Source organism: Bacteroidia bacterium (assembly GCA_041391665.1).
Classification (GTDB): Bacteria; Bacteroidota; Bacteroidia; order J057; family J057; genus JAGQVA01.
In genome coordinates this window covers 288,358-403,700 of record JAWKNO010000003.1, presented here as the reverse complement: position 1 = coordinate 403,700, position 115,343 = coordinate 288,358, and the positions used below count along the sequence as shown (strand labels likewise).

Sequence of the window (115,343 nt, the reverse complement as noted above, 5' to 3'; positions counted from 1 at the left end):
CAAAAACGGGCAACTGCTGGTCAATGAAAAACCCATCTATATCAAAGGCGTCAACCGCCATGAAACCGATTCCCGCTTTGGCCGGGCAGTTACGGAAGAGGGAATGGTTCAGGACATTCGCCTGATGAAACAAAACAACATCAATGCTGTGCGCACTTCCCATTATCCCAATCAGCCGAGATGGTATGAACTGTGCGATGAGTATGGGCTATATGTATTTGATGAAGCCAATATCGAAAGCCATATGCTCTGGTATATGGGAAAAACTCCGGCGAAAGAACCAACCTGGAAAGACGCATTTATTGACCGCGGCGTGTCTATGGTACACCGCGACAAAAACCACCCAAGCATCATTGCCTGGTCATTGGGAAATGAAACCAGCATTGGTGAAAACTTTTTTGCGATGGCAGATGCGATGAAAGCCATCGACAAAACCCGTCCGATCCACTATGAGGGCAGGGATCCGTACAATCAGCAGACCGCTCCCGAGTTTGATATTATCTCAAATATGTATCCATCTGCCGAAGAGGCACTGGCGCTGGCCGAAAAATATCCAGACCGCCCCGTGATTTTGTGCGAATACGCCCACGCAATGGGCAATAGTACCGGCAATTTTGATCATTACTGGAATATATTTGAAAGCCACCCCCGTATGCAGGGCGGTTTTATCTGGGACTGGGCAGATCAGGGCCTGATCAAAAAAAATGAAAAGGGAGAAGAGTTTTTTGCCTATGGCGGAGATTTTGGCGACAAACCCAACGACAAAAATTTCTGCTTCAACGGACTGGTAGGTGCAGACAGAGCGCCGCACCCGGGTCTGATGGAAGTGAAAAAAATCCAGCAGTTTGTCAAGGTTTCATGGGCTGACCGGGACGCCCGAAAAATCAAAGTAAAAAATACCTACGACTTCCAGGGACTGGGTTTTCTGGAAATGTACTGGGAACTGATAGAAAACGGTAAATCTATCCAAAGCGGAACAATTCGCGAACTAAACATTGCTCCACAGGGAGAGCAGGTGTTTACCATTCCTTATACACTTCCCGGTCAGTCTGCAGAAAATAGCCGGACAGAATACTTTCTGAACGTACGCTTTAAACTTCGTGAAGAAAATATGTGGGCAAATGCCGGGCACGAACTTGCCGTGGAACAGCTCCATTTTCCAGTAAAAACAACGGCTTCGCTCAATTCGCTCGACTTCGGTGCTTTCCCCAGACTGGTTTGGGAGCAGTCGCAGAATGAGTTTACTATTTCGGGCAAAGATTTTCAGTGGACGATAGACCGAAATACCGGCTTTATCACCAGTTGGGAGCAGAATGGCCATAGCCTGATCAAAAATGGTCCGCTACCCAACGTATGGCGTGCACCTACTGACAATGATGAAGGTGGAGGAGATAAGAGTTTTGCTCATGGCTGGCTGACTTTTGGGCTCAACAACCTGAAGACAGTAATCGACCAGGTGAATAAAACTACACCTGAAGAACATTCAATCGGCGTACAGATACGCGGTCGCCTGACCGGTGAGGGAGGCGAAATCCCTTTCGAACTGGACCAGACATTCCTGCCTGATGGTTCTGTGCAGATTACCACCACACTTCGCCCCGGAGGCAATACGCCTCCCCTGCCCAAAGTGGGTACATTCTGGAAACTCCCCAACAACGAAGACCAACTGGTCTGGTATGGCAGAGGTCCCTGGGAAAGTTATTCTGACCGGAAGTGGAGTGCTATGGTCGGGCAATATGGCGGTTCTGTCGCAGATCAGTATGTCGATTATGGCCGCCCGCAGGAAAATGGCAACAAAAGCGAAGTGCGTTGGGTGAAAATTACCGATAACAGCGGAAAAGGATTGATGTTTAGCGCACCGGCAGGGGAGACGATCAACTTCAGTGCACACCATTATTCACTCGAAAACCTCGTTTCCGCCAAACACCCCTATGAACTGGAAGATGCAGGCGAAATCACCCTGAATATCGATCATTTGCAGATGGGACTCGGCGGGGACGACAGCTGGAACCCTCGCACCCATGAAGAGTTCCTGCTGAAAGCCAGTGAATATAAATGGACGTATGTAGTGAAGGCTGTGGAGTGAGGCGGAAACCTACTTGATATTTGTAACGTTACGCATTACATTTGCGTCTGTATGATTGTTACTATTGCACATAAAGGGCTTCGCAAATTTTGGCAGACAGGTGATGCTAGCCGACTTCCAGCCATTTATGTTACAAAGATACGTTTGATAATGGGCATTTTGGATTCTGTCCAGACGCCTGAGCGAATTAATATTCCATTTGGAAAGCCACATGCACTGACTGGAAATTTGAAAGGCTATCTGGCAATTTCTATTAGCGCTAACTGGAGAATTATTTTTAGGGTAGAACAAGACGGTAACGTGTATGACGTTGACATCATAGATTATCATTAAGTAGAAAAATATGAGTTTAGGAAGAATGTTTAATCCCCCCCATCCAGGTGAAGTTTTGAAAGGTTTATATCTGGAGCCGCTTGAACTTTCCATTACCCAAACAGCCAAATACCTTAGTGTTTCACGGGTAGCTCTTTCGGAAATTGTCAACAAGCGGCGAGGTATTTCTCCTGAAATGTCGGTACGTCTTGCAGAAGCCTTTGATACGGAGGTGGAAATGTGGCTTAACCTTCAAATTAAATATGATCTCTGGCAAATTGAAAGCCGTAAAGCTGAAATAAAGCGCCAGGTACACCGCATTGTTGGAACACTTAATCCATGAAAGTAGCCATCGTAACCGGGGCTGGTTCTGGTATTGGAAAATACACTGCGCTGGGACTGCTAAAAGAGGGATACAAGGTTGTCCTTGCGGGAAGAAATGAGCAGAAGCTTGCACAGACAATTACAGAAGCTGGCGATGCTGCCGCCCATGCACTTGCTGTGCCCACAGACGTGACAAATCCCGAATCGGTAAACCATCTGTTTGCCGTTACCCGATCCACTTTCGGCCGGCTGGATGTGTTGTTCAACAATGCCGGGGTGGGAGCACCGGGTGTCCTTCTGGAGGACATTTCGTTTGACCAGTGGAAGTCCGTGGTGGACACCAACCTCACGGGCGTATTTCTCTGCACACAAGCAGCTTTCCGTATGATGAAAGACCAGGAGCCGCAAGGCGGGCGTATCATCAACAATGGCTCCATTTCTGCGCAGATGCCGCGGCCAAATTCTGCGCCCTACACAGCAACCAAACACGCCATTACCGGCCTCACCAAATCTGCCTCCCTCGACGGGAGAAAATACAATATCGCCTGCGGCCAGATCGATATTGGCAACGCCCATACCCCTATGACGGATGTCATGACGAAGGGTGTGCCGCAAGCCGACGGTTCTCTCGCTGTGGAGCCTACGATGGATGTAGAAAATGTCGTGAAGGCTGTCGTTTATATGGCCAGCCTCCCCCTCGACGCCAACGTCCTCTTTATGACTGTCATGGCAACAAAAATGCCCTACGTCGGGAGGGGGTAGGCGATGGGTTTAAAAATGTGAAAAATCAGGGAAAAGTGTTATCTTAGTTATCGTCATCTGCTCCAAAATTCTATTTAATTAACGAAAAATGAAGTCAGTTACAATAAACTTGCCGGAAGAAACAGAACTAAGCAAAGTGAGAATGATCATTGCAGCTACTTTATTTGAGCGGGGAATTTTGACTTCCGGTCAGGCCGCCGAAGTTGCCGGAATAAGCAGAAGGCAATTTCTGGAAGAGGTAGGAAAATTTGGCGTATCTATTTTTGGAGAGACCGCTGAAGATATTCGAAAAATTGGAGACTTGAGGCTGTAGGTTGTTATGAAAGTAATCATCGCAGACACAAGTTGTCTGGTTCTTTACGACAAGATTAATCAGTTAGAAATTCTTCGTAAGACTTTTCCTGAATTAATAGTAACCCAGGAGGTGGCTGAGGAATTTGGCGATCTACCCGATTGGTTGACTATCATGGATGTAAAAGATAAGGAAAAATATTTAGAACTCATTGGAAATTTAGGGAAAGGAGAAGCCAGTTCAATTGCATTAGCATTAGAGTTTGAAGATAGTTTGTTGATTATTGATGAAAAAAAGGGCCGTAAAGTTGCAGAAGGCTTAAGAATAGAAATCATCGGATCACTTGGGGTATTGGTCAAAGCGAAGGAAAACGGTGTGATCCAATCTGTGAAGGATATCTTCCTGGTTATTGACAAAACGAACTTCCGGATAACAGAATCTCTAAGGATCGAAGTACTAAGAGCGTCAGGAGAAATGCCATAGGCCAGCCTCCCCCTCGACGCCAACGTCCTCTTTATGACCGTCATGGCAACAAAAATGCCCTACACCGGGAGGGGGTAGGGCATTGGGGAATGTATCCGGACTAATGAAGCTCATCCAGTCCGGGAATGCTACTACTATTATGTTTGTTATTGATTCTGACGGTAAAGCTGAAGTTGATCAGATAGTCGGCAAATGCAGCGTCACCATTGCGGGGAGTTCCTGTCGCCAACTCAGTTTCGAGATCGGTCACACTCTGCGGACGGTTGCGGTACAGTGCGACGGGAACGCCTACATTCACTGACCAGTTGTTTTTCATATAGCTAATGCCCGGGTCAACAGAAATCACTTCTCCCGGTCTGCGAAATCCTTCGCTTCCACCGATCAGGTCTCGCACGGGCACGCCTTCATAGCGTGCACCGAGCGAGAAGCCTACGGGTTGTGCTGTTGGGGTAAACAACAATCCGGCGCGAAGGGCAAACTGGTCAGGGACGGACATGATTGCTTCATTGGTAAGAACTGAACTTAATGTCTCCCGGAAGGTGCGGATACCATTGGTTTCGCGGGGATTTGAAAGGTAAAATCCCCCTGCGTACATAAACAGTCCGCCTGCCAGTTGCTGATAAAGCTGGAAGTCGGCTGTAATTCCAAATCCGCCGTCGCCGGGCTGAATAGACTGATCCACTGGCCGAACCTGTGGCGTGCCATCAGGCCCCACGTTATAGAATATATCCGAAGCATTGTAGTTGCCGGTAGGCAGCTTGACGCCCACGCCAAGGGCAATGTTTCCTTTAGCGTGTTTTTCAGGATTGATCAGCCAGTAGCCGAGGCCCAGTCGCGCATCGGCGATGCCGCGGGAAAAGGAACTGTGGCGTTCATTACGTCCATGCTCATATAGCGACGAACGGGCATTGATGACGAAGGGCAACGTCGCAGAAGCAAACCATTGAGGGGAGATACCATAAGCAACGTTAAAATCCCAGGAGTTGGCGTGATTGATGACCTCCGTATTGTTGGTAATCCGGTCCGGTTCCTCATGTGTACCGCGGAAGTGGCGGAAAGATTTAAAATATCGGTAGTTCATCCCGACCGTCCAGTCACCTTTGGTAAGCAGGTTGGATTGGAGATTGTTGCCGTTGCAGGAAGAAAAGTGGCGAATAGCCACACAGCCCTGTCCGCTCATTCGGAGTGAAAAAGCAGTGAGGATAAGTAGCAGAGTAGTTAGTTTTGTGATCATTGTTGATTTTTAGACAAACCTAAACAATGAATTTGAGCAGTTGGGTTAACGATTGTTTAAATTGGCTAATGAAAAGTTAATGTCTGTCTCAACATGAGAAATATCATTGTTTTTATTCTTTTTGCCAGTCTGGTCGGACTGGGTATCTTCCAATACCGGCTGCTTCGGATTAGCCTTTCGCTTGCAGAAATCAGATTTGATGAAAAAATGGCTACCACCCTTCACGTGCTTGAGCAGGATCTGGTGACAGAAAACAGCCTGACCTATCTTCTCAACTCGGCTATTGCGGCGGATACAACTTACTTTACCCTTTCGGTTGACAGTCTCCGGGATGCAGCTACTTATTTTTTGGGCGACTATTTGCGTTATTATCTCGATATCAATGGAATAAAAGCCGACTTCGAATATCAACTCACAGACGCCAATAACCGGGTATTTTTACGTTCCACAGGTTATAAATCCAATGATCAGCGATTTACCTACAAAACTGCGATTGACGGCTATTTGAGCGCCTTTTCACACAACCACTATTTCCTTCATATCCAGATCACCCAACCCTCGCTCTACCTGCTGCGACAATTAAATGTACTGACCATTCCTTCATTCATTTTCCTCATATTGATTATCGTCAGTTCGGCCTGGCTGATCCGCAATCTCTATTGGCAGGGCAATATCAATTCCGTAACCCACGATTTTATCAATAATCTCACACACGAACTAAAGACCCCCGTATTTTCGATTGGACTGGCTACTAAACTATTGGAATCCAAAACAAACGACGGCGATTTGCTCAAACTTGTGGGTATGATCCGCAAAGACAACGAAAAATTAAAAACGCATATAGACAAAGTGCTCAGCCTGGCATTTCTGGAAAACAACCAGCAGGTAATCCAACTTCAAAAAACGGATATGCAGCCGTTGATGGAAGAATTTGCCCAAACGTGGAAAACAAAAACCGAGATGAGTGGAGGTGTATTTATCTCCAAAATTGAAACACAAAACCAATGGATCATGGCAGATGAAAGCCACTTTATCAATGCCCTGGATAATATCATGGATAATGCGACCAAATACAGCAGAAGCGCTCCGGAAATCAGTTTTGAGGTTAGAAATGAGAAGCACAAACTCGTCATTTCCATCTCTGACAAAGGCATAGGTATGGACGAAAAAGTCATCGGCCAGATATTTGACAAATTTTACCGCGTACCAGAAAAAGAAAATCTCCATCAGGTCAAGGGATTTGGCCTGGGACTGAGTTATGTCAAACATGTCATTCGTGCGCACAAAGGCACTATTGACGTACAAAGCCAGCCCGGCAAAGGAACGACGATTACGGTGGCGGTGGGGTATTTTGAATAATTTTTGTAGATTAGATTGTAAAATATTTCGGGAACACAATTTATTTATAAGCACAAAAATGAAGAAGGAATTAATAGCGGAATTATTTAAAAAATTTGAGGAAGCCTGTTATGATTTGGAGGGCCTTGAATGCTGGAGCGCAAGGGAAATGCAGGAGATACTGGTGTATAAAGATTGGAGAAACTTCCTCAATACGGTGAATAAAGCTTCAAAATCATGCGAGAATTCTGGCGAGTCTATCCCTGACCATTTCGTTGGGATCACCAAAATGGTCAGAATTGGAAGTGGTACTGACAGGATACCAAAAGAACATATTGACAATAATAAAGAGGTTCGCAGCATCTTACTCAGGAGAGGGGTCAATCCCGAGAACCTCCCCGCTGCAGAAGATGTAAAGAAAGTTCAGCGAAGAATTGAAAGTACAGAGAAAAAAATTTTAAAGGATATTAAGAAAGATAAAAAATAGCCCGGCAAAGGAGCGACGATTACGGTGGCGGTGGGGTTGGCTTAGGGTGGGGTGATAATCTTTCCGGCAGATGCGGAATATCAGGGCATATCGTGAGGAAAAAGATTAGAGGAGGGAAAGCCAACATCCCCTTCATTTCCTTATATTGCTGAGGAAAGGTTTTTGTTATGGAGGGAAAAATATTATTGATCGAAGATGATGCGTCTCTGGGATATTTACTTTCCGAATATCTCAAAATCAAAGACTATACTGTAGAATGGGCCGACAATGGCCGCAAAGGCTTTGAGCTTATTCTCCAAAACCATTACGACCTCTGCATCCTCGATGTCATGATGCCCGAAATGGATGGCTATACCCTGGCCGTTGAAATCAAAAAAAATAAACCGCAACTTCCTTTCCTCTTCCTCACAGCCAGATCCATGAAAATCGATGTGATCAAAGGTCTTTCCCTCGGTGCTGAAGATTATATCAAAAAACCTGTAGATGAGGAAGAACTGCTGCTCCGTATCAAACTGATCCTTCGCCGTACCGGCTTGCAGGCGCAGCATCCACCATCACGCGAGGATGACCAGCCGGTTATGCTCGGCAACTATGCGTATCATTTCAAAAACCAGGAACTGACCCTCGACGACACGGTCGTCCGGCTCACCACCCGTGAAAACGAACTCCTGCAGTTTCTGGTAAAAAATGAGGGAATGCTCTGCGACCGCAAAGAAATTCTTACCACGATCTGGGGAAAATCTGATTACTTTAACCGTAAAAGCATGGACGTGTTTATCTCCAAACTTAGAAAATACCTCTCCGGCGATCCCCGTATCAATATTGAAAATGTTCACGGAAAAGGTTTTATATTTTCAGTGAAATCTAATCCATAACAGAATGAAAACTCCTTTCCTCTCCACATGTGTCTTACTTATAAGCATTTTTGCCTGTTTTTCTGCTCTCCACGGTCAACAGGATGGCAAAAACAAGCTCATCGCCAAAGGCGCAACACTTATCCGCGAAGCTACTGACTATAGCTTTACCGAAGGCCCCGCAGTTGATCCGCAGGGAAATGTGTATTTTACCGACCAGCCCAACGACCGCATCATCAAACGGGCAGTTGACGGCACAATCTCCGTTTATATGGAAAAGGCCGGCAGAGCCAACGGGTTGTATTTCGACAATGATGGCAACCTCCTCGCCTGTGCCGACCTTGAAAATCAAATCTGGAAAATTGCCGGTGACCAACAGGTAACTGTGCTGGTCCAGGATTTTGAAGGAAAAAAACTCAACGGCCCCAATGATCTTTGGGTAGATCCTAAAGGAGGCATTTACTTTACTGACCCCTTCTACAAACGCCCTTACTGGAATCGCACCGAAAAGGAAATCGAGGCGGAAAATGTCTATTATCTTTCCCCTGACGGACAAAAATTGGTGGTGGCTGCCACTGACTTTGTGCGGCCCAACGGAATCGTCGGAACACCTGATGGAAACAAACTCTATGTCGCCGACATCAACGCCGGCAAAACCTGGTCGTTTACTATCAATTCTGATGGAACACTGACCGATAAAACCCTCTTTACCGAACTCGGCTCCGACGGGATGACCATCGACCATAAAGGCAATGTATATCTGACCGGCAAAGGGGTAAGTGTGTTTAGTTCCGCAGGGGAAAAAATCGCTCAGATAGATGTGGACGAAAGGTGGACGGCAAATGTCTGCTTTGGTGGCAAGAAGCAAAAGACACTTTTTATCACCGCATCCAAATCGCTGTACACCCTGAACATGAAAGTCAAAGGCGTTCGTTAACTTTATTCCGTATCCTCAAACATAACTATCATGAACAGAATTCTTACAAACCGAAGAACTTTTATCAAAACTGCCGGAATGGCTACCCTCGGCACATTGGCTGCTTCTTCAGCTTTTCCTCATATTCTCCGGAAAAATGAAAAAGAAAAGCTGGGGGTAGCATTGGTGGGATTGGGTTACTACAGCACTTCAATCCTTGCGCCTGCCCTTCAGATGACCCAACAAGTCGAGCTGAAAGGCATCGTAACCGGCAGCCCTGACAAAATCCCCGTCTGGCAGGAAAAGTACGGCATCGCCGACAAAAATATCTACAACTACGAAAATATGCATGAGGTGGCCAATAACCCCGATATTGATATTGTCTATATCGTCTTACCGCCGGCTCTCCATGCAAAATATGCAATCATCGCGGCCAATGCCGGCAAACACGTCTGGTGCGAAAAACCGATGGAAATCTCTGTGGAAAAATGCCAGTCGATGATCGATGCATGCAACAAAAATAAAGTCAAACTCAGCATCGGCTACCGACTTCAGCACGAGCCCAATACGCAGACCATTATCGGCTATGGCAAGAAAAAATCCTACGGGAAAATCATCAAACTCGTCGCCGAGGCGGGTTACTTTGACGGGCGCAGCGGTCACTGGAAACAGATCAAAGCACTCGGTGGCGGCTCTATGTACGATATGGGCGTGTACCCGCTGAACGCAGCCCGCTACGCTACCAGCGAAGAACCCATTGCCGTCACGGCCCGACACGAAAATACCCGCAAAGATATTTATCACGAGGTAGATGAGACAACGATCTTTCAGCTTGAATTTCCCAGTGGAGCCATCGCCAACTGCAAAACCAGTCTGGGTATGAGTATGAATACATTGCACGTCGATTGCGCCAAAGGCTGGTACGAACTTGTGCCTTTTCAGGGATACAGTGGCATTAAAGGCCAGACCAGCAAAGGGATTATCCTCAACGCTACCCTGCCCAATCAGCAGGCACACCAGATGGATGACGACGCAATGGCAATCAAAAACAATACGGAAGTAATTGCACCCGGCGAAGAAGGCCTCGCTGATATCAGAGTGGTGGAAGCCATATACCGCTCTGCCGCGGCCGGAGCAAGAGTTACCATCTGAGGTTTACATCAGGATATTGTTTACAGGCTGAAGCGCCGGAGGTATTTCGGTCTCGTCGAGCATCTCGCGCAGATCGATTTCTATCGTGCGTGTCAGCGCAGTCATGGGGATGTCATTGGCTCCGCCTTCAAAGGGGTTTTCGGTGGCTTCCCCGATTTTTTCCATGGTATTAAATACCCATGAAACCAGCACGCTGAAAGGAATGGTGAGCCAAACGAAATTTTCTCCTAGTTTTTCAAATTCCTGTAACATCCCCAACGGAACGAGGATAATAAATAGCCGCACAAAAAACAGGTTTACCGTGGCAAACTGGCGGGGGTAGGGGAAGTTTTTGATTCTTTCACATTTTCCCTGCTGGTCGTAAAATGATGCAAGCAGGTTTGCCAGCTCCATATGACGGAAATCTTCGATTAATCCCTGGTCTAAAAGTTTTCGGAGATGCGCTGACTGAAGCCCAATGATCTGGGTAGCTGTATTTTTTTTCTTTAGTACAGACTGCTTTTCCGTTTCGGGCAGAAAAGCGGTGAGTTCATCTTCAAAACTGGTTTCATATTCCGGAACAGGGAATCTTTTTCTGTATTCTTTGTTGTAGTTTTTTTCCTGGTGTTCCCATGTTCGGGGTTGCCGCAACTGAAAACGCAGCGCGGTAAGCCATGCAATATGGCGATAGATGAGTTGGGTGTGCAGTTGGTGAAGCTCTTCGTCTCCGACCGGGATTGTCGCGTGTCTGTTGGTAATAAAATCTTTTACCAAAATGCCCCACGTGCGGCTGGAATTGACGATCGCTCCCCAGATTTGCCGGGCTTCCCAAAGCCGGTCGTAAGAAGCGTTGTTTTTAAAGCCGATCAGAAAGGCCACGGCTGTACCAATGAGTGCAATCGGCAACCAGGGGATAGACAGCCATTTCCATCCCAGAATTTGGTAAAGAAATGTCGGAAAAGCTGCGATGATTGTGAAAAGGAGGATATCTCTTCGCGTCCAGATCAGGACTTGTTGGAGTGAAAAATTTTTGCCTGCGTGCATATGTGTAGGGGGTTATTCAGATGATAAATATAAACACTCTATTATTTATCTACTACCACAACTTTCCCCGAAATGGGCCCACTACTGGTTTCTGCCACGATGTAAAACACACCTGCCTGATCCATGACGGTGATCTCGGCCTTCTGTCTGCCGGGCAAAATTTCTGTCATCACACGCACTTCCTGCCCCAACGAATTGTAAACACGTACTGACTCCAACGTATATTCTGTCTCCAGAAAAAATGGTCCTTCAGAGGGATTGGGGTAAATATTCAGTGAAACTCTTTGCTGGTCAGCATGAATGCTGCTTGCATAGGGATACTCCCACGCCCCCAGGTCGGGCCTGGGGCCTTCAAAATCGTAAAAGCCTTTCACCGCTACTCCCGCATCAATTACCGGACTATAAGGCTTCAGGTTAAAGTTGCCGTTGGCTGCTGAGATAAATTCAGGATCTTTCTGGTACGAAATATTAAACGATACCTTCGGGCTGCCGGTGATTGCAGATATTTCCGGATCAAGATCAATCGTTTTCAGGATATAATGGCAGTCGTATTGTCCGTGCTCTTCTTTATAAGTCCAGATGGGTTTATTGCCATTGATATAATAATTGTCATGGTCTGAGCGAAACTGGTAGTCTGGATTGTTGAGCGCGTTGGTCTGAAAAAACAGGTTGTCCCCGGAGGAATAAAAAATATTGTTGATACTGTACAGCTTCTTCCATTCAGAATCCCACTGGTACATCATAAAACCCAGTGCATCAGCGGTATGGAAAGTATTGTTAATAAAATACATCGCTGAAGGGTTGGGATTGATCGATCCGCCAAAATTGGTTTTTATTCCCAGCCCCTGCGAAAAATAGGTGGTCGGTGGCGCACAGCCGACATAATAAGGGTCATTCTGTACGTTCTGCCTGCTGATGATATCGTAGACTGTATTCCTGTAAAAATATCGGGGGCCGATCTCCGGTGGTGCATTTGAAAAACCTGCCAGACAGCGGGAAATCTGGTTTTTCCATACTCTCAGGTTGCACCAGTCTCCGTCTGTTTCTATGGCATCAAAGTTTTGGACGAATGTATTCTCATAAATATCTACCTCACTCGGAATGCTGGCTACTCCGTTACTGATAATGCCGCTATTTATACCTGAAAAATGGTTGTTTTTGATGATAATCCCTTCTGTAGGCCAGCCGGGAGCAATGACTATGGCTGCATTTTCGAGTTGTCTGCCCAGGGAAGTAGGCACAAAAAAGGTCTGATCCGAGACGCTTTTTTTGATCATCCCATGACTCCATAGCCCGGTCTGGTCTTCAAATCTACAGTTCTGTATGGTGAGAAAATTGCTTTTGCCTGTGAAATACATAGGGGTATTGTTGTAGGCAAAGACGCAACTGTCAATGACAATCTGACTGGCAGCGCGGATGTCGAGTCCCATAGCAGTAAAAACTGTCGCACCGTTTACATAGGCATTGCAGTAGTTTTTAATGGTAAGTCCCTTGATGCGAAGCCAGGCATTTTTACCGCCGCCATATACCGTCAAAAACCTGAATCCTTTGGAGATCGTGACTGATACATTGTTGGGATTGGTGCCTTCCGCGGTTTTAATGTATATCAGACTTTGATCCCTGACAAAACCGTCGTAGTTGAAGTCAAGCGCAGAAAGGCTGTAGTTTCCCACAAGGTTGTTGGGGGAGACGGAGGGGTAGGGGTATAACATGACAGAATCCACGATACACAGGTTGGTATAGCCTGTGCCAATGGGTAATTCGGCATAAAACATTTTTGCATCTGTCGGCAACTGGGCAAATTCGAGTTTGGTGCGATAGGCGCCATCAAATACGGGTCTTGCGCCCGGAGCGGCCATGAGGATGATCGGTGTGTTTTCTGTGCAATTTTCCGAAATCGTCAGTTGCAATCCTTCGACATCATAGATTCCGTCCATAACCATGATTGTTGTTCCACAACTAATCCCTTCGGCAAACAGTGCGGCAATATTCCCCGGGTCTGTTTGCGAATAAGCTGCATTTGCAGTTCCTACCGGGCTTACCCATTTGATGTTTCCCATGGGGGTGATGGTGATTTCACTTCGGGTGGAAATAGTCTGCACCGGCAGAGACTGGCTGCTGATTACAGGGATTGAATCCTGAAGGGTAACCTGCACCTCGTAAGGGGTCGCTGCATCCAGATTAAAGAGGCTGCCGCGAAATTCGTCCTGCCCGGCAAAATTGATGCGGTCGGCGGGTAATCCTTCCAGCCACTGTGCACTGCCTGCGGGTTTATAGTAAATCAGACATTTTGAGGAGCGATCATTGTCATAGCCTGCCGGCAGGGTAACCTCCACCCCCATCGTTTCGATAGATGGGTGGAGAATCATGGTCTGAGCGGAAAGCGTAGTCCAGCCCGGGTATATCCCGACCAGGAAGAGCAGTAGTTTTCGCATAGTAGTTGATTTGGGTAGAAATCCTGATTGAATATCCATTCATAAGTTTGAAATTAAAAGGAATATTCACCTATTTAATTCCTGCTTATCATTGTAGCTCCCTAATATGAAACAACTTTCTTCTAATATAAACCCCCGGTCTGTGCAGTTTGTTCAAAACCGTGAGGTTATGATGACTCTGATAGCAGAACTGGAAAAGAAAATGGCTCAAAGCCGTTATCAGGGAGAAGAAAAACATATCAACCGTGCCCGAAAAGAGGGAAAGCTTCTCGCCCGGGAGCGAATCGAACTTCTCCTCGACCGGGACAGTTTTTTTCTGGAACTGCTTCCCCTTGCGGGGCTGGGAACCAAAGGGTTTGGGCCCGGAGGAACGGTGGTCGGAGGTGTGGGATTAGTTTGTGACAGGCTGGTTATGATCAGCGCCAACGTCGGCACGCATAAAGGCGGAGCCGTAGATTATGCTACTTTACAAAAGAGTTTGCGCCTGGGAGAGATTGCGCAGGAGAATGGGCTGCCGCTCATCAATCTGGTTGAAAGTGCGGGTGCCAACCTGCCCGAACAGGCAAAAATTTTCAACTACGGGGGTGCCAGCTTCCGCGATATTACGCGTCGTTCCAAACTTCGTATTCCTACGATTTCGGTCGTATTCGGCAATGCCACCGCCGGCGGTGCTTACGTGCCGGGAATGTCTGACTACGCCATTTTTGTTAAACACCAGGCGAAAGTTTTTCTGGCAGGACCGCCACTGGTAAAAATGGCTACGGGCGAAATTACCGATGACGAAAGCCTCGGTGGCGCAAAAATGCATAGCAGTGTATCTGGGGTATCAGACTATCTGGCTGAGAATGAATATGATGCCATTCGCCTTACAAGGGAAATTGTCGCTATCCTGCGCCCCCCCAAAACGCATTTTTCTCCTGTGCCGGAGATGATTGATCCTCCGGTTTTTTCCCCCGACGACCTCTTAGGGGTGGTTTCGGCTGATATCAAAGTGCCTTTTGATGCCAGAGCGGTCATCACCCGCGTTGTGGATGGTTCCCGTTTTTCGGAGTTTAAAGCGGAGTATGGACCAACGCTTGTTACCGGGTGGGCACATATTCATGGTTATCCTGTGGGGATTGTGGCAAACAACGGCGTACTTTTCTCTGAATCAGCCCGCAAAGGCGCGCAGTTTATCCAGCTTTGCAATACCAACGATACGCCCATTATTTACCTTCAAAATATCACGGGTTTTATGGTCGGAAAATCCTACGAAGAAGGGGGGATGATCAAAGATGGTGCAAATATGATCAATGCTGTTGCTAATAGCGAAGTCCCTTCCATTACGATTATGATGGGGGCCTCTTATGGGGCAGGAAATTATGCGATGAATGGCCGCGCTTATCAGCCGCGTTTTTTATTCTCCTACCCCAACGCCAAAATTGCCGTGATGGGACCCGAACAGCTGGCCGGTGTCATGGAAATCATTCAAAGGCAGGCCGCCGAAAAAGCAGGGTTGCCTTTCGATGAAATTCAGGCCGGGAAATTGAGGGAATATATGATTTCAGAAAATGAAAAACTTTCCGAAGCCTGGTATTCAACTGGTCAGGTCTGGGACGACGGGGTGATTGACCCCCGGGAAACCCGAAACTACCTGGGGATATGCCTCGCGGTTGTCAATAACCAACCGGTTAAAGGAGCGGAGAAATATGGTGTATTCAGGTTCTAAATATTTATGAATGCAATCCTCATAGCCAACCGCGGTGAAATCGCCAGTCGTATTATCCGCACCTGCCGGAAGATGGGCATCCGAAGCATTGCCGTGTATTCTGAGGCAGATCAATCCGCTCCTTTTGTAGAAGCAGCAGATTCTGCTTTTATGATCGGAGGCAGTCTTCCCTCCGCTTCCTATCTCAATCAGGACAAAATTATCGAAACAGCAAAGCGGGCAGGTGCAGATGCAATCCATCCGGGTTATGGGTTTTTGGCCGAGAATGCTGGTTTTGCCCGGAAATGCAGAGATGCCGGACTGATTTTTATCGGCCCACATACAGCGGCGATTGAAAAAATGGGCTTAAAGTCTGAAGCCAAAAAGCTGATGGCAGCGATGGGAGTGCCTGTCATTCCCGGTTATCAGGGAGAAGATCAGTCGGAGGAAAGGCTGAGAAAGGAGGCCTTATCCATTGGTTTTCCTCTGTTGCTGAAGGCTACAGCTGGAGGAGGTGGCAGGGGCATGCGTTTGGTTGAGGCTGAAAATGAGCTGGCGGCTGCGATCTCAGCAGCCAAACGAGAAGCCGAAGGCGCTTTTGGCAATGATGAACTGATCATTGAAAAATATTTCCCCTCAGCCCGGCATATTGAGTTTCAGATTATGGGCGATCAGCACGGGCACATTATTCATTTGCTCGAAAGGGAATGCACGATTCAACGCCGGTATCAAAAGATTGTGGAGGAAAGTCCGTCTCCGGTTCTTTCGCCCGAACTCCGCCAAAAAATGGGGGAAGCCGCCCTTACTGCTGCGAAAGCTATCAACTACGACAATGCCGGTACGGTAGAGTTTATCCTCACACCTGAAAATCTGTTTTATTTTCTGGAAGTCAATACCCGTCTTCAGGTCGAACATCCGGTGACCGAAGCGATCCTTGGTCTGGATTTGGTGGAAATGCAGATTGAAGTCGCAGCAGGGCAACCGCTCCGTCTCAATCAGTCGGAAATTCAAAGCCAGGGATATGCCATCGAAACCCGTCTTTGTGCGGAGGATATGACACAAGACTTTTTGCCCGTAACCGGAAAAATATTGCGATGGTCTGTGCCCGGGCTTGAAGGTCTGCGGATCGAAACAGCGGTACAAACAGGATCAGAAGTTTCCGCTTTTTACGATTCTATGATCGCAAAAATTATCATCCATGCTCCTAACCGGCAAACGGCTCACCGGAAAATGGCCTATGCGCTCCGGCATATGCTTTGTCTCGGAATTCCCACCAATCAGGATTTTTTGCTGGCCATCCTTCAGGATCAAAACTTTCAGAAGGGAAATTACGACACACATTTTCTGCAAAACCAGCTGGCCTCCAAAACATTTCCTCACAGCCATAAATATCGGTTGACTCACGCTGCAATAGCCGCATCATTGTATGAATGGCATCACAAAGAAAATCGCCGTACCATCCTTCCCCATATTCCTTCCGGCTGGCGAAACAGCTTTTATCAGCATCAGGAGATGCATTTTTCTGCGGCGGAGGAAAAGATTTTCCTGAAATACAGGTATCTCGGAGAGCGGCTATTTGAGTTTCTGACAGAAGCCAGGATTTTTGCGGTAAAATGGATAGGTGGAGACGAAGAACGCGTACATTTTGAATGTGAGGAGGAGAGATTTTCTTTTGAATTGGCCAAATCCGGTGAGGATTTTTTCCTGTTTCATGAAACCTTTGGAAACAACACACTTCGGCTGGCCGACCGGTTTCCTGTAAAGGAGAATGAAAGCGTTTCAGGTGGGTATATAGCCCCCATGCCTGCACAAGTTGTCAGGGTAATCGTCTCTGAAGGGCAAAGAGTACATGAGGGTGAACCGCTAATGGTATTGTCATCTATGAAAATGGAACATACCTTGTACGCCAAATCATCAGGAACCATCACGGCCGTTTATATTGAGGAAGGGCAATACATAGAATCAGGGTTTCAATTGTTGCGAATCACATCTGAACCATGATCGTTTTTAGCTTTTATTATTTTTTTGAAAATTTGCGTTAAACAGACAATATGCATCTGCACGTCATATCCTTTGATATTCCCTATCCGGCAAACTACGGTGGGGTGATCGACGTGTATTATAAAATCAGGACGCTGGTTGAGCTGGGTGTGAAAGTGCACTTGCACTGTTTTGAATATGGACGTTACCCGGCAGCAGAGCTTGACGACCTGTGTGAGGAGGTGTACTATTATCCCCGAAAAGGGATCGTGAGTTCACTTCCGGTGCGGTATCCGCATATTGTAAGTTCAAGGAGTTCTGATGAATTGCTGGCCCGGTTGCTGATGGATGATATTCCGATTTTATTTGAAGGGCTGCATACGACCTTTTACCTGAGCCATCCTGATTTTGAGCAAAGGCTGAAAATCGTGCGGATGCACAATATCGAATGGGAATATTATTATCAGTTGTCGCAGCGGGAAAGCCGATATTGGCAGCGTAAGTATTTTGAGGCAGAATCCCGGCAATTGCAGCATTTTGAAAACATACTCAGTTTTGCAGATAAGATCCTTACGATTTCTCCCAAAGACACGGAGTATTACAGGGAAAAGTTTGACACCGTCACTTATATACCAGCATTTCATCCCTATACATCCGTGCTGAGTAAAGCGGGTAGTGGAAAATATTGTATCTACCACGGAAAACTCAGCGTGCCCGAAAACCATGAGGCGGCATTGTTTCTGATTTATGAGGTATTTGCGGATATGAAGATTCCGCTGATTATCGCGGGGGCTGAGCCTATGCCAGAACTTATCGAAGCGATCAACCGGTTTGATCATATCTCTCTGCGTCATAACCCCGGAGAAGCAGAAATGATGGATTTATTGCGGGAGGCACATGTGCATGTTTTGCCTACTTTTCAGGCTACGGGTATCAAGTTAAAGCTAATCAACAGTTTGTTTACCGGGAGATTTTGTGTCGCAAACTCCCTGATGGTAAGCCGTACAGGACTGGAGTTTAACTGTGTGGTGGCCAATGAGCCCCATGAATTTCAGGAACAGATTAAAGATTTATTCCGTCAGGCATTCACCGAAATAGATATCGCGCAGCGTAAAGCCTCGCTTAATTTGTCATTTAACAATGAGAGAAATGCCCGCAAGATTGTAGAAATGCTGGAGGGATTTTCCCCTATATTTGCAGAAACCTAATCTTATTTTCTCTATGCCCATCCAAAATATGCTTATTGACCTTGGCGGTGTGTTATATGATATTGACATTCAGTCCACCCTTGAGCGATACAACCAAATGAGAGCCCCCGGTGCTGAGCCTATCGATTACGGGAAAAGCGGGCAGCACCATTGGTTTACGCTTCTGGACAATGGGCATGCAGATATTGATGAATTTGCAACAGGCTTAAAAAACACATTTTCCCTGACCGGAACATTGGAAGAAATAAAAGATATATGGACCCAATTGCTGATCGGTGTTTTTCCGGGCAGAGTCGAAGCCGTGCAACAGCTTTCACAAAAATACAGACTGGCGTTGCTGAGCAATACCAACAAACACCATTACGATACCTATTATCCGGCATGTAAGCCTATGTTTGATTGTATGGATCGTATTTTTCTTTCATTTGAAATGGGCGTGAGAAAACCCGATCCGGAAATATATCTTCAGGCTTTGGCCGAAATGGGTTGGAAAGCAGAAGAAACTTTGTTTCTCGACGACTCGCTTCCCAATATTGAAACCGCAAAATCTTTGGGAATCCAAACTTATTGGATAGAGACCCCGCATGTATTTGAGGAAATGATGACGGCTATGCTTTGAGGTAGCTGTTTGGCTAAGGAAATAATTTTACGCTACATTTGTCAGTTAAAGAAAGCTCTTACTTATGAAAATGAAATATTATTTATGGTTGTTGGCTGCGGCGTTGGTTTTGGTGGGAAACGGTTGTAAGTCTTCGTCTCCTGCACCTTATTCCATTGAGTTTTGTACTTCTTTGGGTGAGAATGATGAATGTATGGGGAAAAATGACCATTTCCCGCCCGCAACCCGGGTATTTGTGAAGTGCGTTGCATTGGAGCCATTTCCATATGATTATATCACAGGCTCGATTTATGAGATCAGAGATGGGCAAAAGACCGGCCTGATTGCGCAGCAATCTTTTCCGCTTAAGGTACAAGACACACATGTCTCATACTTTTTGCCGTTTGATGATTATAATGGTAAGGGGGAGTTTTTGATTGAGTTTGCCAAACCCAATACGGAAGTTTTGGTAGCTTCACATATCTATCTGGAGGAGTAATTACCCGAGCATTTCCCAGACTTTCATACGGATTACGGGAATAAGTTCCTCTTCAAACCACGGGTTTTTTTTCAACCAAAGCAGATTTCTTGGCGAGGGATGTGGTAGGGGAATAATACCCTCCGGGAGATAGTTTTCCCAGTTTTGTACGGTTTCGGTCAGGGTCTTTTTCTTTTTATCGCCGAGGTAGTAACCGATAGCGTACTGGCCGATGGCCAGTTTGAGCTTGACAGCCGGGAGTTGTTTCAACAGTTTTTCGTGCCATAGCTTCGCACATTCGGGGCGGGGCGGGAGGTCGCCACTGCTACCTTTTCCCGGATAACAAAACCCCATCGGCACTATGGCGATGCGATTTTCGTCGTAAAAAAGGTCTTTTCCCATCATCAGCCATGTACGAAGCCGGTCTCCGCTCGGGTCGTTCCATGGAATGCCTGTAGCATGAACCCGGGTTCCCGGTGCCTGTCCTGCAATCAAAATGGCGGCATCTTTGCCGGCACTTAGTACCGGACGGGGACCTAAAGGCAGATGTGCCTCACAATATCGGCAGGCCCTGATTTCGGTGAGGAGATCTTCGAGATTTGCCAAGACCGACGGTTCAGATTTTATTTACCCTGCGGGCATGTCTGCCTCCTTCAAAGGCAGTGGCAAAAAATATGTCGACCAGTTTGCGCGCAGTGTCTGTATCGATAAACCGCGAGGGGAGACAGAGAATATTGGCGTCATTGTGTTCGCGGCTGAGTGCGGCTACTTCCTCATTCCATACCAGGGCTGCCCGTACCTTCGGGTGTTTATTGGCCGTAATACACATGCCTTCCCCACTGCCACAGACAGCAACACCTTTTTCTACTGTTCCATTGCTCACAGCTTCTGAAAGGGGGTGGGCAAAGTCCGGATAATCTGAAGATTCCGGACTGTTTGTGCCATAGTCTTTGACTTCAAAGCCTTTCTCAATGAGGTAGCTTTTCAGCATTTCCTTATAAGCAAACCCTGCATGGTCTGCTGCAATACCAATCGTCATAAGTGTCCGTCATTAATTATTCAGCCTTGGGAAGCTCTTCTGCGAGTTCTTTCTCTCTGTTTTTTGTAACAACTGCTGCAATTTTTATGCTGATCTCGTACAGTACCATCAGCGGCAAAAATACCAGCACCTGAGTAATCCAGTCGGGAGGAGTAACAACAGCTGCAAGTACAAGCAGTACAACAACTGCATGGCGCCGGTACGTTTTCATAAACTCAGGCGTTACCAGGCCAATTTTGGCGAGGTAATAAACCACAATCGGCAGTTCGAAAATCACTCCGCCACCAATTGCGATCTGGGTGACCATCGCGATGACATTCCCGATTTTCCACTGGTTTTCGATGTCTGCGGATATCTTATAGCTTGCAAGAAATTGTACGGAGAAAGGGAGGACAATATAGTAGGCAAATGCTACGCCCATGAAAAAGAGCATACTCATGACTAAGACATTTCCTCTCATCCCTTTTTGTTCACGGGGATGAAGTCCGGGTTTGATAAAACGCCAGATTTCCCAGGCAAAATAAGGGAAGGAAATGATAAAACCAGCGATCAGAGAAATGCTGATTGACTTCAAAAACTGCTCGTAAGGCTCAATTGCAATAAATATGACCCCAATCTTTTCGAAACAAAGATCGGCATTCAAATTACAGAGAAACCGGTGTAAAGGGAAGTTTTTGTCAAATGCAAAGAGGATCACATTGTCAAGAAACCATTGAATTTTGGTGAAGATGACGATGGCCACAACCAGAATGACTGCAAAACTCCGGATCAGGTGCCAGCGCAATTCTTCCAGATGCTCAAGAAAGGACATTTCCTTTTCTTCTTCCACTTTTGCATCGGTTTTTTTCCCTTTGCCATTGGATGTGGAACCCCCGCTTCTGAACTGTTTAAATTTTGTAATTATACCCATTGCCTTTGAATCATATCAAATGTCTGCAAACTATATGCAATTTAAAAGGAAATCGTAATCAATTTAAAATCATTCTGGTCGGGATTGCCCATTCCGATCAGTACCATCTCAAAATTACTCACCATACCAGACCTTGCCGGGAAAAAAAGGTAGTTGGAAGCTTCGTTGGAGGCGAGCATTTTATCTTTTCTTTTGCCTGTATCCAGTTCGATGGATGTACATAGCAGTTCGCCCGAAGCGCCTCTTTCTGAGAGATAAACCAGCCGGAGCCGGTCCCGGGCAATACCCGCTACATAAGACATAAACGCATTGGACTGTGAGTCGCGTTGCCGTTTTTCCACAATTTCATTCCAGACCAGCCCTCCGGTAGTGGTATTAAAGCCCAGACATCCCAGGTCGTAATAGTAAAGTTTTTTCTTGGTCATATAGTGTTCTTCCAAAATGACAACGGCTGTCTCGTTTTCAGTTATGATTTTGGAAAGACTAAAGTCAGAGCCTCGTTCCTGATAATGTTTGATCCATTTTTCGGGAATCGGGGAAATCGAATCGGCCGCAAGTGTAAGCTGGTTCCAATTGTTTTCTTCCCGGCTATACCTTTTTAAAAACACGTGTGTCCACGCTCTGGAGCCTCCTTCAGTCTCTGCGTTTACACCATTGCGAATCCCTGTAGCTCCTTCAGTGGATAATACGCCTGCAACAATGATGTCGTAGTTGCGCAGAAAAGCCAGGTGTGAATCCATTACATCGGACAAGCCGTCAAGTGAGACAATTTCTGTCAGGAACTCTTCTTTTTCTACAATATACCTGAGCAGAATCAATGGTTTTTTCTCTTTTCGGAAAACAACCGGTACATTGGGTTCCATCAGAAAATACAGGTTGCCTTTGTCGTCAACCCGGAGGTCTTTGACCTTGTACTTATCCTGAATGTAGGGAATATCCAGCTGTTTTTTCCAAACCTCATTCCCATTGCCGTCCCACACACTGAAGTAATAGTTTTCCAGAATTTTCCCCATCCAGACCATATACTTCATGCGGGGAGAAACCTCGATCCGCTCTTCGTAATCCTTCCGGGGTCTTTTGGTATAGGAAGAAATCTTAACTGGTTCGGTTGATTTGGAACTACCGTCAAGCGTAAAAAAGCGAGACACCGTATGGGTTTCTTTTTCTTCCTGAAAATATTGAAGACCAATTACTGCGTACACATTTTCCAGTCGCCGGAGGTCTGTTACCTGCATAGGTTCAAAACCTTCGTTGGTTACGGGTTGAAACCAGTGTTCTACGTAATCGCGGATACCATAACTCTGGATATAATAATTTTCCGTCCGGCGTTTTTCTTTTCCCGCCATCCAGTATTCCATGAAAACAAACTTATGGTCTGCCCCTTGTGCCAATTTCAGCGGGTAGCCTACCTCAAAAACACTATATCCGTCGGCGGCAAAAATGTGCTCTGTAGATATAAATTGCCCAAAGGATACATGGATCCCCAAAATTAACAGGCAAAGAAAAAGCGAAAACCTGGAAAATACCTTCATTGTAGCTCGTGTTAAAATCATTAATCCAGGTGACGCGGACGAAGATTTACCATTGGAACATGGGGAAATCGCTCATAAACTCGTTCACCTCACCTTTTACCTGGGTAATAACTGTCTCATTGTTGTAATCGACAAGCACCCGATCTATAAACGAAGCAATCATTTCCATATGATTTTCTTTCAACCCCCTTGTGGTAAGTGCCGGAGTACCGAGTCGGATTCCGCTCGTAACCATGGGGCTTTCGGAGTCAAAAGGGACCATGTTTTTATTGATGGTAATATCTGCCTTTACGAGAGTATCTTCGGCAATTTTTCCGGTAACTTTTTTATTTCGCAGGTCAATCAGCATCGAATGGTTGTCGGTGCCCCCGGAGATTACCCCATAACCAAGGGCCAGCATAGCACTGGCAAGTGCTTTGGCATTTTTCATTACCTGTTCGCCATAGGTTTTAAACTCAGGGCGAAGTGCCTCGCCAAAAGCTACCGCTTTGGCTGCGATGATATGCATCAGCGGCCCACCCTGGGTACCAGGGAAAACCCCGCTGTCAAGCAGCGACCCAATGGTGCGAAGGGTGCCTTTGGCTGTTTTGATTCCCATCGGATTTGAAGTATTGTCTCCGACCATAATCAATCCGCCACGTGTACCCCTGAGGGTTTTGTGGGTAGTCGTAGTCACGATATGGCAATGGGGAAGCGGGTTTGTCAGAAGACCCTTTGCAATCAGACCGGCAGGATGTGAAATATCTGCCATAAGGATCGCACCCACTTCTTCTGCGATTTCCCGGAATGTCGCGTAGTCCCAGTCGCGTGAATAGCTGCTCGCTCCCGTAATAATCAGTTTAGGCTTTTCTTTGCGGGCCGTGTCTCTTACCTGATCCATATCCACCCGGCCGGTGTCTCTGCCGACTCCATAAAAAACAGGGCGATACAGTTTACCTGAAAAATTGACAGGCGAACCGTGGGTGAGGTGCCCGCCGTGAGACAAGTCAAAACCCATAATGGTATCACCTGGCTGAATGGTGGCGAGCATAACGGCCGCATTGGCCTGGGCTCCGGAGTGGGGTTGAACATTCACCCATGAAGCACCAAAAAGCGCTTTAATTCTTTCCCGCGCAAGCTCTTCTACTTCATCTACATGCTGGCAACCGCCGTAGTAGCGTTTTCCGGGGAGACCTTCTGCATATTTATTGGTGAGACAGCTACCTGCGGCACGCATCACCTCCTCACTCACAAAGTTCTCAGATGCAATCAGCTCGATGCCTTCTTTTTGCCTTTTTTCTTCTTTGGAAATGATGGAAAATACTTCGTCGCGCACGTAGGTAGATGGGATTTCGGAATGACTCATAATTCAGATGGCTTTTAGGAAAAATGATCCTGTAAATATCTGCATGATTTCCCCTAAAAACAAAACCCCGTCTGCAAAGCAGGCGGGGGAATCCATGGTATATTGAATATTTTTTTTCGAAAAATAAATCAGCGGCTTTCGATTATGTCCATTACTTTGTTGTAGATAGGATCTACGAAAAACAGGAATCCTACGCTCAGCCCGGCAAAAATGCCTATCGGGGCATCAGTCGTCGCGGTAATACCTATGCCGAGAAACAAACTCGAAAGAAAAAAAGCCCAGCCATACTGGTTTTTTCTGTATTGTTTTTCTTTGGGAACTTCGCGGGTTTTGCGCCGGGTGTTCGTATTTTCACTTTCCTCGTTTTGTGTCCGGGGAATTACGACAGAAGCTTCCGAATTATACTTTTTATCATTTTCGTAGTTGTCATCGTCAAAAACTTCAACCTCTACAATTTTGAATTTATCTTCCGGGTCTGAAAATTGCATAGTGTACAATGTTGATGTGGTAAGTCTCTGTTTAATACTGATGTGTTTGTGGAAAGTTGCCAGGAAATGAAATATTTTTTCAACTGACCACTTTCTTTCTTCAAGTTAGCAATTTTTCCCGACAGATAAAATGCAAAATGTTAGTTCTGCGGCAGGGGAAGTGGCGCACCTGAATCCAGATTGGATTGAACCAGGTCGAGCAGGACAGAGCCGGAGAAAGCCTTTTCCTTGAGTATATCATTCAGACGGGCCTTTCGGGTTTCTACGGCTTTCTCCTGAAGGGCTTTATAATAAAGCAGAGCAAGTTTCACATCACGGGTGTTGAAACTGAGATTCTCTTCCGTTTTGATCCAGCCTTTTTTCCTCTTTTCTCTTCCCGAAACATGGAGCCAGTCTCCCTGTCTTTCCATCGTTACGACAATTTCTCCCAGTTCAAGTTTGTCGTCCCGCAAAGTCATGATATCCGGGCGGCGGTATAATTCGGCTTCTTTAATAACGGCTGCGAGGGTCGCATTTTTCTCAAATACATAATCGTGTACCCAACCTTCCTGACCATCCTGGAGCCGCACTTTCATATAGTTGCGGTTTTCTGATTCAATCTCCAGTTCCTCTCCCAGCATTTCTACCTTCTCTCCGTAATAGACGGACTCCACATAGTTGTTTTTTTTGTCTTTGGTCAGTTTCTTACTGCCGGGCTCCACGCGCAACCCTGCGACATCCCATACGCAAATCGCTACTTTCTCCTGAGGAATCTCGGTAGTATCAGCAGTAACATTATCCGTAAAACCGGGAGGTGTGTTATCTGAAATATTATTGTTCCCCTGACAACTGGCTAACACCAGGCAAAAACCCAGTCCAATCAGCAGGTGACCTGGAACTAATCGCATAATATTTGGATTAATTACTGCAATATATAAGCCAGCGCGTGATTATTCAAAGCAATATACACTAACAGGCTCATATTCCTGCAAAACTTTCCATATTGTCGCATTCTTATGCCTGTCTGTCCCTACTCTTTGCTGATTCTTGTTTCAAAGTATCCCTGGTCTGTGAGCAAAAGCAGCTGGTAAGTGCCGGAACTCAGGGTGCCGAGATAAAGTTTGGTGAGGTATCCTGCGGTTTCTTCGCGGCTCATCACCAGACGACCGGCCAGATCGTATAGCCGTATCTGAACGGGTTTGCCAGAAATACTGCTCAGGTCAAGCCAGTATTCACGCTGTACCGGGTTGGGATATCCTTTGATATTGAGTAGCTCTCTTCCGTCAATTCCGGCTGTGTAAGTAATGATCTCGCAGAGGGTATCTGCACAGCCAAACCGGTCTGTAACCGTCAGACATACCTGATAATCGCCTTTCAGTGCATACTCATAAAAGGGATCTGGTACATTGCTTGTTCCTAAACCATCGCCAAAATCCCACGCCCAGGTAGTTGTGGTCGTATCCGACATGTCGGTAAATTGAATACCGGTAGTTAATACCTGGTAATTATATGCAGCCGAAACCCCGCCCAGTGTTACAATTTCAAAGGTGTCTGTCCATTTGCATGAAGGACCAAAAGAAAGCCGGAGGGCGTAATCTCCCGCGCCAAGGGATGAAATATCTTCTGTAACGTCTCCGGTTGACCACTCAAAACTAAATGGCCCTACGCCTCCGGTGAGATTCAGGTCAATGGCCCCATCCTCACTTTCAGGACAGGTTTCTCCCGTAAGCTGGGCAACTACAGAGGGTGCTTCATTGATGGTAAATGTGGTGGTCGCTGTATCTGCACATGTCAGCAGGTTTACAATGAGGGAAATTGTGGTTGAGCCGCTGTCCGGGAATACAAAACTGGCGTCAGTGGTGCTTGAAAAAGGTATCCCGTCACTCAACCATAAAGCTGTTGTGCCTGCCGTACTCGTATTCGTAAAATCCAGCGTATCGCCCGGGCAGACCGATCCAGATCCCGAAGCATTAAATTGTGCTACGACACCAATGGCACTCCCCACGGTAAATGTATCTGTCCTGCTACAGCCCAGACTGTCTGTTACGGTAACTATATAGTCGCCCGCGCCAATTTGTGAAAGGTCTTCGGATGTGCTTCCATTTGACCATGAAAAAGTATAAGGGGAAATCCCGGAACTGGCAGTCAGATCAATTCCTCCGTCCAAAGTGCCGTTACAGGTTTCGTCTGTCGTGGAAGCAGAAAGAACGGGCTCTGAGACAAGAAACGTCTGGCTGGCGGAATCGGAACAGGTAACGTTGGCAGCCACTAGCATAATGGTATATAAACCCGTATCTGCGAATGTATAGTTGGCAACAGCGTTTTGGTTAAAGAGTGTACCATTTGAAGTCCAGTTGTATTGCACTGCTCCGGTGCCTGTACTTGTAAATGTGGCCGATTCTCCTTTGCATAATTTAATGAATGCACTGGAAGTGAAATCTGCTACTACAGGCGTGCCTGCGCCGACAGTAACAGAGTCAATAGCCGTACAGCCCAGGTTGTCTGTAACGGTTACCGTATAAGTTCCGGCAGACAACTGAGTGAGATCCTGTGTTGTGCTTCCATTGGACCATGCATACGTATAGGGCGCTATGCCGCCGGTAACCTGCAGGTCAATGCTTCCGTTTTGCGTACCGGGGCAACTCTCGATATTCACCTGGCCAAATGAAAGTTGCGGCTGGGTGATATTGACCGTTTTGGAAGTAGAGGCGGTACATGCGCCGTTTCCTGCTGTAAGCGAAACGGTAGAAGAACCTGTTGAAGGAAAAGTAAACCCTGCCACAGAACTGGTACCAATCACATTTCCTCCGACAGTCCATGAGTAACTGGATAGTGAAGGGTCATTAGCCGTAAAGGTCAGACTGTCTCCCGGGCAACCGGTAAGGCTGCTGGCGGTAAAATTGGCGTTGACAGTACAGCATGATATTACATTCAGAGGCCCGCTCATAGAGGCAAGATTCAATCCATTCTCAAAATATCTGATGGTTATTGTGTAATTCCCCGCAGGTATTGTACCTACGATTTCCGTGACACTGTAAGGCAGAATTACCGGCAGACAAATAAATGGTTGCAGGATGAATACATCTACATACAGCGTGCTTCCGACAATCGTATGGCCTGTTCCCTGAATAGTAGCATTTCCACAGGGCAAAAAACCATTGATCGTAACCTGGGTATTGTTGCACTCCAGTACAGGTGTCGGAGAAACTACATAACTGCTAATGGGCTGAGCGGTAACCATAGCTACGGAAAAAACCAGCACGATATGCGCGCCCAAAAAACGTAAAAAGTTCTTCATACCTCCAAAATTTAAAAGTAGTCTCATTGTTATTACAGTTCTGTAATTTAAAAGCAAACATTTGACTTCTCCAAAGATTATCTTCTGCATGCTTCATATTCTTTCAGAATAGCGTAATAATTTTCCGGCAAAAGCAGAATGGGACATTTGCGAGGGTTTCTGTAATTTGTAGATAATTGCTGATAGTAAACAGAATCGCTGGAATGTTATGGCAAATGAAGTAATCATAATTGGTGCAGGGGGGCTGGGACGAGAGGCTCTGATGACATTGCGGGAGCACAACCGCCATAATCTCTCTGACAACGGTCCTTTGAATTTTCTGGGCTTTGTCGCTGATTCCGGTGAAAAAAATATTCACAATGAACCAGTTCTTGGCGACGATATATGGGCATTTGCCAATCTTTCCCGCCATATCCGTTTTGTCGTAGCTATCGGCAATCCCACCCGCCGCAGGAAAGTAGCTGAAAAGTATATACAGGCAGGTTTTGAACCTTTTCGCCTTATTCACCCTTCGGCCATTACTTCAGAATATGTGCATCTGGGCCTGGGCGCCATTGTATTGCCCGGCGCCGTGCTGACGACAGATATAAGAACAGGCATTTTTACCCTTATCAATCCCCGTGTTTCACTGGCGCATGACGTGGTAACAGGGGATTTTGTCACCCTGGGGCCGGGTGCAATCATCTGTGGGGAAGTGGTGGTCGAAGCAGAGGTGGAAATCGGCGCAGGGGCTGTTGTTTTACCTCGTCTGACTTTAGGGAAGGGCTGTTTGCTGGGCGCCGGTGCTGTTGCTACACGCAATCTGGAACCCGGAAAAACATATATCGGCATTCCCGCGCGTCCGATGTTTGCAAAGCTCTCAGGTACGCCGTAATTTGTCCCTGCACATGTATAATGTCTGGGAAAAAGATATTACCTACCTGAAAAGGGTCGGCCCGCAAAGAGCCGCAACACTTGCCAAAGAATGCAATATCCGCACTTATGGCGATATGGTCCTGTATTACCCCCGCAAATATGTGGACCGTACACGCATTAGCCGTATCAATGAGATCACCGGAGAAGAATCATTTGTCACGCTAGTTGGTAAGATCACCCGGTCAGAAGTGGTGAAAACCCGCAACGGCAGGGGACTTATGACTGCTGCCTTTACAGATGGAAGCGGGTTTCTTGAGCTTAACTGGTTTCAGGGAATAAAATGGGCACAAAAGACCATTAAAATCGGAGAAGAGATTACCATATTTGGACGGCCGTCCCTCTTTGGCAGCAAACTGCAGATTTCTCACCCTGAGATTGATTATATGAAGGATGAGGAGGGGACAAAAAATGTTCTCAAAATCATTCCTTTTTACCCTTCCGGCGAAAAACTCTCCCGTATGGGAATGGACTCCCGCGGAATCCGTACCATCATGGGAAAATTACTGGAAGAGGCCCATGAGCATATTGCCGAAAACCTGAGCGTTGATATTATCCGCCGCTACGGCCTGATCTCTCACAAGGAGGCTGTCATGAATATTCACTTTCCTGAAAGCTGGGAAAAACTCGAAATGGCGCAATGGAGACTGAAGTTTGAAGAATTTTTTTTCTTCCAGCTTATGCTTGCCGGGCGGCGAAAAGATGCCAAAACGCACAACCTGGGGAATCCTTTTACGCAGATCGGAAATTATTTCAACGATTTTTTCCAAAACCACATGCCCTTTGAGCTTACCGATGCGCAAAAGCGTGTGCTGAAGGAAATTCGCCGCGATTTGGCGCAACCTGTGCAAATGAACCGGCTCATCCAGGGAGATGTCGGTAGCGGAAAGACCATGGTCGCTTTTATGACCATGCTGATGGCCAAAGACAATGGTTTCCAGTCCGCGATCATGGCACCTACGGCAATTCTTGCCGAACAGCATTTTAAAAAAATCTCCCAAATGGCCGAACTTGCCGGGATGAAAACAACTCTGCTTGTAGGCGGCCAAAAGAAGAAAGAGCGGGACGAAGCATTAGTCGGTCTGGCCAGCGGGGAAACGGATATTGCCATTGGAACCCATGCGCTGATCGAAGACCCTGTCGTCTTTCACAGGCTGGGATTGGTGGTGGTGGACGAACAGCACAAATTTGGCGTCATGCAAAGGGCCCGGCTCTGGCAGAAAGCCAATCCTTTCCCTCACAATATGCTCATGACAGCTACGCCTATTCCCCGCACGCTGGCCATGACGCTCTATGGCGATGTGGATGTGTCGATTATTGACGAATTGCCTCCCGGCCGGCAACCGATCAAAACCATGGTTTTTGGTGAGTCAAAAAGACTGGAGGTTTTTGGTTTTATTCGCCGCGAACTGGAAGCCGGGCGACAGGCGTATGTCGTATATCCGCTGGTGGAGGAGTCTGAAAAGGTAGATTTGCTGGCCGCAGAAAAAGGGCATGAACTGCTGGAAAGGCATTTTTCCGGTTTCAGAGTAGGAATCGTACATGGGCGAATGACTCCCGACGCCAAAGAGTTTGAGATGGCGCGGTTTGTCAAAAAAGAAACTCATATTCTGGTTTCCACGACGGTGATAGAAGTCGGGGTAGATGTACCCAATGCAACGTTGATGCTGATTGAAAATGCAGAGCGGTTTGGTTTGTCTCAACTTCATCAGCTGCGCGGAAGGGTAGGGCGTGGTGCTTTTCAGTCGTATTGTGTGCTGATGGCAGGATATAAACTTTCCGCAGACGGCAAAAAACGTCTGGCAGCGATGCGCGATACAAACGACGGCTTTAAAATTTCGGAAATTGATCTGGAACTGCGCGGGCCGGGAGATTTTCTGGGCACACGCCAGAGCGGGCTACCGGAATTTTTTCTCGCAAACGTGGTCGAAGACCAGGACATCCTCAAAATTGCCCGTGAAGCAGCTTTTGCTTTAGCAGATATTGACCCGGAGTTGTCTTCCGAAAATAACCGGATGGTCAGGGAAGCTTATCGCAACTACCTCCGCAATCTGGATGCAGCAGGGACAATTGCCTGATTTATCCTACCAGGTCCCGCATCAGCTTGCCCGCAACATCTGTAAGCCGAAAATCTCTTCCCTGATAGTGATAGGTCAGCTTTTCGTGATCCATACCCAGCAGGTGAAGGATCGTGGCCTGCAGATCGTGGACATGCACCTTGTCTTTGACGCCGTAATAACCAATATCATCGGTTTCTCCGTATGTTATGCCCGGTTTCACACCGCCTCCCGCCATCCACATCGTAAATGCTTCATTGTGGTGGTCGCGCCCTTTAAATGGCGCTACTTTTCCGCCACGGTTTTCCCACATCGGCGTACGGCCAAATTCTCCCCCCCAGATAATGAGCGTTTCATCCAGTAAGCCGCGCTGCTTAAGGTCATTGATCAATGCAGTCATGGGCTGGTCCACGTCTTTGCATCGCTCTACAAACCCGTGATGCAGAGAGTCGTGTTCGACATTGCCATGAGTATCCCAACCCCAGTGATAAAGCTGCACAAACCGTACTCCTTGCTCGACCAGTCTTCGCGCCAGCAGACAATTATTGGCGAATGCAGCCTGCCCGGGCTTGGTTCCATACATTTCGTGGATGTAGGCAGGTTCTTTGGAAATATCCATGACCTCCGGAACCGAAACCTGCATATTAAAAGCCATTTCGTATTGAGATATCCGCGTCAGAATTTCCGGGTCATGAAATTCATCATACTGGCTTTTGTTGATCTGGTTAATAGCCTCAATAGATTTCTTTCGCAGGTCGCGCGACATCCCTTCGGGATCAGACAGGTACAAAACCGGGTCACCTTCCGACCGGCACTGCACCCCCTGATAGACTGTGGGCAAAAACCCACTGCCCCATACGCTTTTGCCTGCACTGGGAACTTTCCCGCCTGAGACCAGAACGACAAAACCCGGGAGATCCTGATTTTCGGTGCCGAGGCCATACGTTACCCAGGATCCCATGCTTGGCCTTCCCAGACGTGCACTGCCAGTCTGCAGGAGCAACTGCGCGGGAGCATGGTTAAACTGATCTGTATGCATAGCCTTCAAAAAAGCGACATCATCTACTACCCCTGAAAAATGCGGTAACCGCTCAGAAACCCATGCGCCTGATTGCCCGTGTTGGGCAAAAGCAGCCTGTGGCCCCAGCATTTTGGGCACGCCCTGAATAAAGGCAAAGGTTTTGCCTTCCAGCAATTCCTGCGGACAGTCTTTGCCGTCATATTTCTGCAAAAGCGGTTTGTAATCAAACAATTCCAATTGAGAAGGAGAACCCGCCATATGCATATAGATCACCCTTTTGGCTTTACCGGCAAAATGGCTGATTTGCGGCATCATCGGATTGGTCATGTCCCGGGAAAGTGCAGCGACTGCTTTTTCCACGTCAGAACCACAACCCCCCAGTAAACTGCCCAATGCCATCGCTCCCATACCCAGTGTACAGGTTTTGAGAAAATGGCGGCGGGTCTGCCATTCGAGATGGCGATATTCATATTCCTGTTGGAGATCCATAGGATTTATTCTTTCATGATAAAACTATCCAGATTCAGAATGGCATTGGCGACTACGGTCAGCGCTGCCAGATCTTTATTATTTTCCGGCATATCCGAAACTTTTAAAACAGAACTGGCGGTATTTTTTTCCGAACTTCTTTCCTGCTTGCTGGCTTCTGCATAAAGCGTCATCAGTGCATTTACCGCTAGGGTATTGGGTTCGCGCAGAAGAGCCATGCGGTACCCTTCCCTGATCTGCGATTCCGGATCAGCGGATTTTTCACGCATTCTCTGGGCAAGTGCTGCCGCCGCTTCCAAATATACCGGGTCATTCAGCATTACCAGCGCCTGTAGCGGCGTATTGGTACTGATCCTTCGGGAAACGCAAAATTCTCTGCTGGGTGTATCAAACGTAACCATGGACGGATAGGGACTAGTGCGCCGCCAATGGGTATAAATCGCCCTTCGGTATTTGTCTTCGCCCTCACTCGTTACCCATTTTTCCCCACTATAGACCACTTGCCAGATTCCCTCGGGTTGGTCGGGCATGACAGATGGACCATACATTTTACGACTCAGCAAACCGCTTACTGCCAATGCCTGGTCGCGGGTCTGCTCGGCAGAAAGCCTGATTCTGGGTCCCCGCCCCCAAAGTCGGTTCTGCGGATCAAATGCCAATACTTTATCGCTGGCTTTTGCGCTTTGCCGATAGGTCGCAGACATTGCGATCGTTTTTATCAACTCTTTAACATTCCAGTTCAGTTCGCCTGAAAAGTGCAGTGCCAGCCAGTCGAGCAGTTCAGGGTGGGAAGGGGGAATGCCTTGTGTACCAAAGTCTTCCGGTGTTTCGACAATGCCCCTTCCAAACAACTGCTCCCAGTACCGGTTGACCGCTACCCTTGCGGTAAGCGGGTTTTCGGGGCTTACAAGCCAGTCAGCTACAGCCAGTCGGCTGGCAACAACCTCCGGCGACAACTGTGGGAGAGAACCCGGCACAGCTGCCGAAACCTCATCTGCCGGGACCAGCCAGTTGCCCCGGGTAAATACATGCGTATTCCGGAGGTTACCTTTTGTGCGGGACTTAATCACAGGTGTCTGTACCGCTTTTCGCCGAAGCCTCAGTAAGCTATCCTGCCAGGCGATCAGTTCCGGATCAGGTGGTGAAACGCCCTCATAATTCATCCTCATCTCAAAGACCCGCAGCAGCCCGTCGGGATCGCTCTGCTCGGCATGAGTATTGACAAGATGAACATAAATATCGTGGACACCTTCTCCGGCAGTACGCGGAATTGTCGTTTCTTCACGGCCTTTGGGGGTAGGTTTGAGATTCATGCCGGCAACCAGCGGGCCGTCAGGTTCGTCCATGCGCACTTCCATCCGGCCTTTATCTCCGTTGCAGGTGTAGCGGAAAGAAAAACTTTGAAGATCAGTCAGGTCAATATTCTCATACTTCAGGAAGAATATTTTTCCAGGAATATTTTTGGGCAAACGCGCCCAGTTATCTGCGGATTTGTCTGAGTTGATTTCTACATCGTTGAAATCATCGCAGTCCCATGGAAGCATTCGGGGTCGAATGGCCGTTTTAATCTGAGATACCAGATCGAGAGAAGTATCGATGGCGCCCTGTGCGTATTTTTCATTTATCCACCCGATCACCTCTCTTACGGCAGAGTCATTTTCAGGAGAAAAAGTCTCAAGGACCGGAAACTCGGCGTCCAGGTCAGCATCCTGTGCATTATTAAAAAAGGCCATAAACCGGTAATAATCCTCCTGGCGGAAAGGATCGTAGGGATGGCTGTGACACTGTACACATTCCATGGTGGTACCCTGCCAGACGGTCCAAGTGGTATTCACCCGGTCAATGACCGCGGCGATGCGGTACTCCTGGTCTTCGGTTCCTCCTTCGGTATTGTTCATGGTATTGCGGTGGAAAGCCGTGGCAATCAGCTGGTCTTCCGAGGGGTTGGGCAATAAATCTCCTGCCAGTTGTTCGCGGGTAAATTGGTCAAAAGGCATATTTTCATTTATTGCACGAATCACCCAGTCCCGGTATTTCCAGATATTGCGGTAAGGATCTTTTTCGTATCCCTGAGAGTCTGCATACCGGGCGAGGTCGAGCCACATGGCGGCCCATCGTTCGCCAAAATGTTCAGAAGCCAGGAGTCGGTCTACTACTTTTTCGTAGGCTTGGGGGGAATGGTCTTTTTCAAAATCCTCCAGTTCTTCCAGTGTAGGCGGAAGCCCTGTCAGATCCAGGCTGACACGGCGGAGCAGCACCGCTTTATCAGCTTCGCTTGCCGGTTTCAGTCCTTCTTTTTCCAAACGCGCGAGCACAAACCGATCCACGGGGTTTTTTATCCAGCTTTTCTGGCTTACGGAGGGGATTTTTGGCTGTTTGGGCGCTACATATGCCCAATGATCTTCCCATTCTGCGCCTTCTTTAATCCATTGGGTGATGCGGTCAATTTCTACCTCAGTCAGCGGCTCCATGTCGAGCGGCATACGCTCCTCCGGATCGTGGTGGCGGATGCGTTTGAGGATTTCGCTTTTTTCGGGAGAGCCAGGTACAATCGCCGGGTTGCCAGACTTTCCGGCTTTCAATGCTTCAGCGCGAAAAAGCAGGCTTAATTCTCCCTGCTGCCTTACTCCGCCGTGGCAGCGCATACATTTACCGTTGAGAATCGGGCGTATTTCTGTATTAAAATCGACCTTCTTTTTCCCGAAAAGGAGAACATTAATAGCCAGAGCTGCCAACAGCACAATCCCGATGGAGAGATAGGTAATATTTTTTCGGCTCATAGGTAGTAGTTTCCTGTGAAAAGTTAATGATGATCGGCCAGATTCGCAACTTACTTGTCCATCTTGAAGATTCGTTCCATTATTTGCCACTTTTCATCTGCCGACGCTTCTTCTGTGGTATTTTGAAACTGCGCCATATGCGCCTCCCATTCCGATTGTCGCGGTAAAGTCCCAAGCCTGGTCATTGCTTTGTCGTGTTCAAACTCGTCCACGGTCTCCATAATCATAAAAAGCTGATGCCCTAACAGATAGATTTCCATATCGAGAATTCCGACCTGGCGCATGCCTTCTGTGATTTCGGGCCATACTTTCCCTGGTGCATGCGCAGATTTATAAGCCTGTATCAGATTGTCGTCGGGTCTGAGGCTGAGTGTTTTGCAATATCTTTTCATAACATATACCCCCAAATTTTGATCGAAGATCGCTGACATAATTTTTAACGCAGAGTTTCGCAAAGTACCACGCAGAGGAACACAGAGATTACCCTTTTATTAAATACCCTTTGCGTTACTTCGCGATTCCTTCGCGTACTTTGCGTGAACTATATAAATTTTGATCGAAGATCGCTGACATAATTTTTAACGCAGATTTTCGCAAAGTACCACGCAGAGGAACACAGAGATTGCCCTTTTATTAAATACCCTTTGCGTTACTTCGCGATTCCTTCGCGTACTTTGCGTGAACTATATAAATTTTGATCATAGATCGCTGACATAATTTTTAACGCAGATTTTCGCAAAGTACCACGCAGAGGAACACAGAGATTACCCTTTTATAAAATACCCTTTGCGCTACTTCGCGATTCCTTCGCGTACTTTGCGTGAACTATATAAATTTTGATCGAAGATCGCTGCCCTAATTTTTAACGCAGCGTTTTTTTTGCTGTTAGCAAACCTCCAGCACAGCTTTGATGACTTTATTTTGGGGATTGGTCCAGTCGGGAAATACGCCGATCATTTCGGTCATATCTGCCCTGTGGGTAATCCACGGAGCGGTATTGATCTGCCCCCTTTCGATCATGTCTATAATCTGTACAAACTCATGGCTCTGGCTGTTGCGGCTGGCCATAAGGGTGATTTCCTTGCGGTGGAAATAGGGGTCGTGGAAAGTATAGTCGCCAATATAAAGCCCGATAAACACTACGATTCCCCCAAAAGCCACATACTCTATCGCCTTCGCCATCGAATGCCGGTTGCCCGTAGCGTCAAACACAACCGTAGGCAAATCGCCGCCAAACTGACTGCGAATCAGCTTTTCGGCATCGCCTTCCGAGGGGTTGACTGTGCCCGAAACGCCCATCTGCGCGGAGCAGAAATCCAGCCGGTCGTTATTCATATCCATGACCACAACCTGTGCGCCGGCAGCTTTGGCAAACTGGATCGTTCCCAACCCGATGGGGCCTGCGCCGATGACGAGAACCAGGTCGTCTTTCCCCACCCGGGCGCGGTTGACTGCATGACAACCGATGCCAAGTGTTTCGACAAGCGCAAGTTGATCATAGGAAAGAATGGCAGACTTGTGAAGATATTTTGCCGGAAAACGAATAAACTCCCGCATACCGCCGTCTTCGTGAACACCCAGTACTGAAAGGTTTTCCCCGCAGTTGGTTTTTCCTCTGCGCACTGCCTGGTCTGACGTAGTATTCCGGTAGGGTTCGACGGAGCAGCGATCTCCGGGTTTTACATTTTGTACGTCAGGCGCGACCGAGACTACCTCGACACCGAGTTCGTGGCCAAGAATACGGGGGTAGGAGAAAAAAGGCTGGTTGCCCGCAAAAGCGTGAAGGTCTGTGCCGCAGATACCTACGCGGTGGATTTTCAGCAGCGTCTCGCCAGCGGCGAGGGTAGGGTCCAGCTCTGTCTGTATTAGCGAAAAGTCGCCAGGTTTGTTGAGAATGATGGTTTTCATAGAAATTTTTAATCGCACCAATCTACACCCATGAGCCACACATTCAAAATATAAATCAAACCAATCGTTTGTTAAATTGGCGGAAAAATAACCCTATGGTCAAAGGATTTTATACCATCATGCTACTGATTTTATCCAACAGCTTTATGACTCTGGCGTGGTACGGCCATCTCAAATTTGCGGAGATGAAGTGGTTCAGCAAACTGGGCATTGTCGCTATTGTGCTGATCAGTTGGGGAATCGCTTTGTTTGAATATTGTTTTCAGGTTCCGGCAAACCGGATCGGGTATCAGAACCACGGAGGACCTTTTTCGCTGGTCGAACTGAAAGTCATTCAGGAAGTGATTACACTGGTGGTGTTTGTGATTTTTTCGCTGCTGTTTTTCAAAAATGAAACATTGAAAACCAATCATCTGATCGGATTTGTCTTTCTGGTACTGGCGGTATATTTTATTTTCAGGAAATAGGACTAATTCCCTATTTTACCCCCATGAAAAACCTGCTCTTATCCGCCTTCCTGGCAATCGTTGTTTTTGCCTGCCAGACACCCGAACCGCCCCACCACCTCTATCTCCGCTATAATAAACCTGCGGAAAAGTGGACGGAAGCTCTCCCCATTGGCAATGGCTCACTTGGCGCCATGATTTACGGCAATCCTCTTAAAGAACATATTCAGTTTAACCACGAAACGCTCTGGACAGGCGAACCCCGTAGTTATGCCCACGACAGTGCATTTGCTTACCTCGGGGAGTTGCGCGAACTCCTGTACAAAGGGAAACAGGCAGAAGCCCACGAACTGGCTATGGCACATTTTATGGGTGAGCCCGTCAGGCAAAAAGCCTACCAGCCATTTGGCGATATTTTTATAGAATTTCCGGGGCACGAAAGGTACACGGTTTATCGGCGGGAGTTGAACCTGCGCAAAGCGATTTCAACGGTTTCTTATCAGGTGGGAGATACCACTTTTTCGCGGGAATACTTTGCTTCATTTCCGGCAAAAGTGCTGGTGGGGAAATTTTCTTCAGACAAAAAAGCTGCCATCAGTTTCCGCCTGAATATGGATTCGCCCCATGAAAACCACAGCCTGGCGACGACAGATGACGGGATGATTTTAACTGTGAATGTGACTGATGGCGTACTTACCGGGACTGCCCGTCTGGCGCTCCATATTTCGGGTGGAAATGTACGGTCTGACGAAGGCGGGTGGAATATTTCAGGTGCAGATGAAGTGGTGATGAAGCTATCCACAGCCACTTCCTATGTTCGATACGACGATGTTTCGGGTGATCCGGGCGCAATCACTGAAGAAATCATCAATCAGACACGTAAGCAGAAATATGCATCCTTATTAAAACAGCATATCAATGATTATCAGCACCTTTTCAACCGCTTTGATATCAGTTTTGGGGAAAATGACCGAGTAAATCTCCCCACAGAAGAGCGTCTCAACCAATTCTGGCAGAAGCCCGAAGATCCACAGTTGCTGGCTCTTTATGTTCAATATTCCCGCTATCTGATGATTGCTTCGAGCCGGAGCGGTACACAACCCGCAAATCTTCAGGGAATATGGAATGACCAGATCAAACCGCCATGGGACAGCAAGTGGACAACCAATATCAATACCGAGATGAACTTCTGGCCGGCAGAAGTAACCGGTCTGGCCGATTGCCATGAATCGCTGTTTAAGCTTATCGAAGAATGTGCCGGGACAGGGAAAGTCGTCGCACAAAAACACTACCAGGCCCGTGGATGGGTGCTGCATCACAATACCGATATATGGCGGGGAACAGCCCCGATTAATCACGCCAACCACGGCATATGGGTGACAGGTGGGGCGTGGTTGTGTCAGCATTTGTGGGAACATTATGCTTTTGGTCAGGACGAAGATTTTCTCCGGAAAGCCTATCCGTTGATGAAAGGCGCTGCACAGTTTTTTGTGGACTATCTCACCGAAGACCCGACGACCGGGTTTCTCGTCAGCGGCCCCTCCAATTCTCCCGAAAATGGCGGACTGGTCATGGGCCCATCCATGGATCACCAGATCATCCGCACCCTTTTTCGCAATTGTGTGGAGGCTTCGGCTATTTTGGGAGAAGAAACCGCATTTGCCGATACACTCAGCAGCCTGATCCCTAAAATCGCGCCCAGCCAGATCGGCAAACACGGGCAGTTGCAGGAGTGGATGGCAGATATCGACGATACGGAAAATCACCACCGCCATGTTTCACATCTGTGGGCGGTGCATCCCGGCAGCGAAATCAACTGGCGCGATACGCCCAAACTGCTCGACGCCGCGAGGCAATCGCTGATATTCAGAGGCGATGATGGCACGGGCTGGAGTCTGGCGTGGAAAATCAACTTTTGGGCACGGTTTCTCGATGGCGAACACGCCTACCGCATGATCACCATGTTGCTGGGCCCGGCAGAAAACGAACTCCGCTACACACGCGGCGGCTCATATCCCAACCTGTTTGATGCACATCCCCCGTTTCAGATCGACGGAAATTTTGGAGCGGCGGCAGGGATTACGGAGATGATTTTACAGTCGCACCTGGGCGAGTTGCACCTTCTTCCCGCATTGCCCAAAGCCCTGAGCAGCGGAGCGGTCAGCGGCATTCGCGCCAGAGGCGGATACACCCTCGACATGACATGGGAAAACGGAGAAGTTACCGCCCTGACGATCCATTCCCGAACCAACACCACCTGCAAGATCCGCTATCAGGACAAACTCACAGAGTTACCAGTAAAGGCTGGAAAAAGTTATGTGATGGGGAAGGATTTTGGGATTTAGGGGGAGAGGAACTGGCGGGAATCATAAAGCCGGAGGTCGCCTTACTTTGTCATTCTTTATTCTACATTTTTCATTTGGTATTTCTGTGTAGGGGACTGGCGTGTTTTGCGTGGGTGAATCCATAGATGCGTGGCCGGATAATCTGTTTATTGACAGAAGATAATTACAGACTCAAGTCAGCAAGAAAAAAAGGACAGATATATGATACTTTCCACCAAAATATTTTGGGATGTTGAAGAAATAGCTGCAAATTTATGGGGGAAGGATGGGGCTATCCGGAGAAATAGGAAAATGCCACTTCGGACGATAAGCGGTAACTGGAAGTTTTTGTTTTGGTGTGAGGTTTAGTGCTGACATTGGCGACTAAAATTGAATAGTTGGGTAAATTGAACAAAATCTTCAAATCAGGGTTAAACACAAATAGATGAATTCACCAGATATGCCTTACCAAAGTAAAGATAAATCAGTTGATGATTTTCTTATTACTGAATACCAGTCTGTGCTGGATCGTTCTCTGAAATTTGAAGAAGTAAAAGCAAATCGAATCAACTTTTACCTATTCTTGGTTGGAGCAGTTGTAGCAGGCTTTGGTAGTATAGTTGATATCCCTTTTGTACAATCAAACATTTTTTTTATAGGAATTGGTTTAGCTATATTTTTAGGAATTCTAGGTTGGCAAACCTTAATGCATTCTGTCCAATATTCTATGGCAATTATCTCTCTGTATAGAATTTCGGGGCGAGCAAGGAGGTGGTTTTATGAAAAAAACCCTGATTCACTATTATATTTGGCATTTGAGCCTGCAGACAATAAGCCATCTTTTCTTATGGGGAGTCGTAGCAAAAGTGATCGGGGTTGGAAAATCCAACTCCTCCTTTGGAGAGGGGGAGAACCGATTTTGCTTACAATTAATTCTATTTTGGTTGGGATAGTAGGTTGTTTAATTACAATGTGGTCTTTGAGCTTCACAAACTTTTCATTTAATTTTAAAGGTTTAGCAGGAGTTATTGTTTTGCTAGTTGGTGGAGGGGCCTTTTGGCGATATCAAAGGAAGGTAATTGTAACAATTCTTTCAGAACGAGAAAATAGTTTCAAGAGACGAGAATTCTTTGGATTAAGTGCATCAGATTATGAAACGCTTTTTAATAATGCAAAATCTTATAAAGATGAATCCTTGAATCAAATAAAAGATTCGACTGATTTATCTGATAACTCAGAAAAAGCAAGGTAAACTCGGGAAAAATTCCCATGTTGGATATCCTGCAATGACTCAGATCATCATTGATTGCTTTTCCCCTGACTGAGTTTGTGAGATTAATAGATATGCAGGAGTTGTCCGCAAACAACTATTCCTTGAAACAGAGAAAGCCCACAACAGATATATGATATTTTCCCCCAAAATATTTGGGAGGTTGAAGAAATAGCTGCAAATTTATGGGTGAAGGTATAGACCATCTTACGGAATGAATGATGATCTGTACATGCGGAAGGATACGGAGGTGCGGAGTATGGATCTTGAAGATATTTAGGGGATACTCGCAATATTGCGCATATATAGATGTTGTGCCTCATGCTGACAAAACTAAATTTGAACACTCTCCAATGATTAAGAAGTTTATAAAAATAAATGGCACAGGTAGATTTCTTAATTATTCGCCAGCCACTGTTCCTTCACCACATAGAACAACTGACTTCGAAAAAATAAATTTGATCTATGGTGAAAATGGTAGCGGAAAGACTACTCTTTCAGTTATTTTAAATTCTCTCCGAGGAGTTAATGGAGTTCTAACAAAAAAAAGGTCTTTTGACAGAACAGTTCCTCAAATTGTGGAAGTACTAACCGACCTTTCTCCCAATCCTAGATTAACTTTCAGCAATAGTGTGTGGGATAATAACTATCCAAATATTGAAATATTTGACATTCATTTCATTACAGATAATGTATATACGGGTTTAGAAGTTCAAAATTCTCACAAGAAGAACCTTTTCGAAATAATTTTTGGAAATCAAGGTGTACAACTTAAAAGTGACATTCAAAATATTAAGGATAAGATTCAAGTTGAGCAAAGATCTCTTCAAACGACAACATCTCAGATTGAGTTAGCAATTGAAAGAGCATTTACAGCAGCTGACTATTGTAATCTGCCAACAGACCTAGGTATAGATGGTAAAATTTCTGTCAAACAGGCAGAAATAACTACTGCAAAAAGTTTTCAGGAAATCCAATCCAAAAGTGCCTTATCAAGTGTTCCCTTGATTGCCTTGCCATTTGCTATTGATGCAGCAGTTTCGACAATTGAAAAGGCAATAGACAATATCTCTACAGGATTCTTAGAAGAATTTAATAAACACAAGGAACATCTTGATATAGATGGGGACGAAGAAAAGTGGCTAAAACAAGGTTATGAAGCAATTAAAGATGAAACATGTCCTTTTTGCACCAGACCTTTTGATGAAACCACCAAAATTATTGAAGCATACAATCAATATTTCAATAAAGAATACAATGACATTCTTCAAGAGATTTCATTACTCGTTACCTCCTCATCCAATTATAATATAGAAGCTCTTTTTTTGGCTATTGAAAATAAAATCTCACTCAATCAAAATTTGATTGAGTTTTGGAAAGTTCATCTTGACAACCCACCCATACTAACATCATTATCTCAAGATGCTCAAGACGTAAAAGCTGAATTTGAAAAAATCAAAACATTGATAAATTCAAAATCAAAAAATCCAATTCAATCACGTCCAATTAATGAGTTGACAACATTTGAGATTTTAATAACCGCAATAAATAGCAAAATATCTGATTTTAATTCTGACATCACTACATACAATTCTCGAATTACTGCATTAAAAGCAGGTACCGCACCCAATATTGTTCAACTAGAATCAGATTTAAAAAAGTTGAAAGCAATTAAGAAAAGAGGCGATTCAACAGTTGCAACATTATGTACGGCCTTTGCTACACAATTAACTACAATTGATACTTTAAATACTCAAAAAACCGCGAAACAAAGTCAACTAGACACCTATTCTACAACGGTATTTGCAAACTACGCCACTACAATAAATCGATATTTACAAATCTTCGCTCCATATCTTGAAATAAGAGATTTCGATAGTGGTTATGTAGGAAATAGCCGAGAACCAATGGTGAAATATGCCCTTCATATTAATGGCAATGAAATTAAACATGAGGACAGCCCTACACATCCTTCATTTAGATATTCCTTAAGTGAGGGAGATAAGAATGCTTTAGCATTATCCTTTTTCTTGACAAAACTAGAATCAGATGGTAACATCCAAGATAAAATAATAGTATTTGATGATCCAGTATCGAGTTTCGACTTAAACCGTAAATCCGCAACAATAAATAAGTTAGTAGAATTTGGACAGCAAGGTAAGCAGCTATTTGTCTTTTCACATAATCTAGTTTTTGCGTCTGAATTTTGGAAAAGTGCTAATCAAGTTTCTTGCACTACTCAATGTAGCAGTATTGCTTTCATTGGTAATTCAAGTTGTATAATTGAATACGATATTGATACAGAATCGCTTTCAAGTATATTAAAGGATAGTCTTCGAATCAAGGAATATATTACCAACGGTTGCATAACAGACCAAGACAGACGAAGTATTGCAAGATGTTTACGTCCTGCATTAGAAAGCTACTTTCATCTAAAATTTTTTGACCTTGTGGCTTCTAATGATTGGCTTGGAAACTTTATTGATAAAGTAAGAAATGCAGGAATAACAGACCCATTCTTCCGTCTAAAAAGCTATGTGTCTGATTTAACAGACATAAATAATTATTCAAAGAAGTACCATCACAGGTTTAATGCAAACAACGAATCAGAACCTGTATCTGATGCTGAATTACGTAACTATTGTCAACGCACATTGAACCTAATTCAAGTAATATGATCACATCAGAATAACAAAAAACACGAAGGCCTAATAAGGTCTATAAATTACCCTGCGGGATACGCACCATAGACAAACCGTTATTCTTAAGTAAAGAAATGAAAAATGAACTATGTGATATTATCAAATCAGAAAACTTTTTAGAATATAAAAGGTTAGAAAATAAGTTGTGGAATTACGATGAAAATATAGGATGTGTTTTAGGGGTTTTGGGGTATGTTATTTTTCTGGTAACTTTAATGGTTAAATTTTTTCCTATAGATGATTTTGGAGACTTTTTTTTATATTTAATAATTGTTCATTCCTTTGCTCCTTTCCCAATTTTGTTTTACGGAATTTTCATAGCAATAATCTCATCAACTTATCAAAAAGTTTACAAGTTTCTCAGAAATAGAACTACAACTTTTAAAAGATTCAAGGAGTTAGAATCGACATGTAAGCCGCTCGAAATAGCCTTGAAAAGGCAAATCGAAAGCTATATTAAAAATGAAAGTAGCGAATTATTGCAAAGAACTAAAGATCCATTATTTAGAGAGTCTTCAAAAGCAACATTTATCGAGAACTATTCATTTCTAAAAGAAGTCTATGGGAAGATAGGATACGTTCCTGACTTGTTTCTTTTTTTAGAAAAAAGTAAATCAATAATTAAGGGGTTTTATGTAGAAGAAACTAATGATAATAAATTTGACTTGGAAAAAGAAAATCAAATACTTAATCAAATTAAATCCAGCAAAAACTCTCTTAGAAAGAAACCTAATAAAATTCTTACTCCAATTCATAGAGCAAGAAAGCAAATTATAAAAAATGCCCAAAAGATAACTAAGAGAAAGAATTTGCAAATGAAAGAAAGAAGGATTAGGATTCAACCACAAAAAATAAACTGGGAGGAACTAAATAGACATAAAAATAATATTGGGTTAGTAGGGGAAGAATTGGTCTTGCTAAATGAAAAGAATAAATTAATAGAATTAGAAATGTATGAATATTTACTGAAATTAGAACATGTTTCCAAGACCAAAGGTGATGGGTTAGGATATGATATTATTTCATTTGATGAAGAAGAGAATCAAATTTTCATTGAAGTGAAGGCAACAACTAATAATTTGCTTAGTGATATATTTTTCACAAGCAATGAATTACGACAAATGGATGAATTAGGAGAATATTATTACTTGTATAGAGTTTATGGTTTAGACCTTGAATCCAAAACATGTGAAATTGAAATCTTTAAAGGTGCCGATACCGTCAAAGAATATTTTGAATTTTACACAGAATCGGTTCGAGCAAAAATTAAAAAAGACAAGAAGCCAGGGAAGAACAATGTGTAAATGTTCATGCTAGTGTCCCCTTCCCCTAAGCTGCAACAGGTCTAAAGTAGAAATTCTGCTTTAAATTTTTTTCGACTTCATTGGGGGGTTTGTACCCGATGAAGCTATGGGGGCGAATAGAATTGGGTCTCGTCCTAAAAAAAGTTGCCGCCTTCCGGGTTTCCTGCGCTGTCATAGCGGTCGCCACATTATACCCCACAATCAGAAGTGATTTCTCATCAATCACTCAGATTTCACAACAAAACCGTTCCGTAGTAAAGCCAGGAGTATGTCCTTTCATGATTTCGACCGTTTGGCGCCAGACTTTTTTTCGATCGGAATTTGAAATTGCTCTTCCGCCAGCTTGATCATCTGAAGATACGACTCACTGCGCAACTGTTCCAATTCCAATAACCGTTTTAATGCAGCGACTTCCGCGCTGAGCTCTCTGGCGCTAAGCTCCTGGGCACTTACTTCTTCCGGTTTCTCTTTTTTTCCAGTAGTTTTCATCTATGTTGTTTTTATCCCGCACTTCGTTAGACAGCGATAGTCCGTCATGCTGTCTCCGATTTCATACTGCCGAGAGGCTTCCAACACCGACAGCTTCCCACTTATGATCTTTTTGAGCACTTCGGACTTAAACGTCTCCGAATAATACTGGTTTTTTCTCGATTTTGTTGACGAATCTTATGATTTATTGTGTCACCTATTTTAGGACGAGACCCCTATCAAAAAACCAAACAAACTTATCCAGAGCAGGGTTCGGGAACTAACCCGCATACAAAAAGGTTCCGTCCAGCGAAAAGTTGAGCTCTATGCCGTTGCTGAGGAATACTTCATAGCCATCATCGTCCATCCACACAGCGACCACAGATAGACCTGGGTATTGGGCCGAGAGGTAGGCCGTTACTGGTGCGGGTAACTGGTTTGCAGGCACGAGGGTATAACCCGGGTTGGACTCCACACGAAGGAAGCTTCCATTCTTACTAAAATACACCTCATGGCCGCTGGCAAGCAGCACTTTATATTCATCATCATCCATAAATACAGCTATCAACGGCGTCCCTGGATAGTTACTTGATAAATACTGGCTAATGGCAGGAGGCAAATTGTTTAAGGATACCGAATCGTAATAATCATCTTCCTCATAAATCATGATACCATCCAGGTCAAAGTTGATTTCCCGACCGTTTGACAACCGGATTTCATATCCATCGTTGTCACGCCATGCCCGTTGGATCGTTGCATTGGGATAATTCAAATCGACATACTCAATTATGGTTGAAGGCAAATCCTCTACTTTTACCCGACGGTACATATCCACATCATCCACCCACTTGCAGGAAGCGAACAACAGTGTAAATGAAAAAATGACCAGAATTGATTTGAACGATAGATTTTTCATATGAAGCTTGGTTTGTTGTTTATTTTTTTCAGATACGATAGTAATACTATCATTGTTGCATATATTACTTTCTTTTTTTGATTGTGTTATTCGCTTTTGCAATAGTGATCAGCAAACCGGCTGCTTAGACCAGCCATCAAGGGATTCGGAATACAGGATTCCCTGGATAGATACACATGAGATATATGTATCCACAGCTCTCTTCGGATATGGTATTAAAATTGGGTGAGCAGGACACAGGTTCCGCAGCGCTACTCGTTTCGTTACGGTCCCCAGGAATTGTAACTGACGTTTTTCTTCCTGAATTCGCGCTGGCACGTGTTTATTTTTAGCTATTCCTTTTGATCAGCTATGTAAAACGATCATATAAGAATATCCGGCCACAGACTAAAATAAAACTACTGTGAAAATAGATTGCAAAAACCTACGTTCACGGGAATCTAGATTGCTGCTAAAGTTCCCGGCCTATGTTTCCTTGCTCGCTGCGAATACCGATGGGGGAAATGGATAAATACTGAAAAGCTGGCTGCCATTGAGTTTGCCCATGTTAAAACCTGCTTTGCCCGATCACTCCACTCTGGATATGTGAGAATGTATTTGCCGATCCTACCGTTCCTTTTTCTTTCCACTATCACCCGCTTCTTCCGAATCCACATTTACGCAGACTACATAGGCATTTCCTTCCTCTCCGTCTATCATCACAAGGGTGACCAATGATGGGTTGAGCCAGACGGTATAGGCTTTGAGCAGGAGCTGTTCTCTGCGTTTTCCTGAGTATAACATCATTCTTGGGGAAATTTCGCCCGTCGCCAGGTTTACTTTCCGGTAGAAAATCCTGTCCGGACCGCGAAGATTGTCTTCAGAAGATTCTCTTGTTACAAACCGCATGATTCCTTTTTGCCTGTCAACGCTAAGGTCGAAAAACTGCCCGAGACGGTCAGCTATTTTTGCTGTATGCTGGGAAGTCGGTACGATAATTACCTGACGCACCTGCCCTTCAGGATCGAAGCCGTACATAATGATCTCGCCGATTTCCTGTTCACTCTGGCGGTAAGCCGGATGTTCAACCCCATAAGTTCTTCCTTGGTTGTTCTGATAATGTTGGGTAACCAGCCAGACGCTTTTGTCAGCCATTTCGACAATATCCATAATCATAAAAAGGTCAAACCTTTTGAGCGGGCGCATGCCAAAACTTTTTCTTTGTTTTTCGGCATTCACGAGAAGGGTAGAAGTGATATCCATTTTCCGGGACAGATCTACCGTTCCCGACGCAAAGTCAAAATTGATCACCTGAAACGATTTGATCCCGCGTTGTTTTCCCTTTTCTACTCTGTCTGCGATGGCGATATACAATCTGTCTTCAGATCCTGTGGTGGGAGGGAAACGGGTATAGTAATATTCACGCATTTGGGTACGTCCGGGAAATTTGTCGTAATGGAGTTCGCGTTGCATGTTGGTCTCTTTGTTTCGCTGAAACACATGAAGGGTTTCCGGCTTTTGAAAGGCAGATACATAAACATTTCCATTATTATCTACCTGGCAATCCATGACCGAAAGATGGCGGTCATATAGGGTGATTCTGCCCGAATCAGTTTGATTCATGCTACGGTCATACGTCCTGAATTCTACATATTCAGCATTGCTGACGCGAAAACCTACCCGCTCAGTCATAAGCCAGGGGTCATAAGAAGTGCGCACCCTGCGGTTTGGGTGATCGTTTCGGAAGAGAAATAAAATATAGGAAGCACTGTCTGGCGAAAAATCAAGCCAGATAGATTCGTCAGATTTGGTTTTGGTCTCCCAGAGCAAACGGGTAAAAGAGGCGCTTCCATCTTCGAGACTAAACACCCTTGCCAACACCTGGTGGATGCCTGTGAGGAAACTGTATTTGGTGGAAAGGACAACCACAATGCTGTCTTCGCTGTAAAAATGAATAATTTCTTCTTCCATATCCAGCTTAAACGTAGCGTCCCATTCCTGGTCGAGAAACACATTGTAACGGGTCAGATGTCGTTCGCGGGTAGGGCCTTTTTCCGATTGCCAGAGTTGCACAAAAGACGCTTCCGTAACTTTAATAGAAGGTGTGTGCAGGAGCTGGATCTGTTCGGGTGCATAGGCAGAAAAATCATAAGGATAATACCAGGGATTGTCTGTGGGAAAGTCTTTTAGTTTCAGTTCTCCTACCAGTCCCTGTGCCCGCAAAAGGGGAGAGGAAATCAGAGAAAAAAGGATGGCGATTAGAGATATTTTCAGGATAAATCGTTTCATAAATAGAGGGTTTGACCGCTATACAATAATACCTTTTAAATGAGGGGATTGCAAGTTCATGCAGCACTCCCGGGAAGTAGAAAATCAAAATTGTCTTTCACTACTCAGGAATTCTGTTATCTTTGTATAGGATTGCAATAGAGAATAAATTACATAAAGGATAGCTGTTTTCTTTGCAATTAGTTGTAACTTTGAGCCACACCAAAAAGAATTGAGCTATGATTATGTTAGGTATTATTCCAGGTGGCAGCGAATGGGTTCTGATATTGCTGGCCGTATTGCTGCTGTTTGGTGCGAAAAAAATTCCTGAACTTGCGCGGGGGTTGGGAAAAGGTATTCGCGAATTTAAAGACGCTTCCCGCGAAATCAAGAGAGAAATCGAATCAGAAGTTTCGGCCTCCGACGATCCGAAGCATCTGAACCAGTGATATGAAAGATTATCAGAAGCTTGCTGAAATTCAGCAGGACTTATCTACCGGATTATTGCGGTGCAGTGATCTGGTAGATTTGTATTTAGCCCGGATTGAGTCCTCCCGTGATCTCAATCTTTTTGTAGAGGTTTACGCGCAGGAGGCCCGCGAAAAAGCCGCAGAAATCGACCGTAAAATTGCTGCAGGTACAGCCGGGAAACTGGCCGGCCTGGTTATTGGGATCAAAGATGTGCTCTGCTATAAAGGGCATACGCTTACGGCGGGTTCTGGTGTGTTGAAAGATTTTGAGTCTCAATTTACCGCTACAGCGATCAGTCGCCTGCTTGCCGAAGATGCCATTGTTATTGGCCGGCAAAACTGCGATGAATTTGCAATGGGTTCCTCTACCGAGACGAGTATCTACGGTCCGGCCCATAATCCTATTGATCCTTCCCGGGTGACGGGTGGTTCTTCGGGTGCTTCTGCCGCTTCCGTCCGTGCCAATCTCTGCCATGCTGCGCTTGGCTCTGATACCGGTGGCTCTGTCAGGCAACCTGCTTCTTTTTGCGGGGTCGTAGGGTTAAAACCTACCTACGGGCGGGTAAGCCGCTGGGGGTTGATCGCCTATGCTTCTTCCTTTGACCAGATCGGACCAGTTACCCGTTCGGTGGAAGACGCTGCAAGAATACTCGAAGTGATGGCCGGTAAGGATGAATATGATAATACCTCTTCTTCTGAACCCGTTCCTGCATATACGGAAGCCGTTCTCCCTGAAAATAAAATCCAGCGTGCAACCATTGGCTATATCCGCGAAGCTGTCGAGAGTGAGGGCATGGACCCCGAAATCCGCCAGCGGGTGATGCAGATGCTTGAAGAGCTAAAAGCAAAGGGGCATGTAGTTAAAGCACTCGACTTTCCCTTGCTGGAATACGTTGTGCCTTGTTATTACGTACTGACCACAGCTGAAGCGTCGTCCAACCTCGCCCGCTTTGATGGGGTTCATTATGGCTACCGCTCCGCTCATAGCGCTGACCTAGAAGAGTTGTATGTCAAAAGCCGTACAGAAGGATTTGGACCCGAAGTCAGAAAACGGATTATGCTGGGCGCTTTTGTGCTTTCCTCCGGTTATTATGACGCGTATTACACCAAAGCCATGAAGGTCAGAAGGCTGATCCGCGACAAAACCGAACAACTGTTTGAATCCTGCGATTATATTTTACTTCCTACAGCGCCTACCCCTGCATTTAAGCTGGGCGAAAAAATATCTGACCCTGTAGAAATGTATTTGAGCGATATTTATACCGTACACGCCAATCTGGCTGGTGTGCCTGCTGTATCTGTACCTGCGGGTACGCATAGTAGCGGCCTTCCTTTTGGTGTTCAACTCATGGGCAAAAAGTTTGATGAAGCAGGTTTGCTGAGCTTTGCTTCCCAAATTTATGGCTGATGAATGAATGGATTGTATTTTCTTTCCATTTCAATAACTATTTTAGAGGAAAAATTATCACTTTTTGATATTTTACGGTCCGGCTTATTGCGCTTTATATTTAATAGAACCCAACAACATGAAGTCATCTGTAATTCTGTTAACACTGGTTACTTTTTCTCTCTCCTTATTTTCACAGGTTAGCCCCAACAGGTCCAAACTCCTTCCTGATGATCAACCCGTAAAAAGAGATGCGGGAGTGTCCGAATCTGTCGAAACAGATACGCCTACCAAAGGTTCTAGTTTTCTGGAACTTTCTGGTGAAGACCCTGTTACAGAGCAAATTGACGACCTGAAGCGTGATTATTCATTTTCCAGACCAACCACCAGCACTTACGATACCCTCCTGCTAAATACTCAGGGGTTCCGCGCTGCGGAGGTCCCCGCCTATTCTGCCAGTGCGATCCGTAGCCGGATGTATGAATTGCCGACGATTATTCCGCTGGACTACAATGCCTATGTCCAACGGTATATTGACGTTTATACTGTGAAAAAAAGAGATCAGACAGCGAGAATGATGGGCCTGGCCAAAGTGTATTTCCCCATGTTTGAAGAACAACTCGACCGTGAAGGTTTACCACTGGAATTGAAATATCTGTCGGTTGTGGAAAGCGCTCTTAATCCTCATGCCCGCTCGCGGGTAGGTGCTACGGGACTTTGGCAGTTTATGCTGGGTACAGCCAAAATGTATAACCTGGAAGTAAATTCTTATGTGGACGAGCGTTGCGATCCGTTGAAGTCTACTACAGCTGCCACACAATATCTGAAAAATGCCTACAATGAATTTGGCGACTGGCTGCTGGCAATTGCTTCGTACAATTGCGGAAGTGGAAATGTGCGCAAAGCCATTGCCCGAAGTGGTGGCAAACAAAATTTCTGGGAAATTATGGAATATCTGCCCCGGGAGACGCGGGGCTATGTACCGGCGTTTGTAGCTGCTACTTATTCTTTTGAATTTGCTTCTGAACATAATATTTACCCGATTTATGTCGATTTTGACCTGGGCCAGGATACCATTCATATTACCCGTCTGGATATTACACTTCAGGAAATCGCAGAAATTACCCGTACCGACTATGATGTGCTCAAAAATTTAAACCCTGAGCTAAAGGTTGACCGGATTCCTTATTCATCTCAACCCTATATTTTGAAAGTGCCGGCACAGACAGCGGTTTCTTTTGCCGCAAATGAAAGGCAGATCGCCAGCCAGTATGGCAAACGTAGAGAAAATTTCGCACCGGTAAATCTTACCTATGCCTCGTCTTCTTCTACTGGCAGTGCTCCTTCCCGCAGCTCTGAAGCCTATATCCCTAAAGGTACTTCAGTTGTTTACTATACGGTTCGCTCCGGCGATGTAGTAGGTGCGATTGCCGAAAAATACAATGTCTCCCCCAGCCAGATTGCTGACTGGAATGACCTTCGCCGCTATCGCATCAAAGCCGGCCAAAAACTGAAAATTTATACAAGTAAATCAGTCGCTCAGCAGGCAGGTGCAAGGCAAATTACCCCTTCGCTTGCAGGACCAGTAGCTGCTCCGTCAACATCTATTGCCAGTACAAAGATCGTTACTCACACCGTACGCTCCGGCGAAACCCTGTGGGGAATTGCCAACCAATACGATGGCGTAAATGTTGAAACGATTCTCTCTCTAAACCAGGGAGTCAACGCAAAAAACCTGAAAGCAGGACAGAAGATCAGGGTGCGGTAGGCGAAAGCGATGTGAAAAAACTAAAAAAAATATCTTTCAACTTTGGTAATTCAGAGTTGAAAGATTTTCTTTAACAGCCACACAATACTTCATTTTCGACAAATTGAAACAATTTTAATATTTGTAAAATGAAAACATTATCTGTATTGACTTTTTTTCTATTGCTTAAATTGGCTGGTATTGGACAAAGCACTGAAAAAGAACAAGCACTTGAGTTGTGTAGAACAGCAATTAAATTAATGGATAATGGACAACTGGATGAATCAATTGATTTGTTGACAAAAGCGCAAAAACTTGATCCTGAAAGAATTGATTATCCTTATGAAACAGCCTATGCATATTATCAAAAAAAGGATTATGCAAAGGCAATAGAAATCCTTCATTCTATCACAAATCATCGGGACGTGACATTCCATTCATTTCAATTGCTGGGTAATTCCTATGATTTAGCTGGTGAACCCGATAAAGCCTTGGAAATCTATGCTCAGGGAATGAATAAGTTTCCTGAAGCTGGTAATTTCTACTTAGAATCAGGTAATATTGAATACGCTCGTGAGAACTACAATGAAGCAATAGCCTATTGGGAAAAGGGTATTAAGGTGGATCCCAATTATCCCTCAAATTACTATTGGTTATCAAAATCATTTTCGTTTACAAACGAAAAGATTTGGGCCTTGTTTTACGGTGAGATTTTTATCAATCTGGAACCAGGAACAAGCCGTACGAAAGAAATAAGTAAGCTCTTGTATAATACATACCAGAAAAGTTATGTAGGGGAGTCCTCTACCAGTGGAGAATTTAAGCTTACTGAAAAAGGTTTTGTGATCAATGCTGAAAATAAGGATGATTTGAAAAAAATTAAAAAAGGGATACTCCCTTTTGAAGGTACATTTGCATCCATATTCGTTTTGTCTGCAATTAATTTTCTTAGCAGGATTGATATAGCAACAATTGCAGAGGCAAGAGCAAATTTTCTGAAATATTGGTTTGATGAAAAAAAAATGGATAAACACTATGAAAATAAGCTTCTCTCTTATCAAAACGGACTGAAAGAAAACGGGTTATTTGAAGCATATTCATATTGGCTTTTAGCCGAAGGGAATCCAGAACAATTCGAAGCGTGGTACATGAAAAATTCGGAAAAGTTTGCGGAATTTGCAGATTGGTTTCGTGCTAATACGATTAGTATTAGATCAAAGGATTTGTATTCAAGAAGAGATTATTGATTCAGAAAAGCCAAGCTGAGGAAACATGCAATCGTATGTATTTTATGGATGCAATACTAGCCAATGACTTCTCCAGCCCCGTAATTCCGCTGGAAGAATTTTTGTTTAAATAGAATCGGGCAGGTTTCCATTTTTGCACGGGAATGAAGTAAATTAATGGACGTTTCTGGTGTAAACAATCAGCCTCACAATGGAAAATCATCTCCTCGAAACCTGGCAAATCCACAACCGCATCAATCTCTACCTCTTAGATGCGATACAGGAAGAATACCTCGCCGACGTCTCTGCTTCCAAAGGCAGAAATGTCGGTGAGCAATTTGCCCACATTCACAACGTGCGCCTCATGTGGCTCAAAGCGGCTGCACCTAATCTTTTGGAAGGTCTCGACAAACTGGAAAAAGGCCCTGGAATAACCAAACAGTCGCTTTCATCGGCACTGACAGCCAGCAGCGTTGCTATCGAACAACTGCTGGCTGCCGGTTTGGAATCAAACCGGATCAAGGGGTTTAAACCCCATACCTCTGCCTTTTTGGGTTATCTGATCTCTCACGAGTCTCATCACAGGGGCCAGATCATGTTATGTCTGAAACAATCCGGCCATCCTGTAGATAAGAAAATTCAGTTTGGTTTATGGGAATGGGGGGTTCGATGACTATTTCACCGAAACCCTGATTCCTGGAGAATGACTGGTAAACTCCGGTGCATACATACACTGAATGGTTGCAACTCCATTGGAGAAATCGCCCTTCTGGGTTGCAAACAGGTCGTACTCAAACACGTGCGTTCCTTTGGGCAGATAATCAAAGAAAAAGTGCGTGGCTACGTCCTTCGTGCTTTGATAATAACCCAGCCCCGCCTGATAGCGGTAGGATGAAAGTACTTCTACTGGTTCAAAAGCGGAAGCACGCAGATCTTTCATGTGGACGTACTCCATGTCGCGGTCTGAGCGGAGTTCAATTCTGACACGAATCTTGTCGCCGGGATGAATTTCTGTATCGGTGACAGCAATCAGTTTTGGGCCGGAGGCTGTGTTTTCCACTTTATACAGGTCTTTTTTCAGTGATAGTGGTGTGGCGGCATAGGTGATTTTATCCATCTGCTCAAAGTATTGCCAGTACAATCCACCCCAGGCGATGCCGGGTGCTTTTTTGCTGACAGTTACCTTACCCATCTGTGGGGTAATTTCGCTGCTGCTCCAGGCGGTTTTAAAGTAGCCTGTGCCGGCTTCTACACGGGTATCTTCGCGTTCGAATGGATTGACTGCAATATTGCCGAGGGTGACGGCTACGATCTCGTTTTGCTCCAGCCAGTCCGCGCCTGTGGAAAGCAAGGCGCTACATGCATCTGCCGTGGCACGAGTCGTTTTCCAGTCGTTGGTTTGTTTATTTTTCAACAACCATACTTTCATTTCCTCGACGGCATTCAGGTCGCCCGATACTTCATGGAAAGCTTCTATCATCAGGGCCTGCTGTTCTACGGGTGCTTGATACCAGTAGTATCCGCCGATATTGTCTTTCCAGTACATGCCAAGCTCAGGATTTATTACTGCATTTTCTTTGAGAGAAGCGATAACCTGCCGGGCTATAGTTTGTTTTTCCGTGCGGTGAAAAGTCAGCGCGAGCATTCCCTGCAAATATCGGCTTTTTCCTGTCCAGTAAGTTGTCGCCTGGGTATAATAGAAATTATAGGCTTCTTCTGTACCGGCAGTCAGTGGTATATCGGGGAAAAAAGAACGGGCATACAAATATTGGATTTGCGTACTACCCAGATTGTCTTTGGTTTTATCGAGTTTGTGACTGAGGAGATAGTCGTAATCTTCTCTGATTTTTCCATCGAGGTAAGATAATGCTTTGGTAACTACCTGGCTTATTTCGGGGTTTCCGGCAGCAGATTGTACGCCGATTTTTTGCAAATGGCCAAACCCGGTGACAATAAGCTGGGTTATATACCGGTTGGGCTGCATGCCGGGAAACCAGGTAAACGCACCATTATCCAACTGTCTTTCAATAAGTTTCTGCCGGGCAGAACTCAATTCTGAACTCATCCGGTTCATATCAAACAGCATCCCGATCCGTTTTTTTCGCTCTGATTCCGAATTTGCATTCAGCACCCAGGGGGTCTCTTCGAGCAATACGGATTTTAGCTCCTGATTTTTTTCGAGGTTGGACAGGAGCGCCGAACCATTGTCCTGGGTTCGCCATTGTTCAAATACGCTTTGTACTCCGGGTGAAGTGGACGCTATGTGGCTGGCCAGGGCATTGGCGTAGAAGCGGCTGTATATCTGCTCAGTACATTCGTGCGGGAACTCCATCAGATAGGGGAGCGCCTGCACCGCATACCAGGCCGGATTTGAGGTAAACTCAAGCGTAAGCTGCTGATTGCGAAGCGTTGTGGATGAACCCGAGTTCAGGAGTTTTGTAAAATCAAATGTACGCGTTTGCTGTCCTCTCACTGCCAGTGGCATCGATTCAGTAACAAGCAGTCTGTTTTTTAATATAGGTATCACATGCTCTTCTCCGTCGGAGAAATTGCCTGCCTGTGCGGTTACCTGTACGACTACGGCCTGCACCTCTTCCGGAATACTGATTTCCCAGCTTACGGCTGTGTTTCCTTTGGCTTTGACAGCAAAGGGTACCTGTGTGGCATCCAGTCCGAATAAAGCCCCTACAGGCTTTCTTGTGAAAGCATCGAGCAATATCAGATCGGCTATTCCACTCAGATCATTGTCGCTCAGATTCGATACTTTTGCTGACAGGGTCATTTTATCCCCTTCCCGTACAAACCGGGGCACATTGGGCGTTACCATCAGGTCTTTTTGGGTAACGGTAATCCCCGTAAGTGTGCCGGTTTTGAGGTCTTTGGTATGGGCCAAACCCAGAAATTTCCAGCGGGTGAGCGCCTCGGGCATCGTAAACTTCAGAATAACAGAACCCTCCGCGTCTGTTTCCAATTCGGGGAAGAAAAAGGCTGTTTCGTTGAGGTTGGATCTGACGGATACCGGCGCCGTGACTTCTTCGCCTGCAAAGGCTGGATCTACATCCTGAAAATCTACCACTCCGTCGCTATCCGAATCAAAAGCTACAACGGAATCACTCAGTTCTCTTTCGGTTCGCTCCATAGCCATGGCTTTGCCTGCACGCGGCGCGGCCATATAGGCGACCCCACTGTTGAGAAACATTCCCCCGCCTCCGAAATAATCCAGTGCGCCAAACCAGTTAAACTGATCATACCCTCTGGCTCCCGGATAGAAATAATCGTTGGTTTTCCCCTTAAAAGAACGGGAAGAACTTTGGGAAAATCCATTGTAACCATTCCATGAAAGTTGCCTGTAGTTGTCATTGTACAGGTTCATATCAAAAGAATTGATGCGAAACTGGTCCAGCGAAGCATCGTAAAGTGTGGCTACCAGTTCTGCGGCGACAGCCTCACTTTTGGGGCCTGTGATTTTCAGCCTCCATTCTTCATTTTGCCCGGGTAAAAGCTTGTCGCGGAATGTGGACCAACTGAGGGTAAGCTGTTTGTTGCTCCAATCTACATTGATCGTTTTTTGTTCCTGAAAAAATTGATTGTGGCAAATGGTCGAGACCGAAAGGAAAATGCCTCCGCGATAGGATTCTTTGATGGGAATGGCGATCTGTTTCCCTCTTTTTCCTTTGATTTTCAGTATTTGCCGATCTATGACTTTCCCTTCCTGTTCCAGTTCGTAAACGGCCCAAAGCACTTTCTCCGAGGTTGAAATGGTATAGGTAACGACATCTCCTGGCTCTGCATATAATTTGCTGAGTGATGTTTCCAATACTACAGGCACTACGGGTTTTGCCGCGCCGGATTCTGCTAAGGTAAAAAACCGAATGACTTTTATTTCCTGCCCTGAGGCATCAGCCGAGGTAAGAACCGCTTTATATTTTCCAGGCTGAGCGGTAGAAAGCTGGTTGATACTGATGTTTGTATTTTCTGCAGTGTTGAAGGAGATTTCTGCAATCGGGGCATTTTCTTTCCAGTTCCGGAAATCATCTTCATCAGCATAGACATCATAAGGGAATGATTTTCTGTATTCTTCCTCCGGGAGCATTTGCTGATCAGGCTGGTTCCAGCGCCGGTTTCTGCGTACTTGTTCAGGCGTTGTTAGTGGAATAATCACAACTTTACCGGTTGCAGGCACGAAGTTGCCGCTAAGGTTTTTCGTCGAAACAGGGAATGTAACTTCTCCGGCCTTAAGCACCTTTTCGGGTATGCTGATATCCGCCTCCATTCCAATATATCCCGCCCGGATAGAGGTATTTGCACTGTGGGTTTCGCCTGTGATATCTACGACATCGGCATAGATCGCATAGTCAAATACTGGCAACTGCGATTTTTTGACGGTCTCATCGGGAATCAGCTTGAAATCGATGACAAACTGGCCATTATCATCGGTAGTTGTGACTCCATTCGCAATTTCTCTTTCGGGCGAATTGGGCATCGGAAAACGCCAGAAATAACCAAACCAATAGGGAAAACGAACCTTTCTGACGACGCGGTAGCTGACTGAGGCGTCGGTAAGATTTGCACCGGCATACGCTACGGCTTTACCGGTGATTGTTGCATTCCCGCCCAGGCTGTAGTCTTCTGTTACCGGCTCAAAACTTACTTCAAATTTGGGGCGTTTGTATTCTTCCACGCTGAAATAGCTGTAATCACCTTCAGCCTGTAAGGACATTTGGCCCAGAAGACCGGTCGTAGGTGCGACAAACGAACCACTCACGGTTCCATACTCGTTGGTTGTGAGTTGCTGTGAGGCAATTTTCTGATCGTTGACATCAAAAAAGTTAACGGTTACTGGAAAATTTGCCCTCACTTCATGATTTTTATCGTCTTCCAGCAATACAATCGCTTTAAAGAAAACGGTTTGCCCCGGCCGGTAGATTTTTCTGTCTGTGAAGAAAAAGACTCGGGTTACAGGTATCGCAGTTCTTTCCCCTGAGGCATAGGCGTAAATTCGGTCGGTTTGATATGTATCGTCTTTGTATCTGAAGTCCAGTACAAAATAGCCGGACTGTGGTTTATAGGGAATGGTGGCGTAACCGCTTTTATCTGTGTAAACCGGCATTCCATCTTTTGCCGGGGGGTTGCCCGAATAGTCCCGGTTATATCGCTGCACCATTACGCCCTTCATCGGCTTTCCTGTTTCCCGGTCAGAGATAAATACCTCTGTTTCGCCCGAATTTTTATTTCTGTAAAACCATGAAATACCGGATACGGTGATATCTGTGAAGCTGAACAGATCTTCCTCAAGGTCGTAATTCTGTGAAGAACATGCCAGGATCGTATAATTTCCGGAAGGGAGTGCAGGCATGGGAATTTCAACTTCATGGTTTTGATAATCTCCGCTTTGGGTAAGGCTGAAAAGTCCTTGTTCTACGGGAGTTTCCCGAACCAGCATTTCGAGGATTTGTTTTTCTCTGTAGCTGTAATTTTCGTTTACATTCGAATTGCGAACAATGCGGTAATATACCTGATTGAGGTTTTTGTGGGATAACAGCGTTCTAAACGGTTTTGAAGGCAGGTTGACATCTTCAGCTTTCATGCTGAGACTCTGTTGTTCGATGGTGTAGATCAGTGCTTTGCAAGCCTGAGCCCCACGGGTATCCGGGTATTTTTCAGCAACAGTCTTGCAAATTTGCCAGGCTGTTTTTCTGTCCCACCGATACTGATCGGAGACCAGGGGTTTGTAATTTGACGCACGACCATTATAGGTGGCTGCAATTTTATAGTTTACTTCTGCCGAAGCGGGTTGGTTTTTCAGCCGATCGGCCAGTTGCTCCAAAGACTTGAGATACAGCGTATCGGTCTGATCTCCTACAGCATGCGATTTTAGAAAATCCAGCCTTTTGATTTCTATGTCTGCGAAGGCATCTGGTTCAGAAATAGGATGGAAGCGAAGCAGTCGCTGAAAGATCGAAGCTGCATGCAGAATACGGGAATGTATATCGGGCGTGTTGAAAGTCAACTGGGTAAATGATTCTGCAGGTACGAAAACCTCTTTGTCTGTGAGAACAAATTTTTCGGTGTGTTCGGTAATACCGGATTCTGTGCTGATAAAATAGTCGAGTGCGCGGTGCGCAAGCAGGTCATACAAGGTCGGCCGGTAAATCGCAGACTCTTTTGCCTTTATCAGAATGGGGTCATAAGCGGCGATGCGTTCACGCTTTAGCAGGTTTTCGGGTTCAATAGAAGCAAAATACAGCTCAGCGATTTGATTGTGAAAATGTGTGGCATCCCAGGTCTGGAAGTCCTCAGGGCGTATTTCAGTTGCTGTCCGATCATAGATCATGTATCTGTTTTGCTGAAAATAATGCAGATACAGATCTGCCAGCATCGACTGAAGGATCTGCTTTTTGGGAAACTGTGCTTGCTGCACAAGCTCACTCACCAGCGAAATGCTCATCGAATCGGCCTTTTCTTCAATTCTCGATTGAAATTTTATCTTGTGGGAAACGGCTTTAATTTGCTGCACTGCGTTGTCTTCCGCCAATGCTTTCTGATAAATTATATCTACTTTTTCGATTGCCGAGCGTGTCAGTCCTTTCGATTCGAGTGAATCAACGGTTTTCCACAGGGGATCATAATTATCCGGAGGTGTTGCCATAGTTGCCAGAGTGGTTTGCAGGAAAAATGCCAGAAATAACAGGCGGAGGGTTCTCATAGAAATTTGGGTTTGTTGTACTGGAATAACGATTGCATGCGTCATCTATTTCAGACGGGGATTAATTTGAAAGTTACCGAATCTGCCGCACAGATCATAGTTATCGGCTGAATTGTTCGATATCGTTTGATACAAAAAAAACAGCGTGAGGATAATGGCTCACGCTGAAAATTTTTAATATTAGAAAGGTCTGTTTATTTGGTCAGGTCAATATTGTAGAAATTCCACTCCTGTCCGATCTGATTATTACCTTCGATGAGATTGATAAAGCCCATGTCGTCAGGGATTTTGGGAAATTCAAGGGTAAATACAAGAGACTCACCTGGTTTCAGTTCTGTGGTACGGGGGTAGAAATTGATACCCGTGGCGTTTTTCATCTTGTAAGTTGTACGTTTTGCTCCGGAACGGTCAGTGATAAAAAAAGCTTCATCGGAGTTTCTGTCAGCGATACTCACATCAAAAGGTTTTCTCTCCTCATTGAGGACTTTGATAGTGATCAGCGTGGCATTAGGCATGATATGTACGCTTTCAATCGTCAGATAATTATGCGAACGAGCGCCGACAGTAGGCAGTTTATAGACTTTACCTCTGGATGGCACATTTCTCTTTTCAAAAGGTTTCGGTTTGAAAATATCAAATACGCTGGTTCGGCCTTCATCTATTGCAGCTAATCTTTCTTCCCGAACATCCACACTCTGTTCTTTTTTTGAGGATGGATCTACGGGTTGTGGTACGCTGATCGGTCTCGAATAGGTATAGTTGGGTCCGCCTGCCCGGTTGTAATTATCACCTCTGGGTACAGAGGCCGTAGTTGCCTGGCCGGTTTTCGCAAAATTGAGATTGTCTTTTGCGATGGTCAGTCCCGGGTCGATATTGAGCGCTTCATCAAAATCTCTTGCCGCTTCCCATGACTTGTTGAGTTTCACACGGGTTACTCCCCGGTTGTTGTAAAGCATGGCATAGGAGGTTCTGGAACTGCTGCCGGGTTCCAGGAGTACCAGTCCGCCATCTCTGTAAATATCTGCCTGACGGCTGTTTTTTAGGATCTGATAGTATTTGTTGATGGCGTCAGTATAATAATTCTCGGCAGATTCATAGGCTTGCATCTTGTAATAAGTATTGGCGATATACTCATAGATCACAGGATTTTCAGGTTCAATTTTTTTTGCCCGGTCAAATTCCCGGATAGCATCGGCAAACCGGTTGCTCTGGTAATACAGGATTCCCTGATCCAGAGATGGGTTGACAGGCTGGGCAAATATTGGTTGTGTAAATAAAATAATTCCGGTAAAGAGCAGGTAATAAAACCGGTTTTGATTCATAGCCCAAATTCTTTTGTGGTTATATATAGTTACAGATTTTGCAAAAAATTAGTCTTTAAGTTCTACATCCCAAAAATCCCATGCCCCTTCCCGATTGCTTTGCCCTTCGAGGATATGGAAAAAAACGATGTCATCATCAATTCGTTCAAACTCCGCAGTAAAAAATTTGTCCTGCCCGGGCTGGAGCATATAGGGTTTTTCCGGCCAGCCCTGCAGACTTCTTACGTCGGTCAGCCGGAATGATCGTTTGTAGGCTCTGTCAGAGATATAAAGTGCATTGGCACCTCCTTTCTTGTCAAGGAAAATCGGGAATACTTTTGTGCCAACACTTTGAACTTTAAAGGTAATAAGCGTAGCATTTTGCGTGATTTTTACCTGTTCGATCGTTACATAGGGGTCTGCCTGATTTCCGACGAGAATCTTATTTTGCGGGTAGGTTCGTTCTCTGGGTTTGGTAGTTACAGGAGTATCGGGCCGGTCAACCAGCGGAGTAGCCCCGGAGTTGCCGGAGTTGGACACATTCCAGCTTCCATTGTTGGAATTGTCGCGGGGATTGTTTGTGTCAAAAAGGCCATAGTCCCCATTGTTGGGATTTTTATTATAGTCTTGTACGGAGTTGTTGTAGCTTGAGCTAGAATTACTGTTTTGGCTGCTGCCGTCCCCATATTCACGTAGTTTGCGATTGGCTATATCGAGATTTCGGCGTGCGTATTCGTGATTGGGGTCAATCTGAAGAGCCTCATAGAAGTAGGACGCCGCAGCGCGATATTGCCCCATATTGGCGGAAGCAACCCCAAGGCTGTTGCGCAATTCTGCATTATCGGGATGCTGTTTGGCCGCACGGGAATAATCCTCGATTGCGGCTTCGTAATTTTCAAGTTTATAATAGGATTCTCCCCTCAGCTCATATACAGTCTGATGGTCGGGATCGAGGTCTGCTACTTCGTCAAAAACTTTTATGGCAGCGCGGTAATCGCCATTGTCATAATTGCTGCGGCCTTCAGCAAATTTTTTTTCAGCTTTAAATGCCCTGATTGTGGCATTAGGTTGAGCAAGCATACACAGAGGTACCGCAATCAGCGTCGTTAGGATGAATCTCTTCATGGTATGATGTGTATCTTTAGCATTTGGTGTGGAAGAAGGTCAAATCAAAGATTGTTATTTAAATGAACTGGAAATCTATGGATTTGGTTATTTTTGATTTGGTAAATTAAATGTGAAAGTAGGAAACAATCCGCTATTACCCAAAGCGCTATTGTACTTTTTATAAACATTTCTTCAGCCAATGTATTCTAATTATTGTAAAATATATCAGATTATGAAATTAAGTTGCTGGAATAACCGGAGCTTGTGAGAGTCATTTATCCTTCCTTCAGGTTAACGATTCTTTGTTATAAAAGATATAAATTTTGCGCATATTCCATACTTTTAACTGATTTTCTTACAAATACTTTTTTCTTAGCCTATGCTTCCTATTCGTGATACCATTCCAACCCGGTCTTTTCCCATCGTCAATTGCGGAATCATTGTTGCAAATATTTTGGTTTTCCTCTTTCAGATTACCCGTTCTCCTGAAGATTCTGAGTGGTTAATTCGTGTTTTCGGAATAATCCCGCGTATATATACTGACCCTGCCATTCGGGCAGAAGGAATGGGCGCTATTGCTTATTATTTTCCTTTTCTGAGCAATATTTTTCTGCACGGAGGCTGGTTGCATCTGATTGGAAATATTTGGACACTATACATATTTGGCGATAACGTCGAAGATCGCATGGGAAAGGGGCGGTACCTGGTTTTTTATCTTTTATGTGGTTTTTTGGCCAGTGCCACCCATATTGTGTTTAATTGGGATTCACCTGTGCCCGCCATTGGTGCTTCGGGAGCGATTTCGGGTGTGATGGGTGCCTATATGCTGATGTTTCCACGCAGCAAAATTCTCATGTTATTCCCGGTTTTTTATATACCGTTTTTTTTCCGTATCCCCGCGTTTGTTTATCTGGGTTTCTGGTTTTTATTTCAGTTGGTTGATGGTACAACCGCATTTGTCTCAAAAGAGACGGTCGGAGGGATTGCTTTTTGGGCGCATATTGGCGGTTTTCTCGCGGGTGTTCTTGCTTACAGGCTATTTGCCCATTCGCAGTATGAACCACCGGAAGAATTTAACTCCTTTAAAAGAGATCCCAGGCACTATTTTTCCCGGAGTATCAGATAATCTCAAAATAACGGCTCATTTCCCAGTCTGTAACGGCTTTGGAAAACTCGCGCCATTCCCATTCTCTTGTCCTCACATAGTGATCAGTGAACGCCTCTCCGAGTAGCTCTTTTGCAATATCGGACTGTTTCATCGCCTGAGTTGCTTCTGCAAGATTGCGGGGTAAAACCCCATATCTGGATTCTTCATATCCATTGCCTACTACTTGTGGCTGAGACAACTTCAGGTTGTGGCGGATGCCATATAAGCCAGAGGCCAACGCCGCAGCCATTGCCAGATAAGGATTGGCATCTGAGCCGCAAACACGTGTCTCCAGCCGTGCCGATTTTTCAGAACCTGTCAGGATGCGGAGCGCGGTTGTACGGTTGTCCATACCCCAGGTAAGTGTCGTCGGTGCCCAGGCTCCTTCCACCAGCCGTTTGTAACTATTGATCGTAGGTGCATACATCGGCAAAATATGTGGCAGACAGTACAATTGTCCCGCGATATAACTTTTCATCAACTCGCTCATATGGAGCGGGTCACCTGCGTCGAAAAACAGATTTTTTTTCCGGTTTTCATTCCACAAACTTTGGTGAACATGGCCAGAGCAACCGGGCAAATCCTGCCGCCACTTGGCCATAAAAGTTGCCACAAGTCCATGCCTGCTGGCGATTTCTTTGGTTCCTGATTTGAAGAGCACCGCCCGGTCTGCTGCCGTCAGAATGTCTCCGTACAGGATGGCCGCTTCATATACACCCGGCCCCGTTTCTGTATGCAGCCCTTCAATCGGAACATCAAACTCACCCATCAGGTCAAACAGGTCGTTGAAAAAAGCACTTTTTTGGGAGCTTCGGAGGATCGAGTAACCAAACATACCCGGGGTCATAGGCTGGGGGGTTCGGAAGCCTTTTTCATACAGAGATTGTGGGGTTTCCTCAAAATTAAACCACTCAAACTCCTGAGAAAACAGGGGCTCAAACCCCATTTCCAGCGATTGGTTTTTAATTTTTTTCAAAAGACTTCGCGGGCAGGCCGGGTGTGCATTTCCTTCCGGGCTCATAAAATCTGCGAGAAAAAAAGGAATATGATTATCCCATGGGATTTTCCTGAATGTCGCCAGATCAATAAAAGCATTTGCATCGGGGTAGCCGGTATGCCATCCGGTAACCTGGGCGTTATCATAGGCAACATCTGCCGAATCCCAGCCAAACACCACATCGCAAAAACCAAAGCCACTTTTAATTGCTGAAGCAAATTTATCCCGGTGCATGACTTTTCCGCGAAGGATGCCATCTATGTCTGTAATCGCCAGCTTTACTTTCCTGCCGGGATAATTTTCAATAATATCTAGGGTCTGTTTTTCTGTCATGGGGGGAATTTAGTTACTAATAGGCAATTGCCCAAGTAGGTTTGTGTTTGTTTTTCTACAGATATTCTCTTTTTTTGCTAAACTTCAAACCAACCGCCAAGTTGAAATACGCCTTTGCTCAGTGGAGTACCCGCACACAATCGTGGATCATGATTGTGGTTCTCACCCTTATTTGGGGCAGTTCATTTATCATGCTCAAGCGGGTGCTGGAAGTATTTTCCCCGCCGCAGGTTTTTTCGGGTCGAATGATGACTGCTGCACTGGTTCTATTCCCTTTTGCTATCAGAGAATTTCGCCGTATTCCCAAAGAAAAATGGCTCCCCCTGATCGCGTTTGCATTTATGGCCAACCTGTTCACTACGCTCTTATACGCTACTGCCCAGACTCGTTTAGACAGTGCGTTAAATGGAATGATCAATACCCTTACCCCTCTGATGACCCTGGTCGTGGGAGTTATGTTTTACCGCCAGTCGGTGAGGGTTTTGCAGATTCTGGGACTGTTGATTGGGGTAGCCGGGGCCGGGATGTTGATTTTTCAGGCGGGGGAAGGCCAAATCAATGGCGTTAATGCCTTTGCTCTTATCGCAGTGCTGGCAACCTTGTTTAATGGATTTACCGTGAACATCGTCAGATTTAATCTCGCCGGCCTTTCGGTAATACAACTTTCTTCCATATCATTTTTAATTATATCGCCGTTGGCAGTGGGGTATGCGCTGTATTCCGGTTTTTTTCCGCTGGCTTTGGGAAGCACAGAAGGCCTGGCTGCTGCAGGGTTTCTTGTGATTCTTGGTGCTTTTGGCAATGCTTTGGCCTTGCTGCTGCTGAGCAAACTGATTCAGATCAGCAGTCCTGTTTTTGCTACCCTCACTACTTACCTGATTCCAATCGTCGCCTTATATTGGGGCTATCAGGATGGAGAAATTATCAGCTCAACGGAAATTGGTGCTATGGCCCTGATCCTGTTGAGTGTCTATATGGTAGATAGATTTGAAAAGGAGGAGGTAGAGGAGGAAGGCCCATGATACTTTCCGCCCGGAAAGTAGGGATGATTCCAGCATAATTGTATATTTGCAGCTGAATCAAATAGAAACAAAAATTATGGAAATCCCTGCCCAACTCGAAACCGAGCGATTGCTGATCAGACCTTTGCAGGAGAAAGACTTTGAGGGATTTTATGCTTTTCTTACTAGCCAGCAAGCTACGGAGAATCTGTTTATTTCCCCTGAAGAAAGGAGCAGAGAAGGTGTAAAGGCTTTTTTTGAGGAAATCATCAAGTCTTATGATTCACCTGCGCCTATTTTTGCACTGGCTGTAGAGGAGAAAGCTACAAAACGATATGTTGGTGCTATGGGACTTACTGCGCTGAAAGACGGTGTCAGTGCAGAGGCAATATTTATCTTTTTACCTGATTTCTGGAGAATGGGCTTCGCAACCGAAGCCGGAGAAGAAATGATGAGTTATGCCCTGGATTACCTCATGCTGGAAAAAGTAGAAGTATTTGTTTCTGATGAAAATACCAGTGGCGCAAAGCTTGCGGAAAACCTTGGGATGACATTTGACAAAAGAGTCGAACACCGGGAATATCCCCAACCTGTCCGCCGTTTTGTGCGATACCGGGGGTAAGCAAATTTGTGCGAAAAACCATCGCCATTCAGCAGAATTTGCTTAATTTACATTATGGAAAAAGAAAAACCTTCAACCTTAAAAAACCTGCTTTTTTTAGGCTCAGTCCTGCTCGTCCTGTTTTTATATATTAAGAATAAATACTTAGACAGTACTCCTCCTCAGGATATATCTGCAGATAGTATTGAATCCGTCGTTACGGTAGCTCCTGAAGTATCCGATGCGGAAACTACGGCAAAGCTGAATGTATCTATTGTCTGTATCAACCAGCAGTCCAACCGGGTATTTGATAGTTATTACCGATACCTCTCCTGGGTTGACAAAGTAAAAGGACCAACCGGAAAAGAAAGCAATGTCTATGGGGTATATAGTCTGTATGATTATACGGACCAGGCCCGGAAAATGCAGGAAGCATGGGATATGGAACCGCACCTTCCTATGCTTGATTCAGCCGGCAAAGTATATATAGCTGCTCTGGCCAATATCTATGAAAAGGTCGAAGAGGTCAACCGATATTATGAACATGAAGATTATAAGGATGATGCTTTTGCCAAAGCAAAAGAATTTCATCAGCCTTTAGTTACTCTGTTTGATGAGTTTGCCGCTGCCGATCTTCTTTTTCGCAACACGATCCTCGAACTTCAGGCAGGTGTTATGAACAAGGAGATTATCGCAGCCCGCGAGGCGGGTGATACGCTCAACGTTCTTGCATTAAATATGATGATGCTCGCGCAGGATTTGATGAAGGTTGGTTCTGTAGTAAATCCATTGGATGTAAAACTTTCACAATTCAACAGCCTGCTTGACAGCTTTAAGGTCGTATCCGAAAATATGCTTGTCTATACCAAAATGCATAAAGGTGAAGAGGCCGTCGATGATATAAGCTCGCTAATGTCTGAAAATGACGAGTTCCTCAAAAATGCGAAAGACCTTATGCGAAGGGTGCGGGATAAAAAACCTTATGAAATGGGTGAAAAATGGAGTGATAATCCCCTGAGTGGCTGGATGATCACGGGTTCACCATTTGAGCTACTGGATGGGTATGACGATCTGGTGGAAAGATATAATAGTTATATACGCAACGACGAGTCAAAGATACAGATGCTTACCGGTACATTGTTTCATGTCAGGGGACCGGTATAAGCATGCAAAATGTTGTTTTTCTGATCTAATTGAAGCTGGATGAAAGCAGTGATTCCTGTAGCCGGAGTTGGAACTAAGCTCAGACCCCATACCCATACACAACCCAAGCCACTGATACCAGTAGCGGGGAAACCTATTCTGGGACATATTATTGAAAACCTCCTGGATGCTGGTATCCGGGAGCAGGTCTTTATTGTGGGCTATCTCCGCGAAAAAATTCAGGAATATGTAGAAACGCATTATTCCGGAAAAATTGATATGGAGTTTGTGGTTCAGGAGCCCAGGCTGGGCCTGGCCCATGCTATCTGGACTTCACGCGAGTCGATTCGGGACTGTGGGGAAATCTTAATTCTGCTTGGTGATACGATTTTCGGCGATGATACCAAACACATTATCGATGCTGAAGGGGGAATGCTGGCTGTACATCAGGTGGATGACCCGAGGGAGTTTGGGATTGCGATGCTGGATGAGGCACAATATGTGAAAAAACTCAGCGAGAAACCAGATATTCCGACGAGTAATCTCGCGTTGGTGGGGTTGTATAAAATTACCCATATTCCGGTTTTGCTGGATGTACTGAAGGACATGATTCAGCCGGATACAAAAGGCGACCAGGAGTATTCGCTGACCGACGCATTAATGAATATGATCCGCCGTGGCGTAAAGTTTCGCACCTATCGGGTGGATAACTGGTTTGACTGTGGGAGAAAACAGAGTCTTTTGCTCACCAACCGGATATTACTAGAGCGAATACAGGAAACGCCGGTGCAGCAGTATCACAATTCTGTAATTATTCCTCCGGTATTCATTGCGGAAGGATGTGAAATCAGCAATTCCATAATCGGGCCTTATGCAGCCATTGCCGAAAATGCAAAGATAGAAAATTCGATTGTGAGAAATTCAATATTGGGTGCCTACTCCCGGTTGGAATCTATTATCCTCAATAATTCCGTGGTAGGCAATGATACGACCCTGAAAGGCAAAGCCAATAGTATCAATATCGGAGACAACACAGAAATTGATTTTGACGAATGATATATCATCTCGCAACGACGGCGGACTGGGAAAATGCGCTGAGAAAAGGCGTTTACCACACAGCATCACTGGCAAGTGAAGGTTTTATCCACTTTTCTACCAAAGAACAAATGATGGAATCTGCCAATTTGTTTTTTGCAGGCTATGAGGAATTGGTAGTCCTGGAAATTGCTGAAAAAAATATCAAACATTTGCTGAAATGGGAACCTGCCCCTGATCGGGATGAATTGTTCCCGCATGTGTACGGGCCAGTACCATTAGAATTGATTACCGATACCCATATGTTGATACGCAATGGAGGTATCTGGGAACAGGTATAGGAGGATCAAACTTTCAGACTTATAATACAGGATCTTCGCGGAGGTTGTCCACGCTTTTGCGTATTTGCATCAGTTCTTCTTCAATGGCTGAGTCATCCCATTGATAAAGCTCTGTATTTTCATCGTCAACCTGCTGTACCAGCGTACCTTTAGGGGTAATAATACCGCCACGGGTAAGTTGGTAGGCCGATCCCATGATGGCAACTGTTACAAAAAAGATAAAAGCCACAACAATTACCGCGTTGAGGCTGATAGCCATGGGTATTTTTCCTGCAATAAAGGTGCGGGTAGCATCTCTGAAGCGATCAGCACGAGTCGGCTGAGGGATATAGGGAGCCGTTTCACGGACATAGTCCATGACTTTCTGGACTGATTGCTCGGAGGGTTCATATACTACACTGGCAGCCATGCCGGCTGTTTCCTGTAGGAATTCATATCGCTCCCACAAAAGCTCATCAGAGCAAAGCTCTACCAGGAAAGCTTCGCTCTCATGAGGGACCATTTCATCGTAGATGAAACGGATAATATCTTCATCGGTGAACTTCTTGTTCTTCATAATCCTGCAGCGTTCCGTTGTCCTGCGCCAGTTTTTTCAGATTGAGCAATGCATAACGCATGCGCCCAAGGGCAGTATTTATGCTTACATCTGTGATCGCAGCAATTTCCTTGAAGCTCAGATCTGCATAAGACCGCATGATTAGTACTTCCCTTTGTTTATCCGGAAGTTTCTGAATCAATCCTCTGATATAACGAGCATTTTCCTCCGTTATTATCTCGTCTTCAGAACTCCCTTCCAAACGTTGGGCAGACTGGAACACATCGTAGTCCTCGCTTTCGCGCTGTACGGGTGTTCGCTGTACTTTTCGGAAGTGGTCTATGGCAAGATTTCGGGCAATGCGAATCACCCAGGGAAGAAATTTCCCTTCTTCATTGTACTTTCCCGAGCGAATCATGCGGACGACCTTGATCATTACATCCTGAAACAAATCTTCCGCGACACTACGGTCTTTTACAATTAAATAAATTGTGGTAAACACCTTTGATTTGTACCTTTGTATCAGTACATCAAAACATAGGTCATTACCGGAGATGAAACCTTTAATGAGGTCTCTGTCCTGAGTTTTCTTAATTAGCGCCTTCTCCATGACATCGAATTTAGTGAGTCACGTAGATATTTGTCATACGAGTCTGTTAAGTTCTACGCACTGTTATCGCGTTAGGGAAAAACTGCGATCAGCCGCATGGTGTATCGTATTTTGACTTAAAGATAGATATGACCCTGGTTTAGATTATCAAATATAAAAATAGATGCAATCCTTTCCAAATCTCATAACGTAATATCCAACATGGAACATATATACATAAAGAATGCCAGAGTCAATAATTTGAAGAATGTTTCGTTAAAAATTGACCGTGAACGGCTCGTTGTGGTGACTGGAGTGAGTGGCTCCGGCAAATCTTCCCTTGCTTTTGATACCTTATACGCTGAGGGTCAGCGTCGTTATGTGGAAAGTCTCAGCTCCTATGCCCGGCAGTTTCTCGATAGGATGGAGAAGCCTGATGTGGACTATATTCAGGGAATTTCGCCGGCAATGGCTATTCAACAGAAGGTAAGTACCTCCAATCCGCGCTCTACAGTAGGCACTGTGACCGAAATTTATGACTTTTTGAAGCTGCTTTTTGCCCGTGCGGGCAAAACTTATTCACCAGTGTCCGGAAAATTGGTCACTAGTGATGCTGTGAGTGACGTTGTGGATTATATTATGGACAACGAAGCGGGCAGCCGGATTCTTATACTCGCTGAAACAAAAATCCGGTCCAAAGGATATAAGGCAGAACTTGAACTTTCGCTCCAAAAAGGGTTTACCCGTATTTTCATAGATAATGAGGTAAGGTTTATTGAAGAAGAAATTGAAAATGCTGAAAAATCGCCCAAAGATTCGTTGGTAATTCTGGTAGATCGTCTGATCCTCAACACTGAAAGCCTCAGCGATCTCCGCAGCCGTCTGTCCGACAGTGTACAAACCGCCTATCAGGAAGGCCTGGGCTCCTGTATCATTTCTATTAATGATGGGGCACCCCGTATGTTTTCTGAAAGATTTGAGGCTGATGGTATTGCCTTCGAACGGCCATCGGTCAATTTTTTCAGCTTCAACAATCCTTATGGCGCCTGCGCTACCTGTGAAGGCTTTGGCCGTATTCTCGGTATAGATGAAGAACTCGTCATCCCCGACCAAAGTATGTCGGTCTATGAAGGTGCCGTTGCGCCCTGGCGCGGTGAAAGTATGGGCCGTTTTCAGGAAGAGTGGATGGAGGTAGCATCACCCGCCGGGTTCCCCATCCATCGCGCTTACCTCGATCTGTCCGAAGCTGAAAAGGATATGTTGTGGAAAGGGGTGAGGGGCGTAGGTGGGATCAACAGTTTTTTCGAATACCTCGCCTCGCAGCCTCATAAAATACAATACCGGGTGATGCTTGCCAGATTCAGAGGTTATACCCACTGTCCTGATTGTAAAGGCAGCCGTATTCGTAAAGATGCAGAATATGTAAAGGTGGATGGACACTCCATCAGCGATTTTCTGTTTATGCAACTCTCCGATCTGCTTCCGGTCATCAAGGGGCTGAATCTCGATGATACGGATCAGATTATCGCCAAGCGGGTGCTTTCTGAAATTATCGCCCGTCTCGAATACCTCAGCAAAGTGGGGGTGGGGTACCTTTCCCTCAACCGGAAAATCAATACCCTCTCCGGTGGCGAAATGCAGCGGATCCGACTGGCAACTTCTCTTGGCAGCGGGTTGGTGGGGTCGATGTATATTCTGGACGAACCCAGTATCGGCCTTCATGCCAGAGATACCGACAAACTGATCGATGTACTTGAATCGCTCCGCGATCAGGGCAATACCGTGGTTGTGGTCGAACACGATGAAGGGATCATGAAAAAAGCAGACCAGCTGATCGACCTTGGTCCGGGTGCAGGAGAACTAGGCGGTGAAATTGTTTTCAACGGAAAATATGCAGATCTGGCAAATGCCAATACCCTAACAGCAAATTATCTTACGGGTAAGGATTCTATTCCTGTTCCTGCATTCAGAAGAAAACAGGCGAGCCGTATCAAATTGGAAGGTGCCCGTATGCATAACCTCAAAGGGGTGGATGTGGAAATCCCGCTCTATGGTATTACAGTCGTAACAGGGGTGAGCGGATCAGGAAAAACTACCCTGATCGAAAAAATTCTGTATCCTGCGCTTCGGAAAAAACTCAGTCAGCCGGGCGAAAGAGGAGGATTTCTGAAATCACTAACCGGCGACGCAGATCAGATCAAGTTGGTGGAAATGGTCGATCAACAGCCCATTGGCCGCAGCAGCAGATCCAATCCCGTTACTTATATCAAAGCCTATGACCACATACGCGATCTGTTTGCCAAACAGCAGATCGCCAAAATCAAAGCGCTGAAGCCCGGTGATTTCTCTTTTAATATAGAAGGCGGTCGCTGTGACAATTGTCAGGGAGAAGGATATGTGACAGTGGAAATGCAGTTTTTGCCCGATGTCAAACTCCTTTGCGATGTCTGCCACGGTAAGCGCTTTAAAAAACATGTACTCGAAGTCGAGTATAATGGTAAGAATATTGACGACATCCTGAATATGACCATTCATGAAGGGATGAGTTTTTTCAGTAATGTGCCCAAACTGGAAGAGAAACTGGAGATTCTCGACAGGGTAGGGTTGGGGTATTTGCGGATGGGGCAGAGTACCAGCACCTTATCGGGAGGCGAAGCGCAAAGGATGAAACTGGCTTTCTTTCTCAGTCAGTCAACTTTGGCCCAGGGCGCATTTTATATTTTTGACGAACCTACCACCGGCCTGCACTTTGATGATATCAAAAAATTGCTTCGTGCGATGAATGAACTGGTTGAAAAAGGAAATACCGTGCTGATCATTGAGCACAATATGGATGTGATTAAATGCGCAGACTGGATCATAGACCTCGGCCCGGAAGGCGGTGACCAGGGAGGACAATTGCTGTATCAGGGCAAACCGGAAGGGTTGCTGGATATTGCGGCCTCCTATACCGCCAGATATCTGAAAGAAAAACTCTGAAAAATAAGGCCCGCTTTTATCAGAAAATATATTTTTTTTTAATGATCAGGTCAGGTATGTATTTTTATTCCGTCTAATGTCGTTACCTAAACACCTAAAATCTTAATTAGAATTTAAAAATGAAGATCAATCAAACTCCCCTCAAATCAATTACTATTGTTGTATTACTACTTGCATTTTTTGCAGGAATCAGCCCTGCCTCTGCACAGATCAATGTAGGTAATAAAGTCAAAAGAAAAGTTGACCAGCGGGTAGACAGAAAAGTGGATGATGCCATTGATGATGCGCTGGACAATATTTTTAACAAAAAGAAAAAAGAGGCAGGTGAAGTCGATACAGACGGAGATGGCGAAGCCGATACGGAAATTTCTTCTGATGATCAGGGCAATGTAACCATCAAGTCTAAAGAAAGTGAAGTCTCCATCTCCATGGATGAAGAAGAATCCAATGAGGCAGTACAGCCCTCCAGTTTTATCGGAAGTTTTACCTTATCCAGCTCCGAATACAAAAACGGAAAACTGAAAAAAGATAATCCCGTATCCATGACCTATCATATTGACAAGTTTCAATTCGCTACGGAACTCGAAAGCCAGGATGATGAGGTTACCGAAATGATTATGATTTACGACCGTCAGACCCGTAAATCGACCATGAAAACTGTGAAAGGGAATGAAAAAACAGCCATGATCACCAAAATCCCCAACATTAAAGTGGGTGTCTCCAATACCTCGGTGGATAAGGAAAACTATACCATCACTCCTACCGGCCAAACCCGTGTGATTGAAGGCTATTTGTGTAAGGAGTATATCGTGGATACCGAAAAAGAACTTAGCCATGTGTGGTTGACCGAAGACCTGAATGTGGATGTTACCTCTCTTACTGATTTTATCAAGGTCAAAGACAGCAATGGTGGAATGACCGATTATACCAATGTCTATAAAATCAAAGGGTTTTTGCTGGAGTCTCATACAGAGACCAAAGGAAAAGATGAAACACATGATATTTTTATCAAAAACCTTAAAATTGGATCCGTTGATAAAAACATCTTCTCTACCGATGGATTTACCGTAACGGATATGAGCTCACTGGGTTCTATGTTTGGAAAATAGTCCCTTTATACCAATCTGGTATTATCCTAAAAATAAAAATATGCGATACCCGGACTTATTCTTAGGTTCGGGTATTTTCATTGGCTTGGTTTTTGCTTTTATAGCAATTGCTAAACATTTTTCCCAAACCTGGCATTATACCATAACAATGGTCTCTGTTGAAAAGAAACATTATCCCGAATCTCATTCGACACAACCTCGCTCTTCTGTTGGTTTTATTGTTAATCCCGATGGCGATGACTCTGCGCGTCTTCGTGTAGAACTTAGCCCTTTCGATCAGGATGAATCCGTGATCAGAGTAATGGACGAAACCGGTAATGTCCTCCTTCAGGAGCAACAGGAACCAGAACGGAGTGGCAGACTGGAATATACGGTCAGCAATCTCGATTCGGGTACCTACTTCTTCGAAGTTTCCGACGGATTTTTTTATCAGGTAAAAGAAGTACGCATCTAATAATCCTATCCCTTTTCAGGGATTTTTTTATATTGCTGCATGAAAAAACGCACTTCGTGGGTACTTTTTTTGTGCCTCATTTACGCTTTCCCTCTTATGTCGCAGGAAAAACCGGCCTACCGGATTTTCGACCAGAAAGGTAAGGAAATCAACTACGGCAAAATGCTCCGTAAACTTTCGGATGCAGATGTTATTTGCTTTGGCGAGTCTCACAACAATCCCATCGCCCATTGGCTGGAGTTTGAGCTTACCCGCGACCTGCATAAAAATCCTGAAGGAAAAAACCTGGTCGTCGGTATGGAAATGTTTGAAAGAAACCAGCAGGCCCGGCTGGAACAGTATCTCCGGGGCGATCTTACCGACAAACAATTTCAGGACAGCGTTGATCTCTGGAACAACTACGAAACCGATTACCGACCCGTAGTCGATTACTGTAAAGAGAATAATATTGCTGTAATCGGGACCAATATTCCCCGTCGATATGCGCGGATTGTCTATTCTCAGGGACTTTCTTATCTCGATACCCTGCCGCAACATGAACGTGTTTTTATTGCTCCCATACCTATTACCATCGATTACAATTTGCCCTCATACCAGGCAATGAAAAGTCTGATGGGGGGGCACCAGATGGATGAGGAGAAGCTAAAAAGTTTTATTTCAGCCCAGGCGGTAAAGGATGCGACCATGGCACATTCTATACTGGAAAATATGCCTGAAAATACCCTCTTTTTCCATATGAACGGATCTTATCATTCCGATTCAAAAGAAGGAATTATCTGGTATCTCAATCATTACCGCCCGGGACTGAATATTATGAATATCACCCTTACAGAGCAGGCTTCTACCACAGAAGTTGCAGAAGAAAACAAAGGCAAGGCTGATTTTTATATCGTTGTACCGGAAGACATGACCAAAACCTATTGAATTGCCAGCGCGACGGATTCCTTCATTTTTGCCAGACCCGTTTTGGCTACCTCCAAAGCATCCTGCTCCCAAAGTGTGCGGTTAAACAGTTCCAGCGAAAGAATTTTGGGTGTCCCGCCTTGGTGGAGATCCCGTAAAACATCGGTTACCGGTGCCACCCCGTCTCCGGGATAGATGCGGTCTTTATCCTGAATTTCTATCCGGCCAGGTTCTGCGGGGTAGTCATTCATGTGGAAAATTTCGATCAACGGGCCGCTCATCAGCTTAAGCCCGTCAAAATCGGAGCCACCCTTGTGGAGGTGATAGATATCGGGGAGGATTCTGGTTTTGGGATGGCCACATTCCGCAGCAACAAACAAAACCTCACTCAGTCGGGAAAGATTTTTTGAAAATCCCCATACTTCCAGTTGTGGGTTTACCGCCATTTGCTGACCCAGCTCGACCAGGGCGCGGAAACGCTCTGCTGCTTTGTACAAGTCGAGGCCGCCTATGTTGGTAGCACCAGCGGGAGGTGCAGCGAGACGGGGGCAGCCAATTTGAGCGAGCATATCCATTTCCCTTTTCGCCTGTTCCAGCGCTTTGATGCGGGTATCGTTGTCATCGACGATCCAGGGCGCAAAGCCGATAGCATCAACGACTTTGATGCCGAGGTCATCGATCCGTTTTTTCAGATCTTTGAGATTTCCGCCATCGGCAAGGTACTGGTCGATGGAGCGAATCCAGATTTCGATAGCATCATAGCCCGCTTTGGCTGCGATTTCAATTTCTTTGACAAGCCCCACCTTTTGCCCGGAAATCGTACTGGTATTGAGGCAGAAGGAGAAATTGTGTTTGACAGAGGAAAGCGCACTGGCAGTTTCTTCAGCGGACTGGCTGAAAAGTTGGCCGGGAAATAGCGATAGGCCGGTAATACCACCAATACCGGCAAGCATTTTTCGGCGGGAAAGGGAAACGTTTTTCATATAGTTTGTATTTAGGATTCCAATATTCAAATTAACCAAATCAAATCCCAAAGCGGTACACCGATTTCACAGAAGTAACTTATATACTCAAAGAAAAAGGAGGTTCGAAGATGTGTTTGCCAGAAGATTTGTGTGCATTCGTGACATTCGTGGTTTAAGTCAACGGGGCGTTACGCTGATAACCATTCAGAATGTTTGTCAACCAGTTTCCTCTGATGAGTATAAATTGAAAAAAGGATAAATTTCTGTATTTTAGTAGGAGAAACAGAAGAAACTATGGGGCAAAAAGCCATACTTCCCACCACACTGGAGACGTATATTGAAATTGAAGCCAGTTTGAAGGAACGGTATGAATATTACGATGGGCATATTCTCGCCATGGCAGGAGGGACTCCGGAATATGGACAGCTTCAGGTGAATACAGGCACAGCCCTGAATAATGCCCTTCGTGCTGCGGGAAAACCCTGTCGTACATTCAGCAGCGACGTAAAAGTGGCGATTCAGTCGGCAAGGCGAAGGTTTTATCCTGATCTTTCTGTGGTATGTGGCCCGGTGGAAAGAGATCATAAAGAGACGCAGGCAATTACCAATCCGGTGCTGGTCGTGGAAATCCTTTCGGAAGGAACAGAATCCCTCGACCGGGGGGAAAAGTTTTGGGCCTATCGGCAATTACCCAGCCTGAGAGAGTATGTGCTGGTAAGTCAGCACAAAGTTTTAATAGAAGTATTTTCCCGGACAGAAGATGATACCTGGAGAATACAGACACTAAGCGAATCTGATCAAACGGTCGAATTACCCTCTTTAGGAATCAAACTAAGTGTAGCAGATATTTATTTTGGAATGGAATTTATGACAGAATAGCTTTATATGCACATATATGAAAAACCAACCCACATATAACTCCCCCGAACTATATTCCTGGGAAACCTATATCCAATTGGAGCAGGAAAGCGAACTCCGCTATGAATACTACGACGGAGAAATCGTCTGTCTGGCGGGAGCCAGCAACAGGCATAGCGACCTTTGTACCAATCTTACCCTTCAAATTGCGCCTTCTGCCAGAAAGAAAGGCTGTAAAGCCCGATTTCAGGAGACGAAAGTCTTTCGCCCCGACGGCAAAAAATATTTTTACCCCGACGGGGTTGTCACCTGCCAGCCGCTTGATCTTCAGGCGCAAAATGGCGTGCGAAACCCTGTGATCGTCATCGAGGTTCTTTCTGACAGTACAGTGGCCAGAGATTTAGGAATCAAACTTCGCGAATACCTCAACCTGACCTCATTACGGCATTATCTCATTGTCGAGCAAACGGAATGTGCGATTCACCACTACCGCCGACTTTCAGAGGGAAACTGGGAGGTTGTTTTTTATGAAAATATGGATCAATATATCGATCTTCCCGAACTGGAAACCCGCATTGCCGTGTCTGCGATATACGAAGGCATAACCTTCGACCCCGAAATCAGCATGACGGAAGAAGAAATGGCTGAAAATGACTCCGGATACTGATACAAAGCGCAGTTTTGAATATCCTGGCAAACACGGCGAAACACCCGTTAAACCCCGCCGCAATCACCTGCTGGTGATTGGGATAGATCAGTATGCGCATTTTCAGAAGCTGAATAACCCTGTAAGTGATTCCAATAGACTTGTGGAGGTGCTGACGGAACGGTACAGGTTTGAGCCAGGGGATGTTCGGACTCTTTTTGATAAAGAAGCCACACGTGAGGGGATCATAGATGCGCTGGACGAATTGACGGCAAAAGTTACTCCGGCAGACAACCTGCTGATATACTTTGCCGGGCACGGATATTATCGCAAAGTGATGAAAATCGGCTATCTGATCCCGGTTGATGCGCGAAAGGAAAAATTTTCTGACCTGATTTCCAATACCACCATCCGGGATTATATCTCCGCTATTCAGGCTCATCATACTTTATTGATTGTGGATAGTTGTTTTTCTGGTTCGCTGCTACACCGCGATGCAGAAGTATTAAAAATCAAAGCATTGGCTGATAAAGTGGACCGTTTACCTTCCCGGTGGGGACTGGCAGCCGGATTGGTCGAACTCGTTTCTGATGGGCCGATCGGGGGTTCCAGTCCATTTGCCCAAAGTTTGCTGACTTATCTTCGGGAAAATAATTCCCCCCGATTTCCGGTCAGCGAACTAGTCCAATATGTAAGTAAAATCACGACTTACAATGCGGACCAAACCCCTGTAGGTGGTGTTCTCGACAAAACCAGTCATCTGGGCGGGCAATTTGTTTTTGATCTGCGGGAAGCAGTTTTTAACGAAGAAGAGACCTTCTGGCGGGATACCCTGGCAAAAAGCAAAGTAAGCAGTCTCCCGGAGATGATAAAGATCATAGGGGGGACGTTTGAGCGTGGTGAATATAAGGTTACAGTGAGTGACTTCTGGCTGAGCAAGACGGCAGTGACAGTGGGGCAATATCTGGCGTTTTGCGAAACGACAAATAGCCACTGGCCGGAATGGTTGGAAGAAGGAAGTGATTATCATTTCGAAACGGGTAAAAATGATCAGTACACAAAAAGAGGATACAATAAGCTTAATGGGATAGAGAATCTCCCCATTGTCGGAGTAAGCTGGTACGATGCGGTGGCCTATTGCGAGTGGCTAAGCGAGCAAACAGGTCAGCGGTGGCGTTTACCGACGGAGGCGGAGTGGGAGTATGCGGCGGGTGGCAGCTCGGCCCATCGCATGGAGTATCCAGGAATGGATAAAGAAAGTGAATTGGAGGATTATACTTGGTACATCAGTAATTCAGGTGGGCAGATGCACCCTGTGGGCCAGAAAAAGCCCAATAGGTTGGGGTTGTGCGATATGAGCGGGAATGTCTGGGATTGGTGTGGGGATTGGTATGGGGATTATCCCTCCTCGGATATGTCCGATCCACAAGGTCCTGAAAAGGGCTGGTTCCGCGTGCGCCGCGGGGGTAGTTGGTACTTCGTCGCGGGCGTTTTGCGCCGCCGCAGCGGCGTTGCGCCGGACAACCGCCTCATCAACCTAGGATTTCGCCCCGCCAAGACTGATTAATTTTTAGATTTTCCCTTAATGGGATCTTAAACTTACCTTTTGAATGGTTTTTTTTTGCAATGTTGTGTCGGCTTAGCCGACCTTGTTCACAGCGCGCATCGGCGCGCGCAATGGGTGAAATATCTATTGTGGGTCGCCATGTGGCTACAAACATATGACTCCTCCGGAGTCCAGGCTATGCCTGAAGAAAAGAGACATTTTTGGAAGTGGCTGTAATCATTTACCGTCAGGCAAGACCCTCGGAAGCCTTTGGCTCGGAGAGGTCAAATGTACCTGAGGCATCTTCGATTTGTAGCCGTAGGTCACCCCCCAAAATGTTTCCAGCAAAATGTGCGCTGCGGCGCGCGGTTCCGGTGGGTTCGACTCCGCTCACCCACCGGAAAGAGGGCCTCACCCACCGGAAAGAGGGCCTCACCCACCGGTTTTTGGGTGCGCATCGGCGCAATATCTACCGGCGGCTGAGGTTACTCGAAGCCCCGGTCGCAAAAAGCGCGCATCGGCGCGCGCAATGGGTGAAATATCTATTGTGGGTCGCCATGTGGCTACAAACATATGACTCCTCCGGAGTCCAGACTGCGTCTGAAGAAAAGAAACTTTTTGGAAGTGGCTGTAATCATTTACCGTCAGGCAAGACCCTCGGAAGCCTTTGGCTCGGAGAGGTCAAATGTACCTGAGAGGCTACCGAAATTATGGTCCTCCGGACCTCGTGCCTTCGGCACAATAAATCATGTGTCGCTGACACAAGGTCCGGAGGACCGTAATGTCGGTAGCACAAATGTCGGTCACCCCCAAAATTATCCATTCATTCACCCCAAAATATCCCGCACGACGTGGCCGTGCACATCGGTCAGACGAAAATTCCGACCCTGAAACGGAAATGTCAGCCGCTCGTGGTCCAGGCCCAGACAGTGCAGTATCGTGGCTTGCAGGTCGTGGATATGAACTCTGTCCTTTATTCCTGAAAAGCCGATTTCATCGGTTTCGCCGAAAGTAAATCCCTTTCGTATGCCGCCGCCGGCCATCCACATCGTGAATGCGTCGGTGTGGTGGTCGCGCCCCCGGTAGTCCGCCGAAGCGCGGGTTTCCATCATGGGCGTGCGGCCAAACTCTCCGCCCCAGATGACGAGGGTTTCGTCCAGCAGGCCGCGCTGCTTCAGGTCGGTGAGCAGGGCGGCTACGGGCTTGTCTGTGGTTTCACAGGCGTTTTTCAGTCCGTCGTTGACGCCGTTGCCTTTGCCTGTGCCGTGGTGATCCCAACGGCGGTCAAACAACTGCACAAACCGCACGCCTTTCTCCACCAGCTTGCGGGCGAGCAGGCAGTTGTTGGCAAATGATTTTTTGCCGGGTTCGGTGCCGTACATTTCGTGGATATAGGCGGGCTCGTCGTCGATATTCATCGTCTCGGGCACAGATGTCTGCATGCGGAAGGCGAGCTCGTACTGGGAGATGCGGCTTAGAATTTCGGGATCGCCGACTTCTTCGTATTCGCGTTGGTTGATCTGGTTAATGGCTTCCACGGTTTTTCGGCGCAGGTTGCCACTCACGCCCGCCGGATTGGCGAGGTCTGCTACCGGATCGCCTACCGAATGGCACTGCACGCCCTGGTAAACCGTGGGCAAAAATCCGCTGCCCCAGACGCTTTTCCCCGCGCTCACATCGATGGGCCCGGAAAGCAATACGACAAATGCGGGGAGGTTTTCATTTTCTGCTCCCAGCCCATAAGCTACCCACGAACCCATGCTTGGACGGCCTACCCGCGGACTTCCGGTGTGCATGTAAAACTGCGCCGGCGCGTGATTAAACTCGTCGGTGTGCATGGCTTTGAGAATGGATACTTCGTCCACCCACTGCGAAAAGTGCGGCAAAAACTCCGAGACCCAGGTCCGCGATTCGCCGTATTGGGCAAATTGTGTCTGTGGACCTAACAGGTTGGGAATGCCTTTGAGGAAGGCAAACCGTTTGCCTTCCAGCAATGAGGGCGGACAAGGCTGCCCGTCGAGTTTGTGCAGCGTGGGTTTGTAGTCAAAGAGTTCCAGTTGGGAGGGGGCGCCTGCCATGTGAAGGAAAATGACGCGTTTGGCGCGTGGCGCGAAGTGAGAAGGGGCCGCGGCGAGGGGATTGGTTCCCATACCCAAATCACCGGCCAGACTGACTAATGGGTTGGTTTCATGCCCGCAACCGAGGAGCGAACCCAGGGCAAATCCTCCCAGCCCGGTGACACATTTTCTCAAAAACTGCCGCCGCGTATTGTAGCGGGAAATGTCGAGGTGATATTGCGCGGAGTGATTCATTGTGGATGATTGGGGAGGTGTTATTTATTGACAAAAAGATCGAGGTTCAACAGGGTGTTGGCGACCATGGTATAGCCGCAGGGAGCGTCTCCGGTATTTTCTGTTTCTTCGTATAGTCGAAGCAGCGTTTGCATTCTCAATGTATCGGGTTCCCGGAAAAGAACTTTCTGGTAGGCCTTTTTTATAGCTGTTTCGGGGGATTCTTTCCGGGCTTCCATCCATTCACCCAACACAACTGCTGCGTCAAAAAAGACGGAGTCGTTGAGCAAAACCAAAGCCTGAAGCGGTGTGTTGGTGCGAATCCTGCGCGACACGCAAAAATCTCTGACGGGCGCATCAAAAGTGGTGAGCATGGAGGTGGGAATTGTCCGTTTCCAGAAGTTGTACAGTGTGCGGCGGTAGGGCTGATAGCTGATAAGATTGGCCTGTTTGTAAGGATCGACCGTTCGTGCGTCGGGAATGTTCAACAGCACGGGCGGGCCTCCGGTTTGTTCGTCGAGGAGTCCGCTTACGGTCAGCGCCTGGTCGCGGATTTGTTCGGCGGACAAACGCACTCTGGGGCCCCGCGCAAGCAGGCGGTTGGCCGGGTCTTTGGCGATGAGTTCTGGTGTCGAAACAGACACCTGCCGGTAGGCGGTTGACATGACAATTTCTTTGGTCAGCGCTTTGGTGGACCAGTGGTGTTTTCTCACAAAGGTAACGGCCAGCCAGTCGAGCAATTCGGGGTGGCTGGGCAATGGGGCCTGAGTGCCGAAGTCTTCGGTGGTTTCGACGATGCCGGTTCCAAATATCTGCGCCCATATGCGGTTGACATAGACACGACTGGTGAGCGGGTGGTCGGGGCGGGTCATCCATTTTGCCAAAGCCAGACGGTCTCTGGGCTGGTCGGAAGGCAGCGGAGGCAGGGTGGCAGGTACATCCGGCGAAACTTCTTCTCCCGGTGTCATCCAGTTGCCGCGCAAAAAGTGGTAGGTTTTTCGCCGTTGGGTGCCCTGAAGTTCGCGGAGAATGGGCGTTTGTATCGTAGGGATGGCGGCAAGCACTTCCAGCTTTTCTTTCATTTCCGGCCCGTATTGCTGCCATTCGGGTTGGTTGAGGTGGTACTCCAGCCAGTCTAGCCTGAACAGATCTGACTCTGGGATTCCATTCATCCTGAAAAATAGATATACGGCGTGTTTGCCTTCAGTCGGGCGAATATTTGCCTGGATAGTTTGCCATTTGTTCCAGTTTTGGGTAACGGGCACTTTCAGCGTGGCCAGCTTTTGTCCGTATAGGGAATCTGCATAAATATCAATCCACCCGCCGGCTTTCTGACTGGCTACGCGAAAGCTCATTTGCCCGACATGGGTCAGGTCAATATTGTCATACATGATCCACGAAGAATCCTGAATCTGAAATACGGACAACTGATCGGGGGAGGTAAGTTCGATAAAACGGCTGTGCCCCTGATATTCTTCTGCTTCCACACGGCGCAATCCGAGCTGATAAAGTGTTTCTGTCGTTCGGCTGTGAAGGTGCCGGCTGGGCGAATGGGCCAATGGTTTTTCCGTATTTTTTTCTACCCAATCCAATATCTCTGTTACTTTTCCCTTCACAGAATCTTCATAAGTAAAAATCTTGGGCTGTTCGTTGTAAATGTCCTTATCCGCTGTATTGTTGAAGAATGCCATTAGCCGGTAAAAATCTTCATGCCGGAAAGGATCATAGGGGTGGCTGTGGCATTGTACGCAGCCCATGGTTGTACCCATCCACACTTCTCCGGTTGTACCGACCCGCTCGATATTTGCCGCCACGCGAAATTCTTCGTCATCGGTTCCGCCTTCGTCGTTGGCCATGGTATTTCTGTGGAAAGCGGTTCCTGTCAGTTGGGTTTCCGTCGGATGTGGGATCAAATCTCCGGCGAGCTGGTAGATGGTAAACGAATCAAAAGGCATGTCCTGATTGTATGCCTGTATCACCCAGTCGCGGTATTTCCAGATGGAGCGGTTGAGGTCTTTTTCGTAGCCCTTGGAGTCTGCATAACGCGCCAGGTCAAGCCACATGGATGCCCATCTTTCTCCGAAGTGGGGGGAGTTGAGGTAATAGTCCACCATGTTTTCCCAGGCTTCGGGCGAGTGGTCATCCAGAAAACGGGTGAGTTCTTTTTCTGTGGGAGGAAGTCCTGTAAGATCAAGGGAAAGCCGCCGGAGGAGCGCAGGTTTTTCTGCTTCGGGAGAAAACGAGAGGTTTTCTTCTTTCAGTTTTTTCAGGAGAAATTTATCGAGATCTGTGAGCGATCTTCCTGCAAGCGAAACCTTGGGCGGGCGAATGGCAGTATCCGGCGCTACATAAGCCCAGTGGTCTTCCCATTTTGCGCCCTGGTCTATCCATTTTTCGATCAGATGGATTTGTGCTTCGGTGAGGGGCTCTTTTTCCAGCGGCATTCTTTTCTCCGGGTCGTGATGGCGGAGGCGAATGATGAGTTCGCTGTGTTTGCTGTCGCCAGGGATAATGGCCAATTTTCCCGACTCGGTAGTATCCATTGCCTCATCGCGAAACAAGAGGCTGAATTCCCCCGATTTTTTCACCCCACCGTGGCAGGAAAGGCAGTTTTTGTTGAGAATGGGGCGAATATCCCGATTGTAGCTTACCTCTTTTGATCCGGGCAAACTGCAGGCTGTCAAAGCCGCGAGGAAAAGTAATAATGTAGAAGTCCTGATAGCCAAGGTAGAAACGATTGATAGTATGAATATAACCCTTACTTTTTGTTTTTATACCTATCGGTAAATGTGTTTTCGGTAGGAATGAATAAATTTAACGAAAGTATTACTTATGAAATACCCAGCCCTGTTTTTCCTGCTGGCTTTTGCAGCTGTAAATTTCCTCCATGCCCAACTTCCTCGTCTCAAAGTCAGTGAAAATGGGCGGTTTCTCATCACGGAAGATGGCCAGCCGTTTTTTTATCTGGGAGATACCGCCTGGGAATTATTTCACCGGCTTAACCGGGACGAAATGGATCTCTATTTTCGCAATCGCGCTACAAAGGGTTTTACGATGGTACAGGCGGTGGTGCTGGGCGAACTGGATGGGGTGACTGTTCCCAACGCAGAAGGTAACCTTCCGTTTGATGGCACAGATGTAACCAAACCCAATGAAGCATTTTTCGACCTGGTAGATTACGCTGTGGGGAAAGCTGCGGAATACGGTCTTTATATGGCTATTTTGCCTACCTGGGGTTCTCACGTTGAAAATAAACCTCATCCGCTTTTTGAAAACCTTTCGCTATTTACACCGGAGACGGCTTTCTCTTACGGAAAATATCTGGGTGAAAGGCTTAAAAAACATACCAACATCATCTGGATATTTGGCGGAGACAGAGGGCCGGAGGGGTATGAAGAAATCTGGGATCAAATGGCATTGGGGACACACAAGGGCGATGGTGGCCGGCTGATGACGTATCATATTTATGGGGGGCGTTCGTCGGGCGAAGTGCTTCACGAAGCTCCGTGGCTGGATTTCAACATGTTGCAATCGGGACATATGCATCCCGGTGCGCCCAATTACGATATGATTGCCCGCGACTATGCGCGCACGCCGGCCAAACCGGTGTTGGATGGCGAGCCCAATTACGAAGGGATTCGGGTGGGTTTCAGTGAAGCTGGGCCTAAATTTGATGATTTTGATGTGCGCAGGGCTTCATACTGGTCGGTTTTTGCGGGAGGGTGCGGCATTACTTACGGTCATAATAGTATCTGGCAAATGTTTGACAAAGGCCGGACGCCCATTGTATATGCGGATATGTACTGGCTGGAGGCGTTAGTAGCTCCGGGCTCTTCGCATCTTCAGTATTTGAAAAATCTGATGTTGTCGCGGCCGTATCTTTCCCGCATCCCGGATCAGTCGGTATTGCTGTCAGATGGGCCCAGCTGGCCGGCGGAAGGCGTGGGGGCCAACCATATACAGGCTACCCGCGACGGTACGCCGGGAGGAAAAGATGCTTCGTATCTGATGATCTATTATCCCTATCCTTATAAAATTTTGGTGAATACTCAGTCGATTGCAGGCGAAAATCTGAACGTATGGTGGTATAATCCGCGCAATGGAATGACTTATTTTAATGGCACATTCCCCAATACAGGTACATTCTCTCTGCCATGGGATAAGCGTCTTCGCAAGGAGATGGGCGGGCCAGACTGGGTGCTGGTCATTGATGATGCGGCAAAAGGATATGCTGCGCCTGGCGGAGAATAAGTTCCTGCCGGAGGACTATTCGCATAATTCCGGCCAATCATTATATTTGATGCAAATCGTTGATATGAGAAAACTACTACCCTGTGCGCTGTTTGTTGGAATCTTATTGTCGTTTGGCTTGGTTCGCAGCCAGTCAAATTCAGCAAAGGACAGATTTAACGAGGGATATATTCTGACTCTGGGAAATGATTCTTTACCGGGTCTGGTCTTTCTTCAGGATCATGTGTTTAATACATCAAGATGTGTTTTTAAGATCTCCAGTGAGGGGGAAGAGCAGAATTTTTCTCCTGAAGAAATCCGCGGGTATGGTTCTTTAGATGGTGCAGTTTTTCGTTCAGGTCAGAATGCCGACCAAAAGACGGTTTTCCTCCAATACAAAGTCAGAGGCAAATACAGCCTTTTATATTATCGGGATACTTATTTTGTCGAGTCGGGAGGAAAACTGGAAGAACTGATTTTAAGCCAGGAAAAGGTGCATGTCGATAACCGCACATTCGCCAAAGACCGGGAAGAGTATAAGTATCTGCTGCGTGCCAAAATGATCGGTTGCCATGAGATCGACCGCTATTTAAAAGCAACAGGTTTTAACCTGGAAAGCCTGGCGCGTTTGTTTGAAAACTACGCAGAATGCAGTTCTGCAAGGATGGAAATCTATAAACATGAAACCGATAAAATGAAAGTCCGTCTGGGCATTTCTGTTGGTGGGATGGGTTCTGTATTTGATATGATACCGGGAAGCAGTGCGCGGTATGTTTTTACAGAATTCGGCTCTCCGGAGATCAGTTTTTCCTTTGTCCCCTCGGCATTGGTTGAACTTTCCTTTCCTGCGCTTACCCAAAAAGCATCTGTTCGTACAGGCGTCACCTATTATTCAGCTACCAATAAATATTCACGGCTGAGAGAAGAGCCCGGTCTGGTTGATCTTCAGGAAGTTACGGTTACATCTTCACGAATAGAGGTGCCTGTGTATCTGCGATATTCATTTTCACGGAGGGGACGTGGACCCTATGTTATTGGCGGATTGGGCATGAATCGGTTTGTAAGTTGGGAAACCCTGCGTGTGCATACATTGGAGCCAGGGATTGTCACTACGTTTAGCGATCTTGAGCAAAGGAATTTTTATATCAATTACCTGATCGGCGGAGGGGTGGATTTTCCTTTGGGTAAAAGAATTGTTTTGGGGGAAGTCGTTTATGGCTTTGCGCCATATCTTTTGGACGCCAGCGGTACACCTATGCCTACGGCATGGTTTCAGACTGTTTCACTCTCCGCAGGTATGCTTTTTTGACCAGAAAATGAGCAGAATAAAACCGCAGAATTATGTTTTGAACCTGTGGATAATTTCTGCCGGATAATACACCTTTTGATTTGGATTTGTCCCTGTGTTGCAGTTTTTTGCTGATTGTTGAAAAATAAGCAATTAAAAAAGGTTTTATTATCCCAAAGTTTAAAAAGCGTAACAAATTATCCATGACAAAGAAGCTTTACCAAACCACCTTGTGGTTACTGTTTGGCGTATTGCTGAGTGGTAACCTGTTTGGCCAAACGCCCCCTCCCGGCATCACAGGTCAGGCATTCCGGGACTGGATTAAACAGAATTTTTACGACGGGTCTCATACCACGCTCGGTTATTCTACTTCCCGGATGTACATGTATAATTACATCGACAACCAGAACAATACGATCACGGATGTTTACGGAGGATTTGTTCAGCCATGGACTTACGGTGGTACGGGTACCAACCCTGCACCGATCAATGCAGAACATACCATTCCTCAGAGCTTTTTTGGCAGTGCCGAGCCGATGCAGTCGGATATTCACCATCTGTTTCCGGCACTTGATATCTGGAACAGTACGCGCTCCAATTATCCTTTTGCAGAGATTGACGACAATGTTACGACCAAATGGATGCGCAATAATGTAAGTCAGACGACGATTCCCGCTTCGCTGATTGAAGAATACAGCGAATACGCCAACCAGCAGTTTGAACCACGTGAAGATCACAAAGGCGACTGTGCAAGGGCGATATTTTACTTTTTTACCATGTACCCGACCCAGGCAGGCCCGATTACTTCTGTGGCTGACCTGAATACCCTTTTTCAGTGGCATTTGCAGGATCCGGTTTCTTCCAAGGAGCTAAGCCGAAATGATGGTGTCGAAACCTATCAGGGCAACCGCAATCCCTATATCGATCACCCCGATTGGGTATCTGATGCGTGGAATGTTACTTCTTCTGCACCTTCTGCTCCTACCAATCTGGCAATATCGGCGGGTGGAACAAGCCTTACGCTTTCCTGGACAGACGCTGCTGGCGAGACAGGGTATGAAGTGTATCGCTCTACCGACAATGTGAATTTTTCGGTGTTTACTACGCTTTCTGCAAATACCGTTTCCTATACCAATACAGGCCTGACTGCAGGAACCACTTACTATTATTACCTCGTGGCATACAACGGCACAGGCAGCAGCCCCAACTCAGCAACTGTAAGCGGTACGCCTACGGGTGGTGGATCTGGCGGGGGCAACGCGACCGATCTGATTCTCTCCGAATATATAGAAGGTTCTTCCTTTAATAAAGCCCTGGAGGTTGCCAACTTTACCGGTGCTCCGGTGAATCTTGCCGGTTATGTGCTTCGGAAAGAAACCAATGGCGGCGGTGTCTGGGGTGACGATTATGCGCTTACCGGAACACTCGCCCAGGGAGAAGTCTGGGTAATTGCTCACAGTTCCGCTGACCCGGCAATTCTCGCACAGGCTGACGTAAGTACAGGCGCTGCGATTGTCACTTTCAATGGCAATGATGTGGTGGGATTGTTTAAAAATGGTACGCTAATCGACGTGATCGGCAACTTTGGCAGCAGTGCGGTTTTTGCACAGGATGTTACGCTGGTAAGAAAAGCGGATATCAGCAGTCCTTCGAATACCTATGTGGTTGCGGAATGGGATAGCTATCCTACCAATACTTTCAGCAACCTCGGTACACATACTTTCAACGGGCCTTCTACTCCGCTGCCGCCCGCAGCTCCTGCCAATCTGGCCCTTCTGGCTACTACGGTTGACCTGAATCTTAGCTGGGATGATGTGACTGATGAAGAAGGATATCTGGTATTCCGGTCTGAAGACAATGTCTCATTTTCACAGATTGCTTCCCTGGCGACAGATGAAAATACATTTACCGACAATACGATTCAGTTGCTTACTACCTATTACTATTATGTAGTGGCCTACAATGCGGGGGGAAACAGCGGTAACAGCAATGTCGTCAGCGGCGCTACCGAAAGCACAGGCGGCAATACAACGGATCTTCTGATTTCCGAGTACATCGAAGGTTCCTCCTTCAACAAAGCAATCGAAATCGCCAACTTTACCGGTTCTGCGGTTAACCTGACCGGCTATGTACTTCGCAAAGAAACCAATGGCGGCGGTGTCTGGGCCGATGATTATGCCCTGAGCGGTACATTGGCTCACGGCGCAGTCTGGGTAATCGCCAATAGTGCTGCTGACCCAGCGATTCTCGCGCAGGCGGATGTGAGTACGGGTTCGGCCATTGTTACTTTTAATGGAAATGACCCGATCGGCTTGTTTAAAAATGGCACATTGATAGATGTTGTGGGAACTTTTGGAACAGGTGCCAACTTTGGCGCAGATGTAACGCTGGTTCGTAAACCTACGGTTACAAGTCCGTCAGCTACTTATACAACGGCAGAATGGGACAGTTATGCCAGCAATACCTTCAGCTTTTTGGGCAGCCACGATGTCAATGGTTCGCTGCCGAATCCGCCTTCAGCACCTGCAAATCTGGCGCTTACAGCTACTGTGAATGACCTTAGTCTTTCGTGGGATGACCTTACCGATGAAGATGGTTATTTGGTTTTCCGTTCTTCAGACAATGTGAATTTTGGGCAAATCGCAGATCTGGGGGCAGATGTAGTCAGCTATACAGACAATACCATGCAATTGCTCACAACATATTATTATTATGTGGTTGCCTATAATACCGGCGGAAACAGTGCAAACAGCAATGTCGTCAGCGGACAAACCGAAGCACCTGTAGTTACGGCTACGGATTTGTTTTTCTCCGAATATGTGGAAGGTTCGCAGAGCAACCGGGCTCTGGAAATCGCCAATTTCACCGGAGCGGCTGTAAACCTTTCGTCTTATTCACTGAAGTGGCAGTCTAATGGTTCCGGTAACTGGCGAAATACACTTACATTGAGCGGAACACTGGCAGACAGCGAGGTATTTGTGGTAGGCAACGCTTCTGCTTCTTCGGGGATTACGTCCGTTGCAGACTTGTTGGTTTCAGGAGGTGTGATGAACTTTTCAGGGAATGATCCGATAGGTTTGTTTAAAAACAATGTATTGATTGACATTATCGGTGTTTTTAATGGCGGTAGTTCCAATTTTGCAGCTAACACTACTCGCGTAAGAAAACCCGAAATCATCAGCCCCAATACCACTTATACAGTTTCTGAGTGGGACGCTTATGGCAGCAATACATTTAGCTTCCTGGGCAATCATACATTTGGAACCGGTGGCGCAAAAGTGGTATTTACCGGAGAGGAGAACCTGATACCACAGGTGGGAGCGTGGCCCAATCCATTTGAGCATAAACTTACCGTTAATCTCAATCTTTCAGTAGAAACGCTGGTAAATGCTGAACTGTACAACCTCATGGGACAAAAAGTTCAGGTATTGATCCCTGAAACCCGTTTTGATGAGGGAGAAACAGAAGTAACCGTTTCCACAACCTCCCTCGCTCCCGGAATGTATCTGCTTACGGTCATTGCCGGAGGCGAAAAGCAAACGATCAAAGTTATCAAACGATAATGGAAGAAGCGCTCCGTCGCATCGAAGTAACTTATAACAACAAGCTCTCAGCCCTGCACCTTACGGGGCTGGGGCTTGTTGATTTACCAGAGCTGCTACTTGCCGCAAAACATCTTACTGTACTGGGGCTGACAGATAATCAACTGGAGGTGCTTCCGGAGTCGATCGCCCGGCTCGAAAATCTGCGGGTACTGGAACTGGGGGGCAATAAGCTCACCTCGCTGCCCGAAAGCATCGGAACGCTCAAACACCTTCGGGTTTTGATGGTAAGAGACAATCAACTGACTGCTTTACCAGATTCAATCGGCGAATTACAATCACTCCGGATGCTGGAAGTGAGAAATAACCTATTGCCCACATTGCCTGCATCCATCACAAAGCTGGTGAATCTGAGAGAGTTGTACCTTCGGACAAATCAACTCACAGCGCTTCCGACAGGCTTTTCCGAATTAAAAGGCCTGATGAAGCTCGATCTGGCGGAAAATATATTCAGCGAACCACCTGTAGACCAGGCAGATTTCCCCAATTTATCTATGTTTTGGTTGTAGGGAAATTACCTCCTTTTATCGTGGTGCAGCAGATTTCATATTTTCTCCGTCAAGTGATAAAAAAGAATATGAAACACATACTGTATTTTACAATGCTGGCTACAGGTCTTTTACTGGCATGTAATCAGGCGATGGATCCTGTTATGATTCCCGACTTTTCGCAGTGCGATTGTCCCACATTTGAGTACCATTTTGTATGTGGGGAAGATGGGCGAAACTACGTCAATGAATGTTTTGCTAATTGTATGGGTGTGACGGTCGTTGCAGATAGTAATTGCCCGGAAGCAATTCTCGACCCTAATGACACCCTTACCTGGCCGATTCAGCTGGTATGTATTCCGGTGGGAAATGCCACATCTCCTCATTGGGTGAAAAATTTCACGGATGGTTCTTCACTCTGGCAAACTGTGAGTGGGAGCTATTTTCGCGGATATGAACTTCCCTGTCGTTGTCTTCCTCCTTCCACACCGATTGCTACGCCCAAAGGAGAAGTTGCTATAGAAAAACTTACTGAAGGGGATCTGGTCTGGACAATGGATGAAGACGGACAAAAAATCGCAGCACCGGTATTGATCAGAAACCGGGTTCAGGTCAGCGAGGATCACCAATTATTGCATATAGCCCTTGCCGACGGACGCACACTGGCAGTTTCACCGGGACATCCGGACATGCGGGGAGTACCACTTGTTTCGCTTAAGCCGGGAGATATCCTTGACGGATCGGCGATTGTTTCCTCAACCCTGAAACCTTATACCGGACGGGAGACGATGGATATCCTGCCCGAAGGCAAAACCGGGATCTATTGGGCAAATGGAATACTGATCGGCAGTACGCTGAAAGACATTAAACCCCAACACCTGCATACAGCGCATCCCGTTGCTCCCTGATTTTTTCGGAAGCCAGATACTCTTCAAAACTCCATAGACTATCGATGATGCCATTGGGCGTAATCTCGATGATGCGGTTGGCAATAGTCTGCACCAGGGTATGGTCATGGGAGGTGAAGACGAGATTTCCTTTATAATCTTCCAGTGCGCGGTTTAGTGCAGTAATAGATTCGAGGTCGAGGTGGTTGGTGGGCTCGTCCATGATCAGGAAGTTGGGAAAACTCAGCATCATTTTCGCCATCATACAGCGCACTTTTTCACCACCGGAGAGAACACTTGATTTTTTGAAGACCTCTTCACCGGAGAAAAGCATTCTTCCCAGAAAACCACGGATAAACTGCTCGTCATTTTCTTCGCTTTTGGAGAATTGCCATAGCCAGTCAACCAGGTTGAGGTTATTTTCATTGGAGAAAAACTCCTCATTATCGTTGGGGAGGTAATCATAGGTAATGGTCTGACCAAATTCCGCTTTGCCGGTGTCAGGTTGAGTTTTACCAGCCAGTACATCGAAGAAGGCTGTTATTGCAGCAGGTTTACGGGAAATGATCGCGATTTTATCACCGCTATTGACCGAAAAGTTGACATTCCCGAAAAGAATCTCTCCGTTTTGATTGCGTTTGCTGAGATTCTCGACGTTGAGGATTTGACCACCTGGTTCGCGTCCCATTTCAAAATTGATGAAGGGATAGCGGCGGCTGGATGGCCTGATTTCCTCGAGATCGAGTTTTTCAAGTGCTTTTTTACGGCTGGTAGCCTGGCGTGATTTGGAGGCATTGGCACTGAAACGCTGGATAAACTCGATGAGTTCTTTACGTTTCTGGTCAACTTTTTTGTTTTTATCAGACAACTGTCTGGCCATCAGCTGGCTGGACTCATACCAGAAGGAGTAGTTGCCGGTAGAGATACGAATTTTACCGAAGTCGATATCTGCCACATGGGTACAGACCATATCGAGGAAATACCGGTCGTGAGAAACGACGATGACGGTATTTTTGAAGTCAGCGAGAAAGTCAGCGAGCCAGGTAATGCTTTCAGCGTCGAGGTCATTGGTAGGCTCATCGAGGAGAAGGATGTCTGGATTGCCAAACAGTGCCTGGGCGAGGAGTACTTTTACCTTTTGAGATCCGCTCAGCTCTTTGACCTGGCGGTAGTGGAGGTCTTCGGTGATACCGAGAAGGCTCAGTAACTCTGCCGCATCGCTGTCGGAGGTCCATCCGCCCATTTCCCCAAATTTGGTTTCCAGCTCAGCAGCGCGAAGGCCGTCTTCTTCTGTGGCATCGGGGTCCATGTAGATGGCGTTTTTTTCCACCATGATATCATACATTTCTTTATGACCCATGATGACGGTTTCCAGTACCTGTTCTTCTTCAAATTCGAAGTGATTTTGTTTAAGGACAGCCATACGGTTTCCAGGCTCGATGGAAACCGTACCTCTGGAGGGAGAAATTTCTCCGGAAAGAATTTTCATAAAGGTAGATTTGCCGGCCCCATTTGCACCGATAACCCCGTAGCAGTTGCCACGGGTAAATTTCAGGTTGGCTTCATCAAATAGAATTCTTTTACCGTATTGCAAGCCCAGATTGCTGACTGTAATCATGTTTTTTGAAGATAGATATTAGAAATGTGCCGCAAAGGTACGAAAAAGAATTGGAAAAAAGGAGGGATGTGAAAATGATGCGACCTGTCAGGTCAGCCAGCGCCAGCCTGACAGGTCGCAAAGATACGGGGCTTTTATTCCCTGAGATAGACCCTACAGATTCCTGGCCGAGAAGGTATCTCCCTGAGATAGATCACCTGTTTCAAATCCTTTGCGAAACCACCGCATCCGCTGCTCCGAAGTGCCATGCGTAAATGACTCGGGTACCACATATCCCTGTGCCTGCATCTGCAGTCGGTCATCGCCGATGGCATTGGCAGCGCGCAGCGCTTCCTCCACATCTCCCGCTTCCAGCAGATTTTTCTCCTGCACATACCGCGCCCAAACTCCCGCAAAAAAATCTGCCTGAAGCTCCAGTCTGACCGAAAGTTCATTGTAGTCAGCCTGGCTGATACGGCGACGCTGTGCATTCATCTGGTCGGTGATACCCAATAGATTCTGGACGTGGTGCGCCACTTCGTGCGCAACCACATACGCCATTGCGAAGTCTCCGGGTGCGCCAAAACGGTTTTTTAACTCGTTGTAAAAACTCAGGTCAATGTACAGCTTCTCATCGGCAGGACAGTAAAATGGGCCTGTTGCCTCACTGGCATAACCACAACCCGACTGGGTAGCACTACTGAAAAGCACAAGGGTAGGGTGGGTATATCTGCGGTTGAGCTGCTCCTGAAACAGCTTGTCCCAAACATCTTCGGTCTCTTTAAGCACTACAGCTACAAACTGTCCGAGTTCGTCATTGGGCGTACCCTGAGAAGCGGTTGTTTCCTGTGGACTCCCGGACTGCACCTGCTGAAGCACTTGTAAAGGATTTTCTCCAAACAACAGGGCGATAATGATCACGATAATGGTTCCAATACCAAAGCTTGCCCCCGCACGTCTTCCTCCTCCACCGCCGCCGCGACGGTCCTCTACATTGGAACTACCTTGTCTTCCTTGCCAGCGCATAATATTAATTAGTTTAAGTTAGACATTCTCTTTCACAGCCCTAATATAACTTTTTTCCGGTATCTGCTTAAATCTCTTCCGGTTTTATGAGTGTATCGGGCAAAGGGTTTCAGTAAGGATGCGCACAGGATTGAAAGGTCACTTTTTTCTTTACTTTTGTTCTTTATATGAAAGCAGGTATTTCTCTCACATTTTTATGCCTTTGGGCTTTTGTCTGTCTGTTTGGGCAACATGATCCGGAGATCGGACCCGTAAAGGATTTGCCGTCTGAAATCCGTGATACGGATATTTTTATTCGCCGCACGACCGCTAAAATCACGCTTGACGGCGAACTGGATGAACCCGACTGGTTTAGGGGAAATCCCGCACAACAGTTCTGGCAACATTTTCCGGCAGATACCCTCAAAGCGAAAGGGCAGACAGAAATTTACATGACTTATGACGATGAGTTTCTATATGTCGGGGTGAAATGTATCAGCTTTGACGATCACTATATTACCCAGTCCCTCAGACGAGATTATTCTTTTACTGGCAGTGATAATGTCAGCATTCTGTTTGATACCTATGGAGACCGTACCAATGCTTTTCTGTTCGGGATGAATGCCTTCGGCATTATGCGGGAGGCGTTGATTTCAAATGGAGGACGAGATTTTGACGATTTTGCCGACTCCTGGGACAACAAGTGGTTTGGCGAAGCAAAAATTCACGGAAACTACTGGATCGCGGAAATGGCCATTCCCTTTAAAACACTGCGGTTTAAAGAGGGAAACGACCGATGGCGCTTTAATAGCTACCGGGTTGATACAGATTTTAATGAAATCACCAGCTGGGTGCTTATTCCCCGCAATCAGATCATCATGGACCTGGGTTTTATGCGGGAAATGGTGTTTGAAGAGCCGCTCGCAAAACCTGGTAAAAATATTTCGATCATCCCTTATCTTACCGGAGGCGCTACCCGGGATTATGAAAATACCGGACAACAAAAGCCGAATTTGCTCAGCGGCTTAGGGGGAGATGCAAAAATCGCCCTGACGAGTGCATTGAACCTCGACCTTACGGTTAACCCCGACTTTTCACAGGTAGAAGTAGATCAGCAGGTGACTAACCTCGACCGGTTTGAAATATTTTTCCCCGAAAGAAGGCAGTTTTTTCTGGAGAATGCAGACTTGTTTAGTGCGTTTGGCCAAAGTCGGGTAAATCCTTTCTTTTCGCGCCGGATTGGCGTAGCACGGGATACCGCTACCGGACAGAATATCCAAAACCCGATCCTCTATGGGGCAAGACTCAGTGGAAAACTCAATGACAATCTGCGGGTGGGTGTGTTGAATATGCAGACTGCCAGTGAGCAGGAAAACGGACTGCCCGGATTTAATTATACGGTAGCGACCCTTCAGCAGCGTGTTTTCAGCCGGTCAAATCTCTCCTTTATTTTTGCCAACAAGCAGGCCATTCACAGTAGCGGGTACAACGGCGAATTCAATAGTTTTAACCGTGTGGCGGGGATGGAATATCGTATTGGTTCGGCAAACAACCGCTGGAAAGGAAAACTCTTTTACCACCATGCATTTACCGAATCAGAAGAAAAGGATAAATATTCACAGGGAATACAGTTGGAATATCTCAAAAGACGCTACAGGCTGGAGTGGTCTCACGTTTTTGTCGGAAATGGATTTGATGCGGAAATGGGCTATGTACCCCGGCACGATATTCTGATGATGAGTCCGGAAGCCCAGTTTTATTTTTATCCCTCCGGAAAAATTCTCAATACCCACAGTATAGGGCTGGATTACCGGGCGATATTAAAGCCGGGCAGCGACGGCAACACCCTGCTGCCTGCCTGGGGACTTTCCGACCAGGATTATACCGCTACATGGAATCTCGAGTTTACCAACAATACCCGTGGCCAGATACAATTGACCAATAGTTATGTTTTTCTGCTGGGCGATTTTGATCCGACCAGAGTGCAGGCTGACTCGGTCTTTTTACAGGCAGGGACTTCTTATACCTATTCCAGCATTTCCGGAAACTATGCATCTGACAGCCGGAAAAGATTCTCCTTCCAGGTGCGCCCGGTTTACGGACAATTTTTTAACGGAACGAGGGCCGGAATGGGTGGGGGATTTACCTTCCGCTATCAGCCTTACGGGTCCATTTCGTTGAACTACAACTACAACCACATTGACCTTGCGGCACCTTTTAAAACTGCCAATCTCTGGCTTTTTGGCCCCAGGATTGACATTACTTTTACGAAGGCACTGTTCTTTACCACCTTCATTCAGTACAACAGTCAGCTCAACAACGTCAATATCAATGCCCGTTTTCAGTGGCGGTTTCAGCCTGTGTCAGACTTTTTTATTGTTTTTACAGACAATTACCTCACCGACCCTTTCAGCCAGTTTAGTGTGCGAAACCGGGCGATTGTGGCGAAGTTGACTTACTGGTTGAATATATAGATTCGTGCAAAACGGCAGCTTTGGATACTTTTACGAAAGCAACTGTGCTCAATCGCCATTGCCGTTCACTTCGTATCGACGTATATGATATACCCATTTTCTCTTTTTCCTACAAGTTACTACTTTTGACTATCAATCACTTACACCAGAACAAGTCTAATAACCGCCCCAAATCTTTGCAGGAAAAAGTCTTTGGTAAATTATTTGAAGCCGCAGAGATCGCACGATTTACGCCTGAAGAAAAAGAGGCTTACCAGGAGAGTTTAAAATATTATCGGGACTTGAAGAATGTGGTTGACACATCTCAGAAGGGCTTATGGAAGGCCTGGAGAAAGGGAAAATAGCCGTAGCCGTTGAACTAAAGAAGAACCATGTTTCTATTGATGTTATCATGAAATCAACCGGCCTTTCCCGCGAAGAAATTGAAAAACTTTAAAAGACTACCAACTCCACCTTTATCTTCCGCTACCAACACAAACTTACCGAACTACCTGTAAAAGCAGGAAAAGTGTACGTTTTGGGAAAAGACTTTAGTATCTGAGATGGTGGGACAAATATTTGGTACTTCGGCTGAAAATATTTGGAGGAATGGAGGATTTTTTGGAGATTGGGGGAGGGGAAGGGAAATAAACGCTATGGTAGCGTATATACGGATGTTGGTGGCAATCAAAAAAACAAACAGAACAATCAATAAAAATAAAATATGAATAAAAAAATACTCCAAAAGAAACTTGATGAAATTTGCGACTTTGTTGCAAATGGACGGCTACAAAAGGCGGTAGATGAAGTACAAGCCTTAGCCACCACAATTGACGACAAAGAATATAAAGAATGGATACGATTAGTCGGATTCAACTTTAATAACAATAAAAAATATGAGATAAGTAGCACGGAACACACACATGAGGCTAAGGTTGCCCAATCAATTTTAGGCTTGATAGAAGAACTACGCAAGGAATTGAAAAAAACTGTACAGTTAAAAGATGACTTACCCAAGAAAAGCAAATCAACCTTACAGGTTATCAATTTAAAAACTTACGATAAATTAAGTGTCGCAAGTTTTGGGCATCGAGGCTTTTTTACTGATACTAACTACAAAGAAATTACTGACTTGATTCGACATGGTTCAATTCAATTGAAATACCTTTTATTGGACTTACATGATGTCACTTTAAGGGATAAACTTCAAGCGCATTCACAGAAGCCGCACATGGCATTAACTTCTTTTGTTGAAGAATATGAATTTGTAAAAGAACTGCAAAATTTGCCCAAAAAAGGAAGCAAAATAGAGGTTAAAACTACAAATTGGTTTCCAAGTCTAAGTATTGCACTTTTAGAAAGCAAAGCATCAAAGTCAGTTTTGATAGAAAAACATTCACTTTCATTCTCTCTTTATACTGATATGACATTAAGGTATTCATTTGATGACAAGAAAAATAAAAATGAATTTGATTTTTATTTTCAAGGATTTGAAAAACTTTGGTCATTAGGTTCTAAGAACTGGAATGGTCAAATTCCAATTTTGTAACTTCTAAATAAAAATAAAATGACTGCACAAAATGGCGATTTTAACCAGTATTTGACTTGGAAACAAAACCTTTCTTCACTTTTAGAAGAATCGCTGGAATCATTTGAGTATCTCCAAATGGAAACAGAAACCTCTGTTGTTTCTGTAAGTCTTGGCAAGATTACTAATGACACATTTAAAGTAATGGTTATTGGCAACTATAATACAGGGAAAAGCACTTTTATCAATGCTTTACTGGGCAGCGATGTCTTACCAACAGATATTTTACCTTGTACTGCTGTCGTTAATGAGGTAAAGTATTCAAAGGAGAAAAAGGCTGTCGTTCACTTCAAAAACCCGTTGCCACAAAACTATGCGAACCTTGTTTCTGATAAGGCTCAAAAATATATTAGCAAACACTCGGTAGATATTCCTCCGATTGAAATTCCAATCCGTGAATTAAATGATTATGTAGTAATTGCTAATCCAGAAGTGGTACAAGAAGGTTCGCAAGTTGAAACGCCAGTTGAAAAAGTAGAAATTTTCTGGCCAATCGAACTTTGTGAGCGTGGCGTTGAAATTATTGATTCACCAGGGTTGGAAGATGATAATTCAAGAACACAAGTAGTTCTAAATTATTTCAATAAAGTTGATGCTGTCTTATTTGTTGTGAATTCTAATCCCGGTCCACAACAAAATGAAATCGCTTTTGTAGATAACATTATTAGGAAAAGCGGACATGAGTATATCTTTTTTGTCTGCAACAAAATTGACCTTATTTCTGATAAAGACAGAGATAGAATGAAGAATTTTATTAGAGGTAGATTGAAAGGAAAAACTCTTTTAGAAGACGGTATTCATTTTATTTCAGCGTCGCAAGCCTTGCATGCACGATTGAACGACGACCGTTTGTTGTTAGACGATTCAGGCATTCTCAGGCTTGACAATTCTCTATCCAAGTTTTTAACAAAAGATAAAGGCAAAATCAAACTTTTGGCAATATCAAAAGAATGTATTGGGGCTGTACGGCTTGGATTAGATGAACGAATTCCATTCTTAAAAAGACTTTTCAATACCGATTTGGTTGAATTAGAAAGAAAATATGCCGAATTACAGCCTCGTCTCGAAAAACTTGAACATGACAAGGAAGTAATAGTAAATCGAATCAATGAAAGAATTAAACGACTACGACCGAGCATAAACACAGTGGTTTCTAATCATTTCGAGAGTATCGCTCATAGAGTACCATATTGGACAAAAGAAATTAATTTGCAAAATGAAATCAGTTTTTGGAGTCCAAGAGACTCGTCAAAGAAAATCATACAAGAAACCTTAGACAAACTCCAAAGCAAAATCATGTCTGAACAGGAGGTTTGGGCAGAACAAACGTTTAATCTAATGCTTGAAAATCATGTCCGTGACATGATGAATGAATTCCAAAAGGATTATCAAAACTTCCATGTCGAACTGGCAGACATTAAGACTGATATTTTAAGCCTTAACACAAATAATGTCGGCATAAGAGAAATTTCTATTGGAGAAAGAGCAGGCGCAGCAGTTCTTGGTCTTTTAGTCGGAGATATTGGTGCAGCAATTTTTGGAGGTGCAGTCGGTTTTGATAAATCATTGTTGAAGCAAATTATGATGCAACTTGGTTTAGTCTTTACAGCGATGCTTCTTGGTATTCTAAATCCATTTGTGCTTTTAGGCTTGATTTTAAGCGGTAGTTTTTTTCATTATCTTATGAAGTCAAGCAAAGCAACAGATGATTTGAAAATCAAAGTTGGTCAACTCGTACAGGAAAAACTTATTGAAGGCAAAGACCAACAAGCAAAGGAAATGACTGATAAGGTCATAGAGAGAATAGAAGAATATATGCGCCCAATAAAAAAATCATTGGAGAGCGAAATAAATTCATTGAGAAAACAAGTTGAGTTTGCTATCCAAGAAAAAAGGAAAGGACATGCCCATGTTAAGGCAAAAATGGACGAATTGGATAGCCATGAAAGAAGTTTAAAAAAAGTAGAAACTACTCTAAACGATTTCACCTTTGAACTTGCAGGATTAATCTCTCAAAATTGACCCCTCAGTATAAAAAGTTTAAAATGAGCAAATTAAATAAAAGAAGGACAGCCACGAACAAAGCATCTACGCCAACTGCCGCCCAAAGCCAACCCTCAAACCCAACGCAGGGCGGCAGTATGCGTAGATGCGACCGTTCGATCAAATAACAAAAACTAATCCATAGCAATATTTGAAATTGACAAAGACATCGTCAAGCGAGTAAAACCGCTTGATTTTAGAGTCGAGAAGGATTGGCAAAGACTGTCTGCATGGGCTTTCTGCCTATATCGCCCAACAGACTCAAAAAAATAATCGGGAAAGATTCTCCAGTAAAACGCATTTTACTGTCCTTCCGGAAACCTTCGTGTCTCTCGTGGATTAAGCTTGAATCAGGGAAAAACACATTGGCCAATAAGGCACAAAAGAAGATTTTACATATATTTCCCTCCTGATTCACCAACAATACTCACAAGCGAATATTTTACGTAAATGGAAACTAACAAATTTCTCCTTTGGACTATGCTCCTCCTGTTTGCTGGTTTTTATCTCACCGCCTGTACGAATGGCAAGTCAGGCCATGAGGAGGGGAATGCTCATTCCGCATCCACAACCCCCGAAGCGCTCGTCAGTCGTGGCGAATACCTGGTCGGTATCATGGGCTGCAATGACTGCCATTCGCCCAAAAGAATGGGCCCCAACGGCCCCGAAATCATCCCCGAATTAATGCTCTCGGGTTTTCCTGCCGACCGCCCCATCATCGCCTTTAAAGACAGCCTCATCAAAGCCGGTTATGCCATGTTTTATCCCGACCTGACCGCTGGCGCAGGGCCATGGGGTATCTCTTTTGCCGGAAACCTCACCCCCGATGAAACCGGGATCGGCAACTGGACCGAAAGTCAGTTTAAAATCGCGCTTACCCAGGGCCGGTACAAAGGCCAGGAAACCGGACGGATGCTCCTGCCGCCCATGCCCTGGCAAAACTATAAAAACATGGAAGACAGCGATATTACAGCGGTCTTTGCGTACCTCAAAAGCCTGAAGCCTGTCAGTAATCTCGTGCCGGCCCCTATTGCTCCCGACGATATGTAACAGCTACAATCCAAGCACCTGCCCGTCGGCCTCCAGACGGGCCTTAAGCTGATTGTAATCCACATCCTGAACGCTCGTGTTGCCGTCAATCGCCAAACTGGCTGCCGTCGCTGCCGACTGCCCCAGGATCATAAATACCGGCTCCATGCGTATCGAGCCGTAGGCGATATGTGAGGAAGAAAGGCAGACGGGTACGAGCAGATTGGTCGCTTCGGATTTTTGTGGGATAATGGCTTCATAACTCACCGGGTACGGCCCACCCGGACTTACCTGAATATCGCCTTCGTTTCGGGCAAATCCGTTTTCATCCACATACCGCTGGGCGTTGTGGGAGTCCATATTGTACGACCCCATGCCGATGGGTTTGGGGGTTGGAATCTCCTTTTTGAGGTGAAGTTCGGTCATGACAAAATCGCTCACCATCCGCCGCGCTTCGCGCACATAGATCTGGTGCGGCCAGTGGCCATTGTCGGTAAATTCGTCTTTTGCGAGGCCCCACTGGCTCATTTCCGCACGCACATCTTCGGGCACGCGGGGATCGTAGGCGAGGTACCACATCAGCCCTTTCTGATAGTCTTCGTGTTCTTTCAGGATTTCTTTTCTGCGTTCGTAGGTAGCTTCGGGGTAATCGTAGTTCATGCCGATATTGTCGGTCGAAAACGCCCCGTGGTTGTTGGTGTCTGTCTTGCGGTTGGGCGCCGCGTCAAATTTTTGAAACACCTGCCGCCAGCCTTTGTCCAGATATCTTCCCAATAGTTCGTACTGCATCGGGTCGTAGTTGGCAGGTTTGGGGAAAGGAATCTGGTTTTCCGTTGCTGTGGTAAGACACATACGGTAATTGTAAGCCTGAAGGCGCTGGTCGCCCTGCCCATCTTCGCCGGGGTCGCCACCGTGAATACGCGGCAGAAGGCCGCTGGTGCTATCCTCAGGGATGATATAAGGGCTCACCGGAAAGTCAAACTGGTGTTTGAGGGTATTCGCTTTCTGGATGCCGTTGAGCGTTTCGCCGTAGGTGGCATTGGCTTCCCTGCCTACGGTGTAGGATACGCCCGCAGCGGCCATCAGGTCGCCTTCATAAGTAGCATCCATAAATATTTTTCCTGTCCAGGTACTGCCATTCAGCATGGTAATGGAAACGATTTTTTCTCCTTCTTTTTTTACTCCGTTTTCCCGGTCAAGCCAGTGGTCGCGAAAAACAGGAATATCATTCTCCCGAATCAACGCCTCAAATGCCGCTTCGGCTACATGGGGTTCAAATACCCACATGGCATCTTCGTCGGCGCGGTAGCGGCTGTATTCTTCGGGTTTTTGCTGGCGCCAGGCTTCGGGCTTGTCGTAATGGACTTTGAGGCGCCGGTAATATTCGCGGGCAAAACCTCCAACCGCGTTTTTATCGCCGGAGTCGGTAAAACCCAGTCCGCCCGCGGTAAGACCGCCGAGGTGCGTTTCGGGACAAACGATGACTACCGATTTGCCCATTCGTTTGGCCTGAATCGCAGCAGAAACGCCGGCGGAGGTTCCCCCGTAAATAACAAGGTCATAGGTACCGGGCTTCTGGCAGCCAAAGGCCAGTAAAAAAGCAGCGAGAAAAAGCAGGGGTTTCATGTAAAATTATTAATTTAGAGTAAAACAAATCATCATGCTGATTATCGAAGGACTGGAAATCAGGAACTATTCTGAACACATGAGCGACGGTGAGTTGTTTGAATTTTGCGCAGACAACCCGCAACTCAGGATCGAAAGAGATTCCCGTAAAAATATAATTATTATGTCGCCAGCCGATGGTGAATCAGGATATTTTGAGAAAGAATTCATCGTGGATATAGGTATCTGGACAAGGAGTCATTCTGGTGTTTCTTGCAGTTCCAATACAGGTTTTCTATTGCCCAATGGAGCTATGCGCGCCCCAGACGCCTCCTGGATCAGTCCGGAAAGATGGAATACACTCAGTTCAGCAGAAAAATCCAAATTCCTGGCAGTCGTTCCGGACTTTGTGGTTGAAGTTCGCTCTCCTTCGGACAATATCCATACCCTCGGCGAAAAAATGCTGGAATGGATCGAAAATGGTGTCCGTCTGGCCTGGCTGATTGATCCGCAAGCCAAACGGGCATTCATTTACAGGGAAGATGGATCTGTTGACACTGTGGAAGGATTTGATCAGAAACTCTCCGGTGAAAATGTACTGGAAGAATTTGTTTTTGATCTTTCCCAACTCCAAATCCCATAGTATTTGGGCACCCACAAGGGGCGCCCCTCTATGCCTCTTATTGTAGGAGAACCTCCAATAAATCTTCCACGGGTTTTCCTTCCCTGTCTTTTACGCCAAATCCGCCTTTATAGTCCCAGGTTGACCAAGATACGCCATTGGTTTCCAGCACTTCCCGCATATCGCTGTACCAGTTGAGAAATGACTCTCTCGGCACCGTGGGAAGACATCCCCATTCCCCGCAATACACCTGCAACCCTCTTTCTCTCGCATAGTTTACGGGCTTCATAATCCGTTTTTCCAGACTGTCTTTGGTGAAAATGTGGTTCATCCCCTCGACAGAAGCTTTCACCTCCGCATTCAGGGTATCCATTACTTCCTGCGGAATCGGCAAACCGGGATATTGCACCGGGCCTTTGTAATTTTTTATACCCGTCCAGCTCGCTGTATGATGGGTCAGGAGAAAGGGTTCGTAGAAATGAAAACTCACGATGATGTGTTTGTCATTTTCGGGCAGGCGCAGGTCGCCAAATGTCTCGGTGGACTGCCAGCGGTTGGAGCCGATAAATATTTTCCGGTAGGGTTCATTTTCTCTTACGACTGCGGCGGCTTTTCCTACCAGCACATTCCAGTCTTCCGGATTGTCGGCGACGGGTTCGTTCATCAGTTCGTAAGCGAGAAAATCGTTGGGATAATTGATCAACTCAGCAGAAAGCTCGCGCCAGCATTGGAAAAAGCGCTCCTGTGCAGCAGCCTGCGTCCAAAGCGGTTTTTCGCCTTCATTAAAATGGTGGGAGCGGAGAATGTGCAGATCGACAATGGCCTTGAGGTTGTGGCTCTGGCACCATTTCAGCGAATTGTGAAGCAGGGCAAATGCTTCGGGTTCTTTTTCTCCGGCTTCATTCCACATCTGCATTTCATCGATGGGAATACGGAGGTGGTCAAATCCCTGTGCGGAAAGGAAAGCGACATCAGACTCGGTAAACCAGCCTTCCCGCTCTGCACCCACGCGGTTGCTCTGCGAAAGCCAGTGGGAGATATTGGTGCCGCGGTGAATATCAAAAACAGCGACTTCTTTTTGAGAAGGCTGATCGCCCGCAGGTTTTGTACAACCCACGAGGAAAATAAGGAGGAAAGGAATGAGGTATTTCATAGCAAGTGTAGTTAATTCATGAATTCTCAGAAAAGATGGTACTCTTTTCCGGCAGATTCAATGCCTTTTGTCAGTATGGCTGAAAGATAATCAGTGAGTAAATTCGTCAATTCCGGCACTTCTGTCAAATCTTTTCCCCAGGCACTGGTCAGTTTCAGCACTTTTTCTGCGAGTTGGGCAGTGTTTTGGGTGGTTTCCCATTCTGCCCATACCCCTGCAAAAAAATCGAGATATTCTTTGTTGTCGTTGAGGGGAATGGCGGTCTCGTTTCTTTTTCCTCTGTAAAATACAATCGTTGCGGCCAGCGAGAAAACCAGTCTTTGGGGTAATTGGCCTTTTCTCGCCACATATTCCAGCAGGGAGGGAAGGACGCGGGTTTTGAACTTGGAAACAGAGTTGAGGGAAATGCTGAGCAGCAGGTGGTGAATAAAGGGGTTGCGGAAACGGTCAATGACATCTTCTGCAAACTGCACCAGTTCTTCTTTGGGTAGGTCGAGGGTAGGGATAATTTCTTCGAATATGGCTTTTTTGATAAATTGTCCCAGCACGGGATGTTCGACACTTTCCCTTACCGCTTCCTGTCCGTAGAGATAGGCAACCGGAACCATCACCGTATGTGCGCCATTGAGAATGCGCACTTTGCGGGTGCGGTAGGGCGTCATATCGTCGGTAAACAGCACATTCAGCCCGGCTTTATCTGCGGGAAATTCGGCATGTGCTGCAGCAGGCCCTTCAATCACCCAAAGGTGAAACTGTTCGCCTTCCACCACAAGGTTATCCTCATAGCCAAGTTCTGCCTGTATCTCTGCGATCCGGTTGCGGGGATAACCCGGTACAATTCGATCTACCAGGGTGTTGCAGAACGTATTCGATTCTGTCAGCCATTTGGAAAACCCTTCTTCCAGTTTCCAGTGATCTGCGATTTGAAGCAGAATGTCGCGAAGGGTTTCGCCATTTTTTTCGATCAACTCGCAGGGAATGATGATACACCCTTTGTCTTTGTCTCCTGAAAAATGCCGGTAGCGATGATACAATAAGACGGTAAGTTTGCCGGGGAAACTGGCCGGCGGGGCGTCTGTCAGTTGGTCTTCCGCATTAAAAGCTATACCCGCTTCGGTGGTATTGGAGAAAATAAACCTGAGATCAGGATTTTCGGCTTCCGCCAGATAGGCAACAAAATCTGTGTAGGGGTTCACCGCCCGCTGAATACAGTCAATCACTTCGTGTTCGCTGACAGCAGTGCCGTTTTTGATCCCGTTGAGATACAGGGTATAAAGTCCATCCTGTGCGCTGAGCATATCAGTCATTCCCTGCGCAATGGGCTGTACCACTGAGACACCCGACTGAAAGTTGAGCTGTTGATTCATCCGGTGAATAATCCAGTCCACAAATGCGCGGAGAAAGTTTCCTTCGCCAAACTGAAGTACACGAACCGGGAGCGGGGTACGGTTGGAAAAATAATCGGTTATTTTCATCGAAAATGGGGTTGATATACTCAAATGAAAGTGATTTATGGAAAACAGCTAGCGATAATTTTCGTGGACATTCGCGTTATTCGTGGCTTCAATCACCGAGATTACAAATAAAATAGCCACGAATACACGAATGCAAACAAATAATCTATAAATTTTCGCAAACCATTTTCTATTAAAAATACAATGACGAGGGGAAAGTTATAGGGATTAAAGGCAAATGCAAATTTGTATTTTTAGTTATATTCGTTGCAATCGTTACCATAGCTCCGTTATGAAAAAATTTCCCTTTACTTCTCTTTTGTTGCTCATTTTTTTGAGTATTTCCGTCTCTTGCGGCAAATCTGACAATGGTCAGACCGCATCTGCCGACAAACTTCCCAATGTCGTCATCATCTTCACCGATGACCAGGGTTATCAGGATCTGGGATGTTTTGGTTCGCCCGACATCCTCACGCCCAATATCGATAAGATGGCAAAAGAAGGTGCGCGATTTTCGAGTTTTTACACCGCTCAGCCGGTCTGTTCTGCTTCGCGCTCCGCGCTTATGACCGGCTGCTATCCTGACCGGATTGGTGTTCATGGCGCATATATGCCATTTTCAAAAAAGGCCCTCAACCTCAACGAAGTCACCATCGCCGAAATGCTCAAACCGCTGGGATATGCAACCGCGTGTTTTGGCAAATGGCACCTGGGCGACCATCCCGATTATTTGCCTACCAAACAGGGATTTGACGAGTATTTTGGACTCCCTTTTTCCAACGATATGTGGGACAAACACCCCGAAAACAAAAACCATCGCTTCGGCAAACTTCCGCTGATTGAAGGTGATTCTATTATCACTTACCTGGAGGATCAGAGCATGCTCACCACCTGGTATACCGAACACGCAGTGGACTTTATCAACAGGAAAAAAGACGAGCCATTTTTCCTGTATGTTCCCCACTCAATGCCGCATGTGCCGCTGTTTGTCTCCGACAAGTTTAAAGGTAAATCTGCCCGTGGACTGTATGGCGATGTGATCATGGAAATCGACTGGTCGGTAGGACAGATTCTTCAGGCCCTGAAAGACAATGGGCTGGACGACAATACACTGGTTATTTTCACCTCTGACAACGGCCCCTGGATGAGTTATGGAAAACACGCCGGTTCGGCGCTACCACTTCGCGAAGGAAAAGGCACCGTCCTCGAAGGCGGCGTGCGCGAGCCAACCGTTATGCGCTGGCCGGGGAAAATCCCTGCCGGGCAGGAAATCCACAAACCCTGTATGACCATCGATATTCTCCCGACTCTGGCCGGACTGACCGGTGCGGAACTGCCGACCCATACGATTGACGGGCTGGACATCTGGCCGATTATTTCAGGAGAAGAACACGCCCAAAATCCACATGAAGCCTATTTTTTCTACTACCATACCAACGAACTTCAGGGCGTACTCAGCAGCGACGGGCGTTGGAAACTGTATCTCCCACACCGCTACCGCTCCCTCAATGGCCGTGAAGGAAACGATGACGGCACCCCGATTCCCTACGAAATGAACGATATGGGGCTGGAATTGTACGACCTGGACAATGACATCAGCGAAACCAAAAATGTAGCCGCAGAATTTCCGCAGGTCGTGGCAGAAATGGAGCAATACGTCGAAAAAGCCCGTGCAGAGCTTGGCGACAAACTCACCGAAAGGACAGGTGCAGGTGTTCGCCCGGTGGGCGAGCAGGTGTGGTAAGAGATTTGAACCCCCTTCCGCCAGATTCGGCCCCCCTTTGAAATGGGGGCCTGGCGGAAAACATGAGGCCGGTGGCTTCGGCTGCGCTCAGCCACTGGCTTTGATGTGTCTGGCAAAGCTCCGGAGGGGCGCAACATCGGTAGCCAAGTTATTAATGTGTCTCCGACACAGCTCCGGAGGAGCGCAACATCGGTAGCCCGAAGGCGTCCGTTTTTATTTTTTGTTATGGATGCGCGCCGCCTGGCGCTATTCATCATAACCTGATATATCATCAAAAAATTCAAACACATAGCGTTCATCGTAGAGAATATCCATTGATTTTAATAGGCCTAGATATTCTTCACGAAAGGACTGCTTTCGATGATGATTTTCCTGGTTTTCTATGTACCGGGCTATGGCCGGAATCTGAGATCGGCTATATGAAAAAGCACCATATCCATTTTGCCATGCAAAAGGGTGCCAGGACAATCCGCTGGCTTTGATCCATTTATTGGAAGAAGTTTTGATGTTTTCTACGAGGTTGCCAAGAAGCTGGGAAGGTCGGTAGCCAATCAGAATATGGATATGGTCGGGCATGCTGTTGATGGAAACCATTTTATGCCCGTTGTTTTGCACGACTCCTGTAATGTACGCATGTAATTTATTTTTCCACGATTTGCGGATCAACGCCTGGCGGTATTTCACCGCGAAAACCAATTGGACATGCAATTGGGTGTAAGAGTCTGACATGGTTGTGAAATTTCGGTTGTGTTGCCTTGTTACGATATTTTTTTTATTCGTGTTTCATGGTGATTTATTTTTTGTTTACAGCAGCGCCATTCTGCGCGCTCCATTTATAAAAAATGGGGGGTGCTTTTTGCTACCGATGTTTCGGCCCTCCGGGCCTGTGCTATCAGCACAAAAAAAGAAGTGCAAATAGCACGTCATTAATGTGTCTCCGACACAGCTCCGGAGGAGCGAAACATCGGTAGCCACCGATGGCACATTTTTTATATTCCTCACATCATTACGCGCCGTGCCCCGGACCCCTAAGCAGGTTCCTGCTGGCTCAGGCAGTGAAAACTGCCCAGCCCCCAGACAATGTCTGTGGAATCAAGCCCGACGACTTTTCGGTCGGGGAAACACGCTGTCAGGATGTCGAGTGCGTCTTTGTCCTGCGCGCAGCGATAGGTCGGCACGATGACGAGGCCGTTTGCGATATAAAAATTGGCATAAGAAGCCGGCAATTGCCGGTTGTCGTACCATACCGGATCAGGCATGGGCAGTTCGATGACCTTGAGCGGGGTGCCATCGTGCAGGGTCATGGCCTTCAGGGCGTGAAGGTTTTCCTGAAGGGGTGCATAATTGTCATCCGAAGGGTTGGATTCTACCACCGTAACCACGGTATCTCGACTCACAAAACGGGTGATATCGTCAATATGACCGTCGGTGTCGTCACCGACAATGCCATCGCCCAACCAGAGGATCTGTTGTTGTCCGTAATAATCGCAGAGATAACGTTCGATTTCTGCTTTGGAGAGGTGCGGATTGCGGTTGGGGTTGAGCAGGCAGGCGGTAGTGGTCATTAGGGTTCCATCGCCATTCACCTCGATCGACCCGCCTTCCATGATGATACCCGGGCGGTATATCGGCACACCCAGATAGCCCGCGGCTTTGACCGGAATTTCGTTGTCGAGATCGAAAGGCGGATATTTTCCACCCCATGCGTTGTAATTCCACTTCACTACGGCTTTGGGCTGGGGCGAATGCGGGTTTACCACAAAAGCTGGCCCGTGGTCGCGGCACCAGGCGTCATTGGTAGGGAAAATATGAAAAAACACCTGATCCATATCAGCTCTGGCATCGCCGAGCATTTTTGCCACGCGGTCGCGCATGGCGGTATGGTTGACATTGATATGCACCTCTTCCTGCGTGGTGAGCAGGCGGATAAATTCGCAGTACACCGGATAGATGCTCTGGATTTTGCCCGGCCAGGACTCTTCATTGTGCGGCCAGCTCAGCCAGGTAGCGATATGCGGTGCCCATTCGGCTGGAAAGGTATATCCTTCAGCCCGGGGAGTATGGGGTTGGGGAATGGATGAATTGGAATCAGACGTCATAAATTATTCCTGATCGATAAAACGCTGTAGAATAGGCTGATAGGTATCGATGCGGCGGTCGCGCAAAAACGGCCAGTGGGTACGGTAGCTGTCAGAAGCAGCGAGGTCAATTTCCTGAACGTGAACCACTTCCTCTTCGTGCCCGGCCTTGTAGAGCAGTCTGCCGAAGGGATTGGAGACAAACGATCCGCCCCAGAACTTCATTTCACCTTCGATGCCCACGCGGTTGACAGAAACGACAGGCACACCATTGGCGACCGAGTGGCTGCGCTGGATGGTTTGCCAGGCGTTGTACTGTTCGTCGTTGGTGGCGGCATCCTGGCTGAGCGCCCAGCCGATGGCGGTGGGGTAGAAGAGCATTTCTGCGCCCATGAGGCTGGTGATACGTGCCGCTTCGGGGTACCATTGGTCCCAGCAAATGAGCACACCGATGGTGGCGTAGGCAGTTTTAAATACCCGGTAGCCCGTATCGCCGGGGGTGAAATAAAACTTTTCGTAATAGCCCGGGTCGTCGGGGATATGATTTTTGCGGTATTTGCCGAGATAGGAACCATCGGCATCGATGACGGCCACGGTATTGTGGTAGAGGCCCTGGGCGCGGCGCTCGAAGAGCGAGGCGATGATGACGATATTCAGCCTTTTTGCCAGTTCCTGGCAGGCTTTGACCGAGGGGCCATCGGGGATAGCTTCGGCGAGGCCGAAGTTGTCATAGCTTTCGATATCACAGAAATAGAGCGAACCAAACAACTCCTGCAGGCAGACAATCTGCGCACCTTTGGCGGCGGCTTCTTCCACTTTTTGGAGCGCTTTGGCGCGGTTGGCTTCCACATCCGCGGAGCAGGACATCTGCACCAGACCGACGTTTACGATTTTATTTTTCAAGGTATATCATTTTCTCCCTGCAAAAATAGACAGGCGCGAGGGTTTTGCAAAATGGGGGGATTTCATAATATCGAAAACCCCAAAGATGGCCAGCGGGTTGTTTGTATTTGTGCTGAAAAATGGCTAAAATTGTATGTAACGATGAGGATATGACAACCGTAATAAATGTCAGTCTGAATGACCTAAGCAGTCAGTTTATCAGCGACTTAAAGCAGAAATTTGGTAAAACCGCCGAAATTGAAATTCGGCTTCAGGATAAATCTCCCGCAGATGACTTTTTTTCGGAAGATGATTTTTGGCGGGTCATTAGCAAAATCGACTGGTCAAAAAAAGGTTCAGAATACAAAATCAGCCCTGCGATAAAAATGCTGGCCCAGATGCCAGTGGTTTGTATCTATCTTTTTGCCGACAGGCTTTCGGCGAAACTCTATCATTTGGACACAAAGGCGCATGCAATGGCCTACGCGGCCAATGAACCCGACAACTATGTATCGGCGGATGATTTTTTGTACGCCCGCTGTGCAGTGGTGGCAGAAGGGAAAGAATACTATGAAAAGGTATTAAACGACCCTTCCCAAATGCCAGATGATATCGTTTTCGAACCCTTATTATACCTGGCAGACGACGCATTCGAACTAAAAATGGGCCTCCCGTTCAACTATATGCCTACATACCAGTATGAGACCCACAGCAACGAAGCAGGGTGGGAAAGGGATTAAAAGGTATGGCTGTTTGATCGAAAATTGCATATCCTGAGAAAAGACAGATATTTGATACTATCCGGCAAAATGTTTGGGAGATTGAAGGGAATTTCGGAGATTTATACACCCGGATATTGAGCGAAAGCGAAGTCCTTTAAGGATTGGTTATTTATGGTATGAACGATGCCATGGTACTTATACAGAAGTGCTCAGAGGAGAAGTAGTGCAGTAGGTTGGAGGATATGGATCTCGAAGATATTTAGGAGATATACGCAATATTGCTCATACATAGGTGTTCTCAGCAATGAAAATGAATCTTTTTGAAAATATTAATCGAACATTCAATGGCCCTTTGACAAGGGAAATATCCCATTATGACTATTTGCGAACTTCAGTAAGACCTGAAATTTCAGAATTATGTAATACTCTGGAAAACTGGTTTGGAAATTTTAATGGTGATCGAAGCGAATTTCTTGGAAGGTTTAGGAACAAGGATGAGAAACAACATTCGGGTGCGTACTTTGAGTTGTTTGTTTTCGAGTATTTCAGAAGGCTAAATTATAATGTGAAATTTGGCAGGCCTGATATCCAAGTAATAAAAAACGAGCAAACAAAATTTTATATTGAATGTACACTTTCACCCCGATCTGATTTTTCTCAAGGTCAATTAGATCACATTGAACGAATTAAAGAGGGTATTAAAACTGTTCAACCCAACAATCGTTCAATATTATTCAAAATCCTGAAATATGGACACCAAAGTCCCCCAACAAAAAAGATTAATTCATTTTTAAAAACTAAATTAGCAAACCAATTTTCAGTTCCAAAAGATCAAGAAGTTCTGCATTTCTCAAGCCAAGGTTGGAAGTTTGAATTTGTTCTTTATCCAATAGATGAACCAAAAATAGAAACTCCTCCTGTCATTAATTGTTTTACTAGTTTTTTAGAAATTGATCCAATAAAAAAATTACTCTTATCACTTTCGAAAAAGAAAGCCAGCAAATATTCAAAGAAAAGTATTCCCTATATCATTGCTATCAATTCGGATGATATGTATTTAGGTGAAAATGAAATTGAAGAAGCATTATTTGGAAGAGTAATGCTAAGAATGGATACTGGTGAATTAGTCAGAGATTCTCGTGGATTTTGGGTTGATAAAAATCGGCCAATTAATACTCATATTTCTGGTATAATTATAAGTAAAGGCTTAAGGCCGCTTGATTGGCCAACTAAATTTGAATTATGGCATAATCCCTATGCGAAAAACCCTTTATCAAATTCATTAATACCTATTGACCAAATTGAATATTTAAGAAATGATGGAAGGTATTTGAATAAAGTGGAAACACGGGGAACTCTATATACTGAAATTATGGGCTTATCGGATATCAAATGGTAAAAAGGAAATTACGAGTACATGGGCTCACCCCTATTAAGCCCAAAACCCGGAGATTCCCAAGGGTTGGCGTAATACAGGCCATATAGGCTTAGCCCAGCCCCACAAGTTACCGATTGGGCAGGTGTCCAAAAGTGGTTGGGAACGAGAAAAAGGGGCACTATCTACACCCTCTTTTTCAAATAAAATATGGATAGAATACGGATACCCCATCTTGGAATTACCCCAGTTTTTGATTACTTTTGGGTAAATTATGGATAAAATATGGACAAAAAGCTTAGGTTCGATTTTGCCACAACCCAGAGAATCATCACTAAGGTAGGACTCATCGACTCCTTTAAAGGTCAGTGGCTGACCCTTGAAAAACAGGAAAATCGATATCTAAAAGAACTCCGCAAAATTGCAACTATTCAGAGTATCGGTTCATCAACCCGAATTGAAGGCGCAACACTTACCAATGAGGAGATTGAAACCCTGATTAAGAATCTGAAAATCAACAAACTGGAAAGCAGAGATGAACAGGAAGTCATGGGATACTTTGAGGTGCTGGAAATCATCCTTGACAACTTTGATACCATCGGATTGACTGAAGGGAACATCTTTCATCTTCATAACCTCCTTTTGAAATTTAGTTCCAAAGACCAAAGTCATAAAGGCAGTTACAAGCAATTGTCAAACAAAGTTGTAGCAACTTACCCTGGCGGTAGCCAAAAAATTATTTTTAGTACTACTGAACCTTTTTTGGTTAAACCAGAAATGGATAATCTCCTGGAATGGACAAACAAGGGATTTGCCGAAGGTAATATCCACCCTTTAATCCTAATCGGCGCATTTATTTATGAGTTCCTTTCTATACACCCTTTTCAGGATGGCAATGGTAGATTGTCGCGATTATTGACTACCCTGTTACTTTTGAGGCAGGATTATGGCTTTGTTCAATACGTTTCGTTTGAAAATGAGGTAGAGCGCAGAAAAA

At 46.0% G+C, this 115,343-nt stretch carries 91 protein-coding genes and 1 pseudogene (2 of these 92 only partly in view); 57 read left to right on the top strand and 35 right to left on the bottom strand.

The features are described 5' to 3' along the window. The 7 genes and pseudogenes from R3D00_24435 to R3D00_24405 form a co-directional block, all read left to right on the top strand. Positions 1-2,086 carry the 3' portion of a glycoside hydrolase family 2 TIM barrel-domain containing protein gene (locus tag R3D00_24435; GenBank protein MEZ4776345.1) on the top strand. Its footprint begins 1,046 nt before the window's first position, so only the last 2,086 of its 3,132 coding nucleotides appear in the window; its start codon lies off the left edge, out of view; its stop codon occupies positions 2,084-2,086. 51 nt (positions 2,087-2,137) lie between these two features. After that, positions 2,138-2,419: a type II toxin-antitoxin system RelE/ParE family toxin gene (locus R3D00_24430; GenBank protein ID MEZ4776344.1), complete on the top strand. Its 282-nt coding sequence runs from the start codon at positions 2,138-2,140 to the stop codon at positions 2,417-2,419. Positions 2,420-2,429: 10 nt separating this feature from the next. Next, positions 2,430-2,741, top strand: coding sequence for a HigA family addiction module antitoxin (locus R3D00_24425; protein ID MEZ4776343.1), 312 nt, complete (start codon positions 2,430-2,432; stop codon positions 2,739-2,741). Beyond that, positions 2,738-3,484 (top strand): SDR family oxidoreductase, encoded by a 747-nt coding sequence (locus R3D00_24420; protein MEZ4776342.1) that lies wholly within the window; start codon positions 2,738-2,740, stop codon positions 3,482-3,484. Before R3D00_24425 ends, R3D00_24420 begins: the two co-directional genes overlap by 4 nt. 88 nt (positions 3,485-3,572) lie before the next feature. Further along, complete coding sequence (locus R3D00_24415; protein MEZ4776341.1) at positions 3,573-3,797, top strand: UPF0175 family protein; 225 nt, start codon at positions 3,573-3,575, stop codon at positions 3,795-3,797. Positions 3,798-3,803: 6 nt separating this feature from the next. Next, a complete protein-coding gene (locus R3D00_24410; GenBank protein MEZ4776340.1) occupies positions 3,804-4,259 on the top strand; it encodes a DUF3368 domain-containing protein in 456 nt (151 codons plus the stop codon). Continuing rightward, positions 4,260-4,337 (top strand): annotated as a pseudogene (locus R3D00_24405) (3-oxoacyl-ACP reductase). Between the two features lie 22 nt (positions 4,338-4,359). On the opposite strand, the gene R3D00_24400 reads toward R3D00_24405, so the two are convergent. Next, the gene (locus R3D00_24400; protein ID MEZ4776339.1) at positions 4,360-5,493 is read right to left on the bottom strand and encodes a hypothetical protein; all 1,134 of its coding nucleotides are present in this window, start codon (positions 5,491-5,493) and stop codon (positions 4,360-4,362) included. 93 nt (positions 5,494-5,586) lie between these two features. On the opposite strand from R3D00_24400, the gene R3D00_24395 reads away from it, so the two are divergent. The 5 genes from R3D00_24395 (at position 5,587) to R3D00_24375 (ending at position 10,240) form a co-directional block, all read left to right on the top strand. After that, a complete protein-coding gene (locus R3D00_24395; GenBank protein ID MEZ4776338.1) occupies positions 5,587-6,852 on the top strand; it encodes a HAMP domain-containing sensor histidine kinase in 1,266 nt (421 codons plus the stop codon). A 58-nt stretch (positions 6,853-6,910) separates the two neighbouring features. Beyond that, positions 6,911-7,318, top strand: coding sequence for a hypothetical protein (locus R3D00_24390; GenBank protein MEZ4776337.1), 408 nt, complete (start codon positions 6,911-6,913; stop codon positions 7,316-7,318). A gap of 167 nt (positions 7,319-7,485) precedes the next feature. Continuing rightward, entirely contained in the window at positions 7,486-8,193 is a 708-nt protein-coding gene (locus R3D00_24385; GenBank protein MEZ4776336.1) for a response regulator transcription factor, read from the top strand. A gap of 4 nt (positions 8,194-8,197) precedes the next feature. Next, entirely contained in the window at positions 8,198-9,109 is a 912-nt protein-coding gene (locus R3D00_24380; protein MEZ4776335.1) for an SMP-30/gluconolactonase/LRE family protein, read from the top strand. Positions 9,110-9,139: 30 nt separating this feature from the next. Beyond that, positions 9,140-10,240 carry a Gfo/Idh/MocA family oxidoreductase gene (locus tag R3D00_24375; protein MEZ4776334.1) on the top strand — a complete coding sequence of 367 codons (1,101 nt, stop codon included), beginning with the start codon at positions 9,140-9,142 and terminating at the stop codon, positions 10,238-10,240. A gap of 3 nt (positions 10,241-10,243) precedes the next feature. Here R3D00_24375 and R3D00_24370 read toward each other — a convergent pair whose 3' ends face one another. Continuing rightward, complete coding sequence (locus tag R3D00_24370; GenBank protein MEZ4776333.1) at positions 10,244-11,263, bottom strand: bestrophin family ion channel; 1,020 nt, start codon at positions 11,261-11,263, stop codon at positions 10,244-10,246. A 41-nt stretch (positions 11,264-11,304) separates the two neighbouring features. After that, positions 11,305-13,698 (bottom strand): T9SS type A sorting domain-containing protein, encoded by a 2,394-nt coding sequence (locus R3D00_24365; GenBank protein MEZ4776332.1) that lies wholly within the window; start codon positions 13,696-13,698, stop codon positions 11,305-11,307. Between the two features lie 106 nt (positions 13,699-13,804). On the opposite strand from R3D00_24365, the gene R3D00_24360 reads away from it, so the two are divergent. The 5 genes from R3D00_24360 to R3D00_24340 all read left to right on the top strand — a co-directional run bounded on the left by R3D00_24360 (position 13,805) and on the right by R3D00_24340 (position 19,670). Continuing rightward, positions 13,805-15,406, top strand: coding sequence for a carboxyl transferase domain-containing protein (locus R3D00_24360; protein MEZ4776331.1), 1,602 nt, complete (start codon positions 13,805-13,807; stop codon positions 15,404-15,406). A gap of 6 nt (positions 15,407-15,412) precedes the next feature. After that, entirely contained in the window at positions 15,413-17,386 is a 1,974-nt protein-coding gene (locus R3D00_24355) for an acetyl-CoA carboxylase biotin carboxylase subunit (protein ID MEZ4776330.1), read from the top strand. A 50-nt stretch (positions 17,387-17,436) separates the two neighbouring features. Continuing rightward, the gene (locus R3D00_24350) at positions 17,437-18,573 is read left to right on the top strand and encodes a glycosyltransferase (protein ID MEZ4776329.1); all 1,137 of its coding nucleotides are present in this window, start codon (positions 17,437-17,439) and stop codon (positions 18,571-18,573) included. Positions 18,574-18,586: 13 nt separating this feature from the next. Continuing rightward, positions 18,587-19,192 (top strand): HAD family phosphatase, encoded by a 606-nt coding sequence (locus tag R3D00_24345; GenBank protein ID MEZ4776328.1) that lies wholly within the window; start codon positions 18,587-18,589, stop codon positions 19,190-19,192. 70 nt (positions 19,193-19,262) lie between these two features. Then, positions 19,263-19,670: a hypothetical protein gene (locus R3D00_24340; GenBank protein ID MEZ4776327.1), complete on the top strand. Its 408-nt coding sequence runs from the start codon at positions 19,263-19,265 to the stop codon at positions 19,668-19,670. Here R3D00_24340 and R3D00_24335 read toward each other — a convergent pair whose 3' ends face one another. The 8 genes from R3D00_24335 to R3D00_24300 all read right to left on the bottom strand — a co-directional run bounded on the left by R3D00_24335 (position 19,671) and on the right by R3D00_24300 (position 28,240). Beyond that, a complete protein-coding gene (locus tag R3D00_24335) occupies positions 19,671-20,255 on the bottom strand; it encodes a uracil-DNA glycosylase family protein (protein ID MEZ4776326.1) in 585 nt (194 codons plus the stop codon). 10 nt (positions 20,256-20,265) lie between these two features. Beyond that, a complete protein-coding gene (gene rpiB / locus R3D00_24330; GenBank protein ID MEZ4776325.1) occupies positions 20,266-20,688 on the bottom strand; it encodes a ribose 5-phosphate isomerase B in 423 nt (140 codons plus the stop codon). A gap of 16 nt (positions 20,689-20,704) precedes the next feature. Then, a complete protein-coding gene (gene tatC / locus R3D00_24325) occupies positions 20,705-21,598 on the bottom strand; it encodes a twin-arginine translocase subunit TatC (protein ID MEZ4776324.1) in 894 nt (297 codons plus the stop codon). A 41-nt stretch (positions 21,599-21,639) separates the two neighbouring features. After that, positions 21,640-23,130 (bottom strand): hypothetical protein, encoded by a 1,491-nt coding sequence (locus tag R3D00_24320; protein ID MEZ4776323.1) that lies wholly within the window; start codon positions 23,128-23,130, stop codon positions 21,640-21,642. 46 nt (positions 23,131-23,176) lie between these two features. Then, positions 23,177-24,475, bottom strand: a complete 1,299-nt coding sequence (gene glyA, locus R3D00_24315; protein ID MEZ4776322.1) for a serine hydroxymethyltransferase — start codon at positions 24,473-24,475, stop codon at positions 23,177-23,179. 128 nt (positions 24,476-24,603) lie between these two features. Beyond that, positions 24,604-24,963, bottom strand: a complete 360-nt coding sequence (locus tag R3D00_24310; GenBank protein ID MEZ4776321.1) for a hypothetical protein — start codon at positions 24,961-24,963, stop codon at positions 24,604-24,606. Positions 24,964-25,103: 140 nt separating this feature from the next. After that, a complete protein-coding gene (locus tag R3D00_24305) occupies positions 25,104-25,850 on the bottom strand; it encodes a hypothetical protein (protein ID MEZ4776320.1) in 747 nt (248 codons plus the stop codon). Positions 25,851-25,972: 122 nt separating this feature from the next. Next, complete coding sequence (locus R3D00_24300; GenBank protein ID MEZ4776319.1) at positions 25,973-28,240, bottom strand: PKD domain-containing protein; 2,268 nt, start codon at positions 28,238-28,240, stop codon at positions 25,973-25,975. A 208-nt stretch (positions 28,241-28,448) separates the two neighbouring features. Between R3D00_24300 and R3D00_24295 the strand changes: the two genes are divergently transcribed. Both R3D00_24295 and recG read left to right on the top strand, forming a co-directional pair. Then, positions 28,449-29,114 (top strand): acetyltransferase, encoded by a 666-nt coding sequence (locus R3D00_24295; GenBank protein MEZ4776318.1) that lies wholly within the window; start codon positions 28,449-28,451, stop codon positions 29,112-29,114. A 13-nt stretch (positions 29,115-29,127) separates the two neighbouring features. Then, on the top strand, positions 29,128-31,230 hold the full coding sequence (gene recG, locus R3D00_24290) for an ATP-dependent DNA helicase RecG (GenBank protein MEZ4776317.1): 2,103 nt from the start codon (positions 29,128-29,130) through the stop codon (positions 31,228-31,230). 1 nt (position 31,231) lies between these two features. Here the strand turns inward: recG and R3D00_24285 are convergent, their stop codons facing one another. The 4 genes from R3D00_24285 to R3D00_24270 form a co-directional block, all read right to left on the bottom strand. After that, complete coding sequence (locus R3D00_24285) at positions 31,232-32,719, bottom strand: DUF1501 domain-containing protein (GenBank protein ID MEZ4776316.1); 1,488 nt, start codon at positions 32,717-32,719, stop codon at positions 31,232-31,234. A gap of 5 nt (positions 32,720-32,724) precedes the next feature. Further along, positions 32,725-35,499 (bottom strand): DUF1553 domain-containing protein, encoded by a 2,775-nt coding sequence (locus R3D00_24280; protein ID MEZ4776315.1) that lies wholly within the window; start codon positions 35,497-35,499, stop codon positions 32,725-32,727. Positions 35,500-35,549: 50 nt separating this feature from the next. Next, the gene (locus tag R3D00_24275) at positions 35,550-35,891 is read right to left on the bottom strand and encodes an L-rhamnose mutarotase (GenBank protein ID MEZ4776314.1); all 342 of its coding nucleotides are present in this window, start codon (positions 35,889-35,891) and stop codon (positions 35,550-35,552) included. Between the two features lie 493 nt (positions 35,892-36,384). After that, complete coding sequence (locus R3D00_24270) at positions 36,385-37,407, bottom strand: zinc-binding alcohol dehydrogenase family protein (GenBank protein MEZ4776313.1); 1,023 nt, start codon at positions 37,405-37,407, stop codon at positions 36,385-36,387. Between the two features lie 95 nt (positions 37,408-37,502). Between R3D00_24270 and R3D00_24265 the strand changes: the two genes are divergently transcribed. The 5 genes from R3D00_24265 (at position 37,503) to R3D00_24245 (ending at position 45,453) form a co-directional block, all read left to right on the top strand. Further along, positions 37,503-37,874, top strand: a complete 372-nt coding sequence (locus R3D00_24265; GenBank protein ID MEZ4776312.1) for a DMT family protein — start codon at positions 37,503-37,505, stop codon at positions 37,872-37,874. 23 nt (positions 37,875-37,897) lie between these two features. Next, positions 37,898-40,198, top strand: coding sequence for a glycoside hydrolase family 95 protein (locus tag R3D00_24260; protein MEZ4776311.1), 2,301 nt, complete (start codon positions 37,898-37,900; stop codon positions 40,196-40,198). Between the two features lie 424 nt (positions 40,199-40,622). Beyond that, positions 40,623-41,429 carry a hypothetical protein gene (locus tag R3D00_24255; protein MEZ4776310.1) on the top strand — a complete coding sequence of 269 codons (807 nt, stop codon included), beginning with the start codon at positions 40,623-40,625 and terminating at the stop codon, positions 41,427-41,429. Positions 41,430-41,761: 332 nt separating this feature from the next. Continuing rightward, positions 41,762-44,125, top strand: a complete 2,364-nt coding sequence (locus tag R3D00_24250) for an AAA family ATPase (protein ID MEZ4776309.1) — start codon at positions 41,762-41,764, stop codon at positions 44,123-44,125. Between the two features lie 98 nt (positions 44,126-44,223). Continuing rightward, complete coding sequence (locus R3D00_24245) at positions 44,224-45,453, top strand: DUF3883 domain-containing protein (GenBank protein MEZ4776308.1); 1,230 nt, start codon at positions 44,224-44,226, stop codon at positions 45,451-45,453. Positions 45,454-45,729: 276 nt separating this feature from the next. On the opposite strand, the gene R3D00_24240 is transcribed toward R3D00_24245, so the two are convergent. From R3D00_24240 to R3D00_24230, 3 genes are all read right to left on the bottom strand, one after another. After that, positions 45,730-45,942, bottom strand: a complete 213-nt coding sequence (locus R3D00_24240) for a hypothetical protein (GenBank protein MEZ4776307.1) — start codon at positions 45,940-45,942, stop codon at positions 45,730-45,732. Between the two features lie 259 nt (positions 45,943-46,201). Continuing rightward, entirely contained in the window at positions 46,202-46,837 is a 636-nt protein-coding gene (locus R3D00_24235; protein ID MEZ4776306.1) for a PepSY-like domain-containing protein, read from the bottom strand. Positions 46,838-47,443: 606 nt separating this feature from the next. Then, positions 47,444-49,105 carry a hypothetical protein gene (locus R3D00_24230; protein MEZ4776305.1) on the bottom strand — a complete coding sequence of 554 codons (1,662 nt, stop codon included), beginning with the start codon at positions 49,103-49,105 and terminating at the stop codon, positions 47,444-47,446. Positions 49,106-49,323: 218 nt separating this feature from the next. Here R3D00_24230 and tatA point away from each other — a divergent pair, with 218 nt between their 5' ends. From tatA to R3D00_24205, 5 genes are all read left to right on the top strand, one after another. Next, a complete protein-coding gene (gene tatA / locus R3D00_24225) occupies positions 49,324-49,533 on the top strand; it encodes a twin-arginine translocase TatA/TatE family subunit (protein ID MEZ4776304.1) in 210 nt (69 codons plus the stop codon). A 1-nt stretch (position 49,534) separates the two neighbouring features. Further along, positions 49,535-50,962, top strand: coding sequence for an Asp-tRNA(Asn)/Glu-tRNA(Gln) amidotransferase subunit GatA (gene gatA / locus R3D00_24220; GenBank protein ID MEZ4776303.1), 1,428 nt, complete (start codon positions 49,535-49,537; stop codon positions 50,960-50,962). Between the two features lie 118 nt (positions 50,963-51,080). After that, on the top strand, positions 51,081-52,709 hold the full coding sequence (locus tag R3D00_24215) for a LysM peptidoglycan-binding domain-containing protein (protein ID MEZ4776302.1): 1,629 nt from the start codon (positions 51,081-51,083) through the stop codon (positions 52,707-52,709). Positions 52,710-52,837: 128 nt separating this feature from the next. Further along, positions 52,838-53,935, top strand: coding sequence for a tetratricopeptide repeat protein (locus tag R3D00_24210; protein MEZ4776301.1), 1,098 nt, complete (start codon positions 52,838-52,840; stop codon positions 53,933-53,935). 190 nt (positions 53,936-54,125) lie between these two features. Continuing rightward, complete coding sequence (locus R3D00_24205; protein ID MEZ4776300.1) at positions 54,126-54,587, top strand: DinB family protein; 462 nt, start codon at positions 54,126-54,128, stop codon at positions 54,585-54,587. On the opposite strand, the gene R3D00_24200 is transcribed toward R3D00_24205, so the two are convergent. The 3 genes from R3D00_24200 to R3D00_24190 all read right to left on the bottom strand — a co-directional run bounded on the left by R3D00_24200 (position 54,588) and on the right by R3D00_24190 (position 63,046). Beyond that, positions 54,588-60,620 (bottom strand): alpha-2-macroglobulin family protein, encoded by a 6,033-nt coding sequence (locus R3D00_24200; protein ID MEZ4776299.1) that lies wholly within the window; start codon positions 60,618-60,620, stop codon positions 54,588-54,590. Between the two features lie 194 nt (positions 60,621-60,814). Further along, positions 60,815-61,942, bottom strand: coding sequence for a tetratricopeptide repeat protein (locus R3D00_24195; GenBank protein ID MEZ4776298.1), 1,128 nt, complete (start codon positions 61,940-61,942; stop codon positions 60,815-60,817). A gap of 48 nt (positions 61,943-61,990) precedes the next feature. Beyond that, the gene (locus R3D00_24190; GenBank protein ID MEZ4776297.1) at positions 61,991-63,046 is read right to left on the bottom strand and encodes a tetratricopeptide repeat protein; all 1,056 of its coding nucleotides are present in this window, start codon (positions 63,044-63,046) and stop codon (positions 61,991-61,993) included. Between the two features lie 361 nt (positions 63,047-63,407). Here R3D00_24190 and R3D00_24185 point away from each other — a divergent pair, with 361 nt between their 5' ends. Further along, positions 63,408-64,154 (top strand): rhomboid family intramembrane serine protease, encoded by a 747-nt coding sequence (locus R3D00_24185; GenBank protein MEZ4776296.1) that lies wholly within the window; start codon positions 63,408-63,410, stop codon positions 64,152-64,154. Here R3D00_24185 and R3D00_24180 read toward each other — a convergent pair. Next, positions 64,147-65,505, bottom strand: coding sequence for a glutamine synthetase family protein (locus R3D00_24180; GenBank protein MEZ4776295.1), 1,359 nt, complete (start codon positions 65,503-65,505; stop codon positions 64,147-64,149). The two genes, R3D00_24185 and R3D00_24180, sit on opposite strands and share 8 nt — an antisense overlap. Before the next feature lie 101 nt (positions 65,506-65,606). On the opposite strand from R3D00_24180, the gene R3D00_24175 reads away from it, so the two are divergent. From R3D00_24175 to R3D00_24155, 5 genes are all read left to right on the top strand, one after another. After that, positions 65,607-66,527 (top strand): DMT family transporter, encoded by a 921-nt coding sequence (locus R3D00_24175; GenBank protein ID MEZ4776294.1) that lies wholly within the window; start codon positions 65,607-65,609, stop codon positions 66,525-66,527. Positions 66,528-66,603: 76 nt separating this feature from the next. Next, a complete protein-coding gene (locus tag R3D00_24170; protein ID MEZ4776293.1) occupies positions 66,604-67,128 on the top strand; it encodes a GNAT family N-acetyltransferase in 525 nt (174 codons plus the stop codon). 54 nt (positions 67,129-67,182) lie between these two features. After that, positions 67,183-68,271, top strand: a complete 1,089-nt coding sequence (locus R3D00_24165; protein MEZ4776292.1) for a YiiG family protein — start codon at positions 67,183-67,185, stop codon at positions 68,269-68,271. A gap of 39 nt (positions 68,272-68,310) precedes the next feature. Continuing rightward, positions 68,311-69,306 (top strand): sugar phosphate nucleotidyltransferase, encoded by a 996-nt coding sequence (locus R3D00_24160; protein ID MEZ4776291.1) that lies wholly within the window; start codon positions 68,311-68,313, stop codon positions 69,304-69,306. Next, positions 69,303-69,626: a DUF952 domain-containing protein gene (locus R3D00_24155; protein ID MEZ4776290.1), complete on the top strand. Its 324-nt coding sequence runs from the start codon at positions 69,303-69,305 to the stop codon at positions 69,624-69,626. Before R3D00_24160 ends, R3D00_24155 begins: the two co-directional genes overlap by 4 nt. A 19-nt stretch (positions 69,627-69,645) precedes the next feature. Here the strand turns inward: R3D00_24155 and R3D00_24150 are convergent, their stop codons facing one another. Together R3D00_24150 and R3D00_24145 are read right to left on the bottom strand one after the other, a co-directional pair. Then, positions 69,646-70,182 (bottom strand): hypothetical protein, encoded by a 537-nt coding sequence (locus R3D00_24150; GenBank protein MEZ4776289.1) that lies wholly within the window; start codon positions 70,180-70,182, stop codon positions 69,646-69,648. Beyond that, positions 70,157-70,771 carry a sigma-70 family RNA polymerase sigma factor gene (locus tag R3D00_24145; GenBank protein ID MEZ4776288.1) on the bottom strand — a complete coding sequence of 205 codons (615 nt, stop codon included), beginning with the start codon at positions 70,769-70,771 and terminating at the stop codon, positions 70,157-70,159. Before R3D00_24145 ends, R3D00_24150 begins: the two co-directional genes overlap by 26 nt. Before the next feature lie 201 nt (positions 70,772-70,972). Here R3D00_24145 and uvrA point away from each other — a divergent pair, with 201 nt between their 5' ends. The 4 genes from uvrA (at position 70,973) to R3D00_24125 (ending at position 76,216) form a co-directional block, all read left to right on the top strand. Continuing rightward, positions 70,973-73,729 (top strand): excinuclease ABC subunit UvrA, encoded by a 2,757-nt coding sequence (gene uvrA, locus R3D00_24140; GenBank protein ID MEZ4776287.1) that lies wholly within the window; start codon positions 70,973-70,975, stop codon positions 73,727-73,729. Between the two features lie 119 nt (positions 73,730-73,848). Continuing rightward, positions 73,849-74,838: a DUF4412 domain-containing protein gene (locus R3D00_24135; protein MEZ4776286.1), complete on the top strand. Its 990-nt coding sequence runs from the start codon at positions 73,849-73,851 to the stop codon at positions 74,836-74,838. 40 nt (positions 74,839-74,878) lie between these two features. Next, positions 74,879-75,292 (top strand): hypothetical protein, encoded by a 414-nt coding sequence (locus R3D00_24130; protein MEZ4776285.1) that lies wholly within the window; start codon positions 74,879-74,881, stop codon positions 75,290-75,292. A gap of 39 nt (positions 75,293-75,331) precedes the next feature. Then, positions 75,332-76,216, top strand: coding sequence for a ChaN family lipoprotein (locus R3D00_24125; GenBank protein ID MEZ4776284.1), 885 nt, complete (start codon positions 75,332-75,334; stop codon positions 76,214-76,216). Here the strand turns inward: R3D00_24125 and R3D00_24120 are convergent. Beyond that, on the bottom strand, positions 76,210-77,178 hold the full coding sequence (locus R3D00_24120; GenBank protein MEZ4776283.1) for a sugar phosphate isomerase/epimerase family protein: 969 nt from the start codon (positions 77,176-77,178) through the stop codon (positions 76,210-76,212). The two genes, R3D00_24125 and R3D00_24120, sit on opposite strands and share 7 nt — an antisense overlap. A 276-nt stretch (positions 77,179-77,454) precedes the next feature. On the opposite strand from R3D00_24120, the gene R3D00_24115 reads away from it, so the two are divergent. Genes R3D00_24115 through R3D00_24105 form a run of 3 tightly spaced genes read left to right on the top strand, consistent with a single transcriptional unit; the run spans position 77,455 to position 80,231 of the window. After that, positions 77,455-78,039, top strand: coding sequence for a Uma2 family endonuclease (locus R3D00_24115; protein ID MEZ4776282.1), 585 nt, complete (start codon positions 77,455-77,457; stop codon positions 78,037-78,039). A gap of 16 nt (positions 78,040-78,055) precedes the next feature. Next, positions 78,056-78,685 carry a Uma2 family endonuclease gene (locus R3D00_24110; GenBank protein MEZ4776281.1) on the top strand — a complete coding sequence of 210 codons (630 nt, stop codon included), beginning with the start codon at positions 78,056-78,058 and terminating at the stop codon, positions 78,683-78,685. Then, positions 78,669-80,231 (top strand): SUMF1/EgtB/PvdO family nonheme iron enzyme, encoded by a 1,563-nt coding sequence (locus R3D00_24105; GenBank protein ID MEZ4776280.1) that lies wholly within the window; start codon positions 78,669-78,671, stop codon positions 80,229-80,231. Before R3D00_24110 ends, R3D00_24105 begins: the two co-directional genes overlap by 17 nt. An 806-nt stretch (positions 80,232-81,037) precedes the next feature. On the opposite strand, the gene R3D00_24100 is transcribed toward R3D00_24105, so the two are convergent. Both R3D00_24100 and R3D00_24095 read right to left on the bottom strand, forming a co-directional pair. Continuing rightward, a complete protein-coding gene (locus R3D00_24100; protein ID MEZ4776279.1) occupies positions 81,038-82,522 on the bottom strand; it encodes a DUF1501 domain-containing protein in 1,485 nt (494 codons plus the stop codon). Positions 82,523-82,542: 20 nt separating this feature from the next. Next, complete coding sequence (locus R3D00_24095) at positions 82,543-85,227, bottom strand: DUF1553 domain-containing protein (GenBank protein ID MEZ4776278.1); 2,685 nt, start codon at positions 85,225-85,227, stop codon at positions 82,543-82,545. A 106-nt stretch (positions 85,228-85,333) separates the two neighbouring features. Here R3D00_24095 and R3D00_24090 point away from each other — a divergent pair, with 106 nt between their 5' ends. From R3D00_24090 to R3D00_24070, 5 genes are all read left to right on the top strand, one after another. Next, positions 85,334-86,752: a glycoside hydrolase family 140 protein gene (locus R3D00_24090; protein MEZ4776277.1), complete on the top strand. Its 1,419-nt coding sequence runs from the start codon at positions 85,334-85,336 to the stop codon at positions 86,750-86,752. 64 nt (positions 86,753-86,816) lie between these two features. Next, positions 86,817-88,040 (top strand): hypothetical protein, encoded by a 1,224-nt coding sequence (locus R3D00_24085; GenBank protein MEZ4776276.1) that lies wholly within the window; start codon positions 86,817-86,819, stop codon positions 88,038-88,040. A 182-nt stretch (positions 88,041-88,222) separates the two neighbouring features. After that, entirely contained in the window at positions 88,223-91,582 is a 3,360-nt protein-coding gene (locus tag R3D00_24080; protein MEZ4776275.1) for an endonuclease, read from the top strand. Next, positions 91,582-92,130 carry a leucine-rich repeat domain-containing protein gene (locus R3D00_24075; protein MEZ4776274.1) on the top strand — a complete coding sequence of 183 codons (549 nt, stop codon included), beginning with the start codon at positions 91,582-91,584 and terminating at the stop codon, positions 92,128-92,130. The genes R3D00_24080 and R3D00_24075 overlap by 1 nt, the downstream gene beginning before the upstream one ends. Before the next feature lie 68 nt (positions 92,131-92,198). Continuing rightward, positions 92,199-93,017: a Hint domain-containing protein gene (locus tag R3D00_24070; protein ID MEZ4776273.1), complete on the top strand. Its 819-nt coding sequence runs from the start codon at positions 92,199-92,201 to the stop codon at positions 93,015-93,017. On the opposite strand, the gene R3D00_24065 is transcribed toward R3D00_24070, so the two are convergent. Together R3D00_24065 and R3D00_24060 are read right to left on the bottom strand one after the other, a co-directional pair. Beyond that, positions 92,974-94,614 (bottom strand): ATP-binding cassette domain-containing protein, encoded by a 1,641-nt coding sequence (locus R3D00_24065; protein MEZ4776272.1) that lies wholly within the window; start codon positions 94,612-94,614, stop codon positions 92,974-92,976. The genes R3D00_24070 and R3D00_24065 overlap by 44 nt on opposite strands. 153 nt (positions 94,615-94,767) lie before the next feature. After that, complete coding sequence (locus R3D00_24060; GenBank protein MEZ4776271.1) at positions 94,768-95,619, bottom strand: neutral zinc metallopeptidase; 852 nt, start codon at positions 95,617-95,619, stop codon at positions 94,768-94,770. Between the two features lie 167 nt (positions 95,620-95,786). On the opposite strand from R3D00_24060, the gene R3D00_24055 reads away from it, so the two are divergent. The 5 genes from R3D00_24055 to R3D00_24035 all read left to right on the top strand — a co-directional run bounded on the left by R3D00_24055 (position 95,787) and on the right by R3D00_24035 (position 102,732). Beyond that, entirely contained in the window at positions 95,787-98,072 is a 2,286-nt protein-coding gene (locus tag R3D00_24055) for a DUF5916 domain-containing protein (GenBank protein MEZ4776270.1), read from the top strand. 20 nt (positions 98,073-98,092) lie between these two features. Continuing rightward, complete coding sequence (locus R3D00_24050) at positions 98,093-98,416, top strand: PD-(D/E)XK nuclease family transposase (GenBank protein ID MEZ4776269.1); 324 nt, start codon at positions 98,093-98,095, stop codon at positions 98,414-98,416. Positions 98,417-98,775: 359 nt separating this feature from the next. Continuing rightward, positions 98,776-99,600 carry a hypothetical protein gene (locus R3D00_24045; GenBank protein MEZ4776268.1) on the top strand — a complete coding sequence of 275 codons (825 nt, stop codon included), beginning with the start codon at positions 98,776-98,778 and terminating at the stop codon, positions 99,598-99,600. A gap of 18 nt (positions 99,601-99,618) precedes the next feature. Continuing rightward, complete coding sequence (locus R3D00_24040) at positions 99,619-101,661, top strand: dynamin family protein (protein MEZ4776267.1); 2,043 nt, start codon at positions 99,619-99,621, stop codon at positions 101,659-101,661. Positions 101,662-102,132: 471 nt separating this feature from the next. Further along, a complete protein-coding gene (locus tag R3D00_24035) occupies positions 102,133-102,732 on the top strand; it encodes a c-type cytochrome (GenBank protein ID MEZ4776266.1) in 600 nt (199 codons plus the stop codon). 3 nt (positions 102,733-102,735) lie between these two features. On the opposite strand, the gene R3D00_24030 is transcribed toward R3D00_24035, so the two are convergent. Beyond that, complete coding sequence (locus R3D00_24030) at positions 102,736-104,337, bottom strand: FAD-dependent oxidoreductase (GenBank protein ID MEZ4776265.1); 1,602 nt, start codon at positions 104,335-104,337, stop codon at positions 102,736-102,738. 34 nt (positions 104,338-104,371) lie between these two features. Between R3D00_24030 and R3D00_24025 the strand changes: the two genes are divergently transcribed. Next, complete coding sequence (locus tag R3D00_24025) at positions 104,372-104,959, top strand: Uma2 family endonuclease (protein MEZ4776264.1); 588 nt, start codon at positions 104,372-104,374, stop codon at positions 104,957-104,959. Positions 104,960-104,996: 37 nt separating this feature from the next. On the opposite strand, the gene R3D00_24020 is transcribed toward R3D00_24025, so the two are convergent. After that, entirely contained in the window at positions 104,997-106,091 is a 1,095-nt protein-coding gene (locus R3D00_24020; GenBank protein MEZ4776263.1) for a cellulase family glycosylhydrolase, read from the bottom strand. A 26-nt stretch (positions 106,092-106,117) separates the two neighbouring features. Beyond that, positions 106,118-107,566: a tagaturonate reductase gene (locus tag R3D00_24015; protein MEZ4776262.1), complete on the bottom strand. Its 1,449-nt coding sequence runs from the start codon at positions 107,564-107,566 to the stop codon at positions 106,118-106,120. A 271-nt stretch (positions 107,567-107,837) separates the two neighbouring features. Here R3D00_24015 and R3D00_24010 point away from each other — a divergent pair, with 271 nt between their 5' ends. Next, positions 107,838-109,289 (top strand): sulfatase-like hydrolase/transferase, encoded by a 1,452-nt coding sequence (locus R3D00_24010; protein ID MEZ4776261.1) that lies wholly within the window; start codon positions 107,838-107,840, stop codon positions 109,287-109,289. Between the two features lie 246 nt (positions 109,290-109,535). Here the strand turns inward: R3D00_24010 and tnpA are convergent, their stop codons facing one another. The 3 genes from tnpA to R3D00_23995 form a co-directional block, all read right to left on the bottom strand. Beyond that, positions 109,536-110,018: an IS200/IS605 family transposase gene (gene tnpA, locus R3D00_24005; protein MEZ4776260.1), complete on the bottom strand. Its 483-nt coding sequence runs from the start codon at positions 110,016-110,018 to the stop codon at positions 109,536-109,538. Positions 110,019-110,317: 299 nt separating this feature from the next. Then, a complete protein-coding gene (locus R3D00_24000) occupies positions 110,318-111,388 on the bottom strand; it encodes an agmatine deiminase family protein (GenBank protein ID MEZ4776259.1) in 1,071 nt (356 codons plus the stop codon). A gap of 3 nt (positions 111,389-111,391) precedes the next feature. Beyond that, positions 111,392-112,270, bottom strand: coding sequence for a carbon-nitrogen hydrolase (locus R3D00_23995; protein MEZ4776258.1), 879 nt, complete (start codon positions 112,268-112,270; stop codon positions 111,392-111,394). 149 nt (positions 112,271-112,419) lie between these two features. On the opposite strand from R3D00_23995, the gene R3D00_23990 reads away from it, so the two are divergent. The 3 genes from R3D00_23990 to R3D00_23980 form a co-directional block, all read left to right on the top strand. Beyond that, positions 112,420-112,989, top strand: coding sequence for a DUF4240 domain-containing protein (locus R3D00_23990; protein MEZ4776257.1), 570 nt, complete (start codon positions 112,420-112,422; stop codon positions 112,987-112,989). A gap of 286 nt (positions 112,990-113,275) precedes the next feature. Continuing rightward, positions 113,276-114,370 carry a hypothetical protein gene (locus R3D00_23985; GenBank protein ID MEZ4776256.1) on the top strand — a complete coding sequence of 365 codons (1,095 nt, stop codon included), beginning with the start codon at positions 113,276-113,278 and terminating at the stop codon, positions 114,368-114,370. Between the two features lie 261 nt (positions 114,371-114,631). Further along, positions 114,632-115,343 carry the 5' portion of a Fic family protein gene (locus R3D00_23980; protein MEZ4776255.1) on the top strand. 362 nt of this gene lie beyond the right edge of the window, so 712 of the gene's 1,074 nt are visible here — the first part of the coding sequence; it begins with the start codon at positions 114,632-114,634; the stop codon falls past the right edge of the window.

What these genes read in the sequence shown, in the direction of transcription:
- R3D00_24075 (MEZ4776274.1), top strand. Translation starts at nt 91,582, where the DNA reads ATGGAAGAAGCGCTCCGTCGCATCGAAGTAACTTATAACAACAAGCTC.
- R3D00_24135 (MEZ4776286.1), top strand. Translation starts at nt 73,849, where the DNA reads ATGAAGATCAATCAAACTCCCCTCAAATCAATTACTATTGTTGTATTA.
- tnpA (MEZ4776260.1), bottom strand. Translation starts at nt 110,018, where the DNA reads ATGTCAGACTCTTACACCCAATTGCATGTCCAATTGGTTTTCGCGGTG.
- R3D00_24320 (MEZ4776323.1), bottom strand. Translation starts at nt 23,130, where the DNA reads ATGAAGGTATTTTCCAGGTTTTCGCTTTTTCTTTGCCTGTTAATTTTG.
- R3D00_24260 (MEZ4776311.1), top strand. Translation starts at nt 37,898, where the DNA reads ATGAAAAACCTGCTCTTATCCGCCTTCCTGGCAATCGTTGTTTTTGCC.
- R3D00_24375 (MEZ4776334.1), top strand. Translation starts at nt 9,140, where the DNA reads ATGAACAGAATTCTTACAAACCGAAGAACTTTTATCAAAACTGCCGGA.
- R3D00_24125 (MEZ4776284.1), top strand. Translation starts at nt 75,332, where the DNA reads ATGAAAAAACGCACTTCGTGGGTACTTTTTTTGTGCCTCATTTACGCT.
- R3D00_24100 (MEZ4776279.1), bottom strand. Translation starts at nt 82,522, where the DNA reads ATGAATCACTCCGCGCAATATCACCTCGACATTTCCCGCTACAATACG.
- R3D00_24365 (MEZ4776332.1), bottom strand. Translation starts at nt 13,698, where the DNA reads ATGCGAAAACTACTGCTCTTCCTGGTCGGGATATACCCGGGCTGGACT.
- tatC (MEZ4776324.1), bottom strand. Translation starts at nt 21,598, where the DNA reads ATGGGTATAATTACAAAATTTAAACAGTTCAGAAGCGGGGGTTCCACA.
- R3D00_24180 (MEZ4776295.1), bottom strand. Translation starts at nt 65,505, where the DNA reads ATGACAGAAAAACAGACCCTAGATATTATTGAAAATTATCCCGGCAGG.
- R3D00_24370 (MEZ4776333.1), bottom strand. Translation starts at nt 11,263, where the DNA reads ATGCACGCAGGCAAAAATTTTTCACTCCAACAAGTCCTGATCTGGACG.
- R3D00_24170 (MEZ4776293.1), top strand. Translation starts at nt 66,604, where the DNA reads ATGGAAATCCCTGCCCAACTCGAAACCGAGCGATTGCTGATCAGACCT.
- R3D00_24155 (MEZ4776290.1), top strand. Translation starts at nt 69,303, where the DNA reads ATGATATATCATCTCGCAACGACGGCGGACTGGGAAAATGCGCTGAGA.
- R3D00_24410 (MEZ4776340.1), top strand. Translation starts at nt 3,804, where the DNA reads ATGAAAGTAATCATCGCAGACACAAGTTGTCTGGTTCTTTACGACAAG.
- R3D00_24420 (MEZ4776342.1), top strand. Translation starts at nt 2,738, where the DNA reads ATGAAAGTAGCCATCGTAACCGGGGCTGGTTCTGGTATTGGAAAATAC.
- R3D00_24280 (MEZ4776315.1), bottom strand. Translation starts at nt 35,499, where the DNA reads ATGAGCCGAAAAAATATTACCTATCTCTCCATCGGGATTGTGCTGTTG.
- R3D00_24060 (MEZ4776271.1), bottom strand. Translation starts at nt 95,619, where the DNA reads ATGCGCTGGCAAGGAAGACAAGGTAGTTCCAATGTAGAGGACCGTCGC.
- R3D00_24195 (MEZ4776298.1), bottom strand. Translation starts at nt 61,942, where the DNA reads ATGAATCAAAACCGGTTTTATTACCTGCTCTTTACCGGAATTATTTTA.
- R3D00_24185 (MEZ4776296.1), top strand. Translation starts at nt 63,408, where the DNA reads ATGCTTCCTATTCGTGATACCATTCCAACCCGGTCTTTTCCCATCGTC.
- R3D00_24115 (MEZ4776282.1), top strand. Translation starts at nt 77,455, where the DNA reads ATGGGGCAAAAAGCCATACTTCCCACCACACTGGAGACGTATATTGAA.
- R3D00_24380 (MEZ4776335.1), top strand. Translation starts at nt 8,198, where the DNA reads ATGAAAACTCCTTTCCTCTCCACATGTGTCTTACTTATAAGCATTTTT.
- R3D00_24265 (MEZ4776312.1), top strand. Translation starts at nt 37,503, where the DNA reads ATGGTCAAAGGATTTTATACCATCATGCTACTGATTTTATCCAACAGC.
- R3D00_24000 (MEZ4776259.1), bottom strand. Translation starts at nt 111,388, where the DNA reads ATGACGTCTGATTCCAATTCATCCATTCCCCAACCCCATACTCCCCGG.
- R3D00_24305 (MEZ4776320.1), bottom strand. Translation starts at nt 25,850, where the DNA reads ATGCGATTAGTTCCAGGTCACCTGCTGATTGGACTGGGTTTTTGCCTG.
- R3D00_24080 (MEZ4776275.1), top strand. Translation starts at nt 88,223, where the DNA reads ATGACAAAGAAGCTTTACCAAACCACCTTGTGGTTACTGTTTGGCGTA.
- R3D00_24025 (MEZ4776264.1), top strand. Translation starts at nt 104,372, where the DNA reads ATGCTGATTATCGAAGGACTGGAAATCAGGAACTATTCTGAACACATG.
- R3D00_24400 (MEZ4776339.1), bottom strand. Translation starts at nt 5,493, where the DNA reads ATGATCACAAAACTAACTACTCTGCTACTTATCCTCACTGCTTTTTCA.
- R3D00_24345 (MEZ4776328.1), top strand. Translation starts at nt 18,587, where the DNA reads ATGCCCATCCAAAATATGCTTATTGACCTTGGCGGTGTGTTATATGAT.
- R3D00_24040 (MEZ4776267.1), top strand. Translation starts at nt 99,619, where the DNA reads ATGACTGCACAAAATGGCGATTTTAACCAGTATTTGACTTGGAAACAA.
- R3D00_24145 (MEZ4776288.1), bottom strand. Translation starts at nt 70,771, where the DNA reads ATGGAGAAGGCGCTAATTAAGAAAACTCAGGACAGAGACCTCATTAAA.
- R3D00_24385 (MEZ4776336.1), top strand. Translation starts at nt 7,486, where the DNA reads ATGGAGGGAAAAATATTATTGATCGAAGATGATGCGTCTCTGGGATAT.
- R3D00_24110 (MEZ4776281.1), top strand. Translation starts at nt 78,056, where the DNA reads ATGAAAAACCAACCCACATATAACTCCCCCGAACTATATTCCTGGGAA.
- R3D00_24415 (MEZ4776341.1), top strand. Translation starts at nt 3,573, where the DNA reads ATGAAGTCAGTTACAATAAACTTGCCGGAAGAAACAGAACTAAGCAAA.
- R3D00_24190 (MEZ4776297.1), bottom strand. Translation starts at nt 63,046, where the DNA reads ATGAAGAGATTCATCCTAACGACGCTGATTGCGGTACCTCTGTGTATG.
- R3D00_24120 (MEZ4776283.1), bottom strand. Translation starts at nt 77,178, where the DNA reads ATGAAAAACGTTTCCCTTTCCCGCCGAAAAATGCTTGCCGGTATTGGT.
- R3D00_24150 (MEZ4776289.1), bottom strand. Translation starts at nt 70,182, where the DNA reads ATGAAGAACAAGAAGTTCACCGATGAAGATATTATCCGTTTCATCTAC.
- R3D00_24430 (MEZ4776344.1), top strand. Translation starts at nt 2,138, where the DNA reads ATGATTGTTACTATTGCACATAAAGGGCTTCGCAAATTTTGGCAGACA.
- R3D00_24130 (MEZ4776285.1), top strand. Translation starts at nt 74,879, where the DNA reads ATGCGATACCCGGACTTATTCTTAGGTTCGGGTATTTTCATTGGCTTG.
- R3D00_24210 (MEZ4776301.1), top strand. Translation starts at nt 52,838, where the DNA reads ATGAAAACATTATCTGTATTGACTTTTTTTCTATTGCTTAAATTGGCT.
- R3D00_24090 (MEZ4776277.1), top strand. Translation starts at nt 85,334, where the DNA reads ATGAAATACCCAGCCCTGTTTTTCCTGCTGGCTTTTGCAGCTGTAAAT.
- R3D00_24275 (MEZ4776314.1), bottom strand. Translation starts at nt 35,891, where the DNA reads ATGAAAAGATATTGCAAAACACTCAGCCTCAGACCCGACGACAATCTG.
- rpiB (MEZ4776325.1), bottom strand. Translation starts at nt 20,688, where the DNA reads ATGACGATTGGTATTGCAGCAGACCATGCAGGGTTTGCTTATAAGGAA.
- uvrA (MEZ4776287.1), top strand. Translation starts at nt 70,973, where the DNA reads ATGGAACATATATACATAAAGAATGCCAGAGTCAATAATTTGAAGAAT.
- glyA (MEZ4776322.1), bottom strand. Translation starts at nt 24,475, where the DNA reads ATGAGTCATTCCGAAATCCCATCTACCTACGTGCGCGACGAAGTATTT.
- R3D00_24205 (MEZ4776300.1), top strand. Translation starts at nt 54,126, where the DNA reads ATGGAAAATCATCTCCTCGAAACCTGGCAAATCCACAACCGCATCAAT.
- R3D00_24285 (MEZ4776316.1), bottom strand. Translation starts at nt 32,719, where the DNA reads ATGGATCTCCAACAGGAATATGAATATCGCCATCTCGAATGGCAGACC.
- tatA (MEZ4776304.1), top strand. Translation starts at nt 49,324, where the DNA reads ATGATTATGTTAGGTATTATTCCAGGTGGCAGCGAATGGGTTCTGATA.
- R3D00_24200 (MEZ4776299.1), bottom strand. Translation starts at nt 60,620, where the DNA reads ATGAGAACCCTCCGCCTGTTATTTCTGGCATTTTTCCTGCAAACCACT.
- R3D00_24015 (MEZ4776262.1), bottom strand. Translation starts at nt 107,566, where the DNA reads ATGAAAATAACCGATTATTTTTCCAACCGTACCCCGCTCCCGGTTCGT.
- R3D00_24340 (MEZ4776327.1), top strand. Translation starts at nt 19,263, where the DNA reads ATGAAATATTATTTATGGTTGTTGGCTGCGGCGTTGGTTTTGGTGGGA.
- R3D00_24245 (MEZ4776308.1), top strand. Translation starts at nt 44,224, where the DNA reads ATGAAAAATGAACTATGTGATATTATCAAATCAGAAAACTTTTTAGAA.
- R3D00_24300 (MEZ4776319.1), bottom strand. Translation starts at nt 28,240, where the DNA reads ATGAAGAACTTTTTACGTTTTTTGGGCGCGCATATCGTGCTGGTTTTT.
- R3D00_24240 (MEZ4776307.1), bottom strand. Translation starts at nt 45,942, where the DNA reads ATGAAAACTACTGGAAAAAAAGAGAAACCGGAAGAAGTAAGTGCCCAG.
- R3D00_24355 (MEZ4776330.1), top strand. Translation starts at nt 15,413, where the DNA reads ATGAATGCAATCCTCATAGCCAACCGCGGTGAAATCGCCAGTCGTATT.
- recG (MEZ4776317.1), top strand. Translation starts at nt 29,128, where the DNA reads ATGTATAATGTCTGGGAAAAAGATATTACCTACCTGAAAAGGGTCGGC.
- R3D00_24035 (MEZ4776266.1), top strand. Translation starts at nt 102,133, where the DNA reads ATGGAAACTAACAAATTTCTCCTTTGGACTATGCTCCTCCTGTTTGCT.
- R3D00_24230 (MEZ4776305.1), bottom strand. Translation starts at nt 49,105, where the DNA reads ATGAAACGATTTATCCTGAAAATATCTCTAATCGCCATCCTTTTTTCT.
- gatA (MEZ4776303.1), top strand. Translation starts at nt 49,535, where the DNA reads ATGAAAGATTATCAGAAGCTTGCTGAAATTCAGCAGGACTTATCTACC.
- R3D00_24030 (MEZ4776265.1), bottom strand. Translation starts at nt 104,337, where the DNA reads ATGAAACCCCTGCTTTTTCTCGCTGCTTTTTTACTGGCCTTTGGCTGC.
- R3D00_24270 (MEZ4776313.1), bottom strand. Translation starts at nt 37,407, where the DNA reads ATGAAAACCATCATTCTCAACAAACCTGGCGACTTTTCGCTAATACAG.
- R3D00_24310 (MEZ4776321.1), bottom strand. Translation starts at nt 24,963, where the DNA reads ATGCAATTTTCAGACCCGGAAGATAAATTCAAAATTGTAGAGGTTGAA.
- R3D00_23990 (MEZ4776257.1), top strand. Translation starts at nt 112,420, where the DNA reads ATGACAACCGTAATAAATGTCAGTCTGAATGACCTAAGCAGTCAGTTT.
- R3D00_24390 (MEZ4776337.1), top strand. Translation starts at nt 6,911, where the DNA reads ATGAAGAAGGAATTAATAGCGGAATTATTTAAAAAATTTGAGGAAGCC.
- R3D00_24360 (MEZ4776331.1), top strand. Translation starts at nt 13,805, where the DNA reads ATGAAACAACTTTCTTCTAATATAAACCCCCGGTCTGTGCAGTTTGTT.
- R3D00_24105 (MEZ4776280.1), top strand. Translation starts at nt 78,669, where the DNA reads ATGACTCCGGATACTGATACAAAGCGCAGTTTTGAATATCCTGGCAAA.
- R3D00_24425 (MEZ4776343.1), top strand. Translation starts at nt 2,430, where the DNA reads ATGAGTTTAGGAAGAATGTTTAATCCCCCCCATCCAGGTGAAGTTTTG.
- R3D00_24020 (MEZ4776263.1), bottom strand. Translation starts at nt 106,091, where the DNA reads ATGAAATACCTCATTCCTTTCCTCCTTATTTTCCTCGTGGGTTGTACA.
- R3D00_24165 (MEZ4776292.1), top strand. Translation starts at nt 67,183, where the DNA reads ATGGAAAAAGAAAAACCTTCAACCTTAAAAAACCTGCTTTTTTTAGGC.
- R3D00_24070 (MEZ4776273.1), top strand. Translation starts at nt 92,199, where the DNA reads ATGAAACACATACTGTATTTTACAATGCTGGCTACAGGTCTTTTACTG.
- R3D00_23985 (MEZ4776256.1), top strand. Translation starts at nt 113,276, where the DNA reads ATGAAAATGAATCTTTTTGAAAATATTAATCGAACATTCAATGGCCCT.
- R3D00_24160 (MEZ4776291.1), top strand. Translation starts at nt 68,311, where the DNA reads ATGAAAGCAGTGATTCCTGTAGCCGGAGTTGGAACTAAGCTCAGACCC.
- R3D00_24235 (MEZ4776306.1), bottom strand. Translation starts at nt 46,837, where the DNA reads ATGAAAAATCTATCGTTCAAATCAATTCTGGTCATTTTTTCATTTACA.
- R3D00_24295 (MEZ4776318.1), top strand. Translation starts at nt 28,449, where the DNA reads ATGGCAAATGAAGTAATCATAATTGGTGCAGGGGGGCTGGGACGAGAG.
- R3D00_24350 (MEZ4776329.1), top strand. Translation starts at nt 17,437, where the DNA reads ATGCATCTGCACGTCATATCCTTTGATATTCCCTATCCGGCAAACTAC.
- R3D00_24255 (MEZ4776310.1), top strand. Translation starts at nt 40,623, where the DNA reads ATGAATTCACCAGATATGCCTTACCAAAGTAAAGATAAATCAGTTGAT.
- R3D00_24055 (MEZ4776270.1), top strand. Translation starts at nt 95,787, where the DNA reads ATGAAAGCAGGTATTTCTCTCACATTTTTATGCCTTTGGGCTTTTGTC.
- R3D00_24065 (MEZ4776272.1), bottom strand. Translation starts at nt 94,614, where the DNA reads ATGATTACAGTCAGCAATCTGGGCTTGCAATACGGTAAAAGAATTCTA.
- R3D00_24085 (MEZ4776276.1), top strand. Translation starts at nt 86,817, where the DNA reads ATGAGAAAACTACTACCCTGTGCGCTGTTTGTTGGAATCTTATTGTCG.
- R3D00_24395 (MEZ4776338.1), top strand. Translation starts at nt 5,587, where the DNA reads ATGAGAAATATCATTGTTTTTATTCTTTTTGCCAGTCTGGTCGGACTG.
- R3D00_24010 (MEZ4776261.1), top strand. Translation starts at nt 107,838, where the DNA reads ATGAAAAAATTTCCCTTTACTTCTCTTTTGTTGCTCATTTTTTTGAGT.
- R3D00_24215 (MEZ4776302.1), top strand. Translation starts at nt 51,081, where the DNA reads ATGAAGTCATCTGTAATTCTGTTAACACTGGTTACTTTTTCTCTCTCC.
- R3D00_24045 (MEZ4776268.1), top strand. Translation starts at nt 98,776, where the DNA reads ATGAATAAAAAAATACTCCAAAAGAAACTTGATGAAATTTGCGACTTT.